Here is a 115,343-nt window from a genome sequence, read left to right as displayed (position 1 = left end):
ACATGTATACCTCAAACGTTTTGCAGCGCATCCCGGATGGGAGTCTCTCCGGTGATCACATCAAATTCCTGATTGCGAATCTCCATCCGGGTGACTTCCGCCAGCACCTTGGCGACATCTTCGCGGGAAATTTCTCCAAAGTCCTTTATTTTCGACTCCAGCCTAACCTTCTCCAGCGGCGGCTCTTCTGTTAGTCGCCCCGGGCGAACAATGACATGGTCCAGACCACTGCTGCGCAGGTGAGTGTCCGCCTTGCCTTTGGCTTCAAAGTAATGACGCATTTTTTCCGGGCCACTGTCCGGGTCATCGGCGCGCATAGAGCTGACCATGATAAAGCGGTCCACGCCCTGCTCTTTCGCCTGATCCACCAACGCAATGGCGCCATTCTGATCCACGTCGAGGGTTTTCTCCGGACCGGTGTGAGGACCAGAGCCTGCGGTAAAAATCACCGTGTTCTGCCCTTTCAACGCCTCACGGCAATCACCCTCCAGGTCGGCCACCACCACATCGTTGGCGCCCAGCTCTTTCAGGGACTGAGCCTGGGCTGCATCGCGCACCATAGCGGTAACGTGGATATCGTCTGCCACCAGATGGGGAATCAGCCGGCGACCAATTTTGCCGTTTGCACCTGCAATAAGAACGTTCACGCGGTTCTCCTTTTCCGGTTAGGTATTAACAGGGGTTGTGATGACGTGGAGGACTTTCAAGGGTAACGGGTGTGTAGGTCAGATTTACCCAAGGGCACAGAGAGCCTGAAAGGCGTAATCCGACATTCAACCATTGTGGATGGGCAGCAAGGCTTGGTTGTCGGCTTACGGCTACGCCTAAGTCTACCTACGGAATCACCAAGATTCACCCGGCGTTGCACCCGCGGATGCGATTCTCTCTTTCATGGAGAAACCTATGCGCCCAATGTTGTTGATAGTGAGCCTGATTATGCTCAACGCCTGCCAGACCACGCCGACTGACCCCATTGAAGTGGCGAGTCCACTCGATCTGGACCGCTTCATGGGCCAGTGGTATGTGATTGCCAATATTCCCACCTTTCCGGAAAAAGGCGCCTATAACGCCATCGAGACCTATCGCCGGGCTGGCCCCAATGAAATTGAGACCACCTTCACCTTCCGCAAAGATGGCCCGGACGGTGAGCTGAAAACCATGACGCCCACCGGCTTTGTCAGCGACGAGAATCCGGCCATCTGGAAGATGCGCTTTCTCTGGCCATTCAAGGCGGATTTCCGGGTGCTGTATGTAAGCCCGGATTACCAGACAACCATTGTGGGACGACAGAAACGGGATTATCTGTGGATCATGGCACGCAGCCCGCAACTGGATGCCAGCGTCTACCAGCACTTGCTGGATACCGCCAAAGAGCGGGGTTATAGCTTGGAAAAACTGCAGAAAGTGCCCCAGGTGTGGTGACCTGCTCTTACTCCATGTTTGCCAATGCCCTGATGATCGCAAACCTGAACCCTTCGTGATGCGAGCATCACTTCCCACAAGGAAGCGCGGTTTATGTGGGAAGCGATGCTTGCATCGCGAAGAAGAACGGCAAGATTCTGCCGACCACAACTCAAAGCCAGGCAGCATTCCAAAATGGGTAATCTCTCACTGAAGCCACCAGCCCTGCCCTCACAGGGTTTGCGATGACATAACGAGCCGCTGGTTTCAACTCCGCTTCGCTTCTCAGCGCGCGATCATGGAAGCTAGATTGCCAGATGGCTTGCTCCAAGGAACGGGACACTCTGGCCTTGGCCATCCTGACAATTTGGGACAGATCATGCTTATCGGTTGTGGACAACAGCCAGTGCACATGGTCCGGCATGACCACATAGCACCACGTGTGGCTGGCGTTCTGAATATCTGATTGAGCTATAGATCTGCACACTTGGCAAGCGATAGAGAAACGGGAAAACCATGGGGATCTACCCGCTGTGCTGAAAGTAACCAGGTAGGGCCTTCCCTGCTGGGAGAAGCGCCCTTTTCTCAAGGCGTGGCTGTGGTAGCGGTGAGTCATCCATAGAGCGTAACGAGCCGGGGCGGGGGTAGCTGTCAGTTTTTAGAGGACATGGCTGTCATCTGAATCTGATTATTGACCTTTTGAGGATATTAAGAAGGTGTGCCTCTTTCTTCGCGATGCAAGCATCGCTTCCCACAAAACCACTGCCCCACAAAATGTGGCCTCTCTGTGGGGGGCGATGCTTGGAAGATCTTAACAAAGAAATCCGGTCTAGAAACTTTCGCCCAGCTGAATAAAGAAAACGGTATCGTCATCGGTGAAGGCCACATCCACACCGATGTGCAGAGGCTTGCTCGGGGTGGTTTGCCAGCGCAGGCCGGTGCCGATGCTATGGGCAGTCTTGCCCTGGAAAATCGGCTCATCCCCGTCGTTGACCCAACCATAATCGTAGAACCCCACCCACACCCAGCGCGGCAAGATCGAATAGCGGCCTTCGATGCTGGCTTTCAATGCATCGTCATCCATGTATTCGCCCCGGTTATACCCGCGCACCCCGGCCGACGCCTGATTGAAAAACGGCGCCCGCCCGGAGGTGCTTTCCCAGGCACCGTTGGTGGCGAGGACCAGATCCGGGAACAGCTGTTTGTAATAGCTCAGGTCCAGCCGGGTTTTGCCGTAGTCGAAATCGCTGCCCAGGGCCTCGGCAAAATCAAAATAGGAGGCACTGAAATTGATCCCCTGAGTGGGGAAATAATTGTTGTCGCGGGAATCATAGGTCAACACCATCCCCGCTCCGCCGACGGCGATATTTTTGCTCAACCCCGGCAGCCCGCTAATACGCTGATCGAATTCCATCTCCACATCCCCGTCCGAGTAGATCAGCGCCGGGCCCAGGAACCAGTGATCGGATTGCGGCAAGCGCCACTGGGCACGGGCAAACCCCATGGCCATGTCGATGGTGTAATCCAGCGGATTATTGGCGAAAAAGCCCTCCCCCCCAAAGCCATAATATTTGAGCTTCAGGGAGCCGGTGCCGGCGGCGGCCGTTACCCGCAAACGATCATCCAGTAAATAATCCTGATGGAATGCGCCCACCACCCAGCTATCGGTATCGGTGTACATGGCGCCCAGACCGCTGGTGGGGTTGGGGCCGCCGTTGCCATCACGAGACGGGTGCAAATACAGGGTCGCCAGTTGCAAGCCAGTACCCATGGTGGGGTTCGACACGGGGATCGGCGCCACCACCCAGTTACCCTTTTCCAGGTTGGGGGCATGGCTGCCCTTCTCCACGTTCGCCATAAACGCATCGGTTTCGGTAACCGCCGCTGCGCCGGCCAGCGGCACCCAGCCGGCCATAAACACAACCCGGCACCACGGAGCGACACTCACTGGCATGGGGTCACAGGGGCCAGGGTCACGGGAATGCCGTTGAGCTGCGCCATGGCGGTCACCGCTTCCACCCGCTCTGTGCCGATCACATCGTTAACGCTACTGCCCTGGGTAGAGCGGGCAATTTCCAGTTGCACACCCTCGCGGTCATGGCCCCAACCGTGGGGCACACTGATGACGCCCGGCATGATGTCGTCGCTGATAGCGGCCGGCAACGTCATGCAGCCGGCACTGCCACTGACCGTCACATCGGCGCCTTCTTCCACTCCCAATCGCAGGGCATCGTGCGGGTGCACAATCACCGTGAAGCGGCCTTTGCCCTTGATCAGGCGCTGACTGTTATGCATCCAGGAATTATTGCTGCGGATATGGCGCCGGCCAATCATCAGCAGTTGATTCTCTTGTGGAACAGATGGCACCGGCAAGCCCTGCAAGGCGCGGTGGTAAAGTGCGGGAACCAGATTGATGCGCTGGTCCGGAGTGAACAGGCGCTGCGGCAGCATGGGCGTCAACGGTCCCAGATCAATACCATGCGGAGCCGCTTGCAGGCGCTTGAACGTCAGCCCCTCACCCTTCCCGCGCAACAGGCGCCAGGCCACATTGGGCAGCGTATGCAGGCCGTTCTTCTTCAGGCTGGCCATGGCCTTGCCGCCACTGCCATACGGACCCAGGCGCAGGCCCAGATCAATAATCCCCCGGTCACCCAGCTTGCGGATAAAACGGTCGGCGGCGGCCGCTTTCACCCGGCTGCGGCGAGTGCGCGCTTTAAGCCGGTTCAACCGTGAGGTGAGCCCGAGCAAAATTTCCCAGTCATGCAGCATGCCTTCCGGCCGGGGCACCAGCGGTGGCGTATATTTCACCACGTTGCGCACCGCCACCGCCTGAAAAATCGGGTCGAACTGGCCATGCTCCAGCTGCCCGGTGGGGGGCAGAATAATGTCGGCATGGCGGGTGGTTTCGTTGATATAGAAATCAATACTGACCATGAAATCCAGCCCGGCCAGGGCCCGGTCCAGCTTGCTGCCATCCGGGCAGGACAGCACCGGATTGCCGGCATGGGAAATAAACGCCTTCACCTGGCCCAGCCCTGGGGAGAGCATTTCATCGGCCACGGTGGTCACCGGGAATTCGCCGCCGAATTCCGGGTAACCCTTTACCCGGCTGCGGTAGCGGTCGAAGCTGCCGGTATCACCGCTGAGGCCACTCATGGCGAGGATATCAAAGGCCGGATTGGTGAACATGACGCCCCCTTCCCGGTCCAGATTACCGGTAAGGATATTGATCACGTAGACCAGCCAGGCGCTGAGCGCACCATGGGCGCTGGTGGTGACGCCCACGCGGGAATACACCGCCGCGCTGGGGGCACTGGCAATGTCACGGGCGAGTTTGCGAATGGCAGCAGCAGGCAGCCCCACCGCCGCTGCGGCTTTCTCCGGTGTCCAGGGCGCGACCAGTTTTTCCAGCGCTTTCTTGCCGTCGAGCAGACTATCCAGCCGCCCCGGCGCCACCAGCGATTCCACGTATAGCACCTGCACCAACGCCAGCAGCAGATAGACATCGGTCCCCGGACGGACAAAGTGGTGCTCGTCGGCGACCTTGGCGGTCTCGGTCCGACGGGGATCAATCACCACCATTTTCCCGCCCCGCTTTTGCAAGGCCTTGATGCGGTTCTTGACGTCAGGGACCGTCATGATCGAGCCATTGGACGCCACCGGGTTGCCCCCGATAACCATGAAGTAATCCGTGCGATCGATATCCGGGATCGGGAACAGCGCCTGGTGGCCAAACAGTTTGTAGGTGGCCAACTGATGGGGAAGCTGATCCGCAGAGGTGGCGCTATAGCGCTGGCGGGTGTTCAGCGCCCGGGTGAACGGCAATAGCGTAAACAAGGCACCATGGTTGTGCGCCGTAGGGTTGCCCAGGTAAAGGGACACCGCGTTCTTGCCGTGTTCCTGCTGTATCTGGTGCAGCCTCTGGGCGGTTTCGTCCAGGGCGTCCTCCCAGCTGATCGGCACCCAGCCATCGGCGGTACGCTTGACCGGGTGGCGCAGGCGGTCCGGGTCGTTGTGCAGATCCTGCAGAGCCACCGCCTTGGGACAGATATGGCCACGGCTGAAGGGGTCGGCCTTGTCGCCACGAATGGCTTGTATGTCATCGCCGCAGTGCTCTATCTCAATACCGCACATGGCTTCGCAAAGATTGCAGGTGTGATAGTGCAGGTGCTTCATCCTTGGCCCCGTTCGTTGCGCTTAAAGTCCTTGTTTATCAGATTCACGTGAAAAAGGCGCGGTGGATGTGTGTGCTTCTTTAATTCGCTGCGCTCATCCCCTACCCCAAGGAGAAAAACCTCATCCAGATTGCTTGTCGGATTACGCCTTTCAGGCTAATTCGACCTACTTGATGCTTGAGTTTTGTAGGTCGAAGGCCGTAATCCGACAATGAACACTGTCTTTCTCCCGCAAGCGGGAAAAGGATTGGGCAGCGTGGTTGCGTGCAGCATGCCTGCGTGAAGCGTCTCACTTTCCCAGCACCTTGAAGCGCTGCTTTAACCGAAAGCCCTGATCATCCACCAGCGTCAGGGTGTGCCAGCCGGGCTCGGCGGTGAGTGCCCATTCATGGAAATGACGGGTCTCGCCCAGATAAGCAGAATCCAGATGCCAGTAGAGCGTGGCGCCGGCCCGTTGATGGACAGCGCGAAAGACCGCCCTGCCCAGCCGGCCATCCAGCTCCACCGGAATATACATCGCCGTGCCCGCATGGGGGTAAATCAACGCCATGGGCGGTGCGCTATTCATGGCCCGCGCCCCGGCCAGACAATCGTCGCGCCAGGCGGGTAGCGGCCGGTAGTGCGGGTGACGGCGCTGGTAGAACCAGGCTTGCCCCGGCGGCAGCACAAACCAGTCCCGGTGGCGCATGGCATCGACCGACTCGCACTGGCTGTGAACCCGCTGCCCCTTATCGTCCAGATGCACCCGCACATGGTACGGCGTCACCGTTTCAAAATGACTGTGCAGCGGGGCCAGCCGCTCCACCGTGGGGCAGCGACCGCCGGCCAGATAGCCATCATCACTGCACACATGCACGGTCTTCAGGTCTGCCAGTGGCGGTTCCGGCCAGGCCGCTGGCCCCAGCAGGCTGAACACATCCAGCATCAGCGGTGCAGCGGTGGCCGCGCCCCCCAGGCTGGGCGCCGGCTCGCCATTGCCGTTACCGGCCCAAACACCCACGGTGTAGCGGCCGTTACTGCCGATAGCCCAGGCATCGCGCAGGCCATAGCTGGTGCCGGTTTTCCAGGCGATGGGCTGGCTGGAGCTGAACAGCCGCCACTGGCGGGCGGTGCCAGGGCGAGCCACATCACGAAGGGCATCCAGCGTCAGCCAGGCCGCCCCCGGGCTGAGCACCGGGCGAGCAGATTCCCGCCCGGCCAATAGCGGCTGCAGCGTTGCCACCGGGTAGGACGGTGCCCGCATGGCACTGGCAAACAAGCGCGCATAAATGCCTGTCAGTTCATCGAGCGTACCTTCCGCGCCACCCAACACCAGAGTGAGGCCGTATTCTTCCGCACTGCGGAACAAGGTGCTCATGCCCATGCGCTGCAATTGGCTGTGAAAACGGCCGAGCCCGTATTCACGCAGCATGCGTACGGCCGGAATATTCAGGGACTGGCTAAGCGCCTGATGGGCCGGGACCGCGCCACGGTATTCGTGATCAAAATTTTCCGGGCTGAAGCCACCGTAGTTGGTGGGCAAATCCGGCACCAGAGTGTCAGGCAGCAGCAGGCCGTCATCGAGCATTAATCCATACAACAAGGGCTTGAGCACACTGCCGGTGGAGCGCGGCGAACGGGCGATATCCACGGCGGCCCCGTATTCGCGGGCATCACCGTGGGTCATGTTGCCCACGTAAGCCCGGGTGACCAATTCGGTGTGGTCGATCACCACCACCGCCACGTTATGCACCCCCTCCCCCGCTAACCGCTGGCCATGCTGGCGCGCCAGCTCGCGCACCCGGCGTTGCAGGTCGGCATCCAGGGTGGTGTGGAACAGGTGTTGCGGGCTGCTGGCGGTGAGCGAGGTAAGCAAGTGGTCGGCGCTGCCGGGGAGCGGCCGGGGCGCATCGGGCAAGGGCTCCAGCGAGGCCAGCTTCAGGTCTGTCGTCGACAGGTCGCCCTGGCTGTGCAGAGCGTTCAGCAAAGTGTTGCGTTTGGCCAGCAACCGCTCCCGGTTACGCCCGGGGTGAATCAGCGAAGGGGCATTGGGGAGCACCGCCAGCAACGCCGCTTCCGCCCAGCTGAGCGCCGCCGGTTCACGGCCAAAATAGCGCCAGGCCGCGGCCCGCAATCCAACGATATTACCGCCAAACGGTGCCCGGCTGGCGTACTCGATCAGTAGCTCATCCTTGCTGAAATGCCACTCCAGTTGCAGGGCAAGCACCGCTTCGCGGGCCTTTTCCGGCAAGGTTCGGGGTGGATCATCCCGTAACAGCCGGGCCAGCTGCATGGTGAGTGTGGAGCCGCCACTGACCACCCGCCCGGCGCGGGCATTAAGCCAGGCCGCACGGGCAATGGCCAATGGGTCCACACCCGGGTGGGCGAAGAAGCGTTTGTCTTCGTAGTTCAACAAAGCCTGGCGATATTTGTCCGGCAAGGTGTCCACCGGCACAAAGCGCCATTGCTCATCCGCCGCAATACGGGCACCAAGCAGACGGTCATGCCGGTCCAGCATCAAGGTGGCGTAAGGGGTGTTCGTGAGCCGATCCGGCAGCGGCCAGAACTGCAGTGCGGCGACGATCGGCACGGCGGTGATTAACGGGATCAGGAAGACGTAGCGCAGGTTCATTGTCGGTGAGAGCCCGGAACAAGTCCCATTGTCGGGTTACGGCTGCGCCTAACACGACCTACGACCGAGCTCCTGCATGTAGGTCGAATTAGCCTAAAGGCGTAATCCGACACAAGGGTTAGAGGTGGCAGTACCCAGGCCTGTCGGATTACGGCCTTCGGCCTAATTCGACCTACACAGAGGGCTGCACGGAGGGCATAACGCCGACAATGGGTTGCGCGAATGTCCTCTCGTTTTCTCGCGTATTGGGTCGTAATCTGATATTCCAAAACAAACAATGAGGCCCCATGCACTACCGGCGCAATTATCTCTCCGGCGGCTGCTATTTTTTCACCTTGGTCACACATCAACGCAAACCGATTCTGACCAATGAACCGACGATTAACGCACTTCGCCACGCTTTCAAAACCGTACAAAAACGTCACCCTTTGCGCATCGACGCCATCGTCATCCTTCCGGACCATCTCCACTGCATTTGGACCTTGCCGGAAGAAGATCATGATTTCTCAACCCGTTGGCGTTTACTCAAAGGAATGGTCACAAAAAATCGCCAAATAGACACCCCGATCTGGCAAAACCGCTTCTGGGAACACACCCTTCGAGATGAAAGCGATCTGTATAATCACACCGACTACATTTACTTCAACCCAGTAAAGCATGGTTACGTCCACCAACCCGCCGCTTGGCCCTACAGCAGCTTCCACCGCGACGTGGCCCGTGGCCTGTATCCGGCTGATTGGGGCGGCAATCCGCTGCTTCCGGACGACATTGGTAACGAATAACCCCTGCGTCGGCTTAGCCTGCAAGACGTAATCCGACATTGGGCATGTGCTGCAAGCAACGAGGCAGGGTGTCGGGTTACGGCTACGCCTAACACGACCTACACGCCCGGGCGTCAAAATATCGCGTGGCCACTCCCCGTAGGTCGGCTTAGCCTGAAGGCGTAAGCCGACATTGAGCATTTGGGTCTAATCGCGTTTCACCTCAATCCATTGCCCTTTACTGCGGGCCTGGCGGGTGCCGTCGTACATGGCTTCCACGTTCCAGGCGGGCAGGTAGAAGCGGCCGGCGAAAGAGGCGTTGAGCGCCACGCGCACGGTGAGGCTGTGCTTGTTGCCCGGTTTCAGATCGAAGTAATGCATCACCCGATCGTCGCGCAGATCCTGGTACGTGACCCGCTCCTGATCGTCGGCGCTACCATCCAGCCGGCTGCTGGTAATCTGCCAGCCGGACGGCAGGATCTGGGTGAGCGCCAGATTCTCCAGGCTGCGGTTCCCGGTGTTGGTCACGGTGACTTCGGCAACAAAATCCTGCCCCTGGGGCAAGCTGGCCGGGTTCACCGGTTTGCCCTCTGCCAGGAAGCGGGTGGTCAGGCTGAGCCCGTCACTGCTGGCCTGTTCGTTCCCCGGCAACGGCGTGCCGGTGTTGCTCAAGGTGACAAACAGTTTGCGTTCGCTGTCGTTGCGGACACTAAAGGCCAGGGCGGTTTCGCTATCGGTCAGTGCCTGGCGGTAAACCGGTGAGGTGGCCGCGATGTCCTGCCAGCCCTGCTTGCCTTCACGCACCGCAAATTGATATCCCTGCTCATCGCTCTGACTGCCCGCGTAGCGCGCCATGGCCATCAGCGACCAGGCCGTGGTCTGGGTGCTGTACCAGTGATCGGCAGAAAGCTGACTGGCGATGTCCTGCGCCAAGGTCCAGGCCTCGGCGGTATCGCCACGGGCATCGGCCACGGTGAGGCGGATAGCCTGATCGCGAAGCAAGGAGCCATAGGTGTAGCTGGCACCATCGTATTCCAGCTCGGCGGCAGCGTTGGCGGTAAGCTCCGCCGCCACATCGCTGAGGCCCATTTGCAGGTAGGCGGCAGCCAGCAACCAGCGGCCACTGTGATAACTGGCGCTGCGTGAGTAATCCGGCTTGGCCATTTGCAGCCGCTCACGCAGCCGGTTCATGGCGCCGACTTGCGGTTTGCCCGCCAGGGCCAGGGTGTATTGGCGATAGGCTTCCGCACTCCACTGCCAGGGGCGGTCGCCCAGGCTCTGGCTGCGACGAACCTGATAGGCCGTCCAGTTATCCAGCATGGTGGCCGGCACCGCGTAGCCAAGCCGTTTGGCTTCCAGCAGGAAGTGGCCGGCATAGCTGGTGCCCCAGTCGCTGGCATTGGCCAGGCCGGGCCAGTAGCTGAAACCACCATTGGCCAGCTGGAAACGCTTGAGGCGCTCGATGCCCGCGGTGACGTTGTCCTGCACCTCCTGCTTTTGCTGCTCGTCCAGCTGCAGTAACTGATTCAGGTACAGCTGCGGCAACACCGATGAGGTGGTCTGCTCGATACACCCGTGCGGGTAGCGCAGCAGATAATCCAGACGTCGCTCCAACCCCATGGCGGGCAAGGCACTGACCACCACGGTGCTGCTATTGGTCCCGGCCATGCCGTGGGGCTGCGATTCCAGCGCCCAGATTTCACCGGCCGCCAGCACCTTGCGGGTATCGCGGGTGGTGGGCGGGTTAGCCGCGCGCACCGGCAGGTGCACGGTTTCCGAGGCGCGATGTTTGCCGCCTTTCGCGGTGACGGTGATGTCACCAGTGCCCACCTGCTGTTTGGCGGTGATTTTCAGCATGGCAATCTGATCGGACGGGCCGGTGAAGGTCAGTGTGGCTTTGCCCTGCTCCACCTCGAACAGGTCTTCATCGGCGTCCACGGTCAGGGTGACTTTTTTCAGGCTGTCGTCGGTGACAAACACGGTAACCGGCAGCGACACGCTTTCACCCGGCCCCAGTACCCGTGGCAAGGTGCTCAACACCGTCAGCGGCTGGGTGACGGTAATGTCCTGTTCGGCCTTGCCGTAGGCGCCGTTGTCACCGGCCACCACCATGGCCCGCACCTGGCCCATGTACGGCGGCAAGGTAATCTCGTGATTGGCGGTTTCATTGGCATCCAGCGTGAACGGGCCCAGGAACTTCACCACCGGCGGGAAGCGGCGACGCTGCTTTTCCCGGCCATCGTCAGCCCCGTCGGAGCCGCCCAGTGCCAACAGCTGATCCAGTTCTGCCCCGTAGGCCCCCACCACCATGTCGAACAGATCCCAGGTCAGCACGCCCAGGGCTTCGCGACGGTAGAAACTGTCGTGAGGGTTCGGGGTCTGGTAGTTGGTCAGGCCAAGCAGGCCCTCATCCACCAGCGCCAGGGTGTAGGTCATCGGCTTGCCCTGCTTTTCACTGACCTTCACGGTAAAGGTGTCTTCCGGTTTCACCTTGTCCGGGGCGCTCACTTGCGGGGCAAGACGGGTATTCGGGTCATCCACCAATAGCGGCACCAACCCATAAAGTCGGATGGGCCGGTCGTTGTTGCGGCCGCTGTGCGGCTGCAGCAGCGCCACGTGAACGTAGACGTTGGGCGCCATGTTGGCGGTGATGGGGATATCCAGGGTCTGCGCTTCACCGTTGGCGGGCAGCCAGTAGTGATCCAGTACCCGTGAACCGGTTTCCAGGCTCACCAGCAGGCGGCCCTTGGCCACAGCGGGCAATTGAATATGGGCCGTGTCGCCAACGGCGTAACGGTCCTGATCCGCTGACAGGGACAGCCGTGTGGCTGCATCCTGGCTGCCACTGGCTTGCTCCCAGCTCCAGCCCAGGTACACGGTTTGTGCGGTGCAGTGATCGCTTTGCCGGTCACAAATGCGGATCAGATGGCGACCCCAATCGTAGTCTTCGCCGTTCAGATTCCACTGGGCGCGACCTTCTGCGTCGGTGGTGATCTGTGCATCGGCTACACGTTTGGTGTTGGGGTCACTAATGTAGTTACTCAGGTCGTCACCGGCCCGGTCCCACCACCAGCGCCAATCAATCTGGTAGACACTGATATCCAGAGGTCGACTGGCGTCGGGCTTGCCGTCGCTGTCCAGGCTGATCAGGTCGATGGCATGCAGGCCTTCACGGGACAGTGCCCCGCCCCAGCCACTGCCTTCAGGAATGCGCATGCCGACCCAATGCTTGAACGGGTACACCGGCACGCTGCGAATCTGGGTACTGTAATCGCCGCTGTTTTCAAACACGCGGGTCGTCAGGGTGGCGCGCAGCATGCCCGGTGTCTGCTCCACATTCACGGTGAGCGGCACGGTGGCGTTGCCCTTCGCATCCACGTTGCCATCGAAGGCAGTGAAAGGTTCGCTGCTGAGCTTTCGGGTGGGGTCGTCGAAGTGATAAGCGTCGTAGCCACTGAAACGGGTGGTGCGCGCGCTCACCCGCACTTTCATGTCGGCCTTCAAATTGGCGGCGGTGGCACCGTTAAACCATTGGGTAAATAACCCAATGTCGGCGGCGTCGTTGGTGTAGAGCGTCTCCGGCAGATCCAGCTCGATTTTCAGCCGATTGGGTTTGATGGCTTCCACCCGGATTGGGGTATCGAAATAGCGTTGCCCCAGCCGAGCCACCGCGCGCCAGTTCCCGGTGGGCGCGTCCTCTTCTGTCTGTAGTGTAAAGGCGTAAAAGTCACCCACCGGCTTGTCCAGCGTATAGCTTTTCACCTTGTTACCACGGGGATCAAACCAGTCCAGCGTCAGTGGGTGGCCCTCGGGGATGGTGTTGTCCTGGTCTTCCAGAATAAAGGTCAGGTGAATGTCATCACCGGGGCGCCACACATCCCGCTCGCCGTAGAAGAACCCTTTCAGGCCATCGCGTACTTGCTGACCACCGGTGTTGAACTGGTTGGTGGGCAGGGCCCGGTTGCGAGCCAGTTTCAGGTAGCCGGTGTCCCGGTCCTTGACTGCTTCCAGGTAATAGGCGGAACCATCCAGTGTCAGGCTGGCCATGCCCTCGGCATCGGTGAGTCCCATACCCACTTGCTGTAGTTGGTAGTTGTAGGCCTTGAGCACCACATCTTCGGCGGGGGTGTTGCTGTCCAGCTCGGTGGCCACCACCAGCAGGGTATCGTTCTGGCCGCGTTTGGCGATCAGGCCCAGATTGGAGGCCAGAAAGGCGCGAGTACTGCTGGCCAGATCGTTGTATTGGTAGTAGCTGTCGGAACAGGGGTTATCCTTCTCATACCAGCTCAGGTAGCCCGCGTCGGCATAGTAATTTTCGTAGAGGTCAGAGCGGTCCTCATCCTGCCCGGGGCCTTCATAGCTGTCCGGCAAAGTGGTTTTTTTCTTGAGGGCACCGTCCGGGCAGCTGTAGCTGATGTCGTCGCCATCAATCGCCAGCGTCAGATGCACCAGGCCGTTGGGATGTTTGGCCATGAGCTCGGTGAGATCCAGCTGATAACGTTGCCAGCCATCGCCATTGCCCGGCAGGGTCAACGTTTTCTGCCACAGGTAGCGACCGCTGCGAGAGTCCATGTCGGCTTCATTCAGCTCGCTGCCTTGCAGATAGCGGCCGATATTGTCATCGAAAACCCGGAACGCCTGGACTTTCACCGAGCGCACGCCCACCGCTTCAAACGGCACGCTGAGCTGTTTGCCGTCGGGCAGGATGGTGCCATCACCCACAAAGCGCACACCGGGCTTATTGGTCATCAGGGTGACGGTTTTTTCCAGTTTCTCGGCCAGGCGACCCTGGCTGGCGGAGCGCAGACTGCCGTCAATCACCAGCTTCACATCGTCTTCCAACTCATCCTGCGGATAAATGCGCAGGGTGCTGCCATCCACTTCCACTCGCGGCGCCTTGCCATTCAACGTGACCAGCCCTTTCAGGTTCTGGGTGGCTTGCAAGGCTTCGGAAAAGTTCACCTGGACATGGGGTTTCGGGTAACTGACCGCCCGCACATTGGTTACCGCGAAGTTTTTCAGTGCCGGCACCGTGTAATGACGGTTGCCCTCGTTGTCCACGCCAAGGGGCGCCGCATCCCAGCGCAGTGATACATCACTGGCCTGCTGTTCGCGCACAATCCCGGTCACCGAAAAATCATGGCGCAGGCCGGCGCTGTCATGCTGCCAGTTAATGGCCAGGGTCTTGTCGTTCTGGCGGGCATCCAGTACCGCCTCTACGTGAGCCTGGTCCGCCAGATCGCGAGTCTCCAGACTGCCGCGCAGTACCATTTCGCCGCCATCGTCCGTGGGCAACAGGGACTCCACCGTCAGGCTCAGCTGCTGGCGCAGCACCTGCAGGGAGAACTCAGCGGGACTCAAGGCATCATCCACATTGGCCAGCCCCTGGGCGTACAGCACCAGGGTCAACGACTCCCCGCCGGGTAACGGCTCGGCGGGGCGAATTTCCAGCCGATCTTCGGCGGTAAACACCGCCGTGACAGCCCGCTCCGGCAACAGCCGCGCGACCCCGGATTGAGGTTTGTCGAGTTGATCAGGAGTCACCACCGGGTGATTAAAGCGCACAACCAGTGGCGCCCGGGCACTGATGGTACCGGCCGGCAGGGCTGCCAGATGGGTTTGCCAGCGGTCATCCAGAGGGGAGACGGCTGGGTCGGTCTCACCCTGCTCTGCAACAGCGCCGTTACTTTCCCCCTTTCCGGTGGTGTCACTCTTATCATCACAGGCCGTGATCAGCAGCACAGCCCACAACATCAAGAGACGAAAAACAGACAAACCCCGACTTGGCATAACACCCTTCCCTGGCAAAATGGTTAACGTGGGAAACATACCACAGACATGGGACTTCCGTTCGACGATAGTCGCAACTATCACATCAAGAAATCGCGTAGAAACAAGGCCGCACATTCAGAAACAAGATACGGTACAAGTGGCTAAGCAGGCGGCGCACAGCAGTCAGTAACGGCATCCAGGGGATGGATTTGGCAGCAAGGATAAAAACGGGTTTCCTGATCATTGCGGCGGTTTTTCTGGTGGCATTCACCTTGTGGTGGCTAATGCCCGGCAACGACAGCGAGGCCCGCTGGGAGGATTATCTCTCCCGCCTGGCGCGGCTTTCACAACAGGCCGTTCCCGAACGGGCACCCCTGCCGATAGTGCCCTACCCCGGCAACCGGGAACTGCACCAACCGATCCCCGAGCACCGGGTCGACATGCTCGATTATCTGGAACTGCGCCACTGCAACTTGATGTCGCTGATCAGCGAACGCAATAGCGTGCTCGGCAAGCTGCAGGCCGACTCCTTGCGATTCAAACATGAAGTGACCTTTATTCGCCGTGCCCGCCAGTGCCTGGCCAGTGACAAACTGGACAATCAGGCACTGATCACCCTGCTTGAACAGGTGGTCACCGAGAAGCAGGCGGCGCTACCCGCCCTGTACTGGAATGCGCTGGTGGCCAGCGCGGAATTTCGTCAGTTTTTCAGCCAGTCGCCCTCTGCCATGGCCGGCGACAGCCAGGCAGCGCTGTTAAGCCTGGAGCAACTGGCCCAGTCTCCATTTCAGGGCCAGACCCTGCCAAGCCCGGAGCAATTGTTCGGGCTGGAAGCCCGCTTGCAGCAAATCGCGCACAGCCAGGCCGGCGGGCAACTGCTGCGGCGGCTGGCGCTGGCGCTGCGGGAGCTGGAACGAGGCAACACCCTGCTCGAAAACATTGACCCGGTAGCGCTCTGCCCCAAAGGGCGACCCACGCCTCGAGCCCGAAAACTGCGCAATGTGCTGGACAATATCTGGGGCAGCCAGGTGCAACAGGCCCTGGCAGACGCACAGCGCCAGCGCAAGCAACTGGCCAACGCGCTGGCGAAGATAGAAGCATTGCTGGCCCCCACACCCCCTGCTTTTGCACAGTGGCAGGACCATTATTTTTCCAATACAGGCCTGCAAAGCCAGTTAAACCGGGCGCTCAAGCACCATGTCTCGCTCTGGCAGGAGCGCCTGCGGCAATGCAATCTGATGCCTGATGGCGGGCAAAAACTGAACGGCAGTGCAAATATTGACCTAGAAGGCTAAACAAAAAGTCTACAAAGCGAATGCTTGTGAGAACAGTTGTCCACATACTTCCGGGTGTCGGTGAGTCCCATTCACCGGCTCCGGAGTTTTACTCCGTGATAGCTCTCCCGAGCCAAACTATTCACGGCGCCTTTTGGCGCCGTTTTTTTTTGCCGCTCTGCGGCCGCAACACGCCTCACGCAGCATGCTTGACGCTTTCCATAAACCCGCTGCAGGCGTACATCTTGAGGTTCGCCCCAAAAAACCGGGGCCTGGCAGGCTGTCAATTAAGCATAAAGGTGGAATATTCCAGTTCTGCCATTTTGCGACTCACCAGCCACAGGCCAAGCAGCACACACACGGCCAACGCCAGCAGGAAACCGAAGCCAAAGAACTGGGGCCCCAGGTACAAGCTTATGCCGGTAAAGATCACGTTGAGCACGAAAAACAGCCCCGTCAGCAACACCAGCATGCGGCGCTGATCCAGATAACAGAACACGTTGATGATGGCGAGGAAGACCACCTGCAGCGCGGTGGCGATTAGCTGCACCTTGAGCAGCGGCAGGTACAGTTCCGAAATGCCCAAAGCGTTAAAGATCTGCGCACCGGCCACCATGATCACCAGCGCCGAGATTGCCTGAATCTTGAGGATCTGGAAGATGCCCTGGCGGATGACAAACACCATCTGGTTGCGCATGTCTTCGATATAGGACAACGACCCACCTTCACGGACCGCGTCATAAAAGTTGGAATAATACTCCACGAAGTCCGTTTCCATACGCACCAGAAACACGGCCATGCCCGGGATCAGTGACAAATAGGACAGGAATACCGGAATGTCGTAGATCAACGAGGCCCGCAGCGGCCCGATCACATCGCTACCGGTGCCGTCATAAAACCAGAACATGGCCTTGTCCGCCCACACCCCGGCATTATAGAAAAAGCCCACCAGCATCAGGCTGGGGTACAGGTATTTTTTGCCGAACATGTCGAACGAGACGATGCTCTCGGCCGGGTAGCCTCGCACAATCAGTACCAGCATCCCCGCCAGCAGGGTCACCTGCCCCAGCAGAAAGCCCAACAGCAGGCCATCCAGGTCCAGAAACCGCAGCATCAGGGCACCCAGCACCGTAATGGTGTAGCCCAGGGCGTAGAGCAACAGAATGGCCTTGTACTGCTTCATGCCGGAGAGAAAGACCGTGGCAATCCAGATATTGCTCAGCACCACAAAACAGGCGATCAGCAACACCCGGAACAGCACACTTTGCCCGGGAAACAGGAACATGGCCGCCGGCAACGCCAGCACGCCGGAGATAACCGTCACCAACACCGTAACGCCACCAAAATTGGGCAGAATCAGGTCTTCACGGTTTTCAAACGAGCGATCCGCGCAGAAGCGGGTAAAGGCCAGCTGCACAATGCCGGTAAGGATCAGACTGATGGCGATAAGGTAGGTCACCGTGACCTGAAACTGTGTCACCGAGGCATCCGGCACCACCATACCCAAACTGAAGATACCGATAATCAGAATACCGATGATCGACAACACCCAGGGGCCGGAGCTAATTACACCGGCATAGGCATAGGCCCGGATCAGGCCAAGCAGGGTGTCCTTGCGCAGCAATCGACGCAGTTCAAAACCAATGCCGGCCATTAGTGGCGTCCCTCCCGGCGACGATTGTTGCTTTCTTGCGGGCTGGCTGCGTCCGTGTCCTCCACCAGCGACTGGTACAGGTCACGGTAGGCGCCAAACATCATTTCCTGGGTGTAAAGGTTCTCCACCCGGCGAATGCCTGCCTGCTGCGCCTGGTGCCAGGCGTCCTTGTCTTTCAATAGCGCGGCCACCGCATTGCCCAGCGCTTCCGGATCGGCAATGCCCACCACTTCGCCCGCTTTTCCATAGGCCCGATCGGCTTCACCCAGGCCTTCAATCAGCTGACGGCAAGAACCCACATCGGTAGACACTGCCGGCACCCCGGCAGCAAACCCTTCCAGCAACACCAGCGGTAACGCCTCACTGATGGAGCTGAGCACGATCACGCCCACTTTCGGTAACAGCTCATCAATTTTCTGGAAGCCCAGAAACTTCACATTCTTTTCCAGCCCTAGGCTGGCCACCAAACCGTGACACTCCTTGGCGTATTCCTTGTCCTCATCTTCCGGGCCGGCAATCCAGCCTTCCGCGTCTGGCAATACATTGACCAGGGTACGCATGGCGCGCAGGAAGGTTTTCACATCCTTGATGGGCACCACACGACCAATCAGGCAAGCCACCGGGGGAATGTTGTCACCCCGGGCGGCACGCACTTTCTGCATGCGGGGCAAATCAATGCCATTGGGGATATTCAGGGTGCGCTCTGGCGGCGCGCCATCTTCCATTTGCCGCTCACGGTTGCGCTCATAAAGCGCCACAATGCGGTCCGATGCCTGGTAGCACTCGCGCCCCAGCTCGGTGAAAAAATTCACCCATTTTTCGCGAAAATAGGCCATCTCCGCATTGTTCTTTTCTACCAGGCCGCGGTTATCGCTGATCCATTCGCTCTGGAACAGGTCGATCTTGCGCTCCTTGGTATAAATACCATGCTCGGACAGCAGCAACGGCTTGCCGGTGCGGCGCTTGAGCATGGCACCCAGAAAGCCCGCATAACCGGTAGAAATGGTGTGGTACATCTTTGCCGGCAACAAGTTGTCGGCAATATCGTTAAGCACCCAGATGGGCGAATGCATGATGCGGATGGTCCAGAAATAATCCACAAAGGACGGATCACGACTGAACTCGCGGTACGATTCAGCAATGTAATCCCAGCTGGCCCGGCTGTGCAGGAAAGATTCCTCGGAATAATCCTCGCCTTCCCCCAGGTGCGTAACAATGCGGCTGAACAGCTCGCTGCGCTCCCGGGAATGAATGCCATCTTTCACCATTTCATGGAAACGCCGCAGATCGGCATAGGCCTTGCGATTGCCCTTGAGGGAACGCTTTTGCGCCCCCCGCTGAAAATTGTGCAGGTAGTGCACTTCCAGGTGCACCACGTTATCCGGCAGCTCATATTTCATGTCGCCGTAGTCTTCCGGGCGACTGCCCACAAAACAGCAGGCAAAGGTATATTCGGGAAAACCACGAATAATCTGGTTTACCCAACTGGACACGCCGCCACTCACATAGGGGAAAGTGCCTTCCAGTAATAAACAGATATCGGCGCTATCCGCCCGTGGCAGGCTCATAGGCCCTCCAGAATTCAACGGATTTATTGAGTTGGGTGAATTGACTGTCATCGGTAATTTCACGCATCAGCAGCCGCACCAGCGGTATTTGCCGACGTTGCAACGCAATCTCGGCCAGCCAAGGGTTCACTTTCGCTGCGGACAATCCCAGGCGACGGGCAAAGGTCATGGACTGGTGTGCTTCACCGATTTCACCCTGGCTTAACTGAATCCGCCCGCGCAGCAACCACAAGCCGGCGTCTTCCGGCGCTTCCATCAAGCCCATGTCGGCATAGAATGCTGCCCGTTCCAACGTCAGGGTACGGATATCCCCGCGCACCAGGTCCTGATAATTCAGCTCCCAATACAGCTCGGACAGGCGACGGGCCAAACGGTAGCGGCGTGACTCCTTGGCCCGCTCCAACAGGTGCAGGGCGCGCTCGATATCCCGGGTAATTTCCTTTTCTTTCTGATCAAGAATCCCGTAGGCCAGTAGCCGCAAATCTTCAAAGGAATCCCCCAGGGTATGGCGTAACAAATTGCCGGTTACCTTGGCTGGCATGTCCTTGAGCACCAGCATGCCCTGCACCCGCAGGGCATTGGGCGCCCTTGATGTGGTCAGCAGGCTTTTCAGATCGATTTGCCGAAAACCGGCCGCGCTATTGACCTGCACCGGGGTAAAATAGGGCTGGTCCACCAGCCCGAATGGCTTGTCCCGAAACAACGCCGGCAGCCAGATACCCAAGGCGACCCCACCCAGGATAGTGACCAGCCCCACCGCCGGAATAAAAAACGCAAAGGAAAAAATCAGCACCCAGGAAAGAATCTTTGGCGTTCTGAAACGTGGCGGCAGCAGCCCCCAGGCCACAACAGACAGCAATGCCGATGCCAACCCGTGAGAGAACAGGTACAGCACGAACAGGGACAGGTCTGCCTGTCTGCTCAACAGCAACAGCAGGGAGGCGATCTCCGCGCTGATCGCATAAATAAGCAGCTTGAGACTAGACACTCGCCGCCTCCAGAAGCTCAGCCACCTGCTCCATCCCGCCACGTTGATCCAGGTGACGGTAATAGAACTGCACCCCGGCCTGACGCAGGCTCATGAAGGCATACTCATCGGCCAGCCATTTTTCGGTACGTAACACAAAGCCTTCCAGACTGGATTCCCCGGTCATCGGCATCATGATCATCAGCGCGTTGTCGTTTACCCACCAGGCCAGATCCAGGCTACGCAAACCACGAGCCAATGCATCCAGAATCAGTCCCGCCTGCTCGCTGTCATCGGCGACAAACAAGGTGAGCGAGGTATCCACCCGGCCGCCCTCGCGCAGACGCACCAGCGCGGCCAACTCACTGGCAATCCGGAACGGCATGGTGGGCCAGCGATCCAGCATGTCATCGACTTCATCGCCAGCATGCACCACGTCCGCATAGAAGTTGAGCAGCACCGACAGCAACTGCAGATTTTCATAATTGATGGACAGGAATGGCAAACGCTCAATCACCATCACCCCGATCAAGGCGCCACCACTGTTGATAATGGGGGCCGCAACCAGGTACTGGCCATGGTAATGACTGTCGTGATCGTGCTGCTGAATATGGGCAAGCAGCTGGTTGTCCAGCGCGTGCTGGAGCAAATCATTGTCGCGCTCCAGCGGACGGTTCTCCCCCAGCTTTGCCGCCGGCTCATCATCGATTTCGCCATCCACCACCCGGTAAAGCGCGGCACGTTGCAGCTGGCAATATTCTGCCAACATGTGGATCAGATCATCCGCCGCAGGAAGGCGCACCTTGTCACTTTCGTCCAGGGTCAGATCACGTAACCGCACCAGCGCATCGCGCACGGTATACGGCTTGATCAGCAGATTTTCTTCCAACCGGTCGTGGGAGAGGCGCAACAGCACATACCGCTGGGTCAGGTTCTGCAAGCGCTCCAGCGCATAGCTGGCGGCACTGTCTGCGCGCATCAGCTTGACGCGCCACATATCCGCAAACTCACCGCAGATAAGGGTAATCACGAAACCACCAAGCATGGTGGATTCCGGAAACTCCATCCCCGGATAGAAGCCCAGGGCGGTCAGCACAAACCAGCTGGCCACCAGGCACAGCATGCCGAATACCCCAAGCAAACTGCCATAACGCAGCGCCAACAACATGGGCACCAGCAACACCCAACGGAAGGTCCCGATGAGTGTCAGCGGATCCTCCTCGCGCAGCCACAACCCCATGGCAACCGCCAGCGCCATCAGAATCACTGCTTCGCACAGCGACCACAGCACTCTTGGCTCGGGCATGAACAGCCCCGCCAGCTTGCCGTTGCTGATGCGCTCAAGCATTACTGCACCACCGGGGCGAGCAATTTATCGATGACCTTCTGCCCGGTTTCACTGAGCGACTGGCGTGCCCAGCCGGCCCGTGAGCCAGTGCCGCTGTAGACGATACGCCCTGCCGGCAACTCACGAATTTCGATCATCACCCCCACCGCAGGTTCACCATCAACGCCGGTTTTATAGCGCCATTCGTGCACCACCCCGCTCACCACATACTGAGCCGATTGTGAGGCAACCCACTGATTCATTTTCTTGCGGTTGGCCGCCGAGGTGCCTTCAAACAACACCCCTTCATTATCGCTTTCCGGGTAGCGGGTTACGCTATTCACGCCATGGCGGTACAGCACGGATTCGACAATGGACGCCGCCCGTAAGCCTGCCTGGGGCGTCGCGGTACGGTTAACCATCGGCAGAACCAGCCAGTTGCCCTCACCGGACAGTTCCACATCCTGGCTGCTGCGAACATGGGTACACCCGGCCAGCACGGTGGCTAACAGCAAGGTTCCCAGTAGCGGAATGCTCAGTCTCATTGGATTCACTCCTAGTAATAAACTCTATATTGCAGCCCGAAGCGGTAGCTGTCTTCACCACTGCCCCCACTATTGAGCTGTTGTTCTGCATACAGCTTCCATTCATCCCGGCCGATCAGCGGCCCTTCCACACCGAAGCGGCCGGTAAAACCCGCTCCCGAAAGACTGTTATGGCTGTAACCTATTTCTGCCCAGCCCTGCAAACGGTGCGGACGAATATGCACATCCGGCTGGCCCAGCAGGAGCACCACTTCCGACTCGTGATAGTCCTGCGGCAGCGGTAACGTCTGGGCACCCGGCGGCAGCAAGGCACGCACTTCGGCCATGCTGTCTTCACCGGCGGTAAAGTCTGCCTGGGTATGCCTCACCCGTACCCCGGGAGAGAAGCGCGACAACCAGGGGCGCCAGGTGCTCTGGGCATTGATAATGCTGCCGCTGCCCAGATCACTGTCATTGAGATCCTGATAGTCATAGTTGGCCCAATCCACACTGCTTTGCCAGGTAGAAGATGGCGTCCAGTTCAGCAACCACTGGCTACCCGTGCGCGACGCACCGAGAATCAGCAGGGACGACTCATCTGCGGGCATGCGCCATTGGTAATTCAGGCTACCGGACCAGTACCGGGTCCAGTTGGCGCCCAGCTCCAGATCCGCCATGGTTTCGCTGTTGCCCAACAGGTTGCGCTGGCCCAGCTCCAGGCGGCTGCGGAACCGCTCACGCTGGTAAGCCAGCGCCATCGACAGCCGCTGCTCGTCATCACTGATTTGCAGCAGTTCATCATCATTGCTGCTGAAATTGCGCTGGCGGGCTTCCACAGACAGCTGGGTGAAATCACTGAGCGGCTGGTACTGCACAAACTGCAGATCCTGAATATCCAGCGCCCCCAAACGGCGCTGTTCAATATGAAACTGTGACGAGCGGGCCATGGGCAATAGCAGGCTTTCCTGCAGGTTATTGCTGCCGGCCAGTTCCGGCGACCCGGCCTGAATGGCCATGAAGGTACTGGTAGCACGGCGCGGTTCATCCAGCCGTACCTGGGCTTCCAGCTGCTCGGACAGGGTAAGTTGGCCCTGATACTGCTCACGGATCTGCGCCACCGCGTCCAGATCATCCTGCACCAGTGCAAAAGCCAGTGCCGAGCCGGCTTTGAGCGCCCCTTGCGCCTGCTGTTTACGCAAATACCAACTCTGGGCCAGCAAAGGCTCTGACTGCCCGATCGCCCATTGCGCCAACCACTCGGCCCGGGCCACCGGATCACTATCCATGCCTTGCGTTTGCGTCCGAGCCAGCTTCAGCGAGGTATCGCCATCGTCAAACAACAGACTCAACGTCAATTGCATATCCCGGTAAATCGCCTGCTTTTGCGGCTCGACCGTCAAGGGCAATTGTTCCTTGAGGTGCCGCAGCACAGGCCAGGCCTGCCCGTTTCGACCGGTGGCAATCAACGCCTGGGCGTAATACCACTGACGCTCCCAGTTCTGACGGGCCGTTTTCAGTAATTCGGTTTCATAGCGCAGGGCCTGTTCCGCATTGCCCAATGCCATGTGTGACGCCGACAGCACTTCCCAGTAGCGCCGATCACTTCGGGCCGCGCCTTCCCAGGTGACCAGGGCCTGGCGAAGCTCCCGGTCCTGGCCGGTGGCAATCAGCAGCCACATCCAGCTGACCCGGGTTTCCCGGTCAGCCGGATTCAGGGCCAGTGCTTTCTGCAACCAGCGCTGCGCGGCTTGCGGGTCCCCGCGACGCAATTGCAGGTTGGCATAGAAGCGCAGAAATTCCGGAGTCTGTATCAGCGTTTGCCACTGCTCTTCACTCAACCCTGACAGGAAAACATCAATGGCCTCATCATCACGGCGATCGTTCAGCTGATAGAGCGCCCCCAAGGCAAATTGCGGATTGCGGTTCTTCTGCCAGGCCCGATCCATCAGTGATGCCACACGATCCGGGCGGTAATAACGGGCCAGGGTGATGTAATGATACAAATCGGTAATCTGGTCGTCGTCGTGATCCACCAATTGCTGGTAACGATCCAGCGCCAGATCCCACTCGCCCAACTCTCCGGCCATCACCGCAATACGCCGGGCCAGTGCCGGCGAATAGGCTAAATCACTGGCGTCACGGTCCAGGTCCTGCAGGGCTTTTTCGCGCTGGCCATTAAGCCAGAACAGGTCTGCCGCCTGGGCAGCCATGGCCTCTTCCGGGCCAAAGCGGTCCATGTATTCACGGGAGTAGCGCGCAGCCAGCACATCCTCACCCTGATTCAAGGCGAGCCGCTGCATTTCCCGTAATGCCGCTTTACTGGGGTAACGCCGACGCCAGTCTGCGAAGAAACGCAGGCCCTCATCCGGTTGCCCCAGCAGCTCATACTGCTGACTGATGGTGGCAATGATGTCGGCATCGTAGGGAGAGGCGCTCAACAGCGCCTTGTTGGCCCGCAGCGCGAGGCGGTTGCTGTAAGTCAGCGGTGCCAACACCAGCACCTGCTTCCAGGCCTCCGGATCATTACTGCGCAAAGCCACCTGCCGCCAGGCTTTCAGTGAGGTTTCCGGATCCCCCTGCCAACGGGATATCTCCGCCAGCCGGCGCCACCAGCGTTCATCATCCGGGCGCCAGTAAAGCGCATTCTCAGCCACCTGCCGGGCCCGAACCAGGTTCCCCGACCCCACGAACACCTGGTAGCTGCGGTCGTAGTAGCGCTCCACATAGGGTGCCGGCGTGTCCGCATGAGCAAGCGGTACGGTAGACAGCGCCAAGGGAAAAATGGCCGCATGGAGCCATCGTCGTATCAGCGAGCGGCGGGTCATCGGCTGCCCTCCTCGGACGGCAGACTCAGTAACAACACCGCATAGTGCTCGGCCAGGGGCATGTTGCCGCCGGCCTGGGCCAGGGTCATCAAGCGGTACAACACCGCCTTGTCGTTATAAAAAGCACGCTCCCGCGCCTGAGCCAGGCGCAGCGCCTTGTCATGCAGGCTACCCGACTGCAGTGCGCTGAGTGCGGCGAGGAAATAGCGTTTACGCACCGTGTAATTGCCGCGCGCATCCATGGCTGCAATGTAGGCATCCGCAGACTCGGAATAGCGCCCGTGGGCAAGCAGTACTTTCGCCGCCTTGACGTACCACTGGCTGGGGTTGGCCGCGCTGTCAGCCAACCGGCGATAGGCCTGCACCGCCAGGTCCACGCTGCCCATGGCCAGAGCCATCTCGGCGAAACGAATGCGTTTTTCACTGTTCAGGGCCGCCCAGTCAATCCCGCGCAAACGGGTCAGGGTTTCATGCTCAAGCATGGTGCCACGGCGGTTGTCAGCATCTATGGCCATCAAACGGGTAAAATCCCGGCGCAGTTCCAGCCAGGCAATCTGGGTGTCATAGCGCCCATTACTGTCCGCAGTCACGACTTGCAGCTGCTCATCTGCCGCCACGAAATCACCTTGCAGAATCAATTCCCGGGCCATCAACAGGCGCAATTCGTGGTCATCCGGCTTGGCTTTCAGCCAGGCTTGCATATAGCTGAACGTCACCGCGTCCAGCCGCGCACTACGCAGGGACGAAGACAGGTCCCGCGGGAACACCATCCAGCACACCACCCCGATAAGAATCAGAAAGGCAAATAATTCCGGTAGACCAAGAACCCGCAGCCGTTCAGTGCGGACATTGTAGCCGTAGCTCATTGAGCTCACGCGCCGCACTCCTGTAGTGGTAGAGCCGGCCTTCCTTGCCGGCAGGTTTCAGTGTTTTTCCCTGATGAGACAACGTGCAGCCCCGGGCATTGCCCAGGGAAAACGCCAGCGACGTCATGGCTTCCAGAGAGAAGCGCAGGTTTCGCCCGTCGCGGGAAAAAGTCGTCAGCCGGCCATTCGCCTGCTGCAAATACGGCACCCGGCTGCCGTTCTCGCTGGATGCCTGGCCTCGCCAATGTGCCTGCTCACCGCTCAAATGCACATAACGCCCGGGCTTGTCCTCGCGGTAGCCGGCCACACCACTGCTTTGTGCCAAGGCGGGAAGCGCCAGCCCGTCCGGCAATCGTAACGTACGTAGCTGGCCGTTGCCCTGAATCCACCATTGATCGCCCCGGCGGCCGATCACCATGTCGTTGAAATCCAGCACTTTGCGGCTGTAGTCCGATGCGAACAGCGGAAAATACGGCTGATCGCTGGCCCATTGATACACCCGCCGCAGGGACTCCAGTGACGCATTCTTGCTGGCAATATAGGTGTGGTAGTAAATATCCACCGGCTTGAAGCGATGAGGCGTTTCGGTCAGTTTGAAGGTTTCAATAACCCGCTCAAACCCATAGAAAGGCCCGGTCCACTCATTGGTATAAATATTCTCGTTCTGGTTGGGCGCATAGACCTGGTATTCATCCCCTTTCGGGATGCCAATGCCCTTCACCAGTGTCCAGGTGGGCGCGCTGTTGGTAATGGTCGTGTCGCTGCCGTTCATGTTCAACAGCCCACCTTCACGGGCCGCTTTCAGCGCTTCCGGTGTGGGAATGGTGTCACCACTCCACAGCACCATGCGGGTCTTCTTGCCCGGCGGTAACAGCTCGCGCTCGATATAATTGGCCGACCCCACCACTTCACGCACCGGGTCCATGCGGTAGTCCGGCAGCGGTAGCCGCAGCTGCCCTTCCGGCCCGTACAGCTCCCCGGGGTTTGCCTGGGCGTCGTACCAGAAAAAGGGATGCGAGTAAGTGTGCGTTGCCGCTTCCACATGGGGCAGAGCAAACATGGCACGGGCAATACGCTGCAGTTCGGGGGCCATTTTGGGGTACAGCCCATCGCTGGACACTTCCCCTTCAATCACGGAGATGGTGGTGGGAATATCAAATTTCTCGAGAATTTCATCCAGCAGCACCAGGGCATCCGCCCGCCCCCGGTACCCTTCCACTTCTGCCAGGCTGGGGAAACCATCGCCGTCCATGTGCGCAAACAACAGTCGCCGCCCGTTTTCGGTGGTCACGTCCGGAATAGGCATGTCGGGCAATTGCAGCGCTTCGCGGGTAAAACTGAGCGGGTTCAACACCCAGCGATCCATGCCGTCGCCTTGCACGCCGGGCAAAATGGAACGAATCAGAAAGGGCTGGAAGGCGTAACCGCCCCAGGAGGTTGTCGCTGCGGGGGTAAACGTCTGGTTCTCGCTGCGTAATTTTAACCAGGGAGTGGCGTTGTCGTTGTCCACCGGCGCAGACAGCTCCAGCAGTTTCGGCAACGGAATCTCAAAGCCCATGTCCGGGTGCTGAGAAACAATCTGTGGCGGGCTTGCCGGCGTGTTGCGCGATTCAAAACCGAAGTCCCGGGCATGGGGGCCCTGCGGGTCAATGGCAGGATAACCCAGCATAAGGATGGGCACGCCAGCCTCTTTCTGTTGCGCCAGCCAGTCTTCAAAGCCATCACTGGCGACTTCCGAATCTTCCAGCCAGATAACAATGCCCGCGTAGCGGCCGGCCAGTGTGCCCGCCGGCATGGGCGCATCCACCGCACGAATATCCGGCACCAGGCCCTGAAACTGCAGGGGCATCAGCCCGTAGCGCACCGCATCGGTCAATTCCCAGGTGCGCTCCGAGCTGCCGCCGTACACCAGCAGCACCTGGCGGGGCAGGATTTCCAGCTCCCCCACGCCCATCATGTCCAGCGCCGGGTTAGTGACCCAGGGAATGACGTTGTGTTGAGCAATGTCGCTGGCGATCTTGCGCGCCTGGTCACGGGACGCAGGAGGCGCATAATCAATGGCGATAGTGCTGACGCCATAACGCTCACGGACCTGTTCAAACTGGCCCAGCAGCCAGGCCCTGTCTTCTTCCGGGACAGCAGTAAACTGATCCTTGTCCGGCAACCACCGCTGGTAGAGGGACTCGGCCGCCACCGCATCCACCCGGGCCTGCACCAGCGGCATCAGTTCGAAACCACGGTTAAAAATAAAACCCGCCTGGGGATGGCGCTCGGCGATGGCATTAATCAGCGCTGCCAGCCCCTGCCGCTGGCGTTCACGCTCGGCCTCGTCTTTGGCAACCAGCTGGTAACTGTCCAGGGTGTCGAGGAAAAAGCCACGGTAGCCTTGGGCCCAGAGCGGCTCGATCACCGCATCGATAAAATAACGGCGTAGCGCCGGAGAAGATTGATCAAGAATGAACGAGCCCCAGTCCGGGTTCTCGCCCAGCAACCAGGCCTTGTCCAGCCCGGCAAAATAATGCCGTTGGGCCAGCACCTCCCCCAGGCTCACGTAGGCATAAAAGTCATCGTCCCGATACGCCTGCGGCACGCTGTCGGCCTGGTCCGGCTCCACCACAGGAAAGTCATACGCGGCCAATGAAGGCCATGGGATATCCGGGCCGTAATAAAAAGCCGCCGTTTTGGAATCAGTCCCGCTCTCTACCGCGCTGGCGGCAACAGCAATCAAGCAGCAGAAAGAGAAAATAACGTGGCGAATGGATTATCCCCTGGGCAATAAAATGCGAACGCTATTTCAGTGTAACTGAATTGCCATCAAGACAAAGTGAAATATGGTAAGTGAAACAGTCACGGGATAAATAAAAACGCAGCGGCCTCTGCATTTTTTACATTTTGTTTTATAACAACCGGCTTTCTTTACCAAACTGACTGCGCAGAAACTCCATTTGATCGCCGCGAATACGGTGGCTGTTAATCAGCGCCAGGTACTCGGCCATATTAGGCACGTAGGGCAACGCCAGTAATTCCATCTCAATTTCGTCAAGCCGATGACTGCCCTTGCGCTGGTTACAACGCCGACAGGCTGATACCACATTCAGCCAGCGGTCCCTGCCCCCCCGCGAAGTGGGCACGATATGATCACGGGTGAGCACATTTTCAGGAAACGGTTTGCCACAATAAAGGCACAGATGCTGGTCGCGACGGAACAACGCCCGGTTGGTCAAAGGCGGTGCTGGGCGCCTGTGGTTATGGGTCACGCCATCGCAGGCGATGATCGAATGCAGCGACAGGCAGGAACGGGTGCCCGTAAGGCGGCTGGTGCCGCCATGCAGCTGGAAGATCACATCCCCCAGCGTCCAGGTCACCAAGCCGCGCGCATACAGGGTGGCGGCCATTTGCCAGTCGAGCCACTCGACCGGTGTACCGGCTTTATCCAGACGCAGAATCCGTTCACTCATGGGCAACCTCAGCAATGTGATCAGGCACGGCTGTGTCAGATATAAACGTAAAGTAATGACGATTCTGCGACACAAGGGGCGGCAGCAAGGGACAGGGAGAGGCAGGGGCACCGTCCGGCACGGACCGGCGGAGGAAAGTGAATTGCCTGTGGCTGTGTATGAACACGATGGCAGCGCCTTTACCCGGTTATCTCTGATTAATCTGCCTCGACAGGCTAATCACAGACACCGGATTGAATAAATAATAAACAGCTCGCGGTGATGGCCGCAACTTTCTTTATCCTCCCTTATCCCTCGCTTATCCGTTTCTTCACTCTCGTTCATCCTGTGCAGCAGCACGAAACACCGGCAAACGGTAACAGCTCACTACCCGCGTGCCGGTATTATCGCCATCCGTCATGATCGCCACGGCATCCACCACATCCACCTCCATGCCATGAAAGCGCTTGAAATCAGCCTGCACATTGCGCGAGAACCGGTGCCAGGGGCCGGCACCACCCGGCCCCTGCACCACGACCATCTCTGCCTGGCTGGCAAACGGGTTGGGCCAATGGGCGCCAGGCTCAGCGTCACGGGACCAGACATAGTTGATGGCGCGCGTCTGCCAGGGCAACCAGCCTTTTTTCACCACGTACACGCGAGCCTGAAAGTCATCCCCCGCCTTGGTTTGCTCCAGCGTGTCAGGCCAGGGCGGGATGACTTCACCCTGCCACTGCCAGGTCAGCCAGGGTGTCTGGTTGAGATCCACCTCCTGCTCCCTCACCAGGCCCGAGGCCGTTCCTTTCGCAAGAGCTTGCCAGCAACCGTTCACTTGCCGGTACTCCGTATGCCCCGCGAACTCCACTTCCCTCCAGCCCTGCGGCGCGCCCGAAACCGCCAGAACAGGCATTAGGGCCAAAGACAGCGCCACCCAGCGTGGTATACATTGGACTTGCCGGTCACAAACAAACCTCGTTTTCATGGGCCAAATTCCTAGAATGCTCTGTTTACTGTGCCATTAGCCGAAGGCAGACACCATGCAGTTTGATTACATCATTGTCGGCGCCGGTTCTGCCGGCTGCGTACTCGCCAACCGCCTTTCCGAAAATCCGAATAATCGCGTATGCCTGCTCGAAGCCGGCCCCGCCGATAACAGCCTGTTCATTCGCATACCGGCAGGCATCATTTTGATGATGCGCTCCAACGCACGGAACTGGCGTTACTACACCGTGCCGCAGAAGGCCCTCAACAACCGCCAGCTTTATATTCCCCGCGGGAAGACCCTGGGCGGCTCCTCCGCCGTCAACGCCATGTGCTATACCCGTGGCCACCAATCGGACTACGACCATTGGGCCGCCCTGGGTAACAAGGGCTGGGGCTTTGACGACGTACTCCCTGTTTTCAAACGCTCTGAGCATTATGAAGGCGGTGAAGGCCCCTTCCATGGCACCGGCGGCAAGCTGAACATCGCCGACCTGCGTTTCACCCACCCGGTGAGCAGTGCCTTTATCAAGGCCGGCGTGGAAGCCGGTCACCCCGCCACCGACGACTTCAATAATGATGTCCAGGAAGGCGTGGGCATGTACAAGGTCAACCAGAAGGATGGTGAGCGCTGCGGCGTGTCCAAGGCCTACCTGCACCCGGTAATGGATCGCCCCAACCTGACCGTACTCACCAGTGCACTGGTAAACCGCATCCTGTTCGAAGGCAAGCGCGCCATCGGTGTGGAAGTGGAACACAACGGGCAGATTCGCACCCTGAAAGCGGACAACGAAGTCATCCTGTCGGGCGGTGCGATCAACTCTCCCCAGGTACTGAAATTGTCCGGGGTGGGCCCGGCTGCCGAGCTGGCCGAGCACAACATCCCGCTGGTTCATGAGCTACCCGGTGTCGGCGAAAACCTGCAGGATCACCCGGATGCTCTGGTGGTGCACAAGAGTCTGCGCAAAGACACCCTGAGCCTGGCCCCCGGCGCGCTGCTCACCACGGGCCTGAAAGGCATCTTCAATTTCTTCTACCGCCGTAATGGGCAGCTTACCTCCAACGTGGCGGAAGCCGGCGGGTTCATTAAATCCCGCCCGGAAGAGACAATCCCGGACCTGCAGCTGCACCTGACCGCGGCCAAGCTGGACAATCACGGCCTCAACACCTTGTTCAGCATGGGCTACGGCTACTCCGGCCATGTCTGCATCCTGCGCCCGAAAAGCCGCGGCAATATTACCCTGCGTGATGCCAACCCGCGCTCACCAGCGCTGATCGATCCGCGCTTCCTGGAGCACCCGGACGACATGGAAGGCATGGTTCGCGGCGTTAAGGCCCTGCGCAAGATCATGGCCCAACAGGCGCTGAATGACTGGCGCGGCGAAGAGCTCTTCCCGGGCAAGGACACGCAGAGTGATGAAGAGATCCGCGAGTTCCTGCGCCAGAAGTGCGACAACATCTATCACCCCGTGGGCACCTGCAAAATGGGCAGTGATGACATGGCAGTGGTGGACGCGGAACTGCGCGTACACGGCCTGGAAGGCCTGCGCGTGGTAGATGCTTCCATCATGCCGACACTCATTGGCGGTAACACCAATGCCCCGACCGTGATGATTGCCGAAAAAGCGGCTGACGCCATTCTCGGCAAGTAACAAAGCAACAAGCAGCAACGCTGGTTGAGGGCGGGGGACGGGACGCCACACGGCAACCGCCCCGCCCGCGAAGAATGGGTAGGAGTTCCCTTCCAGGGGACGAACCGAGCGCAGCGAGGCAACAGAGGCATCGGGTTCCCCTTTTTGCTGACCTGTCGAACCCGGATGCCTGACCGGCCCTAGCTCGGATTCATCCCTCAAGAGGAACGCCTACAGCGGCTTCGTAGAAAACCCGAAAGCTGGAGCACGTTTCCAGCCTTTACTATCTATCATGTTGTAGCTCGCAACTCGTCGCTTGTTTCACCCTACTGTCATATTTATTTTACACACTGCCCCCCTTCTGGTGATTGCGTGATATCCGTTTGGGGGGATGTATGGTCGATGCAGTTTCATCACCGCGTGCACAATTGGTCGAGTTGTTGTGGCAGCTTAAACAGAACTTTGATCAGGAAAATGACAGCAGTCTGCGATTTGTGCATTTCAACACGCTGCTGAACGACCCGGTCTACCGAGCGGAAATCATTACCCGCGCCATTCAAAGTGACAACCGAAAAATCCGGACATTGGGGCTGAAGCTGCAGGAAGCCAACCGGGACGGCGTATTGCTCCACAAACGCCCTTCCGCCAGCCTGCCGACCACACTGACCAACCCGGATATCGCGGAAACCCTGGGCAGCCGACAGACAACCACCGGCAAACCGTCAGGCATGTATGCTTGGCTGGCCCTTGCCCTCGTGGTGCTGTGCATAACGGGGTACTTCGCCTATAACCCGGTACGGCAAATGATCGCCGGACAGCAAACCATAAAAGGCTCCCTGTTCGGGCAGAACACCTGGCATGCCGGCACCACCTGGGTACTGGATGGCATTGTCTATGTGGAAGCGGGCGGCAGCCTGACCATCGAACCGGGCACACGCATTGAAGGCAAACCCGGCTCCGCCCTGGTGATTACCCGGGACGCCACCCTGTTTTCCCGTGGTCAGGAAAACGCACCCATCGTATTCACCAGCACCCAACCGGAAGGCACCCGTACCGCCGGTGACTGGGGCGGTGTGGTCATGCTCGGCAGCGCGCCGGTGAACGTGGCCAACGCGCATATTGAAGGCATTCCCGACGGCGATACCCGGGGAGCCTTTGGCGGCAGCGATGCGAACGGCTCCTGCGGTGTGATGGAATACACTCGCGTGGAGTTCGCCGGCTTCGAGGTCTACGCCAACAATGAATTGAATGGCCTGACCCTGGGTGGCTGCGGCAGCAGCACCATTGTCCGCAATGTGCAGGTCCATCGCGCGCTGGACGATGGTATCGAAGTGTTCGGTGGCACAGTGGACCTCAAGCACATCATTATTACCGGTGCCGCGGATGATTCACTGGACTGGGATATGGGCTGGCGTGGCCGGGTACAGTTTCTGGTGGCGCAGCAGCATGCCAATGTGGGTGACAATGCCTTTGAAGGCGATAACCTCAAGGCGAATCCGGATGCCACGCCCATTTCCGCCCCGGTCATGTATAACGTGACCCTGATCAGCCCGCGCAGCCATGAAAAATACCACCGTGCGATGACCCTCAAAGTGGGCACCGGCGGGCATTTCAATAACATGATTATTGACGGCTTCTCCGGGGAAACCATCGACCTGAAAGGCGGCGAGACCGTGCGCCGGATTCAGGAAGGCGAGCTCACGTTCAACAGCATGATGGTTCATAAGGTCGGCAACCGGGGCCTGACGTTCTTCGACGCAGAAAGCATGGACAATGATGACGACAACGGTTTTGACGAGCGCCGTTATTTCCAGAGCCGTACCGTGGGCGCCCAGTTTGGCACCGACCCGCTGCTGACCCGCGATGCGACCAGCACGTCCCACCCGGATTTTGCCCCCACCTCACGCTCTCCTGCACGCAATGGCGCCACGGCGATTCCGCAGGGAGAGTTCTGGGATGAAGCAGCGGATTATCTCGGTGCCATGCGCCCGGGCAGCGCGCAGACGTGGGCAGACAACTGGACGGCGTTCCCGTTGAATTAGGGAGCCTCTGAATGTCGGCTTACGGCTACGCCTAAGCCGACCTGCGGGGCTGTCCGCGAAAGATCAGTTGAAAGTTCAAAGTAAAAAGTTGAAAAGGAAAACCGGGGGAGCTTTTCCGGTTCTCCTGTCTGAGCTTGTAGCTTGTAGCTTGTAGCTTGTAGCTTGTAGCTCAGACTCTCACCTCGGTCTGCACTTTTTTCGCAGCGCGGCCCATCATCTCGATGACTTTTTCACGGTCGCGTTTTCTCATGATGTCGCTCTGCACGTGCAGACTGAAGCCTTCCGCTTCATAGTCCACGGCCACCGTTTTGTCCTGCTTCAGTTCCGTGGCGGAGCGAGCCAGGGTGCGTAGAATCGTGTTCTTGTCGAAATTACGGATGCGCTCCAGATCGATGTGGATGCCAAACCCATCGGTTTGCGCAGACACATAACGGTTCTTTGCCCCCGCATCCCGTTTGGCACCCAACGCCTCGAACACCGGTATCGGTCGGTTAAACCCCTTCACCTGAATGTCGCCCATGCTGCGGCACTGAATCCGGTTATTCACCAGCGCCTGGGTCGCCTCCGAGATCAACACGCCACCTGGGCGGCAGGCGGATTCCAGGCGGCTGGCCAGGTTCACATCCGTGCCCAGAATGGTGTAATCCATGCGCGAATCGGTACCAAAGTTGCCCACCGTGGCGTAACCGGTATTGATGCCAATACGGATTTCCAGCTTGTGGTCGATGCCTTCGCGCTGCCAGCGCTGGCGTAGCAGCTTCATTTGTTCCTGCATCTCGATGGCCATCAATACACACCGGTAGGCATCTTCCTGGGCGCCTTCGCTTTTCGGATCGCCAAAAAAGATCATGACCGCGTCACCAATGAATTTATCGATGGTGCCACCGTGGCGCAGGGCAATGCGCGTCATCTCGCTCAGGTAGGTGTTGAGCATTTTGGTAAGCGTGGTCAGCGGCAGCTCTTCGGAGATGGCACTGAATCCCTTGATGTCGGAAAAGAACACGGTCAGGCGCTTGCGTCGGGTTTCCAGCTTGGCGTCACGTTTGCCGGAAAAAATCGATCCCCATACCTGGGGCGGCAGGTACTTGGCCAGCTTGCGGGACATATCCACCGCCTGCTTCTGCTGGCGCCCCACCAACTCCTGTGCCTGCTTCAGGTAACGGGCCTGCAGGTGGGCAAACGCGGAGGAGGCGCCCACATAGATACCCAGGCCAAGCATGGAAATAACCGACAACAACACCGGCGTCTGTTCCGGCGACAGCACCTGAAAGCCCAGCATCCAGCCCATCAACAAGGCGCCGACCCCGGTCATCAACACATTCAGCAACCAGGGCTTGAGACCACCACTGCTGACGGAGTTGGCATGCACAATAATCAACAACACCATGGCCGGCACCAGCGCAAAGTGCAGCAAGGCACAGACCAGCCCAATCACCATGGCATCAGCCTGCATTAACAACTGGTGAACGGTTTTGGTGGGCCGGTCCTGCTTGTCGAACAGGAACAACAACCCCTGGGCGGACATGGGATAGATGAGCAGCCCGGCCACCCCCAGCATGTACAGCTCGGGGAACAGGTTCAGCTTCAGGCCCGCCATCAGAATCATGGCGGCCACCAGAAAAGCCAATAGCCGGATGTAGTTTGCCTGACGGCGCGCCCGCTCCATGGGGCCCAGCTGGGGGCGGCGAGCTTTCTTTTTGGTCATGGAGGTCATGTGAACGGTTTCACGCGATTTCTGCGAAGCTTAGCGGTTTCCCTTCTAAGAAAAAAGACTGGGATGACTAAAGGTCTGCTATTCCCTGCCACCGGAAAACCGGCACACCCTGCAACTGGGACTTATCTGCAATTCGGGCTACCATGGCGCCGTTGTAATAGGAGCCCTGAATGGACACCCTCACCGCCCTGACCACCCGTGTATCCGCCCCGCGCCTGGAAGCCCCCGGCCCCAGCGATGAGCAACTGGACATGTTGCTGCGTGCCGCCATCCGCGCCCCGGATCATGGCCTGCTGCGCCCCTGGCGCTTCATCGTTCTACAGGGCCGCCAGCGCGAGCGCCTGGGCGACATCATGGTCGCCCACCTGCTTGAGGAACAACCCGACGCCGATAACCGCGCCCGGAACATCGCCCGCAGCAAGGCCCTGCGTGCCCCTACCATTATCGTCGCCGTGGCCGAAGTGACCGAAGGCCACAAGATTCCGGTCTGGGAACAGGTGCTGTCGGTGGGTGCGTCAGTGCAGAACATGATGCTCGCCGCCTACGACCAGGGTATTGGCGCCATGTGGCGCACCGGTGCCATGGCCAATTCCACCCTGGCCAAGGAAAAGCTCGGCTTCGCGGCCAAGGATCAGGTCGTCGCCTACCTGTACCTGGGCAAACCCGTGGGCAGCCTGAAATCCCTGCCCAACGACAGCCCCGCTGATTTCATCCGCGAACTGCCATGATGGATCTGGCGACGCTGGCAGAACAGGTGCGCGATGCCATTCCGCTTACCCGGCATCTGGATTTTCAGCTTGAGACCTTCGATGGCCAGTCGCTGACCCTTACCGCACCACTGGCACCCAACCACAACGACAAAGGCACCTTCTTCGCTGGCAGCCAGTCGGCCCTGCTGACCCTGGCGGGCTGGAGCCTGACGACCCTGTTGGCCCGGCAGGCGGGGGCAACAGCGGATGTGGTTGCCGTTGAAACCGGGTTGAAGTACCTGCTGCCGCTGGACAGCGACATGCATATCACTGCCTCGGCCAGCGCCGACGACATCCACCGCTTCGAGCAGCGACTGCAACGCCGCGGGAAAGCCACACTGTCAATTTTGGCGCAGGGTACCAGTGCCAACGGTACACAGGTCTGCGAATATCAGGGTCTTTATCTTGCGAGGATCGGATTGCCATGACTGCTGACATCACCATTATTACCACTCACCTTTATTTGCTTGCGTATGCGGGCTGGGCACTGTTTCTGCTTATCCTGCTGATCACCGCCCGCTCCCTGGCCGTGTTGAGCGGCAAGAGCAAAGCGGACGGGTTTCCGCCCTACCACTACAACCCGGCCTGCCCGCTCAACCGGCTGCATCGCGCTTACCAGAACACACTGGAATTGCTCGGCGTTCTCATCGTTGTCGTGGCCACCGCATTGTGGCTCGGCAACACCGCACTGAGTGACACCCTCCTGCCCTGGATCGTTGCCGCGCGTGTGGCCCAGAGCACGATCCATCTGGTTGGCGTCAATCACTGGCTGGTACAGATTCGCTTTGGCTTCTTCCTGGTGCAGGTCGCCCTGGTCAGCTGGCTGGCCGTGGATCAAGCCTGCTCTTTGTTGTCACTGCTCAAACCCTGAGCAACCGGGCGGCGGGACGCTTGCCTCCCGCCGCGCCCTCCGGTACTCTACGCGCCCTCAAGAGTTGCCCAGTGCGCTTTTGACGACAATCTGGTGAGGTGTCCGAGTGGCCGAAGGAGCACGCCTGGAAAGTGTGTATACCGCAAGGTATCGAGGGTTCGAATCCCTCCCTCACCGCCAAATATAAAAGCCCCGCAAACGCGGGGCTTTTTTTATGCCGCTTCGCGGCCGCAATACGGTTCACGCAGCACGCAACACGCTCCCCCCCCCCCCCAACCCTGCGGCCACAGGGTGGCAGCTCCCAGGCATTAGTGTCAGGCCTCAGGCCTCAAGCGTATAGCGCTCCACCATCACTTGCCCGCGATTCACTCAACTCGCTAAAGTAGACGTTCATTTTGCGGGGAATATCCATGACTCATACCCACGGCTGGCTAGCTCGGTTGGAGCAGTTGGGCAACCGGCTCCCCCACCCTACCCTGTTATTTGTCTGGCTCTGCCTGCTGCTGCTTCCCCTCACCGCAATACTGGGCGCACTGGATATCACCGAGGTTCATCCTCTCACCGACGACACCATTAACGCTCGCTCGCTGCTCGACGGTGACGGCCTGCGCTATCTTTTCACCACGCTGGTGGGCAACTTCACCAGTTTTGCGCCACTGGGCGTGGTGCTGGTCGCCATGCTGGGGCTGGGTGTGGCAGAACAGTCCGGGCTGCTATCGGTGAGCCTGGCCAGCCTGGTACGACGCGCCTCCGGCAGCACCCTGGTGTTCACCGTTGCGTTTGCCGGCGTGCTCTCCAGCCTGACCGTGGACGCCGGCTATGTGGTACTCATTCCCCTGGCCGGGCTGGTATTCCAGCTGGCTGGACGCTCCCCCATCGCCGGTATCGCCACCGCCTTTGCCGCCGTTTCCGGCGGCTTCAGCGCCAACCTGCTAGTGGGGCCGGTGGACGCGACCCTGGCCGGGCTGTCCACGGAAGCGGCGCATATTATTGCCCCGGAACGCACCGTGGATGCCACCGGCAATTACTGGTTCATCATCGCCTCCACCTTTCTTGTGACCGGGCTGGTGACACTGGTCACAAGAAAACTGACCGAACCCCGGCTGGCGCATTCCGGTGCAGCGACGGCCGCCTCCCCGGAGGTGCCACATACTCATCCCCGCGCCATGCGGTGGACGGGTTTGACCCTGGTGGTGCTGCTCGCCGGGCTGGCGTTACTGGTACTGCCAAGTGACGCGCCACTGCGCCACCCCGACACCGGCAGCGTACTGGGCTCGCCGTTCATTCATGGCCTGGTGGTCATCGTGGCGTTGATTGCGGGGATCTGCGGGGCGGTGTATGGCCGGGTCAGCGGGCAATTTCGCAGCAGTGGCGACATTATCACCGCCATGGAAACCACCATGGCATCCATGGCCGGGTATCTGGTGCTGATGTTCTTTGCAGCGCAGTTCGTGGCCTGGTTTAACTACAGCCAGCTGGGCCTGCTGCTGGCGGTGAAAGGCGCCGCCTGGCTTGGCGCACTGTCGGTACCCAAGGTCATTCTGCTATTGCTGTTTGTCATGCTCACTGCGCTGATCAACCTGATGATCGGCAGCGCCTCGGCCAAATGGTCCATTCTCGCCCCGGTCTTCATTCCCATGCTGATGCTGCTGGGCATTTCCCCCGAGGCCAGCCAGGCGGCCTACCGGGTTGGCGATTCCAGTACCAATATCATCACCCCGTTAATGCCCTACTTCGTGCTGGTCCTGGGCTTCGCCCGGCGCTATCAGCCGGAAACGGGCATCGGCACCTTGATCGCCCTGATGCTGCCCTACAGCCTGACATTGCTGCTGGGGTGGTCGGTACTGTTGGGCGTGTGGATCGGGTTTGGCTGGCCGCTGGGGCCGTGAGTTGAAAGTGAAAAGTTTAAAGTTGAAACGCGTGACAGGTCACTCTGATCAGAACGCAAAGAGGCCGCGCCCAAGTCACAGGCGCGGCCTCTTAATTTGAAAACGGTTAAAACGCTTACTCGCGTTTCAACTTTAAACTTTCAACTTCTAGCTATTATTTGATCAATCGAATCGTCAGCGGATAACGGTAGTGCTCTCCACCATTGGCCTTTACGGCAGCCACGATGGTCATCACCAGCCAGAAGATACCAATAATCGGCAGCAGGATGGCGCCAATAACCACGAAGGTGAGCAGGAAGGCGACAAAACCTGCGATGGAAATAGTGATATTGAAATTCAACGCTTCCTTGCCCTGATCATCCACGAAGGCACTATCGTCTTTTTTAACCAGCCAGATCACCAGTGGCCCCAGAATATTGCCGAACGGAAATACCATACCGACAAAGGCCAACAGGTGGCATGCCAGACCCAGGCTCCGCTCTTCCTGCTTCGCCAGACCATTGCTGTTATTTTCTTCGCTCATTCAAAGGTTCCTTGTTGAAAAATAAAACCCGCCACCATCCTTGCTACTGACGAATGGTGCGACGGTTGGGGAGGGGTTGTTCGCTGTTGGAGCGGAACGGGTTGATATCAATGCCGCCCCGGCGAGTAAACCGGCCGTACACCGTCAGGTGACGGGGCGAACACTGGGCCATCAGGTCCACGAAGATCTGTTCGATAATCTGTTCGTGAAACCCCTGATGGTTTCGCAGTGACACCACATAACGCAAGAAGCTGGCCGGGCTGATGGCACGGCCGGTATAGCGGATCACCACGGTAGCCCAGTCCGGCTGATCGGTGACCGGACAATGACTGCGCAGCAAGTGAGAATAGAGCTGGCCAGTCTGCTCGGAGCCCTGATCGCACAGCAACAGATCCGGACGGTACTCATAATGCTCAAAGGACAGATCGATATTGTCCACACAGTCACCACGGTCTTCCCAGACGGGGAAACCGGCAGACTCTTGCAACGAATACAGCAGCACCTCGATATCGCCACCCACGGTGTGAGCCACATCTTTTTCGATGGCTGCACGCACTGCATCGCGGCTTTCAAAGCGGGTATTGGCAAACGAGTTCAGGTACAGCTTGAGCGACTTGGACTCGACAATATTGGGGGTGGTGCAGGGCACACGCAGCTCGCACATGGCCACCAGGGGCTTGCCCTTCTCGTTGAGCCAGGACAATTCGTACGCATTCCAGATATCGGTACCGTGGAACGGCAGTGTGGTGTCTTCCAGCTCCAGGGACTCGCGGGCATCCCAGCGCGGCACCGGACACAACAGCGAAGGCATGTACTCGTCCACATACTCGCTGGAGCGACCCAGCGGCGTTTCCTTCAGATAGCTCATGATAACCTCTTGGCACTCCCGTCCATGGGACTGACTTTAATCATAGCCGGATTTAACCGGTTTCGTTAGTGCCGAATACCGGTACCACGATGCAGCAACCACAGCGCGAATAAGTAGAAAGCGATCACAAACGCCAGAATGACGCCCAGCGAGGCATAAACATTCACATCACTCACGCCCAGCACCCCGTACCGGAAGGCGTTCACCATATACACGATGGGGTTTGCCAGGCTCACGGTGCGCCAGAACTCCGGCAGCAGATCAATGGAATAAAACACCCCGCCCAGATACGTCAGCGGCGTCAGGATAAACGTGGGCACGATGGCGATATCATCAAATTTGGTGGCGAAGGTGGCATTGATGAAACCGCCCAATGCAAACAACGCTGCGGTGAGCACCACCACCGTGATGGTGATAAAGACATGCTGCATGGACAGGTGAGTAAAGAACAGGCTGAGCAGGCTGACAATCAGCCCCACCAGCATGCCACGCACCATGCCGCCAACCACATAGCCATTGAGAATCACATGGGACGGCATCGGCGAGACCAGCATTTCCTCAATGGAATGCTGGAACTTGGTGGAAAAGAATGAGCTCACCACGTTGCCGTAACTGTTCTGGATTACGCTCATCATGATCAGCCCGGGCACGATGTACTGCATGTAATCGAACCCGCCCATCTCTCCGATACGGCTGCCTATGAGATTGCCGAAAATCACGAAATACAACGTCATGGTGATTGCCGGTGGCAGCAGGGTCTGCGGCCAGATACGGGTGAAACGGCGAATTTCCTTGGTCACCAGGGTCAGGAACGCCACCCATTGCTCGCGTGCACTCATGAGGCTTGCTCTCCTGGCAGATTCTGCTCGACCAACCGCACAAACAATTCTTCCAGCCGGTTTGCCTTGTTACGCATGCTCATGACCTCAAAATTGAGTCGGGCCAGCTCCACAAACAGGGTATTGAGGCTTTCGCTTTTCGGCACCGCCACTTCCAGGGTCTTGGCATCGCGCAGCCATACCTCAAAACCTTCCAGCTGCGGAGCCTCGGTCACCGGCCGGGCCAGGTCCAGAACAAAGGTCTCCACCTGCAGCTGTTCCAGCAGGGATTTCATGTCCGTATTTTCCGCGATCATGCCATGATCAATAATGGCGATATGCCGACACAGCGACTCGGCTTCTTCCAGGTAGTGCGTGGTCAAAATGATGGTTTTGCCTTGCTCATTCAGACGGGTAAGAAAATCCCACATGGAGCGACGCAGTTCGATATCCACGCCGGCGGTGGGCTCGTCCAGAATCAGCAGTTCCGGCTCGTGAACCAGCGCTCGGGCAATCATCAGCCGGCGCTTCATGCCCCCGGACAAGGTCCGCGATTGTTTGTCCCGCTTGTCCCACAGGCCCAGTTGGCGCAGATACTTTTCCGCCCGCTCACGGGCCAGCGGCGCGGGAATGCCATAGAAACCAGCCTGGGTCACCACGATATCAAACACTTTTTCGAACTGGTTGAAGTTGAACTCCTGTGGCACCACACCAATCTGCTTCTTGGCCAGAGACCGCTGGGTATCCAGAGAGTAACCGAAGATACTGACGTCCCCGCCGGTTTTGTTCACCAGCGAGCTAATCACACCAATGGTGGTGGATTTGCCAGCGCCGTTGGGGCCCAGCAAGGCAAAAAAGTCGCCCTTCTTCACCTCCAGATCAATGCCTTTAAGCGCTTGCACGCCATTGGCATAGGTTTTGGTCAAATTGCGAATTGTCAGCGCGGACAAGGCACACCTCGTCAGAAGTCGGTAAACGGAGAAATCGGTTTAGAAATGTGGTTACAGCGCACGGTGGCCGTGATCACCACGCCATATCCAGTGAAGCTGGCCGCCACTGAACCACAGCCACAGCCCTTCCATCATCCAGGGCCAGTCATCCTCGGTAATACGCCGATGCCCGTGAAGCTCGGCCACCAGCACGGCAAGAATGGTGTCGTGGGTCACGTGCACATTCAGGTGCCCCGGGGCCGGTTCGCGCTCACTCAGGTAGCGCGCCAGCTTGGCGCGGCCTTCCGCCGGCGACAGCATGCCCTCAAAGGGTTGCTGCAAGTGCTGATTAAGGAATTTGAACGCACCCATTTTCAGGAACGTGGGGCCAACCTGGTTCAGGTCTTCCACGTAACAGCCTGGCTCTACCAGGGTGGTGTCGGTCGTAATCTCGGGAATCGTCTCAAGCAGCCCAGCCTTGCGGGCCCCTTCGGCCATGGCCTTGGCGGTGTTCACACAACGCCCCACCGGGCTGGAAAAGAACGCATCCACCGGACGCGCCAACTGGCTACCCCACTCCCGGGCCATATCGATGCCTTCCGGCGTCAGGGGCAGGCGGTAATCCGCAAAACCGTTCTTGGCCAGTTCACGCACAGAGTGCCGCGTCAGCAAATGAACGGGTTTGTCCTGCGGTAACAGGTTAAGGGCTTCCAGCAATCGCGGGTGTAGGCGCGCCATAGTCTCTTCACTTTGGGTCAGGCCTTAGTGTACGGAGCGCCATAGCGAAAGCAAACCATGAGAGGGGGATTAGGTGTGGGTCGCGTGTATGCGTGTTGCGTGAAGCGCGTTGCAGCCGCAGAGCGGCACAAAAAAAAGGGACCCGATTGGGTCCCTTTCTTGTTTGGAGCGGGAAACGAGATTCGAACTCGCGACCCCGACCTTGGCAAGGTCGTGCTCTACCAGCTGAGCTATTCCCGCTAAACTTGCTGCCAGCTAATCACTAGCGAATTAGTGGCGTCCCCTAGGGGAGTCGAACCCCTGTTACCGCCGTGAAAGGGCGGTGTCCTGGGCCACTAGACGAAGGGGACCCGGGCTTGACTTGGTACGTCAAAGCGGCGCGTAGAATAGGTATCTGCCGGGCAATCGTCAAGGAAAAATTTTGTCGCAGACCATCATTGACCCGAAAAAGTCATGCTGCTCTAGTAATGACGCGCTATAACCCTGCCGATTCCATCAAATTGGCGAAAAAACATTCACTTATCGGGAGAGAAACATGTCCATCAAGCTGTACGGGGCCGCCCTGTCACCTTTCGTCCGCAAGACCCGGGTTGCTCTGGCACTGAAAGGGATCGAATTCGAATCCGTCCACATTGACCCTAACAACACCCCGGAGGGCTATGAAAAGATCAGCCCCATGAAACGGATTCCTGCACTGGAAGTGGATGGTCAGTTTCTCGCCGACTCCGCTGCCATTTGTGCCTGGATGGAAAAGACACACCCGCAACCGGCGCTCTACCCCAGCGACGCCATGGAAATGGGCCAGACCATCTGGTTTGAGCGTTTCATCGATTACGACCTTGCCATGCGCTGCACCTTTGCGGTGTTCCGTAACCGCGTGGTGATGCGGCTGCTCGGTAAGGAATGCGATGAAGAACAGGTCCAGCATGCCCTGACCACCACTATCCCGCCGCTATTCGCTTATCTGGAAAAGACCCTGGACGGCCGCGAGTTCCTGGTGGGCGACAGCATGACCATCGCCGATATTGCCCTGGCCAGCCAAATGGTGAACTTCCGCCATGGCGGCGAAGTGATCGACCCGGCCAGCTACCCGAACCTGGCCGCACACATTGAGCGCATGCACGCCCTGGCGCCCTTCGCACAAACCATCGAGAAAGAGTCCGGCTTTATCCAGAAAGTCATGGGGTGAAGCCATTAAGAATTAATAGTGAATAATTAATAACGACGCGTGAAAGCGCGTATAACCCTGCAACGCAAGAGGCCGCGCCCAAGCCATGGACGCGGCCTCTTGCGTTTCAAAAGCAGGAAACCTGGATCGCGCGTTATTAATTATTAATTGCCTTTGCCTCCACTGCCACCAGCGCGGCTTTGCCGTTGGGGGCCACACGTACCACCGCCACCGCGCTATCGCGTAACTGTCGTTCCAGCGCCAGTGCTTTTTCCTTGGGGGCGAACAACGCCTCAATGCCATACTTCACGGTATTGCCTGCGCTCCAGGGCTGGCCGGCCACGCGACCCCGCAGGTACAACCCGGTTTCCGGCTCAGTAGCCTGGGGCTCACCGCCCCGCCACAGCGCTTCATTCGGCTGTTTTTCCAGAGGCAAATACACCACATCACCCGGCCGCAAATCTGACGCTTCCACGGTGCTGAAGTCATAACCCAGGCGGGCATAATTGCCGCGGAACAGATCTCGCGGGTCCACCGGCCGGGTTTCCAGGCGAATTTCCTCACCGACCCACAATGGATAAACCCCACCGAGGAACACCCCGGCCATCACCACGACCTGTAACCCAAGGGCCACCATCAACCCCATCACATGACAGCGCTTCATGATTGCCCCTCCCCGGCGGCGCTGGCCTTGCCTGCCGCCTCCTGATTCTGTTGTCGCCGCCAGAAGCGGGCAGCGCCGTATAGCACCGCGGCGGCCACCAGGAACATGGCCGCCGCCCCCAGATAGTCCCCAAACAGATCCAGATAACGCATCAACGCCAGCAGCAGTATCAACACAATGCCGCTATAGAAGTATTGGGTCAGCCCGCGCTTGAGTCCTTCCTGAATCAACACAATGGCAGACAGCAGCGCCAGCAGATTCATCGCCACCACAAACAGCCATGCCGCATCCCCACGCGCCATTTCAGTACCCCCAAAGGCATGAATACCCAGCAGCAAAAAGGGCAACAGCATCACCAGCAGGCGGGGGCCACTGGATCCCAAACGACGAACGACCACCCACACAGACGCCAACAGCGCCGCCAGCAACGCGGCCCACAACCCCGGATCGGCCAGCCCGACCAGCTCATGCAGATACCCTTCGGAAAACTCCCTGAATGAGAACATCAGCAGCAACAGTAAATAGCCACGCAGTGACCATAGGCCCACCAGGCTGCCTGAGCGTCGCAGATAATGAGCCTCGCTTTGCGCCGCCTGGTGACTGAATGCATACAGTAACGCCAGCAAGCCCATATTCAGGGACAGGTGGCCGGCTTCAAAATCCGGCCCCCAGCCGTCACCGTACACCCAACCGAGTAGCAGGTTCAGCCAGCTCACTAATACCGCAATGACAACCAGCAACAGGCCTCCGGAATGCGCCCGCAGGGCAATGACACCCGCCACGCCCAGAAACAGCACCATGGCCCAGGGCGGCGTGTATTGACCTTGCGCCCCCATCCACAGAAACGCCACAGCCAACATCAACAGCGCCAACAACCGGCTGCGTACCAGCCAGGCCATGGGCGCTACCCCCAGCGCCCAGTAGAACAGGCCATCGGGGAAATGTTCGCCCAGGTGATAAATCTGTGCGATCAACATGATGGAGGCGCCGTAGCTGATCCCGCCCAGAAACAGCCAGCCGCTGCCCTCCCCCTGCTTCAGATAACCCCGGATGCCGATCAGGTTCAAAGTAATGGTGGTGGCGATCAGCCCCAGCATGCGCACCGCACGGGGAATCTCTTCCCAATTGGCGGACACCAGCAACAGTATGGCCAGGCCCACGAACAGCATCGCCACGGTGACCAGTACCTTGTAGGCCAACGAGCTGTCCGCATCGTCGTCCAGCCGGGTGCCATAGCGGGCCAGGATCCGGTTACCCTGCTCCTCGCTGATATCCCCGTCGGCCACCCACTGGCGGCATTCGCTACGCAGCTCGCGCCGCAATAAACCAAGAAGTTGCATGCAGAGTCCCTTGTGCTTTTTTCCGATCAGACAGCAAGGGGGACGCAAAGGCAATCCATGTGGGTAACCGGGGATGTCACGGGGTGTTCAACAGGAAAGGGACGGCGAGTAACGAAAACCGGTAACCGAACGGGCTTTTCGCGACTCGTAGCTCGCTTCTCGTCACTCGCCTTTATACCGGCAGGCCGATGCGCTTGGCCTCCAGACGTCGCAGGAATTCCAGCATCACCTGCCGATACAGGTCTTCACCCAGCCAGGCATCCTCCACCCCGGCATCGATATTGGGATTGTCGTTCACCTCGATGACGACCACATCATCGCCGGATTGCTTCAGGTCCACCCCATACAAGCCGTTCCCCATTAACCGGGCGGCCTTTAAGGCGGCTTTTAGCACCCTGGGCGGCACTTCCTGCACCGGCAAGGTTCGGCTGTTACCGGAGGCGGTTTTGCCGCTGCTCTGATGGTGATAAATCTGCCAGTGCCCCTTGCTCATGAAATACTGGCAGGCAAACAACGGGCGGTGGTTCAGCACGCCAATGCGCCAATCGTAATCGGTGTACATGAACGCCTGCGCCAGCACCACGGAGGACTGTTTCAGGTAACCACGCAACGCCTCCGCCAGCGCCTCACGGGTGGCCACCTTGCTGATCCCCCGGGAAAAACTGCCATCCGGAATTTTCAGCACCATGGGCAGTTTCAGTTCTTCAACCAGCTGGTCGATCTGGGCATCATCGTCGCTGAACACAAACGCGGTTGGCGGCACAGGAACGTTCTTGGCCTGCATCAACTCAGCCAGATAAATCTTGTTGGTGCAGCGCAAAATGGAGCCCGGATCGTCGATCACCACCATGCCTTCCTGCTCCGCCTTGCGGGCGAACTGGTAGGTGTGGTGATCCAGCGCGGTGGTCTCACGGATAAACAGGCCATCGTATTCGCCAAGGCGCGTATAGGCATCGCGACCCACCAGATCCACCTTGATACCCAATTGCCGACCAGCACGAACAAACCGCTTCAGAGCCGTCTTGTTGCTGGGCGGCAACGTCTCTTCCTCATTGACCAGCATGGCCAGCTCGTAGCGGTCACCACGACGCCGGCGCGGGTTACGCCACACTCGGGCATTGAACTGCTCCAACGCCCGGGCAAACGCATCCTCCTCGGCCCCTTTCAGCTGCTTCAGAGTCAACGGTTTCAGCGCCTCGATGCCCCACTGCTCTCGGCGTCGAAAATCCACCTTCAACAACGGGCACGGCAGCTGGTCGAAAATCTGTCGGCCCAGGTCAGCCAGGCCTTCCTGCTCGGTATGCCCAAAGAACAACAGCAGGCTGAAATGATCACCACTGCCACCCTTGCGTTTCATGGCCTTGTCCAGGGCCGCTTCGAACTGGCCAAAATGCAGGCCATAAAGCGCCTTGCGGCTCAGATCATTCACCGTGCGCACGGAAGGCAACACCCGCTGGCCACGGGCTTCCGCCAGCAACGAGCAGTAATAGCCCGGGCTCAGGTATTTATAGCTGCGGCACAGGTTAATTACCTGCACTTTCTTGTCGGTGCAGACCGGCTGCTGCGCTTGCAGGTAGTCCTTGGCAGATAGGAGATGGCGGGCGGGATAGTAGGCGGCCCAGTCGGCGGGATCGTCTACCAGAATGATGACCTGACTCATGAAAAGCCCTGACAAAAAGGGGGGCACCGCGACGGGGTGCCGATAGTGGCGAATTTAGGGCTTGTGGGAGGGTGAGAGCAAGGAAAATTAATAGTTAATAATGAATAATTAATAACGACGCGAACCGGCTCCTCCGGCCTCTAAACACAGAAGCCGCGTCCATGGTTTGGACGCGGCTTCTGCGGGAGGGAAAACACCGCGCTATCACGCGACGTTATTCATTATTCATTATATTCGCCTGCCTTCTTCGCACCAGGATGCCCTGCCTTCTCCAGAGCCTCCTGCACTTCCGGCGGCATGTAGGTTTCGTCGTGTTTGGCCAGCACTTCCTCGGCTTCAAAGCGGGTCCGGCTCACCAGCGTGCCATTGGCCACAATGCCCTGCCCTTCGCGGAACAGGTCCGGCAGGATGCCCTGATAATGCACGGTGAAGCGCCCCTTGCCATCGGTGAGCCCGAAGGTAACGTCCAGGGTATCCGGGTTGCGGATTACCGTGCCGGGCTCTACCAGGCCGCCCACGCGCATCTGCGCATCCAGTGGCGCTTCCCCTGAAGCAATCTGCTGCGGGGTGTAGAACAGGTTGATGTTCTGACGCAGCGCATAAAACATCAGGCCACAGGCAATGCCCAGCCCGATCAGAACGGCGAGTACTACCAAAAGACGCTGCTTACGTACCGGATTCATCATCTACCTCAGGTTTTTGCTCAGTGTGTTGCTGGCGGCGCTGCGTTTTTTGAGCCTGCTCTCTGGCAAGGGCCTCAAGTCGCCACTGCCGCGCCAGCGTTTGGCGCACCTGCCGCTGCCCGCGCATCGCCAGCACCATGCTGGCCATAATCAGGAACGCGCTGATTCCGTAGGCGCTCCAGACATAAAAACCGTGTTTCCCCATGGCTAGGAAATCGGCAAGGCTATCGAAATACATACTATTGCCCCCCGCCCTTCACCAGCTTGCGCACCCACTTGCTGCGCCGCTCGCGCCACATCACTTCGGTGCGCGCTCGCACCAGTACATTGACCGCATACAGCAGCCAGGTTCCCAACATACTGATCAGCAGTGGGTATTTCATGGCCGGGTTGATGGTGGATTCACCCACCAGTTTCAGGGTCGACCCCTGGTGCAGGGTCTGCACCCATTCCACCGAATATTTCACGATGATCACATTGATCACCCCCACCATGGCCAACAAACCGGCAGCACGGGCGGCCTGGCGCGGGTCACGGATCACGTTCTGCAGGGCAATCACACCCACGTACATGAACAACAGAATCAGCATGGAGGTCATGCGGGCGTCCCACTGCCAGTAGGTACCCCAAGTTGGCTTGCCCCACAGTGCGCCAGTGGCCAGGGAAATGGCCGCCAGTGCCGCGCCGAAAGGGGCAATGGCCTTCATCATCACTTCTGCCATTTTCATGCGCCAGACCACGGCCACCAGGCCCGCCACGCCCATGGCCATGTAGCCCATCAGCGCACCGCTGGACGCAGGTACATGAATAAAGATGATCCGGTAGCTGTTGCCCTGCTGATAATCACTGGGGGCAAACGCCAGCCCCCAGACGATGCCCACGGTAAACACCAGCAGCGCAATGGGCGTCAGCCACGGCAGTAACGCAGAACTGAACGTATAGAAGTAACGCGGCGAACCGAGCATGTGGTACCAGCGTTTTATCGTTTGCCAAACCATTCAGACACCTACCTTCACCTACGTACTTTCAATACCGCCCGCTTTCCCGTCGGATAGCCGCGCGTTTAATTCCCGGAACTGATCTTCAGGCCAGCGGCCACCGCCAGCGGCCCCAGGCTCACCGTCAGCGCCAGCAAGGCGCCAAGAATCGCCAGGATGCCATTCACCGCACCGCCTTCGGCTGCGGCACTCACTGCTCCGGCGCCAAAAATCAGCACCGGAATGTACAGCGGCAGCACCAGCACCGCCAACAGAATACCACCCCGGTTCAGTCCCACGGTGAGCGCCGCGCCGATGGCGCCGATGATGGTCAGCGCCGGGGTACCCAGCAACAAACTCTGCATCACCGTGCCCAGCACCGCATCGGGCAGCTGCAGCATGTGCGCCAGCACCGGGGAGATCAGCACCAGCGGCAAACCGGTCAGCAGCCAGTGCGCCAGCAGCTTGGCGCTCACCGGCACCACCGCCATTACCGGCGCGGTGAGCAACAATTCCAGCACGCCACTTTCCTGGTCGCGCCGGAACAGGCCATCCAGCGACAGCATCACCGCCAGCAACGCCGCCACCCAGAGTACGCCGGGGGCCACCAGCGCCAGCAGTTCCGGTTTCGGCGATATGGCCAACGGAAACAGGCTGATCACCATCACAAAGAAAAACAGCGGATTGATAATTTCTGCCGGGCTGCGCCACAGCACCAATAACTCCCGGGAGAGGGCCGCACGGAACACGCTCATGCCCGCCCCCCTGACGTCACTTCTGCCTGCCCGTGGGCCAGATGCAGCCGCCGCACGCCATCGCCCACCTGGTGATGGGAGGTGTAGATCACCAACGCGCCAGCCTGGGCCGCCTGCTGGATCTGCTGGTCCAGCGCCGCCACCCCATCCTGATCGATGGCGGTATAGGGCTCATCCAGTACCCACACTGCCTTGTGCTCCAGCCACAGGCGCGCCAGGGCAATACGGCGCTTTTGCCCGGCGGACAAGTGCGCCGCCGGCACATCTTCAAAACCTTGCAGCCCCACCGCTGCCAGCGCCGCCATGGGGTCGCCCCCCTGCCCGCTCAGCGCGCAGGCGTAACGCAAATTTTCCAGTGGGTTGAGCTCTTCACGTACTCCTGGCTGGTGGCCCAGGTAAAGTAATTCCTGTTGCCATTGAGGCTGCCACCACTGGCATACGCCTTCGTAGAAGCCGTGCAGCCCTACCAGAATGCGTAACAACGTGGTTTTGCCGGCACCGTTGGCGCCGGTGATCTGCCAGATTTCACCGGCCGATGCGGTCAGGCTCAAACCACTGAACAACAGCCGGTCATCGCGCTCACAGCTGAGCTGCTCCAGCACAAGCCGGGGGGCGGTTTCGGCATCAGAATGGGTGGATGGCTGGCTCAAATCGGGCTCCCTAAAACAGCGCCGAAGTATAGCACGACAGTTCAAAACGGGCTTGATCGCCAGCAAGAAGCCGATAGCCTGTAGCTAGTTCCACCCCAGAGGAGACATTGATGTTCGTAACCCACACTGCCCGTGCCACCCGATTCCTGTCTATCGTGCTGATCAGCGGGGTACTGGCCGCCTGTGGCGGCGACAACAAACCCCTGGCTACGGTGGATCAGGTAGACCTGCAACGCTATGCAGGCACCTGGTATGAAATCGCCCGTCTGCCGCAATGGTTTCAGCGCGGCTGTTACGACTCCACCGCCACCTACAGCCTGAATGACGATGACACCGTCAAGGTGGTAAACCGTTGCCAGCGCGAAGGCGACGAAGCCAGTGAAGCGGTAGGCACCGCTCGCATTGTCCCCGATTCCGGCAATGCCAAGCTGAAGGTGCGCTTTGATAACTGGGTATCGAAACTGGTTCCCACCATTACCGAAGGCAACTACTGGATAATCGCCCTGGACAAGGACTACCAGACCGTGGTGATCGGCGAACCCAGCCGCGAGTATCTGTGGATACTGGCGCGCCAGCCGGAACTCAACGATGACCAGTACCAAGCCCTGGTACAGGTGGCCGAGGACAAGGGCTTTCCCGTGAATCAGCTGGAACGCAACCGCACACTGCGCCCGGATAATCCGTAATGGAGCACCACGTCTACTTCGCCGTATTCGGCTTTGACCACGACCCGCAGCAGCTGGACCTGCTCCTGGGACAAAGCGCGGACGACTACTGGCGCGAAGGCGAGACCTACAGCGATGCCGTCCCCGAGGCCCTGCGCCAGGAAAATCGCTGGATTCTCTCCAGCCAGCTGGATCACACCACCAGCCACCGGGACCATTTTGAAAAGCTGCTCTACAAGCTGCAGCGACTGGCGCCACAACTGTCTGTCCTGGACAACCCCAACGCAGATAATCCCGACCCGCATAACAGCATGTGGGAAACGCACTATCGTTACGGCATCGGGGTGTCACAGTACTTCTTTATGGACGAGCCGGCGTTTTATCTGCCTGCGGACATCATCGACGGCTACAAGGCACTGGGTTTTGACATCAGCTTTGATCAACTGGGCATAGACCTGAATAATTCGGCATAGCCCTCATCAATGAATCACCGTAACCGCTTGGCGACAAATGATGGGGAAGTGCTATTGGCCAGTGTTACGCTTGCCATGCATTCGATGAAACATTCAGGCAGACAACCATGGCAACGGAAATTGAGCGCAAGTTTCAAGTCAGCGACACAGCAATCATCGACACCCTGGCCGGAGAACGGCTCACACAGGGCTACCTGAGCCATGACAGGAACGCCACCGTGCGAGTGCGCACCACCGGCGACACTGCCTGGCTGACCATCAAGGGCAAAACCGTGGGCGCCACCCGCAGTGAATTCGAATACCCCATTCCGCTGGCGGATGCCCGCCAGATGCTCACCGAGCTGTGCGGCGCCGGCGTCATCGATAAAACCCGTTACCGGCTGCCACAAGGTGAGCTGTGCTGGGAAATTGATGTGTTTCACGGCGATAACGACGGGCTGATCGTGGCAGAAATCGAATTGCCCAGCGAAACCACGCCCTTTGAAAAACCGGCCTGGCTGGGGGACGAGGTCACCGGTGACAGCCGTTATTACAACAGTGCGCTAAGCACCACACCCTATAAGAACTGGCCGTAATCACAGCCAGCATTATCCAAAAATACCATCGGCAAGCGCCGATGCGGGGAACAGCGAATGGAATCCAACCTTTACCAGGCACCGGACAGCGAGATCATCACACCGGAATCAGATACCTCGGGGGTAGCGCTCTATGTTGTCGCTCCCTGGAAGTTCAATCTGCTTTTCTGGGCGACCCTGGGCATCTATGACGTCTACTGGAATTTCCGGAACTGGCAGAACCAAAAAGACATCCGGCAGAAAAAAGTGCAACCCGTAGCACGCGCCCTGTTCAGCGTATTTTTCTTTGGCTCGCTGGTGAAAACTATCAATGACGAAAACGAAGGAAAGGCAAAACCCTTACCGGTCGCCACCATGGCGACCCTGTATATTCTCTCCTACCTGATCAGCACCGTGTCTGACCGGGCCGCCGCCAACATGGAAACCTTTGGTATTCTGGACCTGATTTCACTGGCGCTTCTACCCGTCACCTGGGCCGTCCTGTTCAAGGCACAAAAAGCCATCAACCTGTCCCAGGGGGATGAACACGGCCTGCTCAATAATCGACTGACGCTCGCCAACGGTATCTGGATCTTGCTGGGCATCAGCCTGTGGGCGCTCATTTTGCTGGGCCTGGCCAGCGGTTATTTTCCAGAGCAAACGGATACCTTTCTCTCCAGTCTGATAGAGACCATGTCATGATCAGGTCATCCACAAAGAAGGCACTCGTCTACCCACTGGTTGGAGCAGCGCTTGCCCTGCTACTGATCGGCTGCATCCCCACTATTCAACGGATGTGGGACGCCCAACCCGTCAGCGGCACCATCATCGATGGCGACACCGGCGCCCCGATCAGCGGCGCCACCATCAGTCTGATTGTCTCGCCCGATGACCCTGAGCCGCCCCGCACTACCACCAGCAATGCGCAAGGGGAATTCACCCTGCCCGGCAGCTCCCATATCGGTTTCCATATGGCCATGCCGGCCAGCTATCTGGCCTCGGACCAGTGGACAATTCGCCACCCGGCTTACCCGGATGCGGTGGCCGAAACGCGCACCATCGCACCCCCAACCGGTGAGCAGCACCGGGAAATCACCGTACCGCTGTTCGCCCATATAGAAACCACACCGGTGCAAGACTGCCCCTACTTCCATTACCAGCAGCAGCTCAGGCAGTGGATACAGCACCATTTCGACGAGGAAGCACAACGCCCCTTCCAGGACTCCCTGCTCACGCTCTGTCATGACCCCGAGCGCATCGAAAAAATTCTCGCCCCACAGGAACCCTGATTCCGCCAGTGGGTCTGAGCTATACTTCACACCAATGGATATCGGGGACGACCCCGGCATTCACCGCCACCGCATCAATCACATAACGGGGACGACCCCATGACAGGAGACACGTCATGGCATGGGCCCTGGTTATACTCGCAGGCATTATCGAAACCGGCTGGGCGCTGGGACTAAAAGCCAGCCACGGCTTCACCCGCCCGCTTCCCTCACTGCTTACTCTTATCGGTATGGTCGCCAGCTTCTGGCTATTGGCAAAGGCCATGCAGACCTTACCCGTAGGCACCGCCTACGCGGTGTGGACCGGCATCGGCACTATCGGCACCGTGCTGTTGGGCATTCTGCTGTTCCAGGATGCGGTTAACGCCCCACGGTTACTCTGTCTCGGGCTGATTCTGGCGGGCATTGTGGGGCTGAAAATCTTTACCCCCTGAAACGTCGACGGACATGCAGGCGTGTTCCCACCATCGGTTCCCTGTACTATTACATTTGAACCATGGCGGTCACGCCCCTCCGTTTCTCTCACCACAGGTCCCGCATGCTCAATAACGACGTCCTTCGCCGCACCCGGTACATCTTCGATTTCGACGACACTCGCATGATCGGCGTTTTCGCCGAAGCCGGCGAAACCGTCACCCGGGAACAGGTCAGCGAGTGGCTGAAAAAGGACGACGACCCGGCCTTTCAAAAATGCACCGATCGTACCCTGGCGATTTTTCTCAACGGCCTGATCAATGCATTGCGCGGCAAGAAACCCGGGCAGCAACCGGAACCGGAAAGCCGCCTCACCAACAACATGATTTTCATGAAACTGAAAATCGCCCTGAACCTGCAGGCCGAAGACGTGCTGGCGGTGCTCGAGCTGGCCAACTTCCGCATGAGCAAACACGAACTCAGCGCTTTCTTCCGCAAACCCGGCCACAAGCACTACCGGGATTGCAAGGACCAGATTCTGCGCAACTTTCTCAAGGGCTTGCAGATCCAGTATCGGGACGGGGAATAGCCTGCCAGCCGGATGCTGGACGCCTAAGGCCTGACGCATGAATTCAAAACCAGGAACCCCCTCAAGAACGCTTAACCCGCCTACCATGTTTGTGGGAAGCGATGCTCGCATCGCGAATAACGCCACGCCGGCACCTTCGCGATGCGAGCATCGCTTCCCACAGTAGAACAACGTCTCGAGGCAATTTAACGCACAGCCTTAATGCCACTCAGCGTTTTAAAGCATAAATCCCGCGCAGTACCGAGAAACTCCTGCACATAAGGCGTCTGTTCGTCCTCAGCTCGCACCGCCGCATAGAGCGTTCTCCACACCCCCTTTTCACCCAGCCGCACGGTTTTCAATAAATCGTGTTCGGTGTATTCGGTGAGCGCCCAGTTCGGTAGCGCTGCCACACCCCGGCCTGCCGCCACCAGTTGTGCGGTCATGGGGGTCAGCTCGGCGGTGCGGATAGCAGCCGGTTCGGCGCCGGCCGGGTCCAGAAAGGCGGTGAACACATCCAGTCGTTCCCGCTCCACCGGGTAGGTAATCAAGGTCTGGTCAGCGAAGTCTTCCGGAAGAATCCACTTCTGCGCCGCCAACGGCGATTGCCGCGACACCGCCAGCACCAGCTCGTAGCGAAACAGTGGCACATAAAGTACAGCCTCGTTTTCCACCGGGTCGGAACTGATCACCATATCCAGATCCCCGCGCACCAACGCAGGCAACGGCGCAAAACTGAAGGCCGCGGACAAATCCAGCTCTACCTCCGGCCAGTGCTCCCGAAACGCATCCAGTGCGGGCATCAGCCACTGAAAACAGGAATGGCATTCGATGGCGATATGCAGCCGCCCGGTCTGCCCGGCGGCCAGACGCTTCAGCTCCCGTTCCGTCTGCTGCACCCGGGGAAGAATCTCCCGCCCCAACGCCAGCACTCTCAGCCCGGCTGTGGTAAAGCGTACCGGCCGTGTACGTCGCACCAACAACGCTACCCCCAGACGGTGCTCAAGATCCTTCAACTGGTGAGACAGCGCCGACTGGGTGACATGCAGCCGCTCTGCTGCCTCCACCAGTGACCCTGCCTCTTCAATGGCACGCAGGGTGGCCAGATGTCTGAGTTCGAGCATGGAAATCTCCGTGGTGGACAAAACGGCTGCAGGCGCGCCTACAGCCAGGCCAGCGTTAGTTGAGTGAAATTCATAGTCAAGATTAGATATTTGATTTTGCCTCAACTCTGCAGGGAGACACAATAGCCTCGATCCCAAACAAACCACGGGCACAGTGCATCTCGCATAAACCCTGTTGCCCGTCAGTCATCCCAAGGAATCCAACATGACCACCCTGCATAATCTCGGCTTTCCGCGCATCGGCGCCCGCCGCGAACTGAAACAGGCACAGGAAGCCTACTGGTCAGGCGACCTGCAACAGAGCGAACTGGAGCACGTGGGCAAAAGCCTGCGCGAGCGCCACTGGGCCCTGCAGGCCGACGCCGGGGTGGACCTGATGCCGGTGGGCGATTTCGCCTGGTACGACCAGATTCTGGAGTTTTCCTGCCTGCTGGGCGTGGTCCCGCCACGCTTCGAGCAGAATGCCAAGGCACCGGTGGAGCTGGACACCCTGTTTCGCATGGCCCGTGGCCGCGCGCCCACCGGCACCCCCGCCGCAGCCTGCGAAATGACCAAGTGGTTTGATACCAACTACCATTACATCGTCCCGGAGCTGGCCGCCGACCAGACCTTCCGCATTGCCCGCGAAAGCCTGTTCGAGCAGGTTGAAGAAGCCAAAGCACAGGGCCACAACCCGAAACCGGTGATCCCCGGCCCGCTCACTTACCTGTACCTGAGCAAGGGCGATGCCTTTGCCAGTGCCGACGACAGCGCCAAGCTGGCGCTGCTGGATCAGCTCATCCCGGTCTACCGCGACATCCTTCACCGCCTCGCCGACCAGGGCGTGCAATGGGTACAGATTGATGAGCCGATTCTGGTGCTGGACTTGCCAGACAGCTGGCAGCGCGCCTACCTGCGCGTGTACGACCAGCTGGCCTCGGCCAGCCAGGCCAAACTGTTGCTGGCCACCTACTTCGGTGGACTGGGCAATAATCTGTTCACCGCGCTGGAGCTCCCGGTACACGGCCTGCACCTGGATCGGGTACGCGGCAACGATGACCTGGGTCAGGTTGTTCCCCGGCTCGGCGACAAGGTGTTATCGCTGGGGGTAATCAACGGTCGCAACATCTGGCGCACCGATCTGGACGCCGCCCTGGATGGTCTGATTGGCCTGCGCAATGAACTGGGCGGCCAGCTCTGGCTGGCACCGTCCTGTTCCCTGCTGCACAGCCCGGTGGATCTGGACCAGGAAGACAAGCTCGATAGCGAACTGAAAAGCTGGTTGAGTTTTGCCAAACAGAAACTGGAAGAGCTGGCGCTGCTCGGTGGCGCCCTGCGTGGCGACAGCAGCGTCAATGCCGGCCTGCACACCCAGCGGGCAGCCTTGCAAGCCCGTGGCTTGTCCTCGCGGATTCACAACCCTGCCGTTGCCCAGCGCCTGACAGACGCCAGCCAGGTTTCCCGCGACCGCCTCAGCCCGTTTGCCGCCCGTATTGCCCGGCAGCAACAAACCCTGCAGCTGCCCGCCTTCCCCACCACCACCATCGGCTCTTTCCCGCAGACCCGGGAAATTCGCACCGCACGCCGGGACTGGAAAGCCGGCAAGCTGATCGACGCTGACTACCATCAGCAGATGCAGGAAGAAATTGCCCGCTGCATTCGCTACCAGGAAGAAGTGGAGCTGGATGTGCTGGTGCACGGCGAAGCCGAGCGCAATGACATGGTGGAATACTTCGGTGAACTGCTGGACGGTTTCGCCTTCACCCGCTTTGGCTGGGTACAAAGCTATGGCTCACGCTGCGTCAAACCACCGATCATTTTCGGCGACGTGCAACGCCCCCATGCCATGACAGTGGAATGGGCCCGTTACGCCCAGTCCCTCACCGACAAGCCGGTGAAAGGCATGCTCACCGGGCCGGTGACCATTCTGCAATGGTCCTTCGTCCGTGACGACCAGCCCCGCGCCGACACCTGTCGCCAGATCGCCCTGGCCCTGCGCGATGAAGTGCAGGACCTGGAAAAAGCGGGCATCAAGGTGATCCAGATTGACGAACCCGCCCTGCGCGAAGGCTTGCCATTGCGCCAGGGGGAATGGGCACAGTATCTGGACTGGGCAGTGGATTGCTTCCGCCTGGCCACCGTGGGCGTGGACGACGACACCCAGATTCACACCCACATGTGCTATTCGGAATTCAACGACATCATCGAAGCCATCGCGGCGCTGGATGCGGATGTGATTACCATCGAGACCTCCCGCTCCAACATGGAACTGCTGGATGCCTTCCGGGATTTCCACTACCCGAACGACATCGGCCCGGGCGTCTACGATATTCATTCGCCCAACGAACCCGACGTGGAATGGATGGTACAGCTGATGGAAAAAGCCGCCGAGCGGCTGCCCAAGGAACGGCTATGGGTGAACCCGGACTGCGGCCTGAAAACCCGTAAATGGGAAGAAACCCGTGGGGCGCTGGCCAACATGGTCAATGCAGCGAAACAGTTACGCCAGGCAGGCTAGTCCTGCTGTTAAACGGGGGGATGTCGGATTACGCCTTTCAGGCTAATTCGACCTACAGACTGTTAAACGGGTTTAGCCGTCCCGTAGGAGCGTCGCTCGCGGCGCGATAAAACAGTGACGAGGAGCAAGATACGAGGAGCGAAAACCTGACTATCCCGGTTTCAGATTTTGATCTTCGAAACTCGCTTCTCGCAACTCGATATTTTTCGGCTATCGCGCCGCAAGCGACGCTCCTACAGAAAGGACGGAGGGCAAAGGTCAGTTCTCCCCCGACGCCTCCGCCTCAATGACTTTCAATAACCGGTCCGGCCCCAGCTCCAGGGGGGTCGGCTCGCCGGGCAATTGCCAGTGGCCGGCATGACGTTCGTCCGGCTTGCTGTCCATGAGCGGCAAGCTGGTGAGATCGGCCACCGCATCGCGGAACAGATCCGTACGGTAGCACTGGGCCGCAAAGGTGTTGGTTTCTTCCAGCGAACACTGTCGCCAGCGCTGCATTTCCTGCAACAGAAAGGCAGCGTCGGAGCGCCACGGAAAATTGGCGTGAAAACCGGCAAACACATGAAAGTGATGAGCCGGAAACGGCTGGCCCGTCAGGCCACCGGGCAACCGCTGGCTGAACGGTGCACGAATGATTTCTGCCGGCACATCCAGCCACGCGGGATGGGCCAGTAACGACAGACTCTCCACCAGGTTCTCATCCGCATGGCAGGCCGCCTTGTACAACGCCCGCAGCAATGCACGATGGGTATCCGGATGACGTGACACCCAGTCACGGGATACCGCCAGCACCTTCTCCGGGGCATTTTCCCAAATCTGATAACCGGACAAAATACAGTGCCCGGCGCCGGTCAGTGCGGCCAGACTATTCCACGGTTCGCCCACACAGAAACCATCAATGTGGCCCATGCGCAGGTGATCCACCATTTGCGAAGGCGGCAGCACCACCAGCTTCACATCATGATCCGGATCCAGCCCGGCCACACTCAGCCAGTGGCGTAACTGATAGGCATGACAGGAAAACGGAAAGACCACCGCGAGCACCAGCGGTGCTTCGCCGCTGGAAGCCCGCGCGGCCACCAGCTTGTTCATGGCGGCGGCGATGTCGTTGGGTGTCGGCCCTTCCGACAAGGCGCACAGTCCCTGAAACAGCATCGGCGAAACTGTCACGCCGTTACCGTTCAACCCCATGGAAAATGCCGTGGCGAGGGGCTTCTTGATACAGCCCAGCCCCAGCGACGTGGACAACAGCATCGGCGCCAACATCGGCGCCGCATCCAGCTGCCCCACCAATAGCCGATCGCGCAGGCTGGCCCAGCTCCATTCCGGTTGCAGCTCCACATCCAGCCCTTCGGCGGCGAAGAAGCCTGCCTCCTGGGCCACTGCCAGCGGCAAGCTGTCTGTCAGCGGCATATAGCCGATACGCACCTTCATGAGATTTGCTCCATGAAAGCCGGACGCCGGATGCTGGACGCCTGACGGCGAACCGACCTGACGCCCTCTACGGCCGGTGCCCGGCTCACCGTCTTCTCCGGTGTCTCGATCAGGCTGCGCGCCTTCATCAATGGCATCACTCGTCGCATCTTGTCTCCTGTTTTTTGCGTCAGGCTTCCGGCGTCCAGCGTCTGGCGTTCTTCACCCTTGCGCCTTGAGCATTTCGGCATAATCCAGCACCGACCGGGCCACCTGAATCAACGGCTGCCCGCTGTTCATGGCCTGGCGACGCAGGGTGCTGTAGGCATCCTGTTCATTGAGCCGGCGACGCTGCATCAGCAACCCTTTCGCACGCTCAATGATTTTCCGCTCAGCCAGGGCCTCACGGGTTTCTTCCAGCTCTTCACGCAACGCCTGGTATTCCCGGAAACGGGCCGTCGCCACGCGCATGACACCGCGCACCCGGGTCAGGTCGGTTTCTCCAGCCACGTAGGCGCTGACGCCCGCGCGCAGCGCCGCCACCACCAGCTCTTCGTCGTCCTGGTTGCAGAACATGACCATGGGCCGCGGGATATCCCGCTGCACCAGGGCCATGCTTTCCAGGGTGTCCCGATCAGGCGCATCCATGTCGACAATCACCACATCCGGATTACTGCTGCGCACCTTCTCCGCCAAACCGGCGGCGCTGGTCAGGCGGCACAGGATCTCGTGGCCCTCATCAATGAGGGCCCGCTCGAGAATCGCGGCACGGGGTGGCTGGTCATCTACCAGCATGATTTTCAGAGCCATCTTATTTTCGGAACCATCATGTCAGGCGCGTCCGGAATCGTTGTCGTTACGGGTTGTTTTGCAACGGTTGTGCCAGTCATCACATCCCTAACCTGATGATTTTCAATGTATTTAGTTTTCCTCTAATCCAGCACCGAAAAAGTGCACCAAGGCGACGCACCTTCCGGCACCAAAATGTGATCAGAATTTAATCTCACCCCAGGCCCAGTACTTGCTGGTGTCATCCTTGAAGTCGTCGGCGCTGTACTGCGCATACTTCAGACCAACCACATAGTGCTTACCGATGGGGCGAGCCATCAGCAGGTCGGTTTCCGTGCCGTAATCCGTGCTGCCTTCATTGGACTGGAAGTCGTGGTAGACCGCCGCCAGCTTGAACCCGGCCAGCTTGCCGCCCACGGTCACGAAGGTGTCCTCCAGGCCATCAGCCGGCGTGGCCAGGAACTGGTCCGCCCACCCGTTGAAGGCATGCTTGGTCGCCAATGGTGTCTGGAAAGCCACCAGGCCGTCATCTGAACCAAGCACTTCCTGTGCCACTTTTACCGTTACTCCGGCCACCTCTGCGCCCAGCTCGGCAAAGTAATAGTCAGTATCACCGGCTTCCACTTCCTGCTGGGCCCCTTCCAGCGTGAGCAACAGCTTTACCGCATCCAGATCGAAAGCACCGGCATAACGCACACCGTAGGTATCGTTCTGCGAGTCGGTTACGTTATCGGTTTCCAGCAAGTAGGCGTACGCGGTTAGCGAGCCACCCGGCATGCCCTCCCAGCTGGCATTGAAAAGATTGTTGGTCACATTGGCATCAAACCCCGGCGTAATGCCGCTCACCTGGGTCAGATGGGCCGCAGAGACACTGAAATCACTGATGCCGTAATCAATCCGCGCACCATCAAAGGTCTGTTCATCCTGGCGCCAGCCCACGTTCCCCACAAAACGGGCGTTGTCGTAGATGATCCGCTGGCGACCGTAAGTCGCCACCAGGCCTTCCAGGGCATGGCTACCGGTATAACGAATAGCGGCGCGGTTCAGTTCAGTGACTTCCGGATCTGCAATGACCGGGTAACCGGCCTGCTGCGGCGCATAGTTGTCCACCTGGCCCACGATGCGGGTATCTTCAAACTCCCCCATCACATCAAAGCCGTGAAGCTTGCCACTCTGGTAACCCAAACGGGTACGCAGGGTTAGCGCCTGGCCGTCTTCGGTAAAGGCATCACTGTCCACGTCTTCATAACGCAGGCGCATGTTCAGCAGCGGTGTGCCGTCTTTCAGTGCGGTAATAAAGGCATCGTCTTCCGCGTTGGCTGTCCCCGTAAAGCCCAGCGTGGACAGAAGGACACCGGCAGCAATGGCAGAATATTTCATCATCGTTTCCTCAACACTTCCCAAAATTAAAAAAGTTAACGTCGTAAATTCAGGGCGCACCTTCCCTGTTCCCGCTTTTCGGTGCGCGAAAAAGCGGAAGGGTTAATCCAGGTTTTATGCGTTTAAATCAGGCCCGCTTGCGGTTCGCTTCAGCTTTAGTGCTGTCACGCTTTGGCAGCGGCTCCACCTTGCGCTGTTTCTCATACAGGAACTGAAGCACCTGCTGACGACAACGAACAAAGGTGGGGTCATCCGCCAGGGCCAGGCGGTCCCGTGGACGTGGGACCTTCACATCCAGAATCTCGCCGATGGTGGCGGAGGGACCATTGGTCATCATCACAATGCGGTCTGACAGCAGTACGGCCTCATCCACATCGTGGGTAATCATGATCACCGTGGTGCCCAGTTGGGCATGGATCTCCATCAGGGAATCTTGCAGGTGAGCGCGGGTCAGCGCGTCGAGAGCACCGAAAGGCTCATCCATCAGCAGCACCTGGGGCTGCATGGCCAGCGCGCGAGCAATACCAACACGCTGTTTCATGCCACCGGAAATTTCATCCGGTTTCTTGTGCATGGCGTGCGCCATGTGCACCAGCTCCAGGTTATGCTCCACCCAGTCACGAATTTCCGCTTTGCTCTTGGTCTTCTTGAAGACCTGTTTGACCGCCAGCTCCACATTTTCGAACGAGGTCAGCCAGGGCAGCAGCGAATGGTTCTGAAACACCACGGCACGTTCCGGACCTGGCTCGGTCACCTCATGCTTGTCGAGAATGACCCCACCATCGGTGGCCTGAAGCAGGCCCGCCACGATATTGAGCACGGTAGATTTACCGCATCCAGAGTGACCGATCAGAGAGACGAATTCGCCGGACTCAATTTTCAGATTCACATCTTTCAGCGCTTCGAACTGGCCTTTTGGCGTATCGAATTTCATGCCGACATTGGAGAGTTCCAGTAATGCTTTCATGTTTTTTCTCCTCACCTGATGGCTTAACGCTGTACCGAAGATTTATCCCACACCAGAGCGCGCTGCAGCATGAGCATCAGGCGATCCAGCAGGAAACCGATCAGACCAATCACGATCACCGCCACCATGATCCGGCCCAAAGACTGGGAGCTGCCGTTCTGGAATTCATCCCAGACGAATTTCCCAAGCCCCGGGTTCTGCGCCAACATTTCGGCGGCGATCAGCACCATCCAGGCAATCCCCAGACTCAGGCGCAGGCCGGTGAACATCATCGGCAGCGCGGAAGGCAGTACGATCTTGCGCACATGGCTCAGCGCGTTAAGACGTAGCACCTTGGAGACATTGGTCAGATCCTGGCTCACCGACGTCACACCCACCGCCGTGTTCATCAGCGTTGGCCACAGACAGCACAGCGTCACGGTGAACATGGAGGTGAGGAAGGACTTGGCCACCAGCGGATCATCAGTCACGTACACCGCACTCACCACCATGGTCACCAGTGGCAACCAGGCCAGCGGCGACACCGGCTTGAACAACTGAATCAGCGGGTTCATGGCCGCATGGGCCGTGTTGCTCAGGCCGATAAAAATGCCCAACGGAATCGCAATCACAGAGGCCAGCAGGAAACCGCTCATTACCGTGATCAGGCTGGTGCCGATCTGATCAAAGAAGGTCGGAGCCCCAGTGTAGTCCCGGTGGACCGGCTCCCACTCCGGCTGCTGCTGCAGCCGCGAGGCGATGTATTTTTCCTGGCGTTCATGAAACGCCGCTTCCTTGGCTCGAGACGCCTGATGCTCATCCACCAGCGAACCGGCCTGCTCCCAGACATCGGCTGGCCCCGGGAACTGCCCCAGCGAGGTATCAATCCGCTGGGCCGCCAGTTGCCATAGCAACAGGAAGGCGGCAATGCCCATCACCGGCCAGATCAACTGTCGCAGCAGTGCCTGCCACTGCTCACCGGTCATCTTGCCGGTGGCCAGGGCGCGGTAAGGTTCCATCCAGGTCGGGAATGTCAGGGTCACCATGATTGCTTCTCCTCAGGGGAGCGCGCCCTTAAAGCGCGTCACCCTCTTTCAGGCCAATCGGGAATTTCTTCAGGTATTCGTTAGGCTTGCGACCGTCGTAGGTGATGTTGTCGATAAAGCCTTTCTGCGGCGGCTTGAAGCCATCTTCAGTGGCAAAGTCGGGGAACTGGTCAGCCGGGATCTTGCCTTCAGCGATCAGGGCTTTGGCCGCCTGGGCATAGATGTCCGGGCGATACACGTTCTTGGCCACATCCATGTACCAGCTGTCCGGCTTGGTATCGCTGATCTGGCCCCAACGGCGCATCTGGGTTAGATACCAGATAGCATCGGAGTAGAACGGGTAAGTGGCGTTGTAACGGAAGAACACGTTGAAATCCGGAACCTCACGCACATCACCTTTTTCGTACTCGAACGTGCCAGTCATGGAGTTGGCGATCACGTCATAGTCCGCACCCACATAGTTTGGCTGGGACAGAATTTTCACCGCTTCCGGGCGGTTGGCGTTGTCGTTCTCATCCAGCCACTTGGCCGCACGGATCATCGCCTTCACCACACGAATGTGGGTGTTGGGATACTTGTCGGCCCAGCCCTTGCTCACACCGAATACTTTTTCCGGGTTGTTTCTCCAGATTTCGTAGTCGGTAATCACCGGCACACCAATATCCTTGAACACCGCTTGCTGGTTCCAGGGCTCACCCACGCAGTAACCGTAGATGGTGCCGGCTTCCAGGGTCGCGGGCATTTGCGGCGGCGGCGTTACCGACAGCAGCACGTCAGCTTGCAGCTGGCCGCTGGTGTCGCCTTTGTGCGGCGCGTAGTAGCCCGGGTTCAGGCCACCGGCGGCCAGCCAGTAACGCAGCTCGTAGTTGTGGGTGGACACCGGGAACACCATGCCCATGTTGAAAGGCTTGCCTTCCGCCTTGTACTTCTCCACCACCGGCTTCAAGGCGTCCGCCTTGATGGGATGTACCGGCTTGCCGTTTTCCTCGGGAATATGCTTTTTCATTTCTTCCCACACCGCATTGGAAACAGTGATGCCGTTACCGTTCAGGTCCATGCTGAACGCGGTAATGATGTGGGCTTCGGTACCATAGCCAATGGTGGCCCCCAGCGGCTGACCGGCGAGCATGTGCGCGCCATCCAGCTGACCGTCGATGACCCGGTCCAGCAGGACTTTCCAGTTGGCCTGGGCTTCCAGGGTCACAAACAGGCCTTCTTCCTCGAAGTAGCCTTTCTCGTAAGCGATGGCCAGCGGAGCCATGTCGGTGAGTTTGATAAAGCCGAACTTGAGATCCGCCTTCTCCGGCCAGCCCAGCGCATCATCCGCCACGGAGGTAGCCGACAGGCCCAACGTCATCGCGGCCAACACGCCACAAAAGGTTTTTTTGAAACCGTTCATCATCCTTCCCTCGTCTGCCCGTTTTTTTCAGGCATAAAAAAGCGCTCAAAGCCCCCCGCCTTCGTTGGCCGGGTCCTCTGAGCGCCTTTGCTCGAATCTGCTCGTGGCCGCCGTTGACCACGAAGATGGTTGTCTGCACAGCATTGCCACTGTGCTTACCCTGTCATAACGCAAATGCTGTGCCAGTTTTTAAATGCCTTGGTTTTCATCGACTTAACGGTAAAGCTAACCACCACCCCAATTTCCCGCGCCCGTTTATTGCCCAGCCAGCACCGTTGTGAGTCAGCCCCGGCTCACCAAAATGCATCACCTCTTTACTGCAACAGTGCTTTCCGCCCACAAACCCCGCGCTTTGCACCGCCCTGGTGAAAAAACCACGCACTGCCTGGGAGCCTTTGCGACCAAAGCCGCATTTATCACTGGGGTGAATAATGAACATCATTCGAATGATGAAGCCGAAAACGCCACGGCCTGTTAGGCTGCGCGCTGGATTATCGGAGAGACCCGGCACGTCGCCCTATATTGGTTTTCCCGACTTCGCCTTCCCATTTGATTACCTGCGAGACACTGCGTGACGACCACCGAAAGAGATCACCTGCTCACTGCGATAGCCGGCGCCTTCAGTCTGGTTATTGCCCTGGGCATTGGCCGCTTCCTGTTCACCCCGGCCCTGCCCGACATGATTGCCGAGACAATGCTCACCGCTGTCAGTGGCGGTTACCTGGCGGCTATCAACTATGGGGGCTACCTGGCCGGTGCCATGCTCGCCATGGCGGTGCCCGCCCACCGGGCACGCACCGCGTTCTGGCTGGCACTGTGGGCAAGCATAATCACCAGCATCCTTATGGGCCTGAGCACCACCTTCACGCCCTGGGCCATTAACCGGTTTCTCGCGGGTGTGGCCAGCGCCATCATTATGGTCAACGGCTCAGCGCTGGTACTGGGCGCCATGCCCAATCACCTGCGTGCCCGGCTGGGCAATATTCACTATGCCGGCATCGGCCTTGGCATCAGCATCGCCGCCCTCACCGTTGCCTTTATTGAACGCCTGCACGGCAGCTACGCCACCATGTGGCTGGCCTGCGGCGCCCTGGCCCTGATCCTGCTGCCGCTGCTGCGCCGCATCCCTGCCCTGCCCCACGCCAAACACAGCCAGCACGAACGCGCGCCGGTGAACCGCTCGGCCCTGGGCTTTCTGATCGCCAGCTACACCCTGGCCGGCTTCGGCTACATCACCAGCACCACCTACCTGCCGGTGATCGCCAAAGCCCAACTGCCGGGCCTGGACAGCGCCGCCTTCTATACCTGGCTGGCCGTGGGCCTGGCCGCCGTGCCCGCCAACCTGCTGTGGGGCAAGCTCGCCAGCCATGCCGGCGAACGCAATGCCCTCATGGCCGCGCTGCTAGTACAGGCAGTGGGCGTCAGCGCCCCCGCCTGGCTACCGGGCCTCACCGGGCTGATCATCAGTGGCCTGCTGGTCGGCGCCACCTTTACCGCCGTGGTCGCCCTGAGCATGTACTGCGGCCGCCAACTCGCCCCCCACGCCGCCAGCGCCGCCCTGGGCGCGTTGACAGCCTGTTATGGGGTCGGGCAGATACTGGGGCCGGTGGTGACGGCGCGGTTGCTGGAAAGTAGCGGCAGTTTTGCACCCGGGTTGCTGGGGGCAGCAGCGGCGTTGATTGGCGCGGCGGTGCTGTTGGTGCCGCTGGGGAAGGTGCGGTTTTAGGGTTTGGTGCTGAGCCAAACCTGCAGAGGATAAAGCTTGAAGCGGTTAAAGAAAGCTGCCCAGCTCCCGGAGAACAACTGAGGAACCAACGTTTTGTTAAATTATTGGCCGAACGTTCCTAAAAGAGTTTTCAAACGTCGAAAGATAGCTTTCTAACTCGTGATTACGAAAGAACCCCTCAAGCGACCAGAGCAACATGCAACCACCCTCAACGTTAAGGCAAAGATGAGCATCCCGCCCTAACAGCTCCGAAAGTGCTCGGTTTGAAGCAATAAAGGATTCAGCCTGAAAATCGCCCCATAAATGGAGTTTTTTAGACTCATCAATTATCGATGACCCACGAAGTTCATACTTAGTTTCAAGGAGCCTCGCGGCCCTTAGCTTGAAGTCTGGAGCATGGAAAGCCGGCTTAAACAATAAGCATGATACATGTGACGGACCGGAATAGGCTCCTCTGCCAAATACGGAAAGAACATCCAAGAAATAAAGCACACCATTGTTAATATCTTTTCTTCTACTGCTACTCAGACATATTCCGCGAGACAAAAAATCAGAAATCATTTTCGCATCAAATGATGGAACCTCATTCTTTACCCTGCAGGGGAAATACCCAAGCTCACCGAGAATCCCATCTCTTGCTTTTCTAGATCTATACTTAAGAAACGCATACAGAAGAAAGACAGCAATAGACAAGAAAATGACTATAAATATCATTCCATTGAAATTATTCATCAAAAATCCCAAAACCAAGCATACGCACTAATTCATACCCATATTAGAGCGCCATCTCAAACGAGCCTCGCATTTTTCCCGATATCCCTGGCGGACAGATCTCTCACTTCCCGGACCAGCCTGCTGGAGACTCGAACAATAAGGGAAAAAAGAGGTCTGATTAACTCACGTTTCTTAAAAAGCAAACCATAGAGCAAAAAATCCCAGACCAATAATGACACCACCCACAGCCTGAAATCGTTCTGATTTTTTCCAATATATTCCGCTTACCAGTGCGCCCAGTCCAGACACTACGAATGCAGCAGATATTAAATATGCTTGCTTTCCTTCAAAATAACCCTTCGCACCAAGGTTAAGCTCTCCATTCCAAGCCCCCCAAATCCCTGTGAAAAGCAGACTCACAGCAAAGAAAAATAAAAAAATTGTTCCAATGTCTTCAAAACTTCTCTCTAACAAAAAACATAACGAGTGCAACGAAGATCACTCCTCTCATTTCACAGCCAAGCCCTGTGGGCTCGAAGAAGCGGCCTATTTCCTGACTTACCCCGATCCCCCCGTTCCGAAAACCACTCTATATCAACCGTTTAGCATTTTCTGTAAGCCATCTCCTACAAAGATATGGCTGGTTCTGTTGAGCACGACCTCACTTCAGAATGACGGTTGGGCTCATTGTTCTATAGATTGGGAGCAGGAGGAGCCGTATGAACCCACTGGCCCGATACCAGCGGCGGGAAGGCTGTGGGAAGTCCTGCTTGCATGACGAATTCCATGCCCCCTTCGTGATGCAAGCTTCATCTCCCACAAAGTCCTAAGGAATTTGACAAGGGGTGCATTCAGGGCGTGATGGTGAAACGCATGACACCGATGATCTGGTTATTCCCGGTGCGTACCTCTACCCGCCAGCGCCCCTCTGATGGCACAGGAATATGGCGCTTGTGAGACCAGGTGCGAAACCCGGATTCGCGGCCACCGAAGACCTTCAAGGGAATGCGGTCCACCTGTTCGCCATCACGAAACCAGTAGTGATAGACCTCCTGCCCCAACCCCAATGGCGCCTTGATGGCGGTGTAGGCATACAAGCCGCCTGCCACTTCGTCTGCACTGAACACTTCGCCGCTGACCAGCGGCTTGCGCTCGGCGCGGTTAAACGACAGGGCAACGGCACGTTCCTGCAGCGAGAGTGTCAGCGGTGGCACCAGCGGGGCCAGCCAGCGCGGGGACAACGCGATCAGGCACGAGACCAGAATCAGCCCGAGCCAGCGAAACCATTTTCGCGGCCCGCCAAATCGCCAGAAACTGGGTAACGCAAACAGGGCCGTGAGCCAGCCGGCCCAGGCCAGGGCAGAATCCGTGCCCCAGTGGAAAATCAGCGGCAACAGCACCAGCAACGCCACAAACAACGCCCAGGCGTGAAAACCGAAGAACAGCGCACGATGTCGGGCCAGCCAGAAATAAACCGGGTCAATAATGCTGATGGCCGCCGCACTGACTACCAGGGTGGTGAAGAAAATATATTCCGCGCCACCGGACCATTGCAGCAGCACGAACGGCAGACTGAAAAAGAACGCCTCCTGGTGCACCGCCTGCAACAACAGCTTGAGCATGCCCTGGGGCAGGCCATCAAAACGGGTGCCTATCACCTTGTTCTGCCAGATCCCTTCGGTGAGCAGCAATAGCCAGCTGAACACCAGCAGCCCGGTCAGCACTGCGGCCAGCCAGGGCTGTCGCTCCACCAGAAAATAACTGCTCAGGCCCAGCGAAAAGCTGATCAGCGCCCAGACATGGCGGACCTGATAGAGCTTGTCAGTGAGGGTTTGTAGCGTCAGCGGCAAGGTGTGGCTCCGTCGAGGGGGTTGCGTCTTCGACGTACTATAGCCCTGTGGGTTCCCGATGGCAGCGGAGGTTTCGGACAAAGCCCTCCCGCTGTAGGAGTTCCCTTCCAGGGGACGAACGAAAACCGCTCCGCATCTTTCCGTCTATTGCGATAATAGAAGGACAGACGAAAATCAGACTCAACCGATGATCCTTCGGATCCTTTTCGCGCTTCGCGCGGTTCGTCCCCTGGAAGGGAACTCCTACAGGGAGCGGAGGTGATGGCGTGGCGCGGAGGCCACGCGGGGAGGATCAGCCGGCGAAGTTGAGCAATACGCCGGCGGCCACGGCGGAGCCGATGACGCCGGCCACGTTGGGCCCCATGGCATGCATGAGCAGGAAGTTGTGGGGGTTGGCGTCCAGGCCGACCTTGTTGGCCACCCGTGCCGCCATGGGCACGGCGGACACACCGGCTGCGCCGATAATGGGGTTCACTGGGTGGCGACTGACGCGGTTGAGCAGCTTGGCCATCAACACGCCGGTGGCGGTGCCGATCATGAAGGCCACCAGCCCCAGGGCCAGAATGCCCAGGGTTTCCATGACCAGAAACTGTTCTGCACTGAGTTTCGCCCCCACGGCCAGCCCCAACATGATGGTCACCACATTGATCAGGGCATTGCTGGTGGTATCCACGAGCCGGTTCACCACCCCGGATTCCTTCATCAGGTTCCCCAGGCAGAACATGCCCAGCAGTGGCGCCGCATCGGGCAACACCAGCGCTACCAGAACCAGCAACAGGATCGGGAACAGAATTTTCTCTACCTGGCTCACCGGGCGGAGTTGCTCCATTTTGATCTGGCGCTCTTTTTGCGAGGTCAGCGCCCGAATGATCGGCGGCTGGATAATGGGCACCAGCGCCATGTAGGAATAGGCTGCCACCGCGATGGCTCCGAGCAGATGGGGCGCCAGCTTGGTGGTGACATAGATGGAGGTGGGACCGTCTGCGCCACCAATGATGCCGATGGCGGCGGCATCCGACAGGGAAAATTCCATGCCCAGAAAATTCAGCGCCAGCGCCCCGAGCAAGGCGGCAAAGATGCCAAATTGCGCCGCCGCGCCCAGCAACAGGGTGCGCGGGTTGGCCAGCAGCGGCCCAAAATCCGTCATCGCCCCCACACCCATGAAGATCAGCAGTGGGAAAATACCGGTGGTCAGGCCTACGGTATAAATCAAATAGAGAATACCGTCACCGTAATTGGCGTTTACTGCCAGATAATGCAGCTGGTCCTGCACCGCTGGCCCTGCCGCCTGCGCGGCCGTATAAAGCGCGTCACGCCCTGCCCCGGCCTCCATGCCCAGCACCTGTGCCATGGAGGCCAACAGGTCGACAGAGCCGAAATGCAGCGCCTGGCTGATGGCCGATTCCGCCAGCCCGGCCATGGGAATATTGGCCAGCAGGCCACCAAAGCCGATGGGCAACAACAGCAATGGCTCAAATTTTTTGTGGATGGCCAGCCACAGCAGGCCCAGACAGACCAGTAGCATGACCAGCTGGCCGCCGCTCATGTGAAACAGCCCGGTGCTGTGCCAGAGGGTTTGCAGCTTATCCATTGGCGGGCTCCACGCTGAGCAGGGTTTGCCCCACGGCCACGGCGTCGCCCTCTTTCACGGCAACCTCGCTGACCACGCCTGCGCTGGTGCTGGACACATCCGTTTCCATTTTCATGGCTTCCAGCACCATGATTTTCTGACCTTCGGTGACCTGATCGCCAGGCTTCACCAGTACCTGAAAAATATTCCCCGCCAGCGGCGCAGGCACCGGCACGCTGTTGGCCGGGTTACCTGGAGAGGGTGCGGATGGCGCAGGGGCAGAAGCATCACCCATCGCACGCAGGCCGGTTACATCACCGCCCTCGTTCACTTTCACCGTGTACTGCTGGCCGTCCACCTCAACGGTATAAACCCCGTCTGACTGGCTGCCGCCACTGGTGATTTCTTTGTGTTCGCCGGGCGCGGCTTCAAACGCCGAGGCATCGCCCCGGTTTTCCAGAAAACGTTGGCCGATTTGCGGGAACAGCGCATAGGTGAGTACGTCATCGGTCAACCGCTCCCCTTCCGCCAGCGCCATGCCCTTGTCTTTTGCCAGGGCCAGCACTTCATCACGGAGACTGTCCATCTCGTTATCGAGTAAATCACCCGGACGACAGGTCACCGGTTCATCGCCCTCCAGGGCGCGCTGCTGTAGCTCCGCGTTGTACGGTGCCGGTGCGGCGCCATATTCGCCACGGAGGATGCCGCGGGTTTCCTTGCTGAGCACTTTATAGCGTTCGCCGGAGAGCACATTCAGCACCGCCTGGGTACCGACGATTTGCGAGGTGGGCGTCACCAGTGGAATGAAACCCAGATCTTCACGGACGCCGGGAATTTCCTGTAGCACTTCATCAAACCGGTCCGCTGCGCCCTGCTCCTTGAGCTGACTTTCCATATTGGTGAGCATGCCGCCGGGCACCTGCGCCACCAGGATGCGCGCATCCACACCGCGCAAGCTGCCTTCGAAGGCGGCGTACTTCTTGCGAACCTCGCGAAAATAACCGGCGATACGATTCAGTTTTTTGATATCCAGCCCGGTGTCCCGATCCGTGCCTTCCAACATGGCGACTACGGATTCCGTTGGGCTATGACCATAGGTCATCGACATGGACGAGATGGCGGTGTCCACGTTGTCGATGCCCGCTTCTGCCGCTTTCAGGGCCGTGGCGGTGGACAACCCGGTGGTCGCGTGGGACTGCATGTGCACGGGAATATTGAGCGTAGCCTTAAGCCGTTTCACCAACTCGAAAGCCACCGCAGGCCGCAGCAGTCCGGCCATGTCCTTAATGGCAACAGAATGGGCCCCCATCTGTTCGATCACTTTGCCCTGCTCCACCCACATGTCCATGGTGTGCACCGGACTGACCGTGTACGCGATAGTGCCCTGGGCGTGCTTGCCCTGTTTCACCACAGCGGCGATGGCTCGCTCAATGTTGCGCATGTCGTTCATGGCATCAAACACACGGAACACATCCACGCCGTTTTCCGCTGCACGTTCCACAAAGGCATCCACCACGTCATCCGCGTAATGGCGATAGCCCAGCAGGTTCTGCCCCCGCAGCAACATTTGCTGCGGCGTTTTCGGCATGGCCTGCTTCAATTCGCGGATGCGTTGCCATGGGTCTTCGCCCAGATAACGGATACAGGCATCAAAGGTCGCGCCGCCCCAGGATTCCAGTGACCAGAAGCCAATGTCATCGAGTTCCGCGGCAATCGGCAACATGTCATCCAGACGCATGCGGGTGGCAAACAGGGACTGGTGGGCATCGCGTAGCACCACATCGGTAATGCCCAACGGTTTCAGGTCACTCATGGAATAATCCGGTATCTATGACAGAGAAGACTGGCGGTGCTGCTGCACCGCTTTTTCGATGGCTTTGATAATGGCCGGCGAAGGCATGTCCTGCGGGGGGGCTGAAGCAGGCTGCGGCGCCGGTTCCTCGCGGCCGAATTTCTGCACCAGCGTCGACATGGCTGTGGTCACGGCCACCAGCACAATCAGAAAAACAAACACGACACCCATGCCAACCAGCATGAGCTCGACACCCTGAGCCATCATAGCGTTCATGGAACACTCCTTTTGGTTCCAAAAGCGGATTCAGTCACCGCGTGCGAAAGCGAAGGCGCCGCCGTTTGGGCGGGCATCAAGGTGGCCTTGTGAGCCGGTATTGCTCTCGCGGGGTTAAGGGCAATGTAGACAGATTGTCGACAATCCGCAATGAGACATGCGAGGAACGGGTTGGTGGTTTTGATCAATTGACGGCGTGCAGGACAGATTTACCCAGACCGTGGAGTAAAAAATATCGCTATGGAATGAAGTGCAATACGGCGTCGGGAATACTGAGGGGGGTCGCTACATACTCGGACAGCGTTGAGCCAGCGAGGCCCGTAGCCTGTTGAACTCGGCATTAAGCGTGCAGCGGCCGCAGAGCGGCATAAAAAAAGGCCCCCGATTGGGAGCCTTCTTTTATTCGTATGGTGCACCGGGAGGGAGTCGAACCCCCGACCTACTGGTTCGTAGCCAGTTGCTCTATCCAGCTGAGCTACCGGTGCAAATCTCGTTGCTGTAACGCCGCGAGAGGCTGCGCATTATTCCGAAAGCCCCGCGGTGAGTCAAGCGTAGATCGGTTAAAAGTTCGGCAATCAGCTTTCTGCAGCAGCCATTTGTTTTTGCATGTAATTTTCCAGGCCGACTTTATCGATAAGACCGAGCTGAGTCTCCAGCCAATCGATGTGCTCTTCTTCGGATTCGAGGATATCCTTGAGCAGGTTACGGCTGATGTAATCCTGGATGGATTCGCAGTACGCAATCCCTTCACGCAGGTCTGGCACAGCCATCTGCTCCAGCTTGAGATCGCATTCCAGCATTTCCTTGGTGTTTTCACCAATCATCAGCTTGCCCAGATCCTGCAGGTTGGGAATGCCTTCCAGGAACAGAATGCGCTCGACCAGCATGTCCGCATGCTTCATCTCGTCGATGGATTCGTGATATTCCTTGGCATAGAGTGCCTGCAAGCCCCAATCCTGGTACATCTTGGCGTGGAGGAAGTACTGGTTAATGGCAACCAGCTCATTGCCGAGTGCACGGTTGAGGAACTCAATCGCTTTGGCGTCGCCTTTCATTGGGGGATCTCCGTCACATGAACTTGGGGTAACCCCTATTGTTCAGCAAGTGTGTGACAGAGACAAGGCAGGAGAGAAAAAAAGCGCTTCAAATACAAGCGCTTATGCAAATGAGAACGATTATTTATGCGGTTTGTGGCCAGAAAACAACCGCCTCACCGGCAGTAGAAGAGTTCGAGAAAGAGGTCGCCTCGTTTGCGCTACGGGTCTCACGCAAAATTTGGCGGGCGTGACGGGCACACTTACCACACTGACTTCCAACCCCAAGTTCCCGACGAAGATCACGCAGGCTGTCGCAGCCAGAATCGACCGCTTCCCGTATATGGTTGTCAGTAATGCCCTTACAAATGCATACGTACATAAGTCGCCTTTCCTCAATCTCTGGAAAGGATGCTAAACCTAACGCGAATCATTATCAACTACTTTGGGGAATCTATTCTCCAGGCCCTGATTTCGCGTTACCGAGGCCGTTCGGCCGATATGCAAAAAAATTAAATCGACTGGACTTTCCCCTTCTATCACTCAGCCAATCCCAGGGTCAGGCCTTGCCTGGCAGGCATAAAAAAGCCCCGCAAAGCGGGGCTTTTGGCCTTCATAAACCCTTCTGACGTATCAGGAGGACTTCTTCTTGGCCGGGGTGCGCTTACGTGCCGCTTTCTTGGCAGGCGCTTTACGGGTTGCTGCCTTTTTTGCTGCAGGTTTCTTGCTAGCCGCTTTTTTGGCAGGCGCCTTTTTAGTGGCAGGCTTTTTGGTTGCTGCTTTTTTTGCAGCTGCCTTGGGCTTGCGAGCGGTCGCTTTCTTGGCAACACGCTTGGCTTTCGCTGCCGCTTTACGTGCAGCTGCTTTGGCTTTCTGCTCCGCTTTCTTCTGCTCGGCCTTGGCTTTCTTCGCCAGCTTGCGTTCGTGATCACGCAATTTGGCTTTGAAGTTGCGCTCAGCCGTACGCAGTTTCTTCACTTCGCGGGCAACCACTTTCTTGGCGGCCTGGATCTCGGCACGAATCAGTTTTGCTTCGCCACGAATATCCTGAAGTTTCAGGCGCGCGGTGTTCATACGCCCGCGTGCAGTTTCAACGGCACGCTTGGCTGCGGCAGTGGAGGTCTTTTGCGCTTTTTCACGCTTGGCTGCAACATCGGCACGCAGTTTCGACAGCTTGGCGTTCTCTGCGTCGATTTTGGCGCGATGCTTATCGAGTTTGGTTTGCGACTGGGTGACTTTCTTTTCAGCCTGGGCTACTGCCTTGTCCTGCAATTTAACCTTGGCTTCAGCGTTAGTAACAGACTTGGGAACGGCCGGTGCTTTTGCAACGGCGGCTTTCTTCGCTGCGGGTTTGCGCGCCGCAGTTTTCTTCGCGGCGGCTTTCTTTGCTCGAGCCATGATTGATCTCCTAAGCTATGGCATTGTCATCAGTACTGCGACAAGTGGAAAATAGCATAAAAAAAAATCAGTTGGTACATTATTTAATCAACCTACTTTTAATTTTTCTGATTTTTTTCACAGCCTTTGATCATCACTCTTTTGTTTCGTTTCTCTTTTAGCCTTCTGCGTTTTCTTTTTTAAGTGGTTTAATTTCCCTGCCAACGACGATTAAATCTTCTTGGGCCAGTATTTCTGCACGTTTTTCTACGCTCTCTGTTGTGAACAATACGCCCTGCTTCACACAACAACACAAATCTATTCCCATGTGAAAAGACGCTTTGCCAGGGCCTGTTAACACCTTCGACAGCGTCTTACGTATAAAAGACATCGCCGGAAAGAAACGTCGCCACCGCTATCGCGCCAAGAAAAGACAGATTCTCTCCGCCAAATACGCAGCCCTTGCCGGGCTATTCGCAGGAAACCGATAAGCTCGATTGTGTAGAACCGTTACAACGTGTCAGAAAAAAAAGTCCCATTGCTTGGCGAGAAATGCCGTTCATTCTTCACTCTTCAAGGCCCGAGACTGAGTCGCCCCCCTCCATGGGCTGGCTTTCTAAATAAGCAAAAACCAATACCCGCACGGGCTTCTTCCTTCTTGCTGAAGCCACTCGCAACAGGACGCCAACCCTTTTCTGAACGCGGAAGAAAATACCAACACGCCGCAATGTGGCTTACTAAAGAAGGTTCATTGGAAGGAAGAAGGCTTCATCTTCGATATACGGCCCACAAGGCCCTGCCACTTGCTGGCCTAATGGATTTCGGAGCAGTGACGGCGAAGACCGTCGCCAGCGCAGGGGTGACATTCACACTATGAAGGGCCGTGAGGGCACTACGGGGAAATCATTACTACCAGGCCTCATGGGCCAGGCTCGCTCTATCCGTCCGCTACAGTGCGCGCGCATAAAAAGGCCCATCGCGGAATTAGAGAATGGTGAGGATATTTGATGTCTTGCCAGACGAGTACACCGCACAGAGGCGCTGGCGCCTGATACCCGGTGCCTGCCTGAGAGAATAACCCCCTCCGCTTAACGGTGAGCAATGAGGGCACTTTCCCCGTTGCTTTAATCGCCAGGCAGCGGTGATCAGGCAGGCGCCCGACGTTATCTGCAGAACAAGCCAGCCTGCTGGGAATTCCCTCGCTTCGCGAGGTTCGCCCCTCAAGAGGAACGCCTACAGCGGCGCGGTAGCAGGATTTGGTTTCCTGTTTGTGTGGTTTTCGCGTCTGGCATTCGGCATTGAGCGTCCTGCGCAGCGCGAGAGGCTGGAACGTGCTTTTCACTCTAATCCGCGATACACCCCAAAAAAAACGGGAAGCCGAAGCTTCCCGTTTTTGATCATCAGCACCTGATCGGTACTGACAAGCGGATAATCAGCCTTTCAGGGCGGACAATACCCGATCGCGGATGTCATCCACGGAGCCCACGCCAGCGACGCGCACATAACCCGGCGCTTTTGCCTCAGCGTTTTTGGCCAGATCCTGATAGAAATCCACCAATGGGCGAGTCTGCGCCTGATAAACCTCGAGACGCTTGCGTACGGTCTCTTCCTTGTCATCATCACGCTGAACCAGCTCATCACCGGTTTCGTCGTCTTTGCCTTCCACTTTCGGCGGGTTGTACTTGGTGTGGTACACACGGCCGGAAGCAGGATGAACGCGGCGACCGCTCAAACGCTCAATGATTTCCTCGTCGTCCACGTCGATTTCCACCACAAAGTCGATATCGACGCCCTGCTCCACCAGAGATTGCGCCTGGGGGATGGTGCGGGGGAAGCCGTCGAACAGGAACCCGTTGGCACAATCATCTTCCGTAATACGCTCTTTCACCAAGCCGAGGATGATATCGTCGGAGACCAAACCACCCGCATCCATCACTTTCTTGGCTTCCAGGCCCAGTGGAGTGCCTGCTTTGACCGCAGCGCGCAGCATGTCACCGGTAGAAATCTGAGGAATATTGAACTGTTCCTTGATGAACTGCGCCTGGGTGCCCTTGCCCGCACCGGGGGCACCAAGCAGGATGACACGCATAGGATTCTCCATCTTACTGTCGTCAGAAGAGGCAAAAAGTCCCTCTGATTTATTCACCCCCATCGCCTCGGCCAAGTGCCTTGCGGCTCTGGATACGGCCCACGCTCACCCCACGAGAGGGCGCAATGCCCGCCGCAGACAGCGTAAACTGGCGTAATTTCCAAGCGTATGGGTGTACAAATCAGAGGAACCCAGCCTCCGAAGGGGTGCAACTTTACCTTGAGGCCCCCTTCATCACAAGGGATAGGGGCTGCTACTTAGGTAGCAGCCCGGGGCGGCAAGCCCCTATTGGCGGGACAAATCGAGGGTTGCAGGCTGCGCCTGGGGAAGTTGTAACGAAACTGGTACGGCGGTAATCGCCGCCTGATCCACCGAGGCACCCGGCGCTGGCGTATAGCGGGCACCAATGACCAGGTCCGCCTGCTCGTCCGGATAGCCCTGCAGCCAGTTGGCCGCGGTCAGCGACACCGTGATGGGGAAATGCGTGACCACTTTGCGTTGCGCCGCCAGCGGCTGGCCGGCACTGCCGGCCTTGCGCAAAAACACAAACAAGGTGCCGCCAGCCGGCAGGCCTTCACCGTTGACCGTAGCCGCAAGGTTGGCAAAAACGCCTTCCCGCTGCTTCTGTTCCCGGGCCCGATCCAGACCGCGCTGCAACAGCTCTGCGGTTTCGCCTTCGCTGTGCCGCGACAACAGGGACGCCCAGGCCTGCTCAGACAGCGCATAACGCCCGGCCCGATCTGCGGACATGGCGAGCAACATCCAGGCACCATCGTGATTCGGTTCACGGTCCAGCACCCAGCGGATTTCCTCCAGCGCAGGATCGGTCAGCCGTGCTTCGTTCTTTTCGATCAAGGCGCGAGCCAGCAGCAGGTGCATGGCGGCATCATCCGGGTTCAGCTGCAAGGCCTTGCGGGCCGCTTCTTCGGTCTGCGCCGGCGCGCCCAGTTGATCGTACAGAGCGCCCAGGGCATACCAGCCCACGGCAGAGGGCGTCTGGGAGAGTTCGGACTGCAGCACCCGCACCAGCGCCCCGGCGGGCACTTCCGAGGCCGCTTTCTCCGGCGGCTGGCCGGCAATAATCTGCCGGGCCACTTCACCGTATTCCTGCTGGTGCTCCAACCAGGTGGCGGTGTGTTCGTTAAGGCCGATCAGCCCGTAACCGGCGCCGGCCAGAACCGCCATGACCAGCGGGATACCTAGCGCCCCCTTCATATTCTTGCCGGCCTTGCGACCTTCACGGCGCCACATCATCCACAGCACAGCGGCCATCACCAGCAACAGAACCAGCGCCATTACCCACAACATCATTTCGTGCCCTCTTCCGGTTCTTTATCCTGGGATGCCTCATCGTCTGCTGCCGCTTTACGGCTGGCGTTACGCAGCAAAATGACGATCAGTACAGCGCCCCCCAGTAACAGCAAAATAGGCCCCAGCCACAGAATGGATGTACCGGCATTCACTGGCGGACGATAGCTGACAAAATCACCATAACGGGACACAAAGTAGTCGACGATGTCCTCATCGCTTTTGCCTTCCAGGATCATGGTATGCACTCGCGTTCGCATATCCTGGGCAATGCCGGCATCGGAATCCGCGATGCTCTGGTTCTGGCATTTCGGGCAACGCAATTCCTCAGAGAGGATACGAAAACGCTGTTCCTGCTGTTCATTATCGAACTGATAAACATCAATGGCCGCAAAAGCCGGCATGGACAGCATCAGCAGCAACACAATACGCAGCATTATTCTTCTCCCTCACCCTGCCCCGGCGCTGGCGCCTGTGTGGGCAATAAAGGAACAAACTTTTCGTCCCAGACGCGGGCGTTCAAGTCACCCGCATGGCGTAACACGATCTCCCCTGCCGGGTTGATCAAGAAGGTTTCCGGGGCCCCATAGACCCCCAGATCCAGCCCCAGTTGACCATCGGCATCCACAATCACATGGGTGAAGGGATTACCCAGATTAGCCAGGTACTCGCGGGCAGCCGGCAGCTCGTCCTTGTAGTTCAACCCGGAAATGGCCACACCTCGTGCCGCCAGTTCCAGCAGGTACGGGTGCTCCACATGGCAGGTCGGGCACCAGGTGGCCCACACATTCAATAACTGCCAGCGCCCTTTCAGGGAATCCTCGGTATAGGTTTCTTCGGTCAGCAAGGACGGCAGGGAAAATGACGGCACCGGCTTGCCCACCAGCGCTGAAGGCAGCTCCTGCGGATCACGGCCCAGGCCACTGGCCAACAGCACCGCCAGCAGCACAAAGCCGACTAGGGGCAGAAACACCCAGGGTGAATTAGCTTTCATTGGCAGCTCCTGCGTCGTTGGTCGCAAAACGGTTGCGGCGATAACGTTTGTCCGTCAACGCCAGGGCGCCACCGAGAGCCATGATCAAGGCGCCCAGCCAGATCCAGCGAATCCCCGGTTTGAAGTAAATGCGTACTGCCCAGGCATTGCTTTTATCCAGCGGCTCACCCAGGGCCACATAAAGGTCGCGCCAGAAACCGGCATCAATCGCCGCCTCGGTCATAACCTGACGGCTGGCGTGATAGGTGCGTTTTTCCGGGTGCATCACCGCCACCGGGTCACCGTTATGGCTCACGTGGAAATGACCACGGGTGGAATCGAAGTTGGGGCCACGGTATTCATCCAGGCTGTCGAACACAAAGGTGTAGTCCCCCAGTTTGGCTGTATCCCCCGGCGCCATGCGAATATCACGCTCCACTTCGTGGAAGCTGACCAGGGTAATGCCGGCAATCAATACCGCCAGGCCACAATGGGCCAACACCATGCCCCAGTAGCCGCGGCCCAGTTTGCCCAGCCCGGTGACAAAACCTTGCTTGTAGGCACGGGCCCGGCGAACCACATCGTCCACGTGGGCAAACACCAGGAACAGCGCCAGCATGATCGCCAATACGCCCTGCCAGGGGCTTGGCTCTGGCAGGCGGGAGCCAAACCAGCCGGCAATAATGGCAGCGGGGGCCAGCAGCGCCATGCGCTTGAGCAGGGTGTTGCCGTCCTGGCGTTTCCAGTTGCTGAACATGCCCGGCACCATCAGCAGAATCAGCACAAAGGCCAATGGCACAAAGAAGCCATTGAAATAAGGGCTGCGGATGGAGATTTTCATGTCCAGTGCTTCGCCGATCAACGGGAACAGCGTCCCCATCAACACCACAGAGGTGGCCGTAAGCAGAATCAGGTTGTTACCCAACAGGAAGGCTTCCCGGGATACCGGCTTGAATCCGGTATTACTGCGCAACGCCGACGCCCGCAGGCCAAACAGGATCAATGCCCCACCGGCGACCACAATCAGGAAACCGAGGATAAAGGCCCCTCGGGCCGGGTCATTGGCAAAGGCGTGGACCGACGTCAGCACCCCGGAGCGCACCAGGAAAGTCCCCAGCAAACTCAGAGAGAAGGTAATGATCGCCAGCAACACCGTCCAGGCGCGGAACATGTTGCGCTTTTCGCTCACGGCCAGGGAGTGAATCAGGGCGGTGCCCGCCAGCCATGGCATCAGGGAAGCGTTTTCCACCGGATCCCAGAACCACCAGCCACCCCAGCCGAGTTCGTAGTAGGCCCACCAGGAGCCCAGTGCGATGCCCACGGTCAGAAAGCTCCACGCCACCGTGGTCCACGGCCGCGCCCAGCGGGCCCACGCCGGGTCCAGATTGCCCATCAGCAACCCTGCCACCGCAAACGCGAACGCCACGGAGAAACCGACATAGCCCATATAAAGCATGGGCGGGTGAATAATCAGCCCGGGGTCTTGCAGCAGCGGGTTCAGGTCGGCGCCATCCAGCGGGAACCAGGGCAGGTTGCGGTCAAAGGGGTTGGAGGTGAGCAGCATGAACAACATGAAGCCCACGGAAATCATCCCCATGACCGCCAGCACCCGCGCCACCATCGGCAATGGCACACTGCGGCTCAACAACCCGACCATGGCCGCCCAGCCGGACAGCATCCAGCCCCACAGCAACAGGGACCCTTCGTGGCCGCCCCAGATAGCAGACAGACGATACTCCAGCGGCAGCGCAGAGTTGCTGTGTCCGGCCACATAGGCCACGGAAAAATCATTGATATAGAAAGAATAGCCCAGCGCGACCATGGCAACGGTCATGGCCAACCACTGCACCCAGGCCAACGGACGGGCATACCACTGCCAGGCAGGCAGGTTGCGATAAACGCCAATCAGGGGAAAAACTGATAGGCACAGGGCAGCAGCCAGTGCCAACCACAGGGAAAGATGCCCGATTTCTACCGCCACGAGAGCTCCTTACTTATACGACTGGATATACGACTTGCGTTTTTGACTGGTCAAGGGGCGGCCGGACGCGGCTATTTGGCGCGATCCGGCGCGCATAGCATCGGTAGATGGTCCGGCAATTGCAAGTCCGTGGCGGTGCCGCAATGAAAAGACCCCCTGAGCGGTACAAGAAGATAGACCACGGTCATTTGACTCCGTTCATCGGTCATTTTCGGTAAAACGGCGCCAAGACATATTTTGAGACGGTTGCTATTCGTATGCTCTCACTTCGCTTTGCTACTATCAGCGCTTACATGACAGGGTGTCACCGCGCTGAAGATAAAACGTCACAAATAATCCATATACTCAAAATGCGCCGCCCTGGCCTGCATGGAGTAAGACTTTGAGCACTACGACAACACAGAAATCTTCCTATTCTCGCGAGGACCTCCTCGCCTGTGCGCACGGTGAGCTGTTTGGCCCCGGCAATGCGCGACTGCCTTTACCCAACATGCTGATGATGGACCGCATCACCCATATCAGCGAACAGGGCGGCAAATACGGCAAAGGCGAAATCGTTGCCGAGCTGGATATCCGGCCGGACCTCTGGTTCTTTGATTGCCACTTCGAAAGTGACCCGGTGATGCCGGGCTGCCTGGGCCTGGATGCCACCTGGCAATTGCTGGGCTTTTTCCTGGGCTGGGTGGGCAACCCGGGCCGTGGGCGCGCTCTGGGCGTGGGCAATGTGAAGTTTTCTGGCCAGGTGCTGCCCACGGCCAAGAAACTGACTTACCGAATCGACCTGAAACGGGTCATTTCCCGCAAACTGGTGCTCGGCCTGGCCGATGCCACCGTGTCCGTGGACGGGAAAGACATCTACCAGGCCGACGACCTGAAAGTTGGCCTGTTCACTTCTACCGACGGTTTTTAGGAGCGATTCATGCGCCGCGTAGTTATCACCGGGATGGGCATTGTCTCCTGTCTGGGCAACGACACAGACAGCGTCACCCGTTCATTGCGGGAAGGCCGCTCCGGTATTCGCTTTAAAGAGGAATACCAGGAAATCGGCATGCGCAGCCAGGTAGCAGGCACACCCACTATCCAGCTGGACGACTTCATTGACCGCAAGCCACGCCGCTTTATGGGCGATGCGGCTGCCTACGCCTACGTGGCCATGCAAAATGCCATTGCCAATTCCGGCCTCAACGACGAACAGGTCAGCAATGAACGCACCGGTTTGATTGCCGGCTCCGGTGGCCACTCCTCCCTTAACCAGGTGGAAGCCGCCGATATTGCCCGCAACCGGGGCGTGAAACGGGTTGGCCCCTACATGGTGCCCCGGGTCATGGCGTCCACCGTGTCGGCATGCCTGGCGACGCCGTTCAAGATCAAAGGGGTGAACTACTCCATCGCCTCCGCCTGCGCCACCAGTGCTCACTGCATCGGCAACGCCGTGGAACAGATTCAACTGGGCAAGCAGGATGTGGTCTTTGCCGGTGGCGGTGAGGAAGAACACTGGACGCTCAGCTGCCTGTTCGATGGCATGGGCGCCCTGTCCAGCAAGTATAACGACACGCCGGAAAAAGCATCCCGCGCCTACGACGCCACCCGCGACGGTTTCGTGATTGCCGGCGGTGGCGGCATGGTAGTGGTGGAAGAGCTGGAACACGCCAAGGCCCGTGGCGCGACCATCTACGCCGAAGTGCTCGGTTACGGCGCTACCAGCGACGGCCACGACATGGTCGCCCCCAATGGTGAAGGCGCAGCGCGCTGCATGCGCCAGGCGCTGGCAACAGTCGAAGGCTCGGTGGATTACATTAACGCCCATGGCACCAGTACGCCGGTGGGGGACGTGGCAGAGCTGAAAGCCATCCGTGAAGTGTTTGGCGATCAGTGCCCGTCGATTGGCTCTACCAAAAGCCTGTCCGGCCATAGCCTGGGCGCGGCCGGGGTACAGGAAGCGATTTACTGCATGTTGATGATGCAGAATGACTTCACCGCCATCAGTGCCAATATCGAAACACTGGATGAAAAAGCCGAAGGCATGCCGGTGCTGGTGAAAGGCAAAGACAGCGGCCCGACCACCGTGCTGAGCAACAGTTTCGGTTTCGGCGGCACCAACGCCAGCCTGGTGCTGCGTAAATGGGAAGCCTGAGTTCGACCTTGTGCAGTAATGGCTGACGATGCCAAAAGCGTTATTCGGCCCTCACCAAAAAAGCCCGGCACTTACCGTAGCCGGGCTTTTTTGTGGTTTTCCGCTCCCAGTGGGACAGGCGCCGAATCAGAACTTGTGGATCATGCCCACGGAAAACGCCATGCCGGACTCGTCCACGTCATTGATGGTGCCCGCCGGATCGAAATCCGTGTCTGAGGCAGAGACCAGGCCATAAGCAGTGGTGAAATCACCCAGCTTGTAGTCAGCCCCCAGCGTCAGCGTGGCCACATCCAGATCCAGATCGCTGCTATCGAGCATACCCGCCTGCGCCTTCAGGGCCACACGCTCAGAGACACCAAACTTGCCACTCAGCAGGTACGACATCAGGTCGCCGTCAGCGCCACCATAAGGATCCAGATTGCTGCGTTCTACAATGGCACCGAGTGCCACATTGCTGCTCACGTTCAGGCCCAGAGAGCCACGCATCGTTTTCAGGTCAGCACCAACGCCAAGCGGCCCAACGGCCACCTCTGTATAGCTTTTTTCATACGCCAGAGCCGCATAAAGCGCATCTTGCTTGTAAGTGGCAGACAAGCCCCAGGTATCGGTAAGGCCATCCTTGGTTTTCGTGTTGGGAACGCTGCCCACCACATCGTCTTCACCCGGTGCCACCTGTGCCCGCACCACAATGCCGCCCAGATCCGTGCTTTCCCAGTTCAGGCTGTTGCTGTTGCGGCGCTGGCCGAGAAACACGGTGTCCATATCCGCCACGGTATCGTTGAACTGGTCAATTTTTCCTTCTGCCAGTTTCACCACGCTGTCGTAGCGGCCGGCAAAAATCTTGCCCACCTGGGTGCCCAGACCAAGAAAGCTGTTCCGCGTGGAAAAGGTCGCACTGCTATCACCGTCCGCGTCGTAGCCCACTTCCATCTGATAGATCACCGACAGGCTGTCGTTATACAGCGGCTCTTCACCTTTCACCCCCAACCGGGAGTTGTTGCTGGACACAAACCAGGCGTCGGACAGGTCATCCTGGCTAAATACCAACGCGGTATCGGGATAATCACTGGTTTTATCCACGCTCAGATTCAGTTTGCCGTAAAAGGTCGGTGCCGCCATGGCACCCACAGGCAGCATGGCTGTGGCAACAGAGGCCGCAAGCAAAGTCTTTTTCACGTTTATTCCCCGTTCAATGTGTGTTCGCAAGATCAGTGTCGTTCGCAAGATCATGACGACTATATGACTGTTTTATTGCACCAACAAGGAGAAGCCTCCCAAGGACAGACAGCGGGGAGCCAGGGGCGAGAAGCGCGGGATAAACCTGCAGCAGGCGGCATGTTGCGTGAATGGTATTGCGGCCGCAGAGCGGCAAAAAAAAGCCCCCTGGCGGGGGCTCAAAAAATACCGTCATAGCTTCTCCTGCCAATGGCAGGTCCCGAGCCTGATGACGATAGGCACACTCGGTTAATCCAGTGATCACGACAACGCCGTGATCAGGACATAATCAGAACCAGCTTGGATCCATCTCCATAAAGGTGTCATCACCATTAATCAGCTGGTGCGCATCCCATTCCACCCGGGGCAACTCCCAGCGGAAGAAATAACGTGCAGCCTGCAATTTTCCTTTGGCAAAAATCGCATCGTCAGGATTGCTCAGCGCCACCGCCGCATTGGCCTGGCGTAACCACATCCACGCGGCCACGGTATGACCCAGCAACTGCAAGTAGGCGTTGGCATTAGATAATGCCGCACGCGGACCATCGCTGGCCATTTGCTTGCCCACCGCCTGGGTGGCCTTTTCAATGTTCGGCAGCATGGCCTGTAACGCCTCGGCCATGGGCTTGCAGCGTTCATCCGTGGTGGCCTGCACATCGGCCATGATGCGACTGGCCAGCAGCATCATGCCCTTGCCGTTGTCCATCCACACTTTACGGCCCAGCAAATCCAGCCCATGCACACCCGTCGTACCTTCATGAATCGGGTTAAGGCGGTTATCACGCCACACCTGTTCCACCGGATATTCACGGGTGTAACCCGCGCCCCCGAAGACCTGAATCGCCATATCATTGGCTTTCAAACCAAACTCAGAAGGCCAGGTTTTCAATACCGGGGTCAGCAAATCAAGCAGTAGCTCTGCCTCTTTGGCGGCCGCCTCTTCCCCGGTCTGGATCTCGTCAACCAGACGGTAACCGTACAGGCTCATGGCAATTGCCGCTTCCGCATAGGCTTTCTGGGTGAGCAGCAACCGTTTCACATCAGCATGCTCAATGATCGGCACCTGTGGCTTGGAAAAATCGGCATCATCCGGATGGCGGCCCTGCACACGGTCACGAGCATAATCCAGCGCAAACCGGTAACCACGATAACCCAGCAATCCCGCACCAAACCCTACGCCCACACGGGCTTCGTTCATCATCTGGAACATGTAACGCAGGCCCTGATGAGGTTCACCCACCAGATAGCCATGGCAATCATCGCCGTCACCAAACGTCAGAGCGGTACTGGTGGTGCCACGGTAGCCCAGCTTGTGTATCAGTCCTGCCAGAATCACATCGTTGCGCGCATCCGGATTACCGTCGTCATCAAGACGGTATTTGGGCACCACAAACAGGGAAATTCCTTTCACCCCTTCCGGGCCGCCGGGAATCTTTGCCAACACCAGATGGACGATATTATCCGCCAGTTCATTTTCACCGCCGGAAATAAAAATCTTGTTGCCCTTGAGCCGGTAGCTACCGTCATCCTGGGGCACCGCGCGGGTGCGGATATCGGTAAGGGAAGAGCCGGCATGGGGCTCGGTCAGGGCCATGGTCCCGGTGAAACGCCCTGCCATCATTGGTTCCAGGAAGCGGGTTTTCAGGGTGTCACTACCGAAGTTGCGGATCACGTTGGCCGCCGCCGCTGTCAGGAAAGCGTAGCCGGTAGAACTGGGGTTCACGCAGGTGAACATACCTTTACAGGCCGCAGCAGCAATTTCAGGCAGCTGCATCCCGCCTTCTTCAAAGCTGGCCCGGGAAGAGAGAAAACCGGCGTTGATATAGGCGTCGAAGGCCTCCTTCACTTCCGGCCGCATTACCACTTTGCCATCCACAAAAGTAGGCTCTTCCTTGTCGGACAGCGCGTTGTGGTTGGCGAATTTTTCCCGTGCCAGTTTTTCTGCGGTATCAAGTGCCGCTTCGATAGTCTCGCGGCTGTGATCTTCAAAACGCGGGCGGGCGAACAGGCTGTCGGTGTCCAGCACCTCAAAAAGCTGAAAGCTCAAGTCACGGCGGTCGAGAATCACATCACTCACAGTAGCGCTCCGGTTATTTTGGACAACAGCTTGCCATCGTTAGGCTGTGTCTGGCATTGTCGCCTATGACTAATTCATGGTGGAACACGACATATGTTCACGGTAGCAGTATTAGCCTTTGACGGCGTTTTTGCCTCTGCCCTCACCGGGGTGGTAGATCTCCTCAATCTGACCGGGGTGACCTGGAACCGCATCCACGGGCAACCCCTGGACCAGCAGTTCAAGGTTCAGATTGTGTCTCGCGGCGGCAACCCGGTGCGCTGCACCAATGGCATCCGCATGGCTGTGGATTGCTCCCTGGAGCAGATGGATCAGGCCGATCTGGTGGTGGTGCCGACCATTGGCGGAAAAATTGAAACCGTGCTCGCCCAGGAACAGGATGCACTGCCCTGGCTGCGTTTTCTGCATCAAGGCGGCGCCGATCTGGCCAGTAACTGTACCGGCGCTTTCCTGTTGGCTGAAGCCGGTTTACTGGATGACAAAACGGCCACCACCCACTGGGGCTTCAGCCAGGAATTTCGCCATCGCTACCCGCAGGTGAATCTGAATGAACGGGAATTGATTACCCGCGACGGCAACATTTTCTGCGCCGGTGGCGGAACCGCCTGGCGTGACCTGACGATCCTGTTGGTAGAACGTTTTTGCGGTGCCGATCTGGCCCGGGAACTGGCCCGGGCGTTTGTCATCGATGTGCGTAACGATCTGCAAAGCATCTACGCCGGGCTGCCGGCACATACCTATCATCAAGACGATCAGGTGCAGGCCATTCAGGGCTGGATTCATGAGCACTACAAGGAAAATACCAGCCTGGGGCAATTGGCCGAACGCGTGCATTTAAGTCCGCGTCAGTTACAGCGCCGCTTCACCACCACACTGGGCGAACCACCATTGCAATACCTGCAACGAGTGCGCATCGAGGCTGCCCGAAAAATGCTGGAACGAGGTACCAACAACCTGGCCAAACTCTCCGAGCAAGTGGGCTACCAGGATGTCAGCAGTTTTTCACGGTTATTCAAACGGCATACCGGCCTGTCCCCCAGCCACTACCGACAGCGCTTTGCCCGCACCGGCGCCCTGAATGACTAAGGAACCTCTGAATAACTCCTTGGTGCTGTTTCTGTTCGACCGTTGATCGCCTGCGGATTGCGCGGTGGAAAGAAACCGCTGAAAGTGGACTGATCGATGCGCGTGAAGACAATTGACGGAACCTTGACGCGCAAGCAGTGAGGATACTCACAGATAAACAAGGAGAGTCCTGTGAATAACCTGTCCATTCTACTGGTAGAAGACCATCGCCAACTGGCCCAGACCGTACTCGAATACCTGGAGCAGGAAGGCGCCAGTGTGGATTATGCCGGCAACACGCGGCTGGCCCGGGAGCTGGTTCAGGAACATCACTACGACCTGATGCTGCTGGACGTCATGCTGCCCGGCGAAGACGGTTACAGCTTCTGCCAGTACCTGCGCAAGGAGCTGGCGCTGGATATGCCGGTGATTTTCATGACGGCCCGGGATCAACTGGAAGACAAGCTGGAGGGGTTTGATCGTGGCGGCGACGATTACATCGTCAAACCCTTCGCCCTGCCGGAGCTTTCTGCCCGTGTTGCTGCCCTGGTACGCCGGCAGCGCAAGGAAGTTACCGCCAACACCCTGCAGATTGCCGATCTGGAACTGGACCCGGCCCGCCAGGAAGTACGCCGTGACGGCCAGTTGCTGAAACTTTCCCCCACCGCCTTTCGCATTCTGCGCATTCTGATGCGCGAATCCCCCAAGGTGGTCAGCCGGGAACAACTGGAGCACGAACTGTGGGGCGACCTGGTGCCCGACTCCGATGCCTTGCGCAGCCATCTGTATAATTTGCGCAAAGCCGTGGACAAACCTTTCGAGCATGCATTGCTCAACACCTTGCCCGGTGTCGGCTTCAGCATTCAGGCAACACCGGAAACCGCACAGTAAGGCGCTGCGCACTTGCACATTGATAGGAACCCGGCTGAGAATAGGGAAAAAGCCATTTTCCCTATTTATGCCAGCCGACCAAACTGACACACCGTTAGCCAGCTATTCTTCCTGCCAGGAATTACTGGACGCCCACCTTGCCGAACTGCAACAGCGCTTCGGCATGGCCCTGTGGATGATCACCCGCCTGCGCGACGACGATCTGGTGATACTGCGTGCCCGCGACGATCACTATGGGCTGGCACAGGGTCACCGCCTGCAATGGCAAAAAAGCTACTGTGTCCGGATGGTGGAACTGGGCGCCCCCTGCATTGCCACCGATGCTCAGCATACCCCCAGCTACAACGATGTCCCCATCAACAGCGACCTGACCATTGGCGCCTACATCGGGTTGCCGCTTGTGGATCGGGACAACCAGCTGTTCGGCACCCTCTGCGCGCTGGATCCTAACCCTCAGGATCCGTCACTGGAGCAGGCTCTGCCCGCTTTGCAGCACGAAGCCCGCCTGATCGGTTTTCTGCTCAGTAATGCCCTGCAGGAAGCACAACAACAGCGGGTCAGCATTTTTGTGGAACACCCGGATCGCTGTGCCGATACCGGCCTGCCCGGAGAACAAGGCTGGGCGGACATCAAGGCACAGGAGCAACAGCACAGCCGGGATTTCGGCATGGAATCATCAACGCTCTACCTGCAAGCGCCAGAGGACAGCGACAGCATGATGATCGCCGATTCCCTGGCAGCACTGCTGCGCGAGCAAGACAGCATCGCCCATCTGGGCAAAAACCATTTTGGTATTCTTCTGGCCGACACCAACGAAGAAAAAGCCCAGCGCGTGATCCATCGTATTCGCGACGCCCTGAACGCCAAGCAATTACTGGTGCGCATTGATCCTTCACCACAGGCTTCGGCGCAGTAACGTTAACGGTGTGCTGAAACGCGCCTCAGGAAAATTGCACCCGAACCTCGGTTCCCTTACCCGGCTCACTGGCAACCATCAGCTCCCAGTCATAGCGTTCACACAAGCGCTGCACAATGGCCAGCCCCAGGCCATGCCCCCCTTCCAGGCTTCCGCTTCCGCCCCGCTCAAAGGGTTGCAGCACCCGGGCCAGTTCATCCGCATCCATGCCCGCGCCATAATCCACAACCTGCACGGCCTTATCCATCACCACGATGGTGACATCACCAGAACCACTGTAGTTGATGGCATTACGGACCAGGTTCGTCAGCACGATCGTGAGTGCCGCCTCCGGGCAGTTCACGCTCAGTAGCGCCGTCTGCCTGACCTGCAAGCGAATTTGCTTACGCTCGGCCAGCGGGTTCAGGCGTTCAATCAGGTTCACCGCCAGATCGTTGACGATCACATCCTCACTCTGCTGGCTGTGTTGCTCCGTGCGCGCCAGCATCAGCAATGTTTCCAGGGTCGCTTCCATGTCATCGACGGTGTCATCCATACGCCGAATCAGAGGGCGGTCACCCACCTGTGTCACCAGTAATTCCAGATTGGCGCGAAACACTGCCAGTGGCGTGCGTAATTCATGGCTGGCATCGCGGGTAAACTGACGTTCACGCTCCACAAATGACACCAGCCGGTCGGCATAGCCATCCAACGCCGCCACCAATACCGCCACTTCACTACCCGAATCCGCAGCAATGTCACTCAAGTCAGGGCGGGCCACACTGGGGTCATTCACCGGGGTATGCCGCAACGCATCAGAAAGCTGCACAAGAGGGGACAATAAATCGCGGGATTTTTTCCAACCGAGAAATGAGGTGATATAGATCACCAACAGCACACCGGTTAACGGCAGGATGCCAAACAGGAACGCCAGCACCGACACCCGTTTTTCATCAAAAATCAGATACAGCCGGGCGCCGTCGCGATGCTCGATATACACAATGGGCCGCTCACCGGCCAGATCCACACGCTGATACCCATCGGGCAAATCCGCCAGCACGTCAGGAACCGGGTCCTGCACCGCATCACTGCTCAGCAGGCCAAGCAGATGCCGGGTATTGGGACGCGGCTGGGTGGGATTTTCCTCCACCAACGACCAATAGTGGTCGGCTTCCTTGATCAGTGCCTGCTTGACCAGCACATGCTCGATGATATTGGCCGTCGCCCACACCCCCAGCACAGTGGCCAGGCTGATCAACAGCAATTGAACCAGATAGACGCGGGTAAGACGGTGCTGAACGCCGGTTTTTTTCATGCCTTGCTCGTTTTATGGCTATTCACCATGGCTCGCGAAAACAGCGCTCAATTCGCCACAGGCTTGGCGAAACGGTAGTGCGCAACGAACCACTCTTCGCCCCCACCATAGTTAAACAGCTCCGCACACGCCATGAAAAACATACGCCAGCGTTGCAGCCATACCTTCCCCTGTCCTTTACCGTAAAGGTCGTCCAGCAGCCGGGTCAGCGCGGCCTGTTTTTCATCGGCTAGCACCAGCCAAGCCTCCAGAGTGCGCGCATAGTGGGTGCCATTCACTGCCCAGCGCTGCTCCTCCTGAAGATCACCGGCACAATGTGGCAGCCAGTCATAGGCCGGCATCATGCCACCGGTAAAGAAGTACTTGGCCATCCAGTCCTTGCTGCCCTCGGTTTCGAACAGGTAGGTCAGATCACGATGGCAGAACACATGAATGAAAAGCTTGCCACCCGGCTTCAACCAATCATGAATACGCGACATCAGGGTTTTGTGATTACGCATGTGCTCGAACATTTCCACCGACACCACCCGATCATAGGGCTGCTGCGGCTGGTACACGGAAGCATCCGCAGTGATCACATCCACATTGCTCAGGCCCCGCTCTGCGGCACGGCCAAGAATAAAGGCCCGTTGGGATGACGAATTGGAAATCGCGGTAATCCGGCTGTTGGGATACTGCTGCGCCATCCATAATGTCAGCGATCCCCAGCCACAGCCCATTTCCAGCACGTCCTGGCCATCTTCCAGCTCTGCTCGCTCACAGGTCATTGCCAGCATGGTTCGTTCTGCGTCTTCCAGGGTGCTTGAGGCATTCGGCCAATAACCGCTGGAATATTTCAGATAGGGGCCCAGCACCTGCTCATAGAAACGGGCATCCACTTCATAGTGCTGTTCATTGGCCTCGTCCTGCCCCACCGCAACAGGCCCCTGTCGCAAGGCCTCTTCGAACGTCTGGCGGTTACTGCGTTGTTTTTCCTGTTCCAGGCGCTGCCCCAGCAGGCGGCGAATACCAAAACGCACCAATCCATCGGGCAACAGCCCGGATTCCGCCATTTGAATCATCATGATTTGGGTCTCCAGGGAAAGAACGCACTGGTTGTGCGCTGATAATCGCGGTAGTCATCGCCGCGGGATTTGAGCGCCTGCTTTTCGGTATAAGGAATACCCGTGACGAACCACAGGAACACGAACATGGCCAGGGGCAATACCCACAGCCAACCCGCATGCGGCGCACCGATGGCAATCACCGGGTAACTGACCCAGTGCAACCACTCGCAGAAATAGTTGGGGTGGCGACTGTAGCGCCAGAACCCTTCACGGCAGGTTTTGCCCTTGCTGTCCGGGCGCTTTTTGAAAGCTGCCAACTGTTTGTCTGCCAGCGCTTCCCCGGCGATGGCCAGCAATCCGATCGCAACGCCCAGCAGCACAAGGGGGGGCGCAAACTGATCCTGCTCGGCCACTACCCAGAAAGTAAGTGCAAAACCCCAGGCCAGTAGTGCCTGACCCCAGTAAAACACCAGAAACACCGGCTGCGCCTTACTGCCCAGCGCCTCGCGCATGGCGGCGTAACGGCCGTCCTCCGCGCTTTCCTGGCTAACCCGCTGAAAAATATGGCTCCCCAAGCGCAATGACCACAACAATAACAGCACGCCTGCCGCCACACGGGGAACCAAGGCTCCGTTTCCGGTCACCAAAAAACTCATTCCGACAATGCCCACCGACCAGGCCCAGAACACATCCACCCAACCGGCGTTGCGTGTCTGGCGTTGTTGCAGCCACAGTACGGTGGACACAATCAGCAAGGCGATAAGCAACAAGTAATGGATTTCAGGCATGTTTGGTTCCCTGTTTTGTGATCGTCGCAACCTGCGCCAGCAACGGTACCGCTATCGCCCAACTGACACCGTAAACCATTGCCAGCAACAGCCAGCCCTGTGGCGCAGTCGCCGCCCCCAGGCGAATGCCCATGGTGACGGAAAACACGCCTCCCAGGGCGCCTAACAACGCGGCCAGTACCGGTCGGCCACACAGCCAGTTCAAGCTATAGCGAAAACTCACCGCAAAGCCCAGCCACAACGTCCATACCCAATGTGGCGCCCACCAGTGTTGATCCCAGTTGCGGTACTGCAATACCTCCGGCCGTAACCACAGCGGCTCCATCAACACACACAATAGGCCACCGGCAGCGATCAACAGCAGGTCCTGGCGCCACTGGCGTGTCAGCGCGACTTGCGCGACAACCATGACACCCAGCACGCCCCAGGCCAGCACACTCACACCCTGCGCCGCCCCCAACACCGCGGCCGCCCAGAGCAACTGGAACGAAATGACGTTAACGATGACGGCGCGTGCATGAAGTCTCATCGCCTTACATTGCGGCATCCCTCGTCAAAGCGCTGTGAATCGTGGCGCAACGCCTGTTGCCAGCCCCACCCCTGACTTCAGCGTTTACGCTTCACAACCGATTCACCACCCCCGCGCCAAAGTCAGCTTATGAATGCTCCCATGACATTATCGTTGTCACTGCTGCTGACGCTGCTATTAACCGCCTGCAGCAGTGCCCCCAAAGGCCCTTACGGGTATACCGACCGGTATCAACAGGCGCTCACGTCTGCCCCCAGCGGCCACCCGGTTGATTCAGCGACAATTGATCGCTTTATTGCGTTCTTCAACCCACTGGATGCCAGCACCATCCCTGCACAGATCGACACCCTCTATGCTGATCCCCTGTATTTCAACGACACCCTGGTCACGCTGACCGAGCGCGACCAGCTGGCAGAGCATTTACAAGCCACCGCCGAAGGGCTGAACAGCATGTCCCTGACCGTCAACCACATCATCAAAGACGGTAGCGATGTGTATCTGCGCTGGGTCATGGAGGCACGCTTCAGCCTGCTCGGCAGCGAACGTCTGTCTCGCACCATTGGCATCAGCCAGCTGCGTTTCAACGCGCAGGGGCAAGTCGTTTTTCAGCAGGATTTCTGGGACAGCAGCCAGGGCGTGGACCAGCATTTGCCCGTAATAGGACCGATGACACGATGGCTAAGAGAGCACGACTAACCCCGGCCGCGCTGCTACTGGCTGGTGCGGCAACTGCCGCACCAGGTTATGCCAACGCCAGCGACCAACCCTGGCAGGTTTGCACCCGCAGCGATGTGAAAGCCCTGCGCTTCATCACTGTGGGCGAAGCCACCCTGTCCCGGCACGACTGCCAGACCGACGACCTGCAGTCACCGCCGTTGCGGCTGACTTTCCGTTATTTTCGCGACGTTCCTGGCGATGCCTTTGCCAAAGCCGCGCTGAACTTTCTGGAAAAAAACCTACAGGCAACGGAATTCAACCGGTACCAGGACCGTTTCCAGGCATTCAACAGCCATTACCAGGACATCAACGATGGCGACGCCTACAGCCTGACCTATCGCGAAGACGGCTTGACCCTGGCCCTGAATAACCAGCCCCTTGCCAGCGAAACAGGCGCCACGTTTGCCCGCCACTACCTGCGTATCTGGTTTGGCGAAACGCCCTATTCCCAGTCGCTGAAGGAAAACCTGCTGGATCAATGACCTCCCCTGCCTGCTATTGCACGGCATGCACGCAAACGTGATACTGAGAGGCATAATAATCAGCACGTTTATTGGGGATTACCGAGCATGGCCAAGCTTTTTCATGTGGTAGCGACGTCCGCCAGACTGGTCAGTCGTAGCGACCGCCGTTCCGCCCTGAAAGGCACCGCCGTCATCACCTTGAGCTCCATTCTTGTCTCCCTCGTGCTTACCAGCATCGCCATCATGCTGGTGGGTGAACGCGACTGGCTGTCACCCCTGGTACTTGCCGCCCTGCTCCCTCTGTTACTGGTGGCCCCGCCACTTTATCTATTCAGCTGCCGATTGATCGCACTGGACCGGTACAACCATCAGCTGCAGCAGCTGGCCCGCGAGGATCACCTCACCGGCCTTTTCAACCGCCCCCATCTGCTGGGCATGCTGGAGCGGGAGCTGGCCCTCAGCCAGCGACACAATTACACCGTCTCTATCCTGCTCATTGAAATCGAGGATTTTACCCAGCTGCTGGATAGCTACGGCCGCCACACAGGGGAAAAAGCGCTTCGCCTGTTTGCCGACTGCATTCGTGAAAAAATCCGGGAAAGTGATCTTTTTGGGCGGTTTGATGGGGCCCAGTTCCTGCTGGTACTTCCCCACACCAATTTTGATGATGCCGCCCGCATGGGTGAGGGCCTGAAGGCCCTGGCTGGCAATCTCAAGCTTTCCAGCCCGGGCACTGCCGCACAGCCCGAGGAAGCGGTTACCGTATGCGCCCGTATCGGGGTCGCCAGCACAGAAAACAGTGGACGCAGCCTCAACCCGCTACTTAACGAAGCGGACTACGCGCTTTACCAGAATCGCAACGAAGGACGTGAAAAAACGTCGCCGCCGGCGCTTTCCTGAACAGCCTATCAACCGGCGACGTGACCAGCCTAAGCCCGCCCTAGTATTAAGGGCCCAGCAAACCCTGCCCCGTTAATACTTTCACACTACAACATTACAAAAAAGTGTCTTCCCGCTACCAAATAAATTCCATATTTGTAAATTTTTTTATTAATCTCTGTAGTGAGGATTTACATGGGAGACAGGCTAGCCAACACTGGCACCGTGTTTGATCTGCCTACTGAATAAGACAAGGAAGGAGCTTATGAACGCTAAACGCTTTTTAGCGGCGAGCATTGCTTGCGCATCGGTCACCGCGACCACCACCGTCATTGCTGACGAGATCCCCGAACAGTACTTCTACTTCGGCGGGCACATCAGCGAAAACTGGCTGGATGTGGGCGACCACATTGACCAAAACACCAGCGAAAACGAAGTTACCCTTCCCGGTGCCCAAATGGGTTACCGTTTCAACCGTGACTGGTCTGTTCAAGGTTGGTGGGAGCGTAACAACTCCAACACCGATCTGCTTGGCGACGCGGACATCAACATTGCTCACGGCGCTATCCGCAAACACTTTGCCGGCAACTCCGCATTCGAACCCTACGTGGGTATCGGTGCCGGTGAGTTCCGCACCGAGCCGAACAGCGACAGCTCCAACGATTTCAAAGAAACCATCGGTACGCTGGAAACCGGTTTTCAGACCATGCTGCACCCGCATTTCCTCTTGGACGTGGGCGCTCGTCCTTACTATAGCTTCCGCACCGAACGCTGGGATGCAGAAGTCTATGCAGGCCTGAACTTCATCATTGGCGGTTCCAGCGAGAAAGAAGAGCCGGCGCCGGTTGAAAATGTCGTTTCCGACAGCGACGGCGATGGTGTACCGGACGAGCGTGATCAGTGCGCCAACACCCCGGCAGGCGCTCAAGTGGATGCGACGGGTTGTGAGCTGGACGACGATAACGACAGCATCGTCAACAGCATGGACGAATGTCCCAACACTCCGGCCGGTGCACTGGTTGACGACAAAGGTTGTCAGAAGTACCTGGACAAGGACGTAAAAGAGACCCTGTACGTTGAATTCGGTCACGACAAAGCCGAAGTCCGTCAGACCTCTTACCCGTCTCTGGAAAACCTGGCCGAAGGTATGCGTCAGTACCCGTCCGCCAATCTGGTACTGGAAGGTCACACTGACAGCACCGGTTCTGCGGCTTACAACAAGAAACTGTCCCAGCAGCGTGCAGATGCTGTGAAGACCGTACTTGTTGATCACTACAACGTAAGCGCGGACCGCATCACCACCGTAGGTTACGGCGAAGAGAAGCCCATCGCTGACAACAAGACCAGCGAAGGCCGCGCCGAGAACCGTCGCGTGGAAACCATCATGAAAGCCACCACCAAGGAAGCGCAATTCCAGTAAGGAATCACGCTGACTGAAAAAAGGGCCGGTTTTTACCGGCCCTTTTTTTGTGCCGCGCTGCGGCCGCAACACGGTTCACGCGGGCATGCAACACGCTAAAAACGTGGCAGGCATGCGCGTTGTGGGAACGAAGCCGCTAACCGGTTTCGCTCAATCTCACCTATCGCTACTTTTTCCGGCGTTCAGCAAAAAAACCTTTGAGCAGTAGCGCACTCTCTTCTGCCAACACGCCCCCCTCCACGTCCATCCGATGATTGTAGAAATCCACCGACGGCAGTTGTAGCTGGCTTTCGCACACCCCTGCACGCGGCTCACTGGCGCCATACACAAGCCTGCCGATACGCGCATGAACCATGGCACCAAAACACATGGTGCACGGTTCCAGGGTGACATAGAGCGTACTGCCACTAAGCCGGTAATTACGCTCCGCTTGCGCAGCGCTACGCATGGCCACTATTTCCGCATGGGCGCTGGGGTCGCTGGCGATAATGGGCTGGTTATACCCTTTACCCAGTAACCGATTATCCCGGACAACCAGGGCACCCACCGGCACTTCCCCGTTATCTGCAGCCTGGCGCGCCAGGGCCAGGGCTTGCTGCATCCAGTATTGATCGTCCACCCGCTCTCCTTATCCTGTCTCCATGCCCGCAAAACACACACATGGCATCGCACAGACGAAGTGTACCGCAAGCCCTACCCGCACAGAACGAAGCGTCCCATTCCGGTCGGCGCTGCCCGCCGCTGGCGTAGCCTCTGCTTTTCATTACAATCAGGGCACCGAACATATTGAGAGCTGTTATGACTGTCATTGGCACCCCTTTCACCGACAACGCCACCCGCGTCATGCTGCTGGGCTCCGGCGAGCTGGGCCGCGAAGTCGCCCTGGAATTGATTCGCTATGGCTGCGAGGTCATCGCTGTAGACCGCTACGCCCATGCCCCCGCCATGCAGGTGGCGCAACACAGCCATGTCATCAACATGCTCGATGGCGCCGCCTTGCGGGCACTGGTCGAACAGGAGAAACCGGCACTGATCGTTCCGGAAATCGAGGCCATTGCCACCGATGAACTGGTCAAACTCGAAGAGGAAGGCTATACCGTGGTGCCCACTGCCCGGGCAACCCAATTGACCATGAACCGCGAAGGCATCCGCTGTCTGGCCGCTGAAGAGCTGTCACTGCCTACGTCCCCTTATCGCTTTGCCGATAACGAAGCAGACTATCAACAGGCCGTACGTGAGATCGGGTTTCCCTGCGTGGTGAAACCGGTCATGAGTTCGTCTGGCAAGGGGCAAAGCACGTTAAAGAACGACGACGACGTTCTACCCGCCTGGGAATACGCGCAATCCGGCGGCCGCGCCGGCCAGGGTCGGGTCATCGTGGAAGGCTTTGTGGACTTCGACTACGAAATCACCCTGCTGACGGTTCGCCACAAGGCCGGCAACGAAATAAAGACCAGCTATTGTGCACCCATCGGCCACCGGCAGGAGAACGGCGACTACCAGGAATCCTGGCAACCCCAACCCATGAGCGAAGCCGCCTTGCAGGGCTCCCGCGAGGTGGCGCTGGCGATTACCGATGCCTTGGGCGGCCTGGGTATCTTCGGGGTCGAGTTATTTATCAAAGGCGACCAGGTCTACTTCAGCGAAGTGTCTCCACGCCCCCACGATACCGGCCTGGTGACACTGATTTCCCAGACCCTTTCCGAATTCGCCCTGCATGCCCGGGCTATTCTCGGCCTGCCGGTACCCGCGATCGAACAACGGGGCCCCTCCGCGTCATCCGTGCTACTGGTACAGGGCCAATCAGAGGCCATGCGTTACCGTGGCCTGGACACCGCCCTTGCCGACACGGATACCGAAGTGCGCCTGTTCGGCAAGCCGGACATCAACGGCAGCCGCCGCCTGGGTGTAGCGCTGGCAAAAGCTGACAGCATTGAAGCCGCACGCGATAAGGCAAACACCGCCAGCGCTGCACTCAACGTCGACCTGTAATCCCTACTACCAACAAGGAATCGCACATGCAGAATCAGGACACGCACAGCAAGGTGATCGGTTACTTACTCTGGATTTTCGGGTTTATGGGCGCCCACCGTTTTTACTATGGCCGTCAACTTACCGGCACACTCTGGTTTTTTACTCTCGGGCTGTTCTTTATCGGCTGGATCATCGATCTGTTCCTGATCCCCGGCATGGACGACGCGGCCGACACACGCTATGAAGCCGGTAGCGTCGATTACAATATCGGCTGGATTCTGCTCACCTTTCTCGGCATTTTCGGCATCCACCGCTTCTACATGGGCAAGGTCATCACCGGTATTGTCTACCTGCTGACTGCCGGGCTGTTCGGGCTGGGGATTCTCTATGATTTCTGGACACTGAATGGCCAGATCGCTGAGAAAAACCGTCTGGCCTAAGGCATTTCATGGCCTGATGCCGAAAGCCCGATGCCGGACGAAGAAAAGCACTGACGGAACCGTCTTGTCTTCTAGCGTCCTGCATCGGGCTTGTATGCATACAGCGTATTAATCAGTTCTTCATGGCGTACTTGCCGGCCCCCAGAAAGACCAGCGCGGCAGCGGTGAACAGATAGAACGCCTGCAACTCGATTGCCCAGCCGCCAGTATTACTCAGGCTGAACAGTTCGCCCATATGCGCCAGAACCAGCGCGACCAGCATATTGCCAACAATCAACGCGGCACCAATACGGGTCTGATAACCGATAATCACCATCACCGGCGCAATCACCTCGCCAATGAACACCCCGTAGGCCAGAAACCCAGGCAGGTGGTGTTCCGCCAGCACACCTGCAATCCAGCCAACCCCGGCATGCAGCTTGTGCACGCCATGCAGCAGCAGCATCAAACCCAACGACAGGCGTAAGATCAACTTCCCTATATCCGGATTATTCAGCATGGTCAGGCTCCACCAATTGCGGTTTTAGAAGCAACCATTCTTCCCTTTCTTTCTGAAAAAGAAAAGGCCGCCCAAAGGGCGGCCAAGGTGCTAGCGAAGTGCAACTTTACGCTAGATGGATACGCTAGGTAGGCGTCCCCGTTACGCGATAAATATGGCCATCGTTCATACTGCTGAACAGGGCGTCCTTTATCTTGCGCACAGCATACACCCGCTGCGCCTCGATACTGGCATCCTGGACGCTCTCAGCGATCAGTGCGGCAGCCACCGTACTGTTACCGTTCACGCCATTGATCTGGACCTGCAGGTTCTGTTCGCCGGCCGCAGTGCGGCCCTGAACATCCAGCCTGACCAGCCCCTGATTCACGATAGTACCGGCACCGCGCCAGACATCGGCAAAGTCGATGGCATTAATGGCAAGCCGGGCATCACGCTCCTGGTTTGCATTCATGTTGCCATAGGCATTGCGGACATCGCCCATACGTTCTACCTGTAACATAGTCAGCTCCTAGCGGGGGTTAACCACCCAGTTAGTGCCCAGGCCAATCACCGTGCCCCAGTTACTGCTGGAGGTACAGGTAATGGTTTCGCCATCCACTTTCACCGTGCCTTTATCGCTGTCGGAACCACCAGCGCCACCAAACTCAAACGGTCCGATGAAGAAGCCACCTTCTCCGCGAATGGTTTCAGTCACTTGCTGGGCAAACTCGGAACCGGCATTGATGGTGATGGTTGGGCGATAACCGACGATCATCTGTGACACAATACGTGCCAGGTTGCCGCCCTTGCCAAAGTAATAGGCATCGTCGCCGTTCTTGAAACCTGAATGCCCCGGCATGAACGGACCATTCAGGTAGTTGGCCGGCATGGCCGCGTTGAACCAGTTGCCCGGAGTCACCGTGACGATGGAGACATCTTCAAAGGCAAAGCTGATGTCGTACTGGCTGGAGAAGTGTTCTGTCGACACTTTCTTGTATTCGCCCCCGGCTTCAAAGCCAAAGAAGTCGAACAGCCCGCCCAGTTCTGTTTCACCATAGACGGTGCTGTCTGACCATTGCTTGGTGGAGGAATCCAGAGAGAAGGTTTTGGCAGAGCCAGCGGTAGCGGCTCCACCGAAGTTGTTACCGGTAATCCGGTTAACATAGTCCCAGGGTGTTTCACTGATCTGAAACGCGGATTGATCCTTCACCGAGTTGCCATCCTGGCCCACAACCGTTACCAGGTTATCGTCATAACGCTTGGTCGCCTCACTGATTGGGCCTTTCAGTTTCTGCATGTATTCCGTGTAGTTGCTGTTGGCTTCCTTGAGCTGTGCCTTTGCCTGATTCAACTGCGATGCGGATGCCAGCCCTTCATTAGCCAACCAGTCATCGAATGACTCGGTGCTGCTGGTCTGCTGTTTAAAGTTCTGATAAGCCACATTCACGCTGGACTGGATCTGAAACAGGTTGTGCGAAGCATCCGAGATCTTCTGCTGCAGCGCCTGGCCGGCTTCACCGCCATCGGCCATAAGGAAGTTCAGAAACATGCGGTACTGGTCGCCGAATCCCTGCTTCATGCCATAAGTATTCGGGTCTACCTGCGGGCTGGCGGGCACAATATTGAGAAACTGTACTTGCTGATACGGCAGCGAGCCCATCGGCGGGTTCTTGCCACCCCAGTTCCACGGGGTCGGCCCGGTCAACATTTGCGGTACGCCTTCGATCTTGATCTGATCCTGGAAGGCGGTCATGAATTGTCCCCAAAGCGTTTTCGTCATATCGCTCATAATCATTCTCCTGATGATGTTTTTTATCGGGCATTTCCATGCCTCACGATGTGCCATTTGGCGCAATCAGTATCAGAGCGAAATATCAGCGTTGGGAAATTATGGATGGTGATGAAATCCATCATCACAGATGCATTATCCGCGATGATCACAACCATCATTAACTATAATGAATCGGGGAAAAATTACCGGGTAGGATGGAGACTACCCGGCAACCAGGGAAGCGGTCCACAGCGTACCTTGGGGGGAGCCGGCAATAAAAAGAGAACAAGGACGATTCATGAGCCTCGACGCATCTCTGATACCCGAGACCCTGCTCAACGCGCAACGCATCATGGCGCTACCTGAAAACCCCGATCACCTGCCTGCGGTGGACTGGAAGAACCTGGGCGCTCCGGATAGCCGGATCCCTCATACTGAAACAGCCACAAACCACCAACCCGATTCTCCCTTACCCAAAGCCGACGTGGTCGTGATGACCTGGACCCTGGCAGAGTGGGCCGCCATGAATCAGGTACTCACCAACCGGCGTGATCCACTCACACCGGATCAGTTGCACAGCCATGAATGGCAGGAAGGCTGGCTGTCTTACCAACGCGACTACTACCAGATTTATCAATATATGGTGGATGTTTCCAAGACCTTCCAGGGCGGCGCGCCTTCGTTGTACAACGAAAGCTGGGGCAGCTTCCGCCAGGTCCGCATCGGCGACTTAAACGTCTTGCTGGTCAAATCCGGCATGCACCTGGCCCAGGATGGCAGCCAGCTACCGCTAATACGTTTTGTTGAACAGATCTGCCAAGAAGCCCGGCCCTCATTGCTGTTGTCCATCGGTACTGGCGGCGGCGTACGCAGCGAAGACGCCCTGGGCAGCGCCTTGATTACCAACCAGGCCTATTTCCATTGCCTGAAACACTTTGCCAATGCCCGTTTTAATCACAGCACGGTGACGTCCACCTGGCAGCCAGATAACCGTTATCTGTCCCTGGCCCAGAAAGCAGTACTCCAGACTCGTGGGCCGCAGATCCTGCCCGTGAGCCCACAGTACCCCGCCGGTTCCCACATTGACCCTGACCCGGCCGCCGCTCAACTGAAAGTGGTCACAGAACAACCCATCATCACCACCGACACTTTCCTGTTCGGCACCACCGATAACGGCCTGGAAAAGCTGGGTTGCCTGGTGGAAATGGACGATGCCGTGGTCGGCATGGCATGCCAGCAACAAAAAACCGCTTTCGGCTTTGTGCGCAATGTGTCCGACCCGGTTATCAATGGCGCCCTGCCCGCCTCACTGCAGGACAGCTGGGCCGGTTACATCTACCGGGAGCAGGGCCTCTACACCAGTTACAACGGCGCACTGGCCACCTGGGCCTTGCTGGCCGCCGAAGCTGACCGAAAGGAGAAAGGATAATGAGTACAGCAATTCAATGGTTTTCCGCGTGTGCCCAGGAACAACGGGACCGGGTCACCCTGACGCCACTGGCACCCTTCAGCGGCGAACAGATTCTGGGCAACGCCAGCAGCCTGTGTGCACGTGGCAGCGAGCTGTTCATCAGCCAACACAATGGCATGCTGTCCATGGTTCTGGTGGATGAAAAAACACATACCTTTAGCCCCATTATTGAGCTGGATGCGGAGAAACCATATCAACAACTCAGCCCTTTTATGCTGGGTAACCAACTGCATCTTCTCGCCTACAACGATTCAGACGGTATTTTTGATTTCTTCCGCGTGATGCCCGACCACTTCGCTCACCAATGTCGCTTCCAGAAAACCTACGGTGACATCACCGCCGGATTTAGCACCGTACATGCCTTTGCTTACAGGGATAGCTGCCAGTTCATGGCCTACAATAAAAGCACCGGCACCAGCCGCCTTTATCAACTCACTGTACCTCCCAACACCCCGCTTGGCGTGGACATGACCTGGCAAAAGGAATGGGCAAAAGGCTGGGAGAATTTCAGTTTTTTCACGTTGGGCGGGGAGAATTTTTTCTTCAAGATGAACCCACGCTACAACGCGGTGAACATCGACCATTACATGGACGATCCCTCCCAGGGATCGCACCCGGTGGGCACCAAGCTCCCCTTGTCCATGGACACCACGCAGACCGCTACGGTTGCCCTGCAGGAAGGACCCGGCTTTATTGCCTACGAGACCGGTAACGGCCAGCTCACCGTTAATCGTTTTCACACGGACTGCCAGGGCTGGACCTGTCAGGCCAAACAGGCGGTGAACGCGGGAAGCAGTCGGCTGCTGGTAATCAACAGCACACAGGGGCCATTAATCGCACTGATCTGATCAGTGTGTCATGTCGAAAAACCAGTCGATTACCTGTTCCACCCGGGATGGGTAATCGTGGCCTTTAATAGTGGTGATATAGATATTGTTCATCAGTGGCTTGCCCGTTTCCACGCGATGAAGGGTCCCGTCTTCCAGCTGTGAAGCAACACAATGGCTGGGCAGCACCGCAACTCCCAGGCCGCCCACCACCATATCAATGGCACCGTGAATCGAGTTAATTTCCCCGGCATAGGTCAACGAATAGGCATTCAGGTTACAGCGCTCCGGCAGAGCATGTTTGAGCCAGCGATCATAGTAATACCCTGAGCCTGGATAATTGATAAATGCCTGCTCCAGTATCACGCTTTCGCTGGGCCGTTTGCCGTCAGACGGATCACGGCTTACCAGCACATATTCTTCCTGGCAGAACAGCCGGTATTCCAGCAACGGGTGATCATTTTTTTCCGTCACAAAACCAAAATCGGCCCGGTCATCCAGCACCATCTGCACCACATCCTGGGTGGAGGTAAGGGAAATCTTCAGCTCGATATCCGGGTGTGCAAGACGTCGCTCCAGCAACATGGGAAAGTGCGGCGACATCAGGCAACTGGGCGGCATGGCATAGGACACCAGCCCCACAATCCGGGTTTCCATGGCATGCACTTCATCCATGAACTGCTGGGTGGTGAGCATCTGGTGGCGAATGTACTGGGTCAGCGCATCGCCCGCATCGGTGAGCACCACCTTCTTGCCGATCCGCTTGAACAAGGTGACCCCAATCTGCTCTTCCAGCTTGGCAATATGCTGGCTCACCCCGGATTGTGTCATGTGAGCCCGCGTGGCCGCATGGGTAAAACTGCGCGTTTCTGCTGCTGCCATAAAGGCCTTGAACAGACGCGTGTCCAGCAAGGTGAAATCCCGGTTGGAGAACCCCATCAGCCGGCCTCCTCCGACGGCGCAGACACCGCGAGACGCGTGGCGAACTGCAGATTCAGGCTATCGCCGGCCTGCACATGGAGTCCGGCATAGTGGGCAAAAGGAGACGGTGGCACAGAGCAAGGCACGGATTCACTCAGCAACGCTCGTTCGCCCAGCCCCTCGGCCAGCGGTTGCGGGTTCCCTGTCCAAAGCGACCAACAAACACAGAGATCATCGTCCAGGTACAGGAACACGCCAGACAGCCCAGCGGGCAATACCTCCAGCAAGCCCGTAAAGCGGTTACAGACCGCGCCCCGGAATACCTCTGGCGTCTGCTCTGTACGCACCATCACTTCGCTGATGACCCGCCCGGATTGCCAGCTCTCACCATGGTCCAGCACCTGTATGGCCCCGGTCTGGGAGGGGTCACCGCGAAACTGCGCCGGGAATGCACTGTGGCTCGCCGGCCGGCCCGCCTCTGTACTGAAACTGAAAACCGTACTGTGCAGCGATGCATAGGCGCGCCCGCCACAGCTTTCATGGCACGCCGACTCGTAGGTCGCCTGGTCCGGGTAAAACACCAGGGCGATTTCGTCAGGCACCGCCGCATGGCGGCTGGTCGGTACGATGGAAGGAATATAGGCCTGTAATCCCAACGGCCCCATAAACTGAACCGTGGCCGGAATAAAAATCTGGCCAAGCTGGTCATACAGTGTCTGCCGATGCGGAGCCGGAGCCAGTGTCGGCAAGGCATAGCCCAGCCAGACGCGCACCGCTCGTCCCTGTGGCGACGTTTCCATGTCGTTATTCTCCTTGTTGTCCGCCGGCAATCGGCTGACATAGATCCAAGGTAAAGACTGACATGAAGAAACCTAGGCAACAAGATGAATATGCAACGTATAACTCCCGTTCTGCGGAGGGCTTGAACAGGCCCAGCCCCTGAGCCCCACACGCATTGAGCCCCAGCCTGCGGCACCGCATACTGAACGTTTCACCGTCGGAAACCACCATGCCAAAGGTAACGGTTTGGGAAACGCCCAAGGCAGGCAGCTTGGCCAATCTGGTTCAAAAACAGCGGCCATTGCCTCCTCTGTCCGCCGGGCACCTCCGGGTGCAGGTTCATGCCGTGGGGCTGAATTTTGCAGATATTTTCGCCCTTACCGGTCTTTACTCCGCAACCCCGGAAGGGGCCTTCATTCCCGGGCTGGAATTTGCCGGCACGGTCATCGGCACAGGCTCTGACACCGACAATACCGACAGCGCCTTCCAGATTGGCGACCGGGTGATGGGCGTCACCCGCTTCGGCGGTTATTGCTCCATTATTGATAGTGAACCGGATTACCTGATCCCCCTGCCCGACGACTGGAGCTTCGCTCAGGGCGCCGCCTTCCCGGCCCAGACCCTCACCGCCTGGTATGCTCTGACCACCCTCGGCGCCATCCAGCCGGAGCAGCGTGTGCTGATTCACAGCGCCGCCGGCGGAGTCGGCCTGCAGGCCATGAAACTGGCGACACTGCTGGGCGCCAACCCCATTGGAACGGTGGGCAGCCCCGACAAAGCCGCGATGCTGCAGGAAATGGGTTTTGAGAATGTGCTGGTACGCCAACCGGATTTTTCCCGACAACTCACCGAAACCGGCCACCGTTTCGATCTGGTGCTCGACGCCATCGGCGGCACCGTCCAGCAAGCCAGCTTTGCCGCACTCAAGCCGATGGGGCGTTTGGTGGTTTTCGGCGCTGCGGAATTCACCCCCACCGGCAACCGTCCCAACTACCTCAAAGCCGCCTGGCGCTACCTGCGCCGCCCCCGCTATGACGTTATGGATATGATCAGCAGCAACCGGTCGGTGATGGCCTTCAATCTGATTTGGCTATGGGAACAGAAAGCCAGCATGAAGGCCTTGCTCAGCGAACTACAGACCATTGCCCTGCCCCCACCCCATGTGGGCCATCGCTTTGCCTTCGACGATGCCCAGACGGCATTGGCGCTACTGCAATCGGGGAGATCGGTGGGCAAGGTGGTGCTCGAACGTTTGTGACACCAACAGCGCTGAATTTCTACCCTCTTTAAACTGCCACAACGGTCACACCCTCTGACATTAACGTGATGACCTACAGCATTGTCCGATATATCGCACATTCCCTGCCCTGGCGATTCCTATACTCCTTGTGACACCGGTATCAAACCGGACCAAGACCACACAAGGGGGAACGATGAAACTGACGTTAATGAGCCTTTTTCCTTGCATTCTGGCGCCCGCAGTTGCCACAGCAGGAAGTGCAATTCACCTCAACAGCGAACCAGGGGATTATATTGGAGGCGGGATTACGCAAACTCTCTCTGACAGTACCGGAACCATCAGCCTGGATTACACACAATCCCAGCTGACCCTGGGATACGAAGATACGAACACCGACCTGGACATGGTTTTTTCTTCACCGGACAACCAGGTACTGGAAGAAGAGCACTATTTGAATGCACAACGAAATGCCTTTAAAGGTGCCTTGCGAGCAGGCCTTTCCGTCTCCATGGATCACCGCGGTTGCAACACCATTGACGGTGACTTCTTCATTCATGAACTGGATCTCGCAGCAGCGAATCCGGTCATAGCACTGGACTTCGTACAGTACTGCGGCAATAACGATGCCCCACTGAACGGTAGCATCCGCATCAACTCCACCCTGCCAGAAAATTTACCGCATCCCGTTGCGGTTATTGAGCGCCCCATGCGCCAGCTCATTGACGACACCCATGTAACCCTGTCTGCAGAAAAGTCGTATTCCGATAGCGGTGTTATTGCCGGCTACCAGTGGGAGCAATTGAATGGCCCCGCAATTACGTTGACGAACACGAACAGCGCAACACCATCTTTTACCGTCCCTTCCCTGCCCCTGGATGGCGAAGAACTCACACTAAAACTCACCGTCACTGACAGCCTTGGGAAAAACAATTCCCAAACACTAACGCTTCCACTGGTGAGTAAAAGTGCGCCATTAACCTATATGCAGATTAACAGCCCTGAAGGTGACTATATCGGGCAAGGCAAACAGCTGTACTTCGATGATGCTTTCAGCACCTTCAACTCCAGCATTAATTACGACAATGGCGTGTCCGTACACATTGATGATGGCGATAACTGGCGGGCCGATTTTGCCGCGCCCTACAATGCGGCGTTACAACCTGGCAACTATCAGGCCGAGCGCTTCCCCTTCCAGAGCGATGGCCTTGGTGGACTCAGCATTTCCGGCGACGGCCGAGGGTGCAACACGATTTCAGGTGGCTTTACCGTTCATTCCATTGAACAACAGGAAGACCAGGTCGACAGCTTCATGGCCAGTTTTTCCCAGCACTGTGGAGGCACTCAGAACCCTGCCCTCCTGGGAACCATTGCGCTTAATGCTCGCCACCTCAGCGTCCCGACAGCCAATGCTGGCCCTGGATTCTCAACAGGCCAGAACCAGACGTTCACCCTGCACGGACAATTTTCCTCCGACGACAGCAACATCGCAGAATATCAATGGACACTGGATCAACCTGATATTGATATTACCGGCGCAGACCAGGCCGTGGCACAGTTTGAAACGCCCAACCTTGGTGCCAATGACGATGACATCATCATAACGGCGACGCTGACCGTGACAGATGACGAAGGGTTCAAAGACCAGGACTCCACCACAATCACCGTCTCCTACCAAAACAGTGCCCCCCAAGCCAATAACGACAATCTCTCTATCGGCTATTGGGGCTGGCAGTACCTTAGCCCACTGGAAAACGATACCGATGCGGAAAACAACATCGATCCAGCGTCTCTTGAGATTACACAAGGCCCGAGTCGGGGCTACGTAGAGAATCTTGGAGATGGCCAGCTACGGTATTTTCCCTTCTTCTTTGGCAATAAAACTGACTCGATTACATATCGGGTGAAGGATCAGGCGGGCGCCTGGTCCAACACGGCCATCATCACGCTTAGCCACTAAGTCACACGGCGGGCCCTGCCCCGCCATCTTGCTCGCTTTCAACAGCTGCGAAGAAACTCCTTCAGATCTTTCTCACTCTCCGGCCGGACAATACGCCCGGTTTCTTCACCGTCCCTGATCAGAATCAACGTCGGCCAGAGCTTAACCCGGAAACTACGCCCCAAGGGCCTTCCCGGCCCATCCGCTATTTTTATATGCGGAAGCTCGCGGTGCTCCGCAAGCGCCGCTTCGATATCCGGCTGGGCCGCAATGCAGTAACCACACCAATTGGCGCCGAATTCAAGCAGTCTCAACCCGTCACTCTGATCCAGCTGCTCGCGGGTAATGCTCTCATCTTCGTACTCACGCGCATACGCCATCACCGTCTCCAACAAACTCACCCGCTACCGGCAGACATACCGGCAAGTCTTATGCTTAGATGTTCCCATCTGCAGAGATCCCCACTGTAATGATTCCCCTGTGGCAGACAACCAAGGTGACCTTGTGAGCGACCCGGTTTTAACAGAACAACGCGACGGCCTTTATATCATCACCCTGAACCGCCCGGAAAAACGCAACGCCGTCGACCGGCCCACCGCCGATGCGCTGCGTGCGGCCTTCGACCACTTCGAGCAAGATCCGACTCTGCATGTGGCCATTCTTCATGGCGCTGGCGGTAATTTCTGTGCCGGGGCCGACCTGTCTGCCATGGGCGACCCGGCACTGCGAAATGAGGTGGAAGCCACAGGAACAGGCCCCGGCCCCATGGGGCCGTCGCGCATGCTGTTAAGCAAACCGGTAATCGCCGCCGTATCCGGCTACGCGGTAGCAGGAGGACTGGAACTGGCGCTGTTCTGCGACCTGCGCGTGATGGAGGACACCGCTACCTTTGGCGTGTTTTGCCGGCGCTGGGGTGTGCCTTTGATTGATGGCGGCACCATCCGCCTGCCCCGCCTGATCGGCCATAGCCGCGCCATGGACATGATTCTCACCGGCCGTCCGGTTAACGCGGAAGAAGCCCTGCAGATTGGCCTCGCCAATCGGGTAGCCCCGGAAGGCAAAGCCCTGGACGAAGCCATCATCCTGGCCCGCCAGATCGCCGCCTTCCCACAACGCTGCCTGCGCGCAGACCGGCTATCCGCCTACCAACAATGGGACAAGGACCAGGAAATCGCACTGCGTGACGAAGGAGCCGGAGGGTTCCCGGTAGTGTTTGAAGAAGCCCTGGCCGGCGCAGAACGTTTCGCAAAAGGCGCAGGCCGCCACGGGAGCTTTGAAAAAGATGACACGTAAAGCGGCTTAAAGTAGGTCGAATTAGGCGTAGCCGTAATCCGACAATCGGCTTTATTTCGGGCTACGCAACAACCGTGTCGGCTTACGGCTACGCCTAAGCTGACCTACGAAAACTGGAACGCCCACAAAAAAGCCGGCAATCAATGCCGGCTTTTTTGATACAGCTGGTATGGTTAGTCGATCAACGCACCACCACAAAGAACACGCCGCCGTTGCGGTTAACCCGCAGCAACAGGGCCGCTTCTTTATCGCTCACGGCCTTGCGCAACTCGTCCATGGTGTCCACGTCCTGGCGGTTCACGTTAATGATCACGTCACCGTTACGCAGCCCGGCGCGCCAGGCCGGGGAGCCTCGCTCTACTTCGTCCACCAACACGCCGGCATCGGCATGTTGCAGCTCGCCCTTGCGCAGGTCGCGCAGGTTGGCGCCTTCCAGGAATTTGGAAACGGCCTCACCGCCAGCGGTTTCCCGTGATGACTCACTGATCACAGCGGTGACGTCTTTTTTCTTGCCATCACGCAGGATGCTCAGCTCGACCTTCTCACCCACCGGCGCCATGCCCACCTTGTTACGCAGGTCGGCCGCGCGGTTTACCGGTCGACCGTCCACGGCGGTAACTACATCACCGCTCTTCAGGCCCGCTTTCTCTGCCGCACTGTCTTCCACCACCTGGGTGATCACCACGCCGCGCTGGCGCTCAACACCAAAGGCTTCTGCCAACTCCGCCGTCAGGTCCTGAATGGTGACGCCGAGCATGCCGCGGCGCACTTCACCGTGTTCGATAAGCTGCTGCATCACGTTCTCGGCCATCTCGGTGGGGATGGCAAAGCCGATGCCCACATTGCCACCGGCCGGCGCCAGAATCGCCGTATTGATACCCACCAGCTCACCACGCAGGTTGACCAGTGCACCACCGGAGTTGCCCGGATTAATGGACGCATCGGTCTGGATAAAGCTTTCATAGCCTTCAATGCCCAGGCCTGTGCGACCCAACGCGGAAACGATGCCGCTGGTCACGGTCTGGCCGAGCCCGAAGGGGTTACCAATGGCGACCACAAAATCGCCAACCCGCAGACCGGTGGAATCGGCAATGGCAATTTGGGTAAGTCGGTCCGACTCTTCCAACTTCAGTACCGCCAGATCCACTTCCTCATCCACACCCACCAGTTCCGCCGACAGTTCACGGCCATCAGTAAGGGTGACTTCGATATTGTCCGCGTTCTTGACCACATGGGCGTTGGTCAGCACATAGCCTTCAGCAGCATCCACAATCACCCCGGAGCCGGCACTGGCAGCGCGGCGCTCGGAGGGCCGCTGGCGTTCCGGCATGTCGAAAAAGCGACGAAAGAAAGGATCATTCATCAACGGATTGCGCGCCGCCCGCACCCGGGTTTCGATGGCAATATTCACCACCGCCGGCGAGGTTTTTTCCAGCATGGGCGCCAGCGAGGGAAGCGCGTCCCCTTCTGCCGTGACAGCAGGCAAGGCCGCCTGAACCGGGGAAAAGGCAACGCATAACAGCGTCAGCACCCAGACGACGGGAAGGATTGGTTTTTTTTGCGTAGACAACGTTTTTTCAAACAACGGTTGTTCCTCCTGTTTCAAGGAAAACATCATCGATAAAAGGGATGATGGGCTAAAAGTCCAGTACCGGATGCCACCCAGAAATGCCCGACCCGCAATCGCTGGTACCGGGGATTGGGCGTCACCCACTTTTTTCTGACCAGCGCAAGCGTCTACGGTTCCGAAGCAAACAGACGAACGCCGTTATACTCCCGCGATTCCCCCAGATCCGGCCAGGTACAGGACTGCCATTCCCCCAGCAGCCGGTAGCCCGGAGGGTTCAGGTCCGGTACCCGGGAATCCGCCAGCAGCACGGCGCCGGCAGCCTGAAAGCGGGCCAGTAACGGCAGGTTTTCCCGGTCATAGAGAATATCTGCGGCTGTCACCAGATCGGCTTCTGCCAAGGCGGAGTCCAGATCATTGCTCAGCGCCACCTCGACGCCGTTCTCCCGGGCGTTCATGGCCGTGGCCGTGAGCGCATCCTCGTCCAGATCACAGGCGATGACCCGGTGTGCTCCCGCCATGGCAGCGGCAATGGCCACCACCCCGGAACCCGGCCCCACATCCACCACACAACGGCCGGCCACCTGCTCGGGATTATCCAGTAGATACTGCGCCAGCACCTGCCCCGAAGCCCAGCAGAACGACCAGTATGGCGGCTCTTCCATGATCGCGTTGACGATTTCCGGGTCCAGCGCCTGCTCCGGAAACAACTCATCCAGCAGCCACAGGCGCAGGGCCGGCGTTTGTGGCAATGCCTGGCACGACAGGGACACCGCCGGTAATACGCGGTGGAGCCGTTCGTGCAAGGCGTTGAGGCCTACTTTTTCCTGTTCTGTTGTCATACTCTAGGGCCTTCATTTTCCTATCCGAAATCGTCGAAGAGAATAACAAAATGACCGGCAGACAGGGATGGATTGGCGTTATCGCGCTACTGCTCAGTGTGACCAGCCCCCTCAAGGCAAGGGAAATCTGGACAGACGGCGTACCCGACGCCTATTTCAAACATTTCGTGGAGTTCTACAAGGCCGATCCCAGTGCCATGGGCCGCTGGGCCACCGGGTTGACTCGCATCTCCACCGAACAGCTGGATTACACCCTTAAAGCGCTGGATACCACCCAGTTCACCTACTTGTACCCCATGGAAATCAAGGGCTACGACCTGCCCCGCCACAACGGCATCCCTACCGAGGAACTGTCGTTAATGGCCGTGCGGGCCGGCAAGCTGATTCCGGTGCCCTACCAGATAGACGAGTTCGACAAGACCGGCCTGATCTGGATTGAGGGTGAAAACGACAGCAAGGCGGAAGGCGAGCCCGGCATTTTTGACGATTTCGATGAACTGGTTTTCATGTTCCGCGATGGCGGCTGGGACCGCTTCGATCCGGCGCAGCACACCCTGGCCGAAGGGCAGATGCTGGAAGAAATCCGTCTCGACTCGCCGCGTAACAAACCCCGCTATCTGTATCTGGTGCGCAATAACAGCGAACGTTCACGGGCGGATTATGTGGAGGTGAATCTGGACGAAGGCTGGATCCAGACCACCCTGATGCGCATGGAGTATGAGCCCAAGGATTTCACACAGATCCAGTCCATGGCACCGCGCCTGGGCCCCCACAAGGACGAAAATGTCTTTGATAATGTGTATGTGAATATCAGCACCGGCATCCTGAACCAGAACCTGCGCGTGGACCTGGATACCCGCAAGAACATCAAGGCCACGCCCCTGGCCGTGCGTGACGGCGCCGTGCGCGCCTCCATGCTGGTCAAGGCGCGGGTCTGGTATGCCTACCTGCCCACCTTTTTCAGCCAGAAATTCCAGGTGGATTTCTACGAACAGTCGGTGACCATTCCCTCCCGGTTCGCCATCGGCAGCATGAAGGTATTGAAGTTTTTCCTGATGTTCCTGCGTGAGCCGCGCATTCACTTTGCCATTGATTTCCAGAACCTGGATGGCGCCCGGCTGACCTTTGATTCCGTCTACGACGACAAACAATACGGGATCGTGGACGGTACCATGAGCGACTTTGAAACCCGCATGAATGCCACCCGCCTGCCTGGCGACTGGCTACACCTGGATTCCAATCAGGGCTGGGAAATGTTCTTCAGCAATCACATGCCGGTAGTGCCCAACGGCCTGTTCGATGCCTTCCTGGATGGCGTGACCATGAACATGTTCTACGAGGATGATGCCAACAGCACCACTAAGTACGAACACGATCCAGGCGCCACCCCACGGCTGGGTTTCCAGAGCGAAGGCATTCCCGATACGGTGATCGACCTGATGGGCGCGATCCCCAAGCTCGACTTCCAGAACATGGACAGCCTGGGCGAAGCCATTGTGGCCCTGGCGGCAGCCGAACAGGACGGCGCATTCGAGAAATACGATGAAGTGGTCAACAAGAAGCTGGCTGAGTTGAAAGCCGATGGTCGCATCGGCACCGTGGATGAGCTGGCCGATGCCTTTATTGCGGATCTGGACCGGATGAATTTCTCCGGCATTCCCCGAGACACCTTCAACCAAATCGTCCACCAGGCCATTGTCGACACCACCCCGGCGGTGGACCAGATTCATCACGGCCAGGTATTGGCCCGAATGATCACCCTGGCCAGCGATCAGGGTATCGATATCCGCCGCCTGCGCTATGCCACCATGGACAACACCCTGTGGTTCCCGGCCTGGGTAGGCGAAGGTGGGGCCAGCGACTTTCAGTGGCAGGTCAGCCACGCCCCGACAGCGACGCCGCTGGGGCCAGTTGCAGTGCCAGCCAGCAAGCCTGCGCATCCCCCCGAGGCGGCACCTGCAGCGGCCGCCCCCGCCGCTACGCCTCTGTCTGGGTCTTCTGCAACAGCGCCGTAAGCGCGGCGCTGTCTTTCACCTGCCCCTCTTCATCCAGCTCGGGATACGGCACCCCGTGGGCATCACACAAGCGGGCAATCCGGGCATAGCCCCACCGGAAAAGCAGCTCGTGGTAGCGATCAGCCGCCACCCGCGGCTGATCATAAAACCCTTTCGCCCGGCGCTGCTCACAGGCTTCGGAAAGAATAATTGCCGCCGCCACACTCACATTGAATGATTCCACCATGCCCATCATGGGAATGGTCACATTCTGATCCACCACGCTGGCCACCTCGTCGCTGACGCCGAATTTTTCGG

Annotated in this window: 104 protein-coding genes and 4 tRNA genes (1 of these 108 only partly in view); 37 read left to right on the top strand and 71 right to left on the bottom strand. The window is 58.3% G+C overall.

The window, feature by feature from the left end; translation table 11 throughout:
- Window positions 1–11 precede the first annotated feature (11 nt).
- Complete coding sequence (locus F1529_RS09875; RefSeq protein WP_370456999.1) at window positions 12–647, bottom strand: SDR family oxidoreductase; 636 nt, start codon at window positions 645–647, stop codon at window positions 12–14.
- Window positions 648–903: 256 nt separating this feature from the next.
- Here F1529_RS09875 and F1529_RS09870 point away from each other — a divergent pair, with 256 nt between their 5' ends.
- Complete coding sequence (locus tag F1529_RS09870; protein WP_196220390.1) at window positions 904–1,422, top strand: lipocalin family protein; 519 nt, start codon at window positions 904–906, stop codon at window positions 1,420–1,422.
- Between the two features lie 151 nt (window positions 1,423–1,573).
- Here the strand turns inward: F1529_RS09870 and F1529_RS09865 are convergent, their stop codons facing one another.
- The 4 genes from F1529_RS09865 to pbpC all read right to left on the bottom strand — a co-directional run bounded on the left by F1529_RS09865 (window position 1,574) and on the right by pbpC (window position 8,187).
- A complete protein-coding gene (locus F1529_RS09865) occupies window positions 1,574–2,017 on the bottom strand; it encodes a transposase (protein ID WP_155134255.1) in 444 nt (147 codons plus the stop codon).
- 213 nt (window positions 2,018–2,230) lie between these two features.
- Window positions 2,231–3,355: a BamA/TamA family outer membrane protein gene (locus F1529_RS09860; protein WP_155134252.1), complete on the bottom strand. Its 1,125-nt coding sequence runs from the start codon at window positions 3,353–3,355 to the stop codon at window positions 2,231–2,233.
- Window positions 3,346–5,577, bottom strand: a complete 2,232-nt coding sequence (locus tag F1529_RS09855) for a molybdopterin-dependent oxidoreductase (RefSeq protein WP_155134249.1) — start codon at window positions 5,575–5,577, stop codon at window positions 3,346–3,348. The genes F1529_RS09860 and F1529_RS09855 overlap by 10 nt, the downstream gene beginning before the upstream one ends.
- A 288-nt stretch (window positions 5,578–5,865) precedes the next feature.
- A complete protein-coding gene (gene pbpC / locus F1529_RS09850) occupies window positions 5,866–8,187 on the bottom strand; it encodes a penicillin-binding protein 1C (protein WP_155134246.1) in 2,322 nt (773 codons plus the stop codon).
- Window positions 8,188–8,474: 287 nt separating this feature from the next.
- On the opposite strand from pbpC, the gene F1529_RS09845 reads away from it, so the two are divergent.
- On the top strand, window positions 8,475–8,969 hold the full coding sequence (locus F1529_RS09845; RefSeq protein ID WP_007150187.1) for a transposase: 495 nt from the start codon (window positions 8,475–8,477) through the stop codon (window positions 8,967–8,969).
- Window positions 8,970–9,155: 186 nt separating this feature from the next.
- Here F1529_RS09845 and F1529_RS09840 read toward each other — a convergent pair whose 3' ends face one another.
- Entirely contained in the window at window positions 9,156–14,738 is a 5,583-nt protein-coding gene (locus F1529_RS09840) for an alpha-2-macroglobulin (protein ID WP_196220389.1), read from the bottom strand.
- A gap of 191 nt (window positions 14,739–14,929) precedes the next feature.
- On the opposite strand from F1529_RS09840, the gene F1529_RS09835 reads away from it, so the two are divergent.
- A complete protein-coding gene (locus F1529_RS09835; RefSeq protein ID WP_196220388.1) occupies window positions 14,930–16,015 on the top strand; it encodes a DUF3080 family protein in 1,086 nt (361 codons plus the stop codon).
- Window positions 16,016–16,277: 262 nt separating this feature from the next.
- On the opposite strand, the gene pelG is transcribed toward F1529_RS09835, so the two are convergent.
- The 10 genes from pelG to F1529_RS09785 form a co-directional block, all read right to left on the bottom strand.
- Window positions 16,278–17,648, bottom strand: coding sequence for an exopolysaccharide Pel transporter PelG (gene pelG / locus F1529_RS09830; protein ID WP_155134240.1), 1,371 nt, complete (start codon window positions 17,646–17,648; stop codon window positions 16,278–16,280).
- Window positions 17,648–19,216 (bottom strand): GT4 family glycosyltransferase PelF, encoded by a 1,569-nt coding sequence (gene pelF, locus F1529_RS09825; RefSeq protein WP_155134237.1) that lies wholly within the window; start codon window positions 19,214–19,216, stop codon window positions 17,648–17,650. Before pelF ends, pelG begins: the two co-directional genes overlap by 1 nt.
- Window positions 19,194–20,204, bottom strand: coding sequence for a hypothetical protein (locus F1529_RS09820; RefSeq protein WP_290516124.1), 1,011 nt, complete (start codon window positions 20,202–20,204; stop codon window positions 19,194–19,196). The genes pelF and F1529_RS09820 overlap by 23 nt, the downstream gene beginning before the upstream one ends.
- Window positions 20,197–21,531, bottom strand: a complete 1,335-nt coding sequence (locus F1529_RS09815; protein ID WP_155134234.1) for a PelD GGDEF domain-containing protein — start codon at window positions 21,529–21,531, stop codon at window positions 20,197–20,199. The genes F1529_RS09820 and F1529_RS09815 overlap by 8 nt, the downstream gene beginning before the upstream one ends.
- On the bottom strand, window positions 21,531–22,055 hold the full coding sequence (locus tag F1529_RS09810; RefSeq protein ID WP_155134231.1) for a hypothetical protein: 525 nt from the start codon (window positions 22,053–22,055) through the stop codon (window positions 21,531–21,533). The genes F1529_RS09815 and F1529_RS09810 overlap by 1 nt, the downstream gene beginning before the upstream one ends.
- 11 nt (window positions 22,056–22,066) lie before the next feature.
- On the bottom strand, window positions 22,067–24,859 hold the full coding sequence (locus tag F1529_RS09805; RefSeq protein WP_155134228.1) for a tetratricopeptide repeat protein: 2,793 nt from the start codon (window positions 24,857–24,859) through the stop codon (window positions 22,067–22,069).
- Window positions 24,856–25,725: a lipopolysaccharide assembly protein LapB gene (locus F1529_RS09800; RefSeq protein ID WP_155137266.1), complete on the bottom strand. Its 870-nt coding sequence runs from the start codon at window positions 25,723–25,725 to the stop codon at window positions 24,856–24,858. The genes F1529_RS09805 and F1529_RS09800 overlap by 4 nt, the downstream gene beginning before the upstream one ends.
- On the bottom strand, window positions 25,697–28,363 hold the full coding sequence (locus F1529_RS09795; RefSeq protein ID WP_230457754.1) for a bifunctional glycoside hydrolase 114/ polysaccharide deacetylase family protein: 2,667 nt from the start codon (window positions 28,361–28,363) through the stop codon (window positions 25,697–25,699). Before F1529_RS09795 ends, F1529_RS09800 begins: the two co-directional genes overlap by 29 nt.
- Before the next feature lie 259 nt (window positions 28,364–28,622).
- Window positions 28,623–29,183, bottom strand: a complete 561-nt coding sequence (locus F1529_RS09790) for an HNH endonuclease (RefSeq protein WP_155134222.1) — start codon at window positions 29,181–29,183, stop codon at window positions 28,623–28,625.
- A 310-nt stretch (window positions 29,184–29,493) separates the two neighbouring features.
- Entirely contained in the window at window positions 29,494–30,072 is a 579-nt protein-coding gene (locus tag F1529_RS09785; RefSeq protein ID WP_155137263.1) for a DUF3047 domain-containing protein, read from the bottom strand.
- Between the two features lie 127 nt (window positions 30,073–30,199).
- On the opposite strand from F1529_RS09785, the gene F1529_RS09780 reads away from it, so the two are divergent.
- Together F1529_RS09780 and F1529_RS09775 are read left to right on the top strand one after the other, a co-directional pair.
- Window positions 30,200–31,795, top strand: a complete 1,596-nt coding sequence (locus F1529_RS09780; protein ID WP_007151117.1) for a GMC family oxidoreductase — start codon at window positions 30,200–30,202, stop codon at window positions 31,793–31,795.
- A gap of 374 nt (window positions 31,796–32,169) precedes the next feature.
- Complete coding sequence (locus tag F1529_RS09775) at window positions 32,170–33,816, top strand: hypothetical protein (RefSeq protein ID WP_155134219.1); 1,647 nt, start codon at window positions 32,170–32,172, stop codon at window positions 33,814–33,816.
- A 169-nt stretch (window positions 33,817–33,985) separates the two neighbouring features.
- On the opposite strand, the gene F1529_RS09770 is transcribed toward F1529_RS09775, so the two are convergent.
- Window positions 33,986–35,530 carry an adenylate/guanylate cyclase domain-containing protein gene (locus F1529_RS09770; protein WP_155134216.1) on the bottom strand — a complete coding sequence of 515 codons (1,545 nt, stop codon included), beginning with the start codon at window positions 35,528–35,530 and terminating at the stop codon, window positions 33,986–33,988.
- Between the two features lie 170 nt (window positions 35,531–35,700).
- Here F1529_RS09770 and F1529_RS09765 point away from each other — a divergent pair, with 170 nt between their 5' ends.
- From F1529_RS09765 to F1529_RS09745, 5 genes are all read left to right on the top strand, one after another.
- Entirely contained in the window at window positions 35,701–36,258 is a 558-nt protein-coding gene (locus tag F1529_RS09765) for a nitroreductase (protein WP_155134213.1), read from the top strand.
- Window positions 36,255–36,707 (top strand): YiiD C-terminal domain-containing protein, encoded by a 453-nt coding sequence (locus tag F1529_RS09760; protein ID WP_196220387.1) that lies wholly within the window; start codon window positions 36,255–36,257, stop codon window positions 36,705–36,707. The genes F1529_RS09765 and F1529_RS09760 overlap by 4 nt, the downstream gene beginning before the upstream one ends.
- Window positions 36,704–37,150 carry an MAPEG family protein gene (locus tag F1529_RS09755; RefSeq protein ID WP_155134210.1) on the top strand — a complete coding sequence of 149 codons (447 nt, stop codon included), beginning with the start codon at window positions 36,704–36,706 and terminating at the stop codon, window positions 37,148–37,150. Before F1529_RS09760 ends, F1529_RS09755 begins: the two co-directional genes overlap by 4 nt.
- A gap of 92 nt (window positions 37,151–37,242) precedes the next feature.
- Window positions 37,243–37,330 (top strand) — tRNA-Ser (locus tag F1529_RS09750).
- A 230-nt stretch (window positions 37,331–37,560) separates the two neighbouring features.
- On the top strand, window positions 37,561–39,039 hold the full coding sequence (locus tag F1529_RS09745; RefSeq protein WP_155134207.1) for an AbgT family transporter: 1,479 nt from the start codon (window positions 37,561–37,563) through the stop codon (window positions 39,037–39,039).
- A gap of 154 nt (window positions 39,040–39,193) precedes the next feature.
- Here F1529_RS09745 and F1529_RS09740 read toward each other — a convergent pair whose 3' ends face one another.
- The 7 genes from F1529_RS09740 to F1529_RS09710 all read right to left on the bottom strand — a co-directional run bounded on the left by F1529_RS09740 (window position 39,194) and on the right by F1529_RS09710 (window position 43,265).
- Entirely contained in the window at window positions 39,194–39,562 is a 369-nt protein-coding gene (locus tag F1529_RS09740; protein WP_007149348.1) for a DUF4870 domain-containing protein, read from the bottom strand.
- A 43-nt stretch (window positions 39,563–39,605) separates the two neighbouring features.
- The gene (gene queF, locus F1529_RS09735) at window positions 39,606–40,430 is read right to left on the bottom strand and encodes an NADPH-dependent 7-cyano-7-deazaguanine reductase QueF (RefSeq protein ID WP_007151626.1); all 825 of its coding nucleotides are present in this window, start codon (window positions 40,428–40,430) and stop codon (window positions 39,606–39,608) included.
- Window positions 40,431–40,495: 65 nt separating this feature from the next.
- Complete coding sequence (locus tag F1529_RS09730) at window positions 40,496–41,269, bottom strand: ABC transporter permease (RefSeq protein WP_155134204.1); 774 nt, start codon at window positions 41,267–41,269, stop codon at window positions 40,496–40,498.
- Entirely contained in the window at window positions 41,266–42,198 is a 933-nt protein-coding gene (locus F1529_RS09725) for an ABC transporter ATP-binding protein (RefSeq protein WP_007150517.1), read from the bottom strand. Before F1529_RS09725 ends, F1529_RS09730 begins: the two co-directional genes overlap by 4 nt.
- Before the next feature lie 51 nt (window positions 42,199–42,249).
- Complete coding sequence (locus F1529_RS09720; RefSeq protein WP_007148373.1) at window positions 42,250–42,915, bottom strand: histidine phosphatase family protein; 666 nt, start codon at window positions 42,913–42,915, stop codon at window positions 42,250–42,252.
- A gap of 164 nt (window positions 42,916–43,079) precedes the next feature.
- Window positions 43,080–43,155: transfer RNA gene (locus F1529_RS09715), tRNA-Gly, on the bottom strand.
- 34 nt (window positions 43,156–43,189) lie between these two features.
- A tRNA-Glu gene (locus F1529_RS09710) sits at window positions 43,190–43,265 on the bottom strand.
- Window positions 43,266–43,450: 185 nt separating this feature from the next.
- Between F1529_RS09710 and F1529_RS09705 the strand changes: the two genes are divergently transcribed.
- Window positions 43,451–44,104, top strand: a complete 654-nt coding sequence (locus tag F1529_RS09705; RefSeq protein WP_155134201.1) for a glutathione S-transferase family protein — start codon at window positions 43,451–43,453, stop codon at window positions 44,102–44,104.
- 136 nt (window positions 44,105–44,240) lie between these two features.
- Here the strand turns inward: F1529_RS09705 and F1529_RS09700 are convergent, their stop codons facing one another.
- From F1529_RS09700 to ccmA, 8 genes are all read right to left on the bottom strand, one after another.
- Window positions 44,241–44,747, bottom strand: a complete 507-nt coding sequence (locus F1529_RS09700; protein WP_155134198.1) for a GDYXXLXY domain-containing protein — start codon at window positions 44,745–44,747, stop codon at window positions 44,241–44,243.
- Window positions 44,744–46,087, bottom strand: coding sequence for a DUF2157 domain-containing protein (locus F1529_RS09695; protein ID WP_155134195.1), 1,344 nt, complete (start codon window positions 46,085–46,087; stop codon window positions 44,744–44,746). The genes F1529_RS09700 and F1529_RS09695 overlap by 4 nt, the downstream gene beginning before the upstream one ends.
- Before the next feature lie 172 nt (window positions 46,088–46,259).
- On the bottom strand, window positions 46,260–47,747 hold the full coding sequence (locus tag F1529_RS09690; protein WP_155134192.1) for a RimK family protein: 1,488 nt from the start codon (window positions 47,745–47,747) through the stop codon (window positions 46,260–46,262).
- Between the two features lie 221 nt (window positions 47,748–47,968).
- Window positions 47,969–48,430, bottom strand: a complete 462-nt coding sequence (ccmE, locus tag F1529_RS09685; protein WP_155134189.1) for a cytochrome c maturation protein CcmE — start codon at window positions 48,428–48,430, stop codon at window positions 47,969–47,971.
- Window positions 48,414–48,668: a heme exporter protein CcmD gene (ccmD, locus tag F1529_RS09680; protein ID WP_155134186.1), complete on the bottom strand. Its 255-nt coding sequence runs from the start codon at window positions 48,666–48,668 to the stop codon at window positions 48,414–48,416. Before ccmD ends, ccmE begins: the two co-directional genes overlap by 17 nt.
- 1 nt (window position 48,669) lies before the next feature.
- Window positions 48,670–49,428 (bottom strand): heme ABC transporter permease CcmC, encoded by a 759-nt coding sequence (gene ccmC, locus F1529_RS09675; RefSeq protein ID WP_155134183.1) that lies wholly within the window; start codon window positions 49,426–49,428, stop codon window positions 48,670–48,672.
- Window positions 49,429–49,493: 65 nt separating this feature from the next.
- Window positions 49,494–50,162 carry a heme exporter protein CcmB gene (ccmB, locus tag F1529_RS09670; RefSeq protein ID WP_155134180.1) on the bottom strand — a complete coding sequence of 223 codons (669 nt, stop codon included), beginning with the start codon at window positions 50,160–50,162 and terminating at the stop codon, window positions 49,494–49,496.
- Complete coding sequence (gene ccmA / locus F1529_RS09665) at window positions 50,159–50,812, bottom strand: cytochrome c biogenesis heme-transporting ATPase CcmA (RefSeq protein WP_155134177.1); 654 nt, start codon at window positions 50,810–50,812, stop codon at window positions 50,159–50,161. Before ccmA ends, ccmB begins: the two co-directional genes overlap by 4 nt.
- 110 nt (window positions 50,813–50,922) lie before the next feature.
- Between ccmA and F1529_RS09660 the strand changes: the two genes are divergently transcribed.
- From F1529_RS09660 to F1529_RS09630, 7 genes are all read left to right on the top strand, one after another.
- Entirely contained in the window at window positions 50,923–51,498 is a 576-nt protein-coding gene (locus tag F1529_RS09660) for a lipocalin family protein (RefSeq protein ID WP_155134174.1), read from the top strand.
- Complete coding sequence (locus F1529_RS09655) at window positions 51,498–51,950, top strand: DUF4279 domain-containing protein (RefSeq protein ID WP_155134171.1); 453 nt, start codon at window positions 51,498–51,500, stop codon at window positions 51,948–51,950. Before F1529_RS09660 ends, F1529_RS09655 begins: the two co-directional genes overlap by 1 nt.
- Before the next feature lie 107 nt (window positions 51,951–52,057).
- Window positions 52,058–52,525 (top strand): CYTH domain-containing protein, encoded by a 468-nt coding sequence (locus tag F1529_RS09650; protein ID WP_155134168.1) that lies wholly within the window; start codon window positions 52,058–52,060, stop codon window positions 52,523–52,525.
- A 57-nt stretch (window positions 52,526–52,582) separates the two neighbouring features.
- Complete coding sequence (locus F1529_RS09645; RefSeq protein WP_155134165.1) at window positions 52,583–53,206, top strand: hypothetical protein; 624 nt, start codon at window positions 52,583–52,585, stop codon at window positions 53,204–53,206.
- Complete coding sequence (locus F1529_RS09640) at window positions 53,203–53,793, top strand: carboxypeptidase-like regulatory domain-containing protein (protein ID WP_230457753.1); 591 nt, start codon at window positions 53,203–53,205, stop codon at window positions 53,791–53,793. The genes F1529_RS09645 and F1529_RS09640 overlap by 4 nt, the downstream gene beginning before the upstream one ends.
- A gap of 116 nt (window positions 53,794–53,909) precedes the next feature.
- Window positions 53,910–54,227 carry a multidrug efflux SMR transporter gene (locus F1529_RS09635; RefSeq protein ID WP_007151187.1) on the top strand — a complete coding sequence of 106 codons (318 nt, stop codon included), beginning with the start codon at window positions 53,910–53,912 and terminating at the stop codon, window positions 54,225–54,227.
- A 104-nt stretch (window positions 54,228–54,331) separates the two neighbouring features.
- Window positions 54,332–54,796, top strand: a complete 465-nt coding sequence (locus tag F1529_RS09630) for a DUF1456 family protein (protein WP_155134162.1) — start codon at window positions 54,332–54,334, stop codon at window positions 54,794–54,796.
- Window positions 54,797–54,981: 185 nt separating this feature from the next.
- Here the strand turns inward: F1529_RS09630 and F1529_RS09625 are convergent, their stop codons facing one another.
- Entirely contained in the window at window positions 54,982–55,899 is a 918-nt protein-coding gene (locus F1529_RS09625; RefSeq protein WP_155134159.1) for a LysR family transcriptional regulator, read from the bottom strand.
- A gap of 205 nt (window positions 55,900–56,104) precedes the next feature.
- Between F1529_RS09625 and metE the strand changes: the two genes are divergently transcribed.
- The gene (gene metE, locus F1529_RS09620) at window positions 56,105–58,396 is read left to right on the top strand and encodes a 5-methyltetrahydropteroyltriglutamate--homocysteine S-methyltransferase (protein WP_155134156.1); all 2,292 of its coding nucleotides are present in this window, start codon (window positions 56,105–56,107) and stop codon (window positions 58,394–58,396) included.
- A 258-nt stretch (window positions 58,397–58,654) separates the two neighbouring features.
- On the opposite strand, the gene F1529_RS09615 is transcribed toward metE, so the two are convergent.
- The 7 genes from F1529_RS09615 to F1529_RS09585 form a co-directional block, all read right to left on the bottom strand.
- A complete protein-coding gene (locus F1529_RS09615; protein WP_155134153.1) occupies window positions 58,655–59,827 on the bottom strand; it encodes a CmpA/NrtA family ABC transporter substrate-binding protein in 1,173 nt (390 codons plus the stop codon).
- Complete coding sequence (locus F1529_RS09610; RefSeq protein WP_155134150.1) at window positions 59,824–59,976, bottom strand: hypothetical protein; 153 nt, start codon at window positions 59,974–59,976, stop codon at window positions 59,824–59,826. Before F1529_RS09610 ends, F1529_RS09615 begins: the two co-directional genes overlap by 4 nt.
- Before the next feature lie 52 nt (window positions 59,977–60,028).
- Entirely contained in the window at window positions 60,029–60,616 is a 588-nt protein-coding gene (locus F1529_RS09605) for an ANTAR domain-containing response regulator (protein ID WP_007151333.1), read from the bottom strand.
- A gap of 180 nt (window positions 60,617–60,796) precedes the next feature.
- Entirely contained in the window at window positions 60,797–61,975 is a 1,179-nt protein-coding gene (locus F1529_RS09600) for an alginate export family protein (RefSeq protein ID WP_230457752.1), read from the bottom strand.
- A gap of 127 nt (window positions 61,976–62,102) precedes the next feature.
- Window positions 62,103–62,942, bottom strand: a complete 840-nt coding sequence (locus F1529_RS09595; protein WP_007150047.1) for an ABC transporter ATP-binding protein — start codon at window positions 62,940–62,942, stop codon at window positions 62,103–62,105.
- 23 nt (window positions 62,943–62,965) lie between these two features.
- Entirely contained in the window at window positions 62,966–63,967 is a 1,002-nt protein-coding gene (locus tag F1529_RS09590; protein WP_007148397.1) for an ABC transporter permease, read from the bottom strand.
- Between the two features lie 28 nt (window positions 63,968–63,995).
- Complete coding sequence (locus tag F1529_RS09585; RefSeq protein WP_230457897.1) at window positions 63,996–65,324, bottom strand: CmpA/NrtA family ABC transporter substrate-binding protein; 1,329 nt, start codon at window positions 65,322–65,324, stop codon at window positions 63,996–63,998.
- A gap of 613 nt (window positions 65,325–65,937) precedes the next feature.
- Between F1529_RS09585 and F1529_RS09580 the strand changes: the two genes are divergently transcribed.
- The gene (locus F1529_RS09580; RefSeq protein WP_370456998.1) at window positions 65,938–67,092 is read left to right on the top strand and encodes a YbfB/YjiJ family MFS transporter; all 1,155 of its coding nucleotides are present in this window, start codon (window positions 65,938–65,940) and stop codon (window positions 67,090–67,092) included.
- A 96-nt stretch (window positions 67,093–67,188) separates the two neighbouring features.
- On the opposite strand, the gene F1529_RS09575 is transcribed toward F1529_RS09580, so the two are convergent.
- The 15 genes from F1529_RS09575 to F1529_RS09505 form a co-directional block, all read right to left on the bottom strand.
- A complete protein-coding gene (locus tag F1529_RS09575) occupies window positions 67,189–67,824 on the bottom strand; it encodes a hypothetical protein (RefSeq protein WP_155134141.1) in 636 nt (211 codons plus the stop codon).
- Between the two features lie 174 nt (window positions 67,825–67,998).
- Complete coding sequence (locus F1529_RS09570) at window positions 67,999–68,298, bottom strand: hypothetical protein (RefSeq protein WP_155134138.1); 300 nt, start codon at window positions 68,296–68,298, stop codon at window positions 67,999–68,001.
- Window positions 68,299–68,657: 359 nt separating this feature from the next.
- Window positions 68,658–69,656, bottom strand: coding sequence for a DUF5924 family protein (locus F1529_RS09565; RefSeq protein ID WP_155134135.1), 999 nt, complete (start codon window positions 69,654–69,656; stop codon window positions 68,658–68,660).
- Window positions 69,657–69,948: 292 nt separating this feature from the next.
- The gene (locus F1529_RS09560; RefSeq protein ID WP_155134132.1) at window positions 69,949–71,247 is read right to left on the bottom strand and encodes a sodium ion-translocating decarboxylase subunit beta; all 1,299 of its coding nucleotides are present in this window, start codon (window positions 71,245–71,247) and stop codon (window positions 69,949–69,951) included.
- Window positions 71,240–73,039 carry a sodium-extruding oxaloacetate decarboxylase subunit alpha gene (gene oadA, locus F1529_RS09555; protein WP_155134129.1) on the bottom strand — a complete coding sequence of 600 codons (1,800 nt, stop codon included), beginning with the start codon at window positions 73,037–73,039 and terminating at the stop codon, window positions 71,240–71,242. Before oadA ends, F1529_RS09560 begins: the two co-directional genes overlap by 8 nt.
- Window positions 73,040–73,054: 15 nt before the next feature.
- On the bottom strand, window positions 73,055–73,294 hold the full coding sequence (locus F1529_RS09550) for an OadG family transporter subunit (RefSeq protein ID WP_039926986.1): 240 nt from the start codon (window positions 73,292–73,294) through the stop codon (window positions 73,055–73,057).
- 408 nt (window positions 73,295–73,702) lie between these two features.
- A tRNA-Arg gene (locus tag F1529_RS09545) sits at window positions 73,703–73,779 on the bottom strand.
- Window positions 73,780–73,869: 90 nt separating this feature from the next.
- Window positions 73,870–74,349 carry a bacterioferritin gene (gene bfr / locus F1529_RS09540; protein ID WP_063519670.1) on the bottom strand — a complete coding sequence of 160 codons (480 nt, stop codon included), beginning with the start codon at window positions 74,347–74,349 and terminating at the stop codon, window positions 73,870–73,872.
- 124 nt (window positions 74,350–74,473) lie between these two features.
- A complete protein-coding gene (locus F1529_RS09535) occupies window positions 74,474–74,710 on the bottom strand; it encodes a bacterioferritin-associated ferredoxin (protein WP_082872398.1) in 237 nt (78 codons plus the stop codon).
- A 251-nt stretch (window positions 74,711–74,961) separates the two neighbouring features.
- Window positions 74,962–75,726, bottom strand: coding sequence for a hypothetical protein (locus F1529_RS09530; RefSeq protein ID WP_007148872.1), 765 nt, complete (start codon window positions 75,724–75,726; stop codon window positions 74,962–74,964).
- A 1,411-nt stretch (window positions 75,727–77,137) separates the two neighbouring features.
- Window positions 77,138–77,794, bottom strand: a complete 657-nt coding sequence (gene adk, locus F1529_RS09525; RefSeq protein WP_155134126.1) for an adenylate kinase — start codon at window positions 77,792–77,794, stop codon at window positions 77,138–77,140.
- Between the two features lie 285 nt (window positions 77,795–78,079).
- Window positions 78,080–79,105, bottom strand: coding sequence for a tetratricopeptide repeat protein (locus F1529_RS09520; protein WP_155134123.1), 1,026 nt, complete (start codon window positions 79,103–79,105; stop codon window positions 78,080–78,082).
- Entirely contained in the window at window positions 79,102–79,539 is a 438-nt protein-coding gene (locus F1529_RS09515; RefSeq protein WP_007149386.1) for a cytochrome c-type biogenesis protein, read from the bottom strand. The genes F1529_RS09520 and F1529_RS09515 overlap by 4 nt, the downstream gene beginning before the upstream one ends.
- Window positions 79,539–80,096 carry a DsbE family thiol:disulfide interchange protein gene (locus tag F1529_RS09510; RefSeq protein WP_039926984.1) on the bottom strand — a complete coding sequence of 186 codons (558 nt, stop codon included), beginning with the start codon at window positions 80,094–80,096 and terminating at the stop codon, window positions 79,539–79,541. Before F1529_RS09510 ends, F1529_RS09515 begins: the two co-directional genes overlap by 1 nt.
- Window positions 80,086–82,056 carry a heme lyase CcmF/NrfE family subunit gene (locus tag F1529_RS09505; protein ID WP_370456997.1) on the bottom strand — a complete coding sequence of 657 codons (1,971 nt, stop codon included), beginning with the start codon at window positions 82,054–82,056 and terminating at the stop codon, window positions 80,086–80,088. The genes F1529_RS09510 and F1529_RS09505 overlap by 11 nt, the downstream gene beginning before the upstream one ends.
- Before the next feature lie 382 nt (window positions 82,057–82,438).
- On the opposite strand from F1529_RS09505, the gene fabA reads away from it, so the two are divergent.
- Window positions 82,439–82,966 (top strand): 3-hydroxyacyl-[acyl-carrier-protein] dehydratase FabA, encoded by a 528-nt coding sequence (gene fabA / locus F1529_RS09500; protein WP_039926983.1) that lies wholly within the window; start codon window positions 82,439–82,441, stop codon window positions 82,964–82,966.
- Between the two features lie 9 nt (window positions 82,967–82,975).
- Window positions 82,976–84,190, top strand: a complete 1,215-nt coding sequence (gene fabB, locus F1529_RS09495) for a beta-ketoacyl-ACP synthase I (RefSeq protein WP_155134120.1) — start codon at window positions 82,976–82,978, stop codon at window positions 84,188–84,190.
- Window positions 84,191–84,316: 126 nt separating this feature from the next.
- Here the strand turns inward: fabB and F1529_RS09490 are convergent, their stop codons facing one another.
- Together F1529_RS09490 and F1529_RS09485 are read right to left on the bottom strand one after the other, a co-directional pair.
- On the bottom strand, window positions 84,317–85,366 hold the full coding sequence (locus F1529_RS09490) for a porin (protein ID WP_196220386.1): 1,050 nt from the start codon (window positions 85,364–85,366) through the stop codon (window positions 84,317–84,319).
- 328 nt (window positions 85,367–85,694) lie between these two features.
- The gene (locus F1529_RS09485; protein WP_370456995.1) at window positions 85,695–87,482 is read right to left on the bottom strand and encodes an acyl-CoA dehydrogenase; all 1,788 of its coding nucleotides are present in this window, start codon (window positions 87,480–87,482) and stop codon (window positions 85,695–85,697) included.
- Between the two features lie 93 nt (window positions 87,483–87,575).
- Here F1529_RS09485 and F1529_RS09480 point away from each other — a divergent pair, with 93 nt between their 5' ends.
- The 3 genes from F1529_RS09480 to F1529_RS09470 all read left to right on the top strand — a co-directional run bounded on the left by F1529_RS09480 (window position 87,576) and on the right by F1529_RS09470 (window position 90,354).
- A complete protein-coding gene (locus F1529_RS09480; protein WP_155134114.1) occupies window positions 87,576–88,568 on the top strand; it encodes a GlxA family transcriptional regulator in 993 nt (330 codons plus the stop codon).
- 171 nt (window positions 88,569–88,739) lie between these two features.
- On the top strand, window positions 88,740–89,438 hold the full coding sequence (locus tag F1529_RS09475; RefSeq protein WP_007149056.1) for a response regulator transcription factor: 699 nt from the start codon (window positions 88,740–88,742) through the stop codon (window positions 89,436–89,438).
- A 67-nt stretch (window positions 89,439–89,505) separates the two neighbouring features.
- Window positions 89,506–90,354 carry a GAF domain-containing protein gene (locus F1529_RS09470; protein WP_155134111.1) on the top strand — a complete coding sequence of 283 codons (849 nt, stop codon included), beginning with the start codon at window positions 89,506–89,508 and terminating at the stop codon, window positions 90,352–90,354.
- Window positions 90,355–90,379: 25 nt separating this feature from the next.
- Here F1529_RS09470 and F1529_RS09465 read toward each other — a convergent pair whose 3' ends face one another.
- From F1529_RS09465 to F1529_RS09450, 4 genes are read right to left on the bottom strand one after another with little or no spacing between them, the layout of a single operon-like run.
- Complete coding sequence (locus tag F1529_RS09465; protein WP_155134108.1) at window positions 90,380–91,648, bottom strand: HAMP domain-containing sensor histidine kinase; 1,269 nt, start codon at window positions 91,646–91,648, stop codon at window positions 90,380–90,382.
- Window positions 91,649–91,695: 47 nt separating this feature from the next.
- Window positions 91,696–92,712, bottom strand: a complete 1,017-nt coding sequence (locus F1529_RS09460) for a cyclopropane-fatty-acyl-phospholipid synthase family protein (protein WP_007149214.1) — start codon at window positions 92,710–92,712, stop codon at window positions 91,696–91,698.
- Window positions 92,709–93,482, bottom strand: a complete 774-nt coding sequence (locus F1529_RS09455; RefSeq protein ID WP_007149313.1) for a DUF1295 domain-containing protein — start codon at window positions 93,480–93,482, stop codon at window positions 92,709–92,711. Before F1529_RS09455 ends, F1529_RS09460 begins: the two co-directional genes overlap by 4 nt.
- Complete coding sequence (locus tag F1529_RS09450) at window positions 93,475–94,011, bottom strand: DUF2878 domain-containing protein (RefSeq protein ID WP_155134105.1); 537 nt, start codon at window positions 94,009–94,011, stop codon at window positions 93,475–93,477. The genes F1529_RS09455 and F1529_RS09450 overlap by 8 nt, the downstream gene beginning before the upstream one ends.
- A 141-nt stretch (window positions 94,012–94,152) precedes the next feature.
- Between F1529_RS09450 and F1529_RS09445 the strand changes: the two genes are divergently transcribed.
- From F1529_RS09445 to F1529_RS09430, 4 genes are all read left to right on the top strand, one after another.
- Window positions 94,153–94,707: a nuclear transport factor 2 family protein gene (locus tag F1529_RS09445; protein ID WP_230457751.1), complete on the top strand. Its 555-nt coding sequence runs from the start codon at window positions 94,153–94,155 to the stop codon at window positions 94,705–94,707.
- Window positions 94,686–95,210: a chalcone isomerase family protein gene (locus tag F1529_RS09440; RefSeq protein ID WP_155134102.1), complete on the top strand. Its 525-nt coding sequence runs from the start codon at window positions 94,686–94,688 to the stop codon at window positions 95,208–95,210. Before F1529_RS09445 ends, F1529_RS09440 begins: the two co-directional genes overlap by 22 nt.
- Before the next feature lie 87 nt (window positions 95,211–95,297).
- Window positions 95,298–96,092: a GGDEF domain-containing protein gene (locus F1529_RS09435; RefSeq protein WP_007150492.1), complete on the top strand. Its 795-nt coding sequence runs from the start codon at window positions 95,298–95,300 to the stop codon at window positions 96,090–96,092.
- Between the two features lie 244 nt (window positions 96,093–96,336).
- Window positions 96,337–97,491 carry an OmpA family protein gene (locus F1529_RS09430; protein ID WP_007150491.1) on the top strand — a complete coding sequence of 385 codons (1,155 nt, stop codon included), beginning with the start codon at window positions 96,337–96,339 and terminating at the stop codon, window positions 97,489–97,491.
- 166 nt (window positions 97,492–97,657) lie between these two features.
- On the opposite strand, the gene tadA is transcribed toward F1529_RS09430, so the two are convergent.
- The gene (gene tadA, locus F1529_RS09425; RefSeq protein WP_007150869.1) at window positions 97,658–98,110 is read right to left on the bottom strand and encodes a tRNA adenosine(34) deaminase TadA; all 453 of its coding nucleotides are present in this window, start codon (window positions 98,108–98,110) and stop codon (window positions 97,658–97,660) included.
- A gap of 179 nt (window positions 98,111–98,289) precedes the next feature.
- On the opposite strand from tadA, the gene purT reads away from it, so the two are divergent.
- Window positions 98,290–99,483, top strand: a complete 1,194-nt coding sequence (gene purT / locus F1529_RS09420) for a formate-dependent phosphoribosylglycinamide formyltransferase (protein WP_155134099.1) — start codon at window positions 98,290–98,292, stop codon at window positions 99,481–99,483.
- A gap of 26 nt (window positions 99,484–99,509) precedes the next feature.
- The gene (locus F1529_RS09415) at window positions 99,510–99,905 is read left to right on the top strand and encodes a TM2 domain-containing protein (RefSeq protein WP_155134096.1); all 396 of its coding nucleotides are present in this window, start codon (window positions 99,510–99,512) and stop codon (window positions 99,903–99,905) included.
- Between the two features lie 112 nt (window positions 99,906–100,017).
- On the opposite strand, the gene F1529_RS09410 is transcribed toward F1529_RS09415, so the two are convergent.
- From F1529_RS09410 to F1529_RS09400, 3 genes are all read right to left on the bottom strand, one after another.
- A complete protein-coding gene (locus F1529_RS09410) occupies window positions 100,018–100,404 on the bottom strand; it encodes a DoxX family protein (protein ID WP_063521717.1) in 387 nt (128 codons plus the stop codon).
- A 124-nt stretch (window positions 100,405–100,528) separates the two neighbouring features.
- A complete protein-coding gene (locus tag F1529_RS09405; protein ID WP_155134093.1) occupies window positions 100,529–100,903 on the bottom strand; it encodes a hypothetical protein in 375 nt (124 codons plus the stop codon).
- 9 nt (window positions 100,904–100,912) lie between these two features.
- The gene (locus F1529_RS09400; protein WP_155134090.1) at window positions 100,913–102,172 is read right to left on the bottom strand and encodes a hypothetical protein; all 1,260 of its coding nucleotides are present in this window, start codon (window positions 102,170–102,172) and stop codon (window positions 100,913–100,915) included.
- Window positions 102,173–102,452: 280 nt separating this feature from the next.
- On the opposite strand from F1529_RS09400, the gene F1529_RS09395 reads away from it, so the two are divergent.
- On the top strand, window positions 102,453–103,583 hold the full coding sequence (locus tag F1529_RS09395; protein ID WP_155134087.1) for a hypothetical protein: 1,131 nt from the start codon (window positions 102,453–102,455) through the stop codon (window positions 103,581–103,583).
- Complete coding sequence (locus F1529_RS09390) at window positions 103,583–104,473, top strand: hypothetical protein (protein WP_155134084.1); 891 nt, start codon at window positions 103,583–103,585, stop codon at window positions 104,471–104,473. The genes F1529_RS09395 and F1529_RS09390 overlap by 1 nt, the downstream gene beginning before the upstream one ends.
- On the opposite strand, the gene F1529_RS09385 is transcribed toward F1529_RS09390, so the two are convergent.
- Together F1529_RS09385 and F1529_RS09380 are read right to left on the bottom strand one after the other, a co-directional pair.
- Window positions 104,474–105,391: a LysR family transcriptional regulator gene (locus tag F1529_RS09385; RefSeq protein ID WP_007151201.1), complete on the bottom strand. Its 918-nt coding sequence runs from the start codon at window positions 105,389–105,391 to the stop codon at window positions 104,474–104,476.
- Window positions 105,391–106,173, bottom strand: coding sequence for a hypothetical protein (locus F1529_RS09380; protein WP_155134081.1), 783 nt, complete (start codon window positions 106,171–106,173; stop codon window positions 105,391–105,393). The genes F1529_RS09385 and F1529_RS09380 overlap by 1 nt, the downstream gene beginning before the upstream one ends.
- Window positions 106,174–106,382: 209 nt before the next feature.
- Here F1529_RS09380 and F1529_RS09375 point away from each other — a divergent pair, with 209 nt between their 5' ends.
- Together F1529_RS09375 and F1529_RS09370 are read left to right on the top strand one after the other, a co-directional pair.
- Window positions 106,383–107,411: a medium chain dehydrogenase/reductase family protein gene (locus tag F1529_RS09375; RefSeq protein WP_230457750.1), complete on the top strand. Its 1,029-nt coding sequence runs from the start codon at window positions 106,383–106,385 to the stop codon at window positions 107,409–107,411.
- A 175-nt stretch (window positions 107,412–107,586) separates the two neighbouring features.
- Window positions 107,587–109,350, top strand: coding sequence for an Ig-like domain-containing protein (locus F1529_RS09370; RefSeq protein WP_155134075.1), 1,764 nt, complete (start codon window positions 107,587–107,589; stop codon window positions 109,348–109,350).
- A gap of 38 nt (window positions 109,351–109,388) precedes the next feature.
- Here the strand turns inward: F1529_RS09370 and F1529_RS09365 are convergent, their stop codons facing one another.
- Complete coding sequence (locus F1529_RS09365) at window positions 109,389–109,709, bottom strand: thioredoxin family protein (protein ID WP_155134072.1); 321 nt, start codon at window positions 109,707–109,709, stop codon at window positions 109,389–109,391.
- Between the two features lie 124 nt (window positions 109,710–109,833).
- On the opposite strand from F1529_RS09365, the gene F1529_RS09360 reads away from it, so the two are divergent.
- Window positions 109,834–110,622 (top strand): crotonase/enoyl-CoA hydratase family protein, encoded by a 789-nt coding sequence (locus tag F1529_RS09360; RefSeq protein WP_370456994.1) that lies wholly within the window; start codon window positions 109,834–109,836, stop codon window positions 110,620–110,622.
- A gap of 181 nt (window positions 110,623–110,803) precedes the next feature.
- Here F1529_RS09360 and F1529_RS09355 read toward each other — a convergent pair whose 3' ends face one another.
- Entirely contained in the window at window positions 110,804–112,240 is a 1,437-nt protein-coding gene (locus F1529_RS09355; protein WP_155134069.1) for a DegQ family serine endoprotease, read from the bottom strand.
- Between the two features lie 119 nt (window positions 112,241–112,359).
- On the bottom strand, window positions 112,360–113,031 hold the full coding sequence (locus tag F1529_RS09350) for a methyltransferase (protein WP_155134066.1): 672 nt from the start codon (window positions 113,029–113,031) through the stop codon (window positions 112,360–112,362).
- Between the two features lie 50 nt (window positions 113,032–113,081).
- Between F1529_RS09350 and F1529_RS09345 the strand changes: the two genes are divergently transcribed.
- Window positions 113,082–115,046 (top strand): hypothetical protein, encoded by a 1,965-nt coding sequence (locus F1529_RS09345; RefSeq protein ID WP_155134063.1) that lies wholly within the window; start codon window positions 113,082–113,084, stop codon window positions 115,044–115,046.
- Here F1529_RS09345 and trmH read toward each other — a convergent pair.
- Window positions 115,009–115,343, bottom strand: the final stretch of a protein-coding gene (gene trmH, locus F1529_RS09340; RefSeq protein ID WP_007150788.1) for a tRNA (guanosine(18)-2'-O)-methyltransferase TrmH. 358 nt of this gene lie beyond the right edge of the window; only the last 335 of its 693 coding nucleotides appear in the window; its start codon lies off the right edge, out of view; the stop codon is at window positions 115,009–115,011. The two genes, F1529_RS09345 and trmH, sit on opposite strands and share 38 nt — an antisense overlap.

The sequence above is a fragment of the Alcanivorax sp. VBW004 genome (assembly GCF_009718865.1).
Lineage (GTDB): Bacteria > Pseudomonadota > Gammaproteobacteria > Pseudomonadales > Alcanivoracaceae > Alcanivorax.
The sequence above is the reverse complement of the archived record's forward strand: the minus strand, read 5'-3'. Positions and strand labels throughout refer to the sequence as shown.

Excerpts from the sequence above, each read along its gene's own strand:
- F1529_RS09870 (WP_196220390.1), top strand. The coding sequence starts at position 904 with ATGCGCCCAATGTTGTTGATAGTGAGCCTGATTATGCTCAACGCCTGC.
- F1529_RS09865 (WP_155134255.1), bottom strand. The coding sequence starts at position 2,017 with ATGACTCACCGCTACCACAGCCACGCCTTGAGAAAAGGGCGCTTCTCC.
- F1529_RS09860 (WP_155134252.1), bottom strand. The coding sequence starts at position 3,355 with ATGCCAGTGAGTGTCGCTCCGTGGTGCCGGGTTGTGTTTATGGCCGGC.
- F1529_RS09855 (WP_155134249.1), bottom strand. The coding sequence starts at position 5,577 with ATGAAGCACCTGCACTATCACACCTGCAATCTTTGCGAAGCCATGTGC.
- pbpC (WP_155134246.1), bottom strand. The coding sequence starts at position 8,187 with ATGAACCTGCGCTACGTCTTCCTGATCCCGTTAATCACCGCCGTGCCG.
- F1529_RS09845 (WP_007150187.1), top strand. The coding sequence starts at position 8,475 with ATGCACTACCGGCGCAATTATCTCTCCGGCGGCTGCTATTTTTTCACC.
- F1529_RS09840 (WP_196220389.1), bottom strand. The coding sequence starts at position 14,738 with ATGCCAAGTCGGGGTTTGTCTGTTTTTCGTCTCTTGATGTTGTGGGCT.
- pelG (WP_155134240.1), bottom strand. The coding sequence starts at position 17,648 with ATGGCCGGCATTGGTTTTGAACTGCGTCGATTGCTGCGCAAGGACACC.
- pelF (WP_155134237.1), bottom strand. The coding sequence starts at position 19,216 with ATGAGCCTGCCACGGGCGGATAGCGCCGATATCTGTTTATTACTGGAA.
- F1529_RS09815 (WP_155134234.1), bottom strand. The coding sequence starts at position 21,531 with ATGCTTGAGCGCATCAGCAACGGCAAGCTGGCGGGGCTGTTCATGCCC.
- F1529_RS09810 (WP_155134231.1), bottom strand. The coding sequence starts at position 22,055 with ATGAGACTGAGCATTCCGCTACTGGGAACCTTGCTGTTAGCCACCGTG.
- F1529_RS09805 (WP_155134228.1), bottom strand. The coding sequence starts at position 24,859 with ATGACCCGCCGCTCGCTGATACGACGATGGCTCCATGCGGCCATTTTT.
- F1529_RS09800 (WP_155137266.1), bottom strand. The coding sequence starts at position 25,725 with ATGAGCTACGGCTACAATGTCCGCACTGAACGGCTGCGGGTTCTTGGT.
- F1529_RS09790 (WP_155134222.1), bottom strand. The coding sequence starts at position 29,183 with ATGAGTGAACGGATTCTGCGTCTGGATAAAGCCGGTACACCGGTCGAG.
- F1529_RS09785 (WP_155137263.1), bottom strand. The coding sequence starts at position 30,072 with ATGCCTGTTCTGGCGGTTTCGGGCGCGCCGCAGGGCTGGAGGGAAGTG.
- F1529_RS09780 (WP_007151117.1), top strand. The coding sequence starts at position 30,200 with ATGCAGTTTGATTACATCATTGTCGGCGCCGGTTCTGCCGGCTGCGTA.
- F1529_RS09775 (WP_155134219.1), top strand. The coding sequence starts at position 32,170 with ATGGTCGATGCAGTTTCATCACCGCGTGCACAATTGGTCGAGTTGTTG.
- F1529_RS09770 (WP_155134216.1), bottom strand. The coding sequence starts at position 35,530 with ATGACCTCCATGACCAAAAAGAAAGCTCGCCGCCCCCAGCTGGGCCCC.
- F1529_RS09765 (WP_155134213.1), top strand. The coding sequence starts at position 35,701 with ATGGACACCCTCACCGCCCTGACCACCCGTGTATCCGCCCCGCGCCTG.
- F1529_RS09760 (WP_196220387.1), top strand. The coding sequence starts at position 36,255 with ATGATGGATCTGGCGACGCTGGCAGAACAGGTGCGCGATGCCATTCCG.
- F1529_RS09755 (WP_155134210.1), top strand. The coding sequence starts at position 36,704 with ATGACTGCTGACATCACCATTATTACCACTCACCTTTATTTGCTTGCG.
- F1529_RS09745 (WP_155134207.1), top strand. The coding sequence starts at position 37,561 with ATGACTCATACCCACGGCTGGCTAGCTCGGTTGGAGCAGTTGGGCAAC.
- F1529_RS09740 (WP_007149348.1), bottom strand. The coding sequence starts at position 39,562 with ATGAGCGAAGAAAATAACAGCAATGGTCTGGCGAAGCAGGAAGAGCGG.
- queF (WP_007151626.1), bottom strand. The coding sequence starts at position 40,430 with ATGAGCTATCTGAAGGAAACGCCGCTGGGTCGCTCCAGCGAGTATGTG.
- F1529_RS09730 (WP_155134204.1), bottom strand. The coding sequence starts at position 41,269 with ATGAGTGCACGCGAGCAATGGGTGGCGTTCCTGACCCTGGTGACCAAG.
- F1529_RS09720 (WP_007148373.1), bottom strand. The coding sequence starts at position 42,915 with ATGGCGCGCCTACACCCGCGATTGCTGGAAGCCCTTAACCTGTTACCG.
- F1529_RS09705 (WP_155134201.1), top strand. The coding sequence starts at position 43,451 with ATGTCCATCAAGCTGTACGGGGCCGCCCTGTCACCTTTCGTCCGCAAG.
- F1529_RS09700 (WP_155134198.1), bottom strand. The coding sequence starts at position 44,747 with ATGAAGCGCTGTCATGTGATGGGGTTGATGGTGGCCCTTGGGTTACAG.
- F1529_RS09695 (WP_155134195.1), bottom strand. The coding sequence starts at position 46,087 with ATGCAACTTCTTGGTTTATTGCGGCGCGAGCTGCGTAGCGAATGCCGC.
- F1529_RS09690 (WP_155134192.1), bottom strand. The coding sequence starts at position 47,747 with ATGAGTCAGGTCATCATTCTGGTAGACGATCCCGCCGACTGGGCCGCC.
- ccmE (WP_155134189.1), bottom strand. The coding sequence starts at position 48,430 with ATGAATCCGGTACGTAAGCAGCGTCTTTTGGTAGTACTCGCCGTTCTG.
- ccmD (WP_155134186.1), bottom strand. The coding sequence starts at position 48,668 with ATGTATTTCGATAGCCTTGCCGATTTCCTAGCCATGGGGAAACACGGT.
- ccmC (WP_155134183.1), bottom strand. The coding sequence starts at position 49,428 with ATGGTTTGGCAAACGATAAAACGCTGGTACCACATGCTCGGTTCGCCG.
- ccmB (WP_155134180.1), bottom strand. The coding sequence starts at position 50,162 with ATGAGCGTGTTCCGTGCGGCCCTCTCCCGGGAGTTATTGGTGCTGTGG.
- F1529_RS09660 (WP_155134174.1), top strand. The coding sequence starts at position 50,923 with ATGTTCGTAACCCACACTGCCCGTGCCACCCGATTCCTGTCTATCGTG.
- F1529_RS09655 (WP_155134171.1), top strand. The coding sequence starts at position 51,498 with ATGGAGCACCACGTCTACTTCGCCGTATTCGGCTTTGACCACGACCCG.
- F1529_RS09650 (WP_155134168.1), top strand. The coding sequence starts at position 52,058 with ATGGCAACGGAAATTGAGCGCAAGTTTCAAGTCAGCGACACAGCAATC.
- F1529_RS09645 (WP_155134165.1), top strand. The coding sequence starts at position 52,583 with ATGGAATCCAACCTTTACCAGGCACCGGACAGCGAGATCATCACACCG.
- F1529_RS09640 (WP_230457753.1), top strand. The coding sequence starts at position 53,203 with ATGATCAGGTCATCCACAAAGAAGGCACTCGTCTACCCACTGGTTGGA.
- F1529_RS09635 (WP_007151187.1), top strand. The coding sequence starts at position 53,910 with ATGGCATGGGCCCTGGTTATACTCGCAGGCATTATCGAAACCGGCTGG.
- F1529_RS09630 (WP_155134162.1), top strand. The coding sequence starts at position 54,332 with ATGCTCAATAACGACGTCCTTCGCCGCACCCGGTACATCTTCGATTTC.
- F1529_RS09625 (WP_155134159.1), bottom strand. The coding sequence starts at position 55,899 with ATGCTCGAACTCAGACATCTGGCCACCCTGCGTGCCATTGAAGAGGCA.
- metE (WP_155134156.1), top strand. The coding sequence starts at position 56,105 with ATGACCACCCTGCATAATCTCGGCTTTCCGCGCATCGGCGCCCGCCGC.
- F1529_RS09615 (WP_155134153.1), bottom strand. The coding sequence starts at position 59,827 with ATGAAGGTGCGTATCGGCTATATGCCGCTGACAGACAGCTTGCCGCTG.
- F1529_RS09610 (WP_155134150.1), bottom strand. The coding sequence starts at position 59,976 with ATGCGACGAGTGATGCCATTGATGAAGGCGCGCAGCCTGATCGAGACA.
- F1529_RS09605 (WP_007151333.1), bottom strand. The coding sequence starts at position 60,616 with ATGGCTCTGAAAATCATGCTGGTAGATGACCAGCCACCCCGTGCCGCG.
- F1529_RS09600 (WP_230457752.1), bottom strand. The coding sequence starts at position 61,975 with ATGAAATATTCTGCCATTGCTGCCGGTGTCCTTCTGTCCACGCTGGGC.
- F1529_RS09595 (WP_007150047.1), bottom strand. The coding sequence starts at position 62,942 with ATGAAAGCATTACTGGAACTCTCCAATGTCGGCATGAAATTCGATACG.
- F1529_RS09590 (WP_007148397.1), bottom strand. The coding sequence starts at position 63,967 with ATGGTGACCCTGACATTCCCGACCTGGATGGAACCTTACCGCGCCCTG.
- F1529_RS09585 (WP_230457897.1), bottom strand. The coding sequence starts at position 65,324 with ATGACGTTGGGCCTGTCGGCTACCTCCGTGGCGGATGATGCGCTGGGC.
- F1529_RS09575 (WP_155134141.1), bottom strand. The coding sequence starts at position 67,824 with ATGAATAATTTCAATGGAATGATATTTATAGTCATTTTCTTGTCTATT.
- F1529_RS09560 (WP_155134132.1), bottom strand. The coding sequence starts at position 71,247 with ATGGATAAGCTGCAAACCCTCTGGCACAGCACCGGGCTGTTTCACATG.
- oadA (WP_155134129.1), bottom strand. The coding sequence starts at position 73,039 with ATGAGTGACCTGAAACCGTTGGGCATTACCGATGTGGTGCTACGCGAT.
- F1529_RS09550 (WP_039926986.1), bottom strand. The coding sequence starts at position 73,294 with ATGAACGCTATGATGGCTCAGGGTGTCGAGCTCATGCTGGTTGGCATG.
- bfr (WP_063519670.1), bottom strand. The coding sequence starts at position 74,349 with ATGAAAGGCGACGCCAAAGCGATTGAGTTCCTCAACCGTGCACTCGGC.
- F1529_RS09535 (WP_082872398.1), bottom strand. The coding sequence starts at position 74,710 with ATGTACGTATGCATTTGTAAGGGCATTACTGACAACCATATACGGGAA.
- F1529_RS09530 (WP_007148872.1), bottom strand. The coding sequence starts at position 75,726 with ATGGCTCGAGCAAAGAAAGCCGCCGCGAAGAAAACTGCGGCGCGCAAA.
- adk (WP_155134126.1), bottom strand. The coding sequence starts at position 77,794 with ATGCGTGTCATCCTGCTTGGTGCCCCCGGTGCGGGCAAGGGCACCCAG.
- F1529_RS09520 (WP_155134123.1), bottom strand. The coding sequence starts at position 79,105 with ATGATGTTGTGGGTAATGGCGCTGGTTCTGTTGCTGGTGATGGCCGCT.
- F1529_RS09515 (WP_007149386.1), bottom strand. The coding sequence starts at position 79,539 with ATGCTGCGTATTGTGTTGCTGCTGATGCTGTCCATGCCGGCTTTTGCG.
- F1529_RS09510 (WP_039926984.1), bottom strand. The coding sequence starts at position 80,096 with ATGAAAGCTAATTCACCCTGGGTGTTTCTGCCCCTAGTCGGCTTTGTG.
- fabB (WP_155134120.1), top strand. The coding sequence starts at position 82,976 with ATGCGCCGCGTAGTTATCACCGGGATGGGCATTGTCTCCTGTCTGGGC.
- F1529_RS09480 (WP_155134114.1), top strand. The coding sequence starts at position 87,576 with ATGTTCACGGTAGCAGTATTAGCCTTTGACGGCGTTTTTGCCTCTGCC.
- F1529_RS09470 (WP_155134111.1), top strand. The coding sequence starts at position 89,506 with ATGCCAGCCGACCAAACTGACACACCGTTAGCCAGCTATTCTTCCTGC.
- F1529_RS09465 (WP_155134108.1), bottom strand. The coding sequence starts at position 91,648 with ATGAAAAAAACCGGCGTTCAGCACCGTCTTACCCGCGTCTATCTGGTT.
- F1529_RS09460 (WP_007149214.1), bottom strand. The coding sequence starts at position 92,712 with ATGATGATTCAAATGGCGGAATCCGGGCTGTTGCCCGATGGATTGGTG.
- F1529_RS09455 (WP_007149313.1), bottom strand. The coding sequence starts at position 93,482 with ATGCCTGAAATCCATTACTTGTTGCTTATCGCCTTGCTGATTGTGTCC.
- F1529_RS09450 (WP_155134105.1), bottom strand. The coding sequence starts at position 94,011 with ATGAGACTTCATGCACGCGCCGTCATCGTTAACGTCATTTCGTTCCAG.
- F1529_RS09445 (WP_230457751.1), top strand. The coding sequence starts at position 94,153 with ATGACATTATCGTTGTCACTGCTGCTGACGCTGCTATTAACCGCCTGC.
- F1529_RS09440 (WP_155134102.1), top strand. The coding sequence starts at position 94,686 with ATGGCTAAGAGAGCACGACTAACCCCGGCCGCGCTGCTACTGGCTGGT.
- F1529_RS09435 (WP_007150492.1), top strand. The coding sequence starts at position 95,298 with ATGGCCAAGCTTTTTCATGTGGTAGCGACGTCCGCCAGACTGGTCAGT.
- F1529_RS09430 (WP_007150491.1), top strand. The coding sequence starts at position 96,337 with ATGAACGCTAAACGCTTTTTAGCGGCGAGCATTGCTTGCGCATCGGTC.
- purT (WP_155134099.1), top strand. The coding sequence starts at position 98,290 with ATGACTGTCATTGGCACCCCTTTCACCGACAACGCCACCCGCGTCATG.
- F1529_RS09415 (WP_155134096.1), top strand. The coding sequence starts at position 99,510 with ATGCAGAATCAGGACACGCACAGCAAGGTGATCGGTTACTTACTCTGG.
- F1529_RS09410 (WP_063521717.1), bottom strand. The coding sequence starts at position 100,404 with ATGCTGAATAATCCGGATATAGGGAAGTTGATCTTACGCCTGTCGTTG.
- F1529_RS09405 (WP_155134093.1), bottom strand. The coding sequence starts at position 100,903 with ATGTTACAGGTAGAACGTATGGGCGATGTCCGCAATGCCTATGGCAAC.
- F1529_RS09400 (WP_155134090.1), bottom strand. The coding sequence starts at position 102,172 with ATGAGCGATATGACGAAAACGCTTTGGGGACAATTCATGACCGCCTTC.
- F1529_RS09395 (WP_155134087.1), top strand. The coding sequence starts at position 102,453 with ATGAGCCTCGACGCATCTCTGATACCCGAGACCCTGCTCAACGCGCAA.
- F1529_RS09390 (WP_155134084.1), top strand. The coding sequence starts at position 103,583 with ATGAGTACAGCAATTCAATGGTTTTCCGCGTGTGCCCAGGAACAACGG.
- F1529_RS09385 (WP_007151201.1), bottom strand. The coding sequence starts at position 105,391 with ATGGGGTTCTCCAACCGGGATTTCACCTTGCTGGACACGCGTCTGTTC.
- F1529_RS09380 (WP_155134081.1), bottom strand. The coding sequence starts at position 106,173 with ATGGAAACGTCGCCACAGGGACGAGCGGTGCGCGTCTGGCTGGGCTAT.
- F1529_RS09375 (WP_230457750.1), top strand. The coding sequence starts at position 106,383 with ATGCCAAAGGTAACGGTTTGGGAAACGCCCAAGGCAGGCAGCTTGGCC.
- F1529_RS09370 (WP_155134075.1), top strand. The coding sequence starts at position 107,587 with ATGAAACTGACGTTAATGAGCCTTTTTCCTTGCATTCTGGCGCCCGCA.
- F1529_RS09365 (WP_155134072.1), bottom strand. The coding sequence starts at position 109,709 with ATGGCGTATGCGCGTGAGTACGAAGATGAGAGCATTACCCGCGAGCAG.
- F1529_RS09355 (WP_155134069.1), bottom strand. The coding sequence starts at position 112,240 with ATGATGTTTTCCTTGAAACAGGAGGAACAACCGTTGTTTGAAAAAACG.
- F1529_RS09350 (WP_155134066.1), bottom strand. The coding sequence starts at position 113,031 with ATGACAACAGAACAGGAAAAAGTAGGCCTCAACGCCTTGCACGAACGG.
- F1529_RS09345 (WP_155134063.1), top strand. The coding sequence starts at position 113,082 with ATGACCGGCAGACAGGGATGGATTGGCGTTATCGCGCTACTGCTCAGT.